General features: G+C 56.1%; 78 protein-coding genes and 1 pseudogene (1 of these 79 running past the window's edge). 26 read left to right on the top strand and 53 right to left on the bottom strand.

From position 1 onward, the window contains the following. Nucleotides 1–297, top strand: a pseudogene (locus BM029_RS09025) (DDE transposase); the annotation flags it as partial. A gap of 57 nt (nucleotides 298–354) precedes the next feature. Here the strand turns inward: BM029_RS09025 and BM029_RS09020 are convergent. From BM029_RS09020 to BM029_RS08990, 7 genes are all read right to left on the bottom strand, one after another. Further along, on the bottom strand, nucleotides 355–1,119 hold the full coding sequence (locus BM029_RS09020; protein ID WP_092434901.1) for an enoyl-CoA hydratase: 765 nt from the start codon (nucleotides 1,117–1,119) through the stop codon (nucleotides 355–357). A 136-nt stretch (nucleotides 1,120–1,255) separates the two neighbouring features. Further along, nucleotides 1,256–2,452 (bottom strand): acetyl-CoA C-acyltransferase, encoded by a 1,197-nt coding sequence (locus BM029_RS09015; protein WP_092434899.1) that lies wholly within the window; start codon nucleotides 2,450–2,452, stop codon nucleotides 1,256–1,258. 14 nt (nucleotides 2,453–2,466) lie between these two features. After that, nucleotides 2,467–4,854, bottom strand: a complete 2,388-nt coding sequence (locus BM029_RS09010; protein WP_092434897.1) for a 3-hydroxyacyl-CoA dehydrogenase/enoyl-CoA hydratase family protein — start codon at nucleotides 4,852–4,854, stop codon at nucleotides 2,467–2,469. Between the two features lie 154 nt (nucleotides 4,855–5,008). Then, a complete protein-coding gene (locus tag BM029_RS09005; RefSeq protein WP_092434895.1) occupies nucleotides 5,009–6,799 on the bottom strand; it encodes an acyl-CoA dehydrogenase C-terminal domain-containing protein in 1,791 nt (596 codons plus the stop codon). A gap of 22 nt (nucleotides 6,800–6,821) precedes the next feature. Then, on the bottom strand, nucleotides 6,822–7,490 hold the full coding sequence (locus BM029_RS09000; protein WP_170851025.1) for a TetR/AcrR family transcriptional regulator: 669 nt from the start codon (nucleotides 7,488–7,490) through the stop codon (nucleotides 6,822–6,824). Between the two features lie 368 nt (nucleotides 7,491–7,858). Next, the gene (locus BM029_RS08995) at nucleotides 7,859–8,245 is read right to left on the bottom strand and encodes an RNA-binding S4 domain-containing protein (RefSeq protein WP_092434892.1); all 387 of its coding nucleotides are present in this window, start codon (nucleotides 8,243–8,245) and stop codon (nucleotides 7,859–7,861) included. 40 nt (nucleotides 8,246–8,285) lie between these two features. After that, nucleotides 8,286–9,053 carry a Nif3-like dinuclear metal center hexameric protein gene (locus BM029_RS08990; protein WP_092434891.1) on the bottom strand — a complete coding sequence of 256 codons (768 nt, stop codon included), beginning with the start codon at nucleotides 9,051–9,053 and terminating at the stop codon, nucleotides 8,286–8,288. 62 nt (nucleotides 9,054–9,115) lie between these two features. Between BM029_RS08990 and BM029_RS08985 the strand changes: the two genes are divergently transcribed. Together BM029_RS08985 and BM029_RS08980 are read left to right on the top strand one after the other, a co-directional pair. Beyond that, on the top strand, nucleotides 9,116–10,282 hold the full coding sequence (locus tag BM029_RS08985; RefSeq protein WP_092434889.1) for a S1C family serine protease: 1,167 nt from the start codon (nucleotides 9,116–9,118) through the stop codon (nucleotides 10,280–10,282). A gap of 52 nt (nucleotides 10,283–10,334) precedes the next feature. Beyond that, complete coding sequence (locus BM029_RS08980) at nucleotides 10,335–11,021, top strand: DUF2461 domain-containing protein (RefSeq protein WP_092434887.1); 687 nt, start codon at nucleotides 10,335–10,337, stop codon at nucleotides 11,019–11,021. A 63-nt stretch (nucleotides 11,022–11,084) separates the two neighbouring features. Here the strand turns inward: BM029_RS08980 and tatC are convergent, their stop codons facing one another. The 27 genes from tatC to BM029_RS08845 form a co-directional block, all read right to left on the bottom strand. Beyond that, nucleotides 11,085–11,870 (bottom strand): twin-arginine translocase subunit TatC, encoded by a 786-nt coding sequence (gene tatC / locus BM029_RS08975; RefSeq protein ID WP_092434885.1) that lies wholly within the window; start codon nucleotides 11,868–11,870, stop codon nucleotides 11,085–11,087. Between the two features lie 86 nt (nucleotides 11,871–11,956). Further along, nucleotides 11,957–12,454, bottom strand: a complete 498-nt coding sequence (gene tatB, locus BM029_RS08970) for a Sec-independent protein translocase protein TatB (RefSeq protein ID WP_092434882.1) — start codon at nucleotides 12,452–12,454, stop codon at nucleotides 11,957–11,959. Between the two features lie 298 nt (nucleotides 12,455–12,752). Then, complete coding sequence (tatA, locus tag BM029_RS08965) at nucleotides 12,753–12,962, bottom strand: Sec-independent protein translocase subunit TatA (RefSeq protein WP_092414188.1); 210 nt, start codon at nucleotides 12,960–12,962, stop codon at nucleotides 12,753–12,755. A gap of 109 nt (nucleotides 12,963–13,071) precedes the next feature. Further along, complete coding sequence (locus BM029_RS08960; RefSeq protein ID WP_092434879.1) at nucleotides 13,072–13,446, bottom strand: histidine triad nucleotide-binding protein; 375 nt, start codon at nucleotides 13,444–13,446, stop codon at nucleotides 13,072–13,074. Between the two features lie 45 nt (nucleotides 13,447–13,491). Continuing rightward, the gene (locus BM029_RS08955) at nucleotides 13,492–13,869 is read right to left on the bottom strand and encodes a phosphoribosyl-ATP diphosphatase (protein ID WP_092434876.1); all 378 of its coding nucleotides are present in this window, start codon (nucleotides 13,867–13,869) and stop codon (nucleotides 13,492–13,494) included. A 40-nt stretch (nucleotides 13,870–13,909) separates the two neighbouring features. Continuing rightward, nucleotides 13,910–14,305, bottom strand: coding sequence for a phosphoribosyl-AMP cyclohydrolase (gene hisI, locus BM029_RS08950; RefSeq protein WP_092434873.1), 396 nt, complete (start codon nucleotides 14,303–14,305; stop codon nucleotides 13,910–13,912). Further along, the gene (gene hisF / locus BM029_RS08945) at nucleotides 14,302–15,066 is read right to left on the bottom strand and encodes an imidazole glycerol phosphate synthase subunit HisF (protein ID WP_092414184.1); all 765 of its coding nucleotides are present in this window, start codon (nucleotides 15,064–15,066) and stop codon (nucleotides 14,302–14,304) included. The genes hisI and hisF overlap by 4 nt, the downstream gene beginning before the upstream one ends. Next, on the bottom strand, nucleotides 15,063–15,878 hold the full coding sequence (gene hisA / locus BM029_RS08940; RefSeq protein WP_092414183.1) for a 1-(5-phosphoribosyl)-5-[(5-phosphoribosylamino)methylideneamino]imidazole-4-carboxamide isomerase: 816 nt from the start codon (nucleotides 15,876–15,878) through the stop codon (nucleotides 15,063–15,065). The genes hisF and hisA overlap by 4 nt, the downstream gene beginning before the upstream one ends. Nucleotides 15,879–15,973: 95 nt before the next feature. Further along, nucleotides 15,974–16,612 carry an imidazole glycerol phosphate synthase subunit HisH gene (gene hisH / locus BM029_RS08935; RefSeq protein WP_092434870.1) on the bottom strand — a complete coding sequence of 213 codons (639 nt, stop codon included), beginning with the start codon at nucleotides 16,610–16,612 and terminating at the stop codon, nucleotides 15,974–15,976. A gap of 93 nt (nucleotides 16,613–16,705) precedes the next feature. Next, nucleotides 16,706–17,302, bottom strand: coding sequence for an imidazoleglycerol-phosphate dehydratase HisB (hisB, locus tag BM029_RS08930; protein WP_092434867.1), 597 nt, complete (start codon nucleotides 17,300–17,302; stop codon nucleotides 16,706–16,708). A 236-nt stretch (nucleotides 17,303–17,538) separates the two neighbouring features. Then, nucleotides 17,539–18,327, bottom strand: a complete 789-nt coding sequence (locus BM029_RS08925; protein ID WP_092434864.1) for a DNA-methyltransferase — start codon at nucleotides 18,325–18,327, stop codon at nucleotides 17,539–17,541. A 22-nt stretch (nucleotides 18,328–18,349) separates the two neighbouring features. Continuing rightward, nucleotides 18,350–19,675 (bottom strand): histidinol dehydrogenase, encoded by a 1,326-nt coding sequence (hisD, locus tag BM029_RS08920; RefSeq protein WP_092434861.1) that lies wholly within the window; start codon nucleotides 19,673–19,675, stop codon nucleotides 18,350–18,352. A 76-nt stretch (nucleotides 19,676–19,751) separates the two neighbouring features. Continuing rightward, a complete protein-coding gene (gene hisG / locus BM029_RS08915; RefSeq protein WP_092414178.1) occupies nucleotides 19,752–20,399 on the bottom strand; it encodes an ATP phosphoribosyltransferase in 648 nt (215 codons plus the stop codon). Further along, entirely contained in the window at nucleotides 20,396–21,646 is a 1,251-nt protein-coding gene (gene murA / locus BM029_RS08910) for a UDP-N-acetylglucosamine 1-carboxyvinyltransferase (RefSeq protein ID WP_092434858.1), read from the bottom strand. The genes hisG and murA overlap by 4 nt, the downstream gene beginning before the upstream one ends. A gap of 68 nt (nucleotides 21,647–21,714) precedes the next feature. Beyond that, on the bottom strand, nucleotides 21,715–21,957 hold the full coding sequence (locus BM029_RS08905; protein ID WP_092414176.1) for a BolA family protein: 243 nt from the start codon (nucleotides 21,955–21,957) through the stop codon (nucleotides 21,715–21,717). 77 nt (nucleotides 21,958–22,034) lie between these two features. Then, nucleotides 22,035–22,790, bottom strand: coding sequence for an ABC transporter permease (locus BM029_RS08900; RefSeq protein ID WP_092434924.1), 756 nt, complete (start codon nucleotides 22,788–22,790; stop codon nucleotides 22,035–22,037). After that, the gene (locus BM029_RS08895; RefSeq protein WP_092434855.1) at nucleotides 22,790–23,743 is read right to left on the bottom strand and encodes an ABC transporter ATP-binding protein; all 954 of its coding nucleotides are present in this window, start codon (nucleotides 23,741–23,743) and stop codon (nucleotides 22,790–22,792) included. Before BM029_RS08895 ends, BM029_RS08900 begins: the two co-directional genes overlap by 1 nt. Nucleotides 23,744–23,943: 200 nt before the next feature. After that, nucleotides 23,944–24,237, bottom strand: a complete 294-nt coding sequence (locus BM029_RS08890; RefSeq protein ID WP_092434852.1) for an STAS domain-containing protein — start codon at nucleotides 24,235–24,237, stop codon at nucleotides 23,944–23,946. A 97-nt stretch (nucleotides 24,238–24,334) separates the two neighbouring features. Then, nucleotides 24,335–24,958: an MlaC/ttg2D family ABC transporter substrate-binding protein gene (locus BM029_RS08885; protein ID WP_092434849.1), complete on the bottom strand. Its 624-nt coding sequence runs from the start codon at nucleotides 24,956–24,958 to the stop codon at nucleotides 24,335–24,337. A 128-nt stretch (nucleotides 24,959–25,086) separates the two neighbouring features. Continuing rightward, the gene (locus BM029_RS08880; protein ID WP_092434846.1) at nucleotides 25,087–25,830 is read right to left on the bottom strand and encodes an MlaA family lipoprotein; all 744 of its coding nucleotides are present in this window, start codon (nucleotides 25,828–25,830) and stop codon (nucleotides 25,087–25,089) included. Next, nucleotides 25,827–26,300: an outer membrane lipid asymmetry maintenance protein MlaD gene (gene mlaD / locus BM029_RS08875; protein ID WP_092414170.1), complete on the bottom strand. Its 474-nt coding sequence runs from the start codon at nucleotides 26,298–26,300 to the stop codon at nucleotides 25,827–25,829. Before mlaD ends, BM029_RS08880 begins: the two co-directional genes overlap by 4 nt. A gap of 153 nt (nucleotides 26,301–26,453) precedes the next feature. Further along, nucleotides 26,454–27,254: a lipid asymmetry maintenance ABC transporter permease subunit MlaE gene (gene mlaE / locus BM029_RS08870; RefSeq protein WP_092434922.1), complete on the bottom strand. Its 801-nt coding sequence runs from the start codon at nucleotides 27,252–27,254 to the stop codon at nucleotides 26,454–26,456. Between the two features lie 8 nt (nucleotides 27,255–27,262). Beyond that, complete coding sequence (locus BM029_RS08865) at nucleotides 27,263–28,066, bottom strand: ABC transporter ATP-binding protein (RefSeq protein WP_092434920.1); 804 nt, start codon at nucleotides 28,064–28,066, stop codon at nucleotides 27,263–27,265. Between the two features lie 237 nt (nucleotides 28,067–28,303). Further along, entirely contained in the window at nucleotides 28,304–29,767 is a 1,464-nt protein-coding gene (locus tag BM029_RS08860) for a glutamate synthase subunit beta (RefSeq protein WP_092434844.1), read from the bottom strand. A gap of 123 nt (nucleotides 29,768–29,890) precedes the next feature. Next, on the bottom strand, nucleotides 29,891–34,579 hold the full coding sequence (locus BM029_RS08855; RefSeq protein ID WP_092434841.1) for a glutamate synthase-related protein: 4,689 nt from the start codon (nucleotides 34,577–34,579) through the stop codon (nucleotides 29,891–29,893). Between the two features lie 179 nt (nucleotides 34,580–34,758). Next, on the bottom strand, nucleotides 34,759–35,481 hold the full coding sequence (locus tag BM029_RS08850; protein ID WP_092434838.1) for a transposase: 723 nt from the start codon (nucleotides 35,479–35,481) through the stop codon (nucleotides 34,759–34,761). A gap of 40 nt (nucleotides 35,482–35,521) precedes the next feature. Further along, nucleotides 35,522–36,421 (bottom strand): LysR family transcriptional regulator, encoded by a 900-nt coding sequence (locus BM029_RS08845; protein WP_092434835.1) that lies wholly within the window; start codon nucleotides 36,419–36,421, stop codon nucleotides 35,522–35,524. Between the two features lie 150 nt (nucleotides 36,422–36,571). Between BM029_RS08845 and BM029_RS08840 the strand changes: the two genes are divergently transcribed. Next, nucleotides 36,572–37,645, top strand: a complete 1,074-nt coding sequence (locus BM029_RS08840) for an NAD(P)H-dependent flavin oxidoreductase (RefSeq protein WP_092434832.1) — start codon at nucleotides 36,572–36,574, stop codon at nucleotides 37,643–37,645. A gap of 56 nt (nucleotides 37,646–37,701) precedes the next feature. After that, nucleotides 37,702–38,892: a YbfB/YjiJ family MFS transporter gene (locus tag BM029_RS08835; protein WP_092434829.1), complete on the top strand. Its 1,191-nt coding sequence runs from the start codon at nucleotides 37,702–37,704 to the stop codon at nucleotides 38,890–38,892. A 12-nt stretch (nucleotides 38,893–38,904) separates the two neighbouring features. Here BM029_RS08835 and BM029_RS08830 read toward each other — a convergent pair whose 3' ends face one another. The 6 genes from BM029_RS08830 to BM029_RS08805 all read right to left on the bottom strand — a co-directional run bounded on the left by BM029_RS08830 (nucleotide 38,905) and on the right by BM029_RS08805 (nucleotide 47,003). Further along, nucleotides 38,905–39,135 carry a hypothetical protein gene (locus BM029_RS08830; RefSeq protein ID WP_092434825.1) on the bottom strand — a complete coding sequence of 77 codons (231 nt, stop codon included), beginning with the start codon at nucleotides 39,133–39,135 and terminating at the stop codon, nucleotides 38,905–38,907. A gap of 46 nt (nucleotides 39,136–39,181) precedes the next feature. Then, nucleotides 39,182–40,675, bottom strand: coding sequence for an AMP nucleosidase (locus BM029_RS08825; RefSeq protein WP_092434823.1), 1,494 nt, complete (start codon nucleotides 40,673–40,675; stop codon nucleotides 39,182–39,184). Nucleotides 40,676–40,832: 157 nt separating this feature from the next. Continuing rightward, the gene (locus BM029_RS08820; RefSeq protein ID WP_092434821.1) at nucleotides 40,833–41,504 is read right to left on the bottom strand and encodes a glutathione S-transferase; all 672 of its coding nucleotides are present in this window, start codon (nucleotides 41,502–41,504) and stop codon (nucleotides 40,833–40,835) included. 91 nt (nucleotides 41,505–41,595) lie between these two features. Further along, nucleotides 41,596–43,167 carry a thioredoxin family protein gene (locus BM029_RS08815; protein ID WP_092434918.1) on the bottom strand — a complete coding sequence of 524 codons (1,572 nt, stop codon included), beginning with the start codon at nucleotides 43,165–43,167 and terminating at the stop codon, nucleotides 41,596–41,598. Between the two features lie 72 nt (nucleotides 43,168–43,239). Next, nucleotides 43,240–45,969 carry a TonB-dependent receptor domain-containing protein gene (locus tag BM029_RS08810; RefSeq protein WP_092434816.1) on the bottom strand — a complete coding sequence of 910 codons (2,730 nt, stop codon included), beginning with the start codon at nucleotides 45,967–45,969 and terminating at the stop codon, nucleotides 43,240–43,242. A 134-nt stretch (nucleotides 45,970–46,103) separates the two neighbouring features. After that, a complete protein-coding gene (locus tag BM029_RS08805; RefSeq protein ID WP_092434813.1) occupies nucleotides 46,104–47,003 on the bottom strand; it encodes an HTH-type transcriptional regulator ArgP in 900 nt (299 codons plus the stop codon). Between the two features lie 152 nt (nucleotides 47,004–47,155). On the opposite strand from BM029_RS08805, the gene BM029_RS08800 reads away from it, so the two are divergent. From BM029_RS08800 to BM029_RS08785, 4 genes are all read left to right on the top strand, one after another. Beyond that, complete coding sequence (locus BM029_RS08800) at nucleotides 47,156–49,546, top strand: penicillin-binding protein 1A (RefSeq protein WP_092434810.1); 2,391 nt, start codon at nucleotides 47,156–47,158, stop codon at nucleotides 49,544–49,546. Nucleotides 49,547–49,550: 4 nt separating this feature from the next. Continuing rightward, entirely contained in the window at nucleotides 49,551–50,174 is a 624-nt protein-coding gene (locus BM029_RS08795; RefSeq protein WP_092434807.1) for a trimeric intracellular cation channel family protein, read from the top strand. 106 nt (nucleotides 50,175–50,280) lie between these two features. Further along, entirely contained in the window at nucleotides 50,281–50,985 is a 705-nt protein-coding gene (locus tag BM029_RS08790) for a glutathione S-transferase N-terminal domain-containing protein (protein WP_092434804.1), read from the top strand. 123 nt (nucleotides 50,986–51,108) lie between these two features. Continuing rightward, on the top strand, nucleotides 51,109–51,774 hold the full coding sequence (locus BM029_RS08785; RefSeq protein WP_092434801.1) for a YcbK family protein: 666 nt from the start codon (nucleotides 51,109–51,111) through the stop codon (nucleotides 51,772–51,774). 78 nt (nucleotides 51,775–51,852) lie between these two features. Here BM029_RS08785 and BM029_RS08780 read toward each other — a convergent pair whose 3' ends face one another. Both BM029_RS08780 and BM029_RS08775 read right to left on the bottom strand, forming a co-directional pair. Further along, the gene (locus tag BM029_RS08780; protein ID WP_092434799.1) at nucleotides 51,853–53,043 is read right to left on the bottom strand and encodes an acetyl-CoA C-acyltransferase family protein; all 1,191 of its coding nucleotides are present in this window, start codon (nucleotides 53,041–53,043) and stop codon (nucleotides 51,853–51,855) included. Between the two features lie 58 nt (nucleotides 53,044–53,101). After that, nucleotides 53,102–53,809, bottom strand: a complete 708-nt coding sequence (locus tag BM029_RS08775) for a GntR family transcriptional regulator (protein ID WP_092434796.1) — start codon at nucleotides 53,807–53,809, stop codon at nucleotides 53,102–53,104. A gap of 196 nt (nucleotides 53,810–54,005) precedes the next feature. On the opposite strand from BM029_RS08775, the gene BM029_RS08770 reads away from it, so the two are divergent. The 12 genes from BM029_RS08770 to BM029_RS08715 all read left to right on the top strand — a co-directional run bounded on the left by BM029_RS08770 (nucleotide 54,006) and on the right by BM029_RS08715 (nucleotide 66,416). After that, nucleotides 54,006–55,307: an MFS transporter gene (locus BM029_RS08770; RefSeq protein ID WP_092434794.1), complete on the top strand. Its 1,302-nt coding sequence runs from the start codon at nucleotides 54,006–54,008 to the stop codon at nucleotides 55,305–55,307. Nucleotides 55,308–55,396: 89 nt separating this feature from the next. Then, nucleotides 55,397–56,125, top strand: coding sequence for a maleate cis-trans isomerase family protein (locus BM029_RS08765; protein WP_092434791.1), 729 nt, complete (start codon nucleotides 55,397–55,399; stop codon nucleotides 56,123–56,125). A gap of 39 nt (nucleotides 56,126–56,164) precedes the next feature. After that, a complete protein-coding gene (gene hydA / locus BM029_RS08760) occupies nucleotides 56,165–57,568 on the top strand; it encodes a dihydropyrimidinase (protein ID WP_092434789.1) in 1,404 nt (467 codons plus the stop codon). 69 nt (nucleotides 57,569–57,637) lie between these two features. Next, nucleotides 57,638–58,504 carry a fumarylacetoacetate hydrolase family protein gene (locus BM029_RS08755; protein ID WP_092434786.1) on the top strand — a complete coding sequence of 289 codons (867 nt, stop codon included), beginning with the start codon at nucleotides 57,638–57,640 and terminating at the stop codon, nucleotides 58,502–58,504. A gap of 360 nt (nucleotides 58,505–58,864) precedes the next feature. Next, entirely contained in the window at nucleotides 58,865–59,452 is a 588-nt protein-coding gene (locus tag BM029_RS08750) for an amino acid synthesis family protein (protein WP_092434783.1), read from the top strand. After that, complete coding sequence (locus BM029_RS08745) at nucleotides 59,442–60,254, top strand: alpha/beta fold hydrolase (RefSeq protein ID WP_092434781.1); 813 nt, start codon at nucleotides 59,442–59,444, stop codon at nucleotides 60,252–60,254. The genes BM029_RS08750 and BM029_RS08745 overlap by 11 nt, the downstream gene beginning before the upstream one ends. 47 nt (nucleotides 60,255–60,301) lie before the next feature. Next, complete coding sequence (locus tag BM029_RS08740; protein ID WP_092434778.1) at nucleotides 60,302–61,240, top strand: flavin reductase family protein; 939 nt, start codon at nucleotides 60,302–60,304, stop codon at nucleotides 61,238–61,240. Nucleotides 61,241–61,331: 91 nt separating this feature from the next. After that, on the top strand, nucleotides 61,332–62,369 hold the full coding sequence (locus tag BM029_RS08735; protein ID WP_092434775.1) for an LLM class flavin-dependent oxidoreductase: 1,038 nt from the start codon (nucleotides 61,332–61,334) through the stop codon (nucleotides 62,367–62,369). A gap of 34 nt (nucleotides 62,370–62,403) precedes the next feature. After that, nucleotides 62,404–63,876, top strand: a complete 1,473-nt coding sequence (locus tag BM029_RS08730; protein ID WP_092434772.1) for an aldehyde dehydrogenase — start codon at nucleotides 62,404–62,406, stop codon at nucleotides 63,874–63,876. A gap of 19 nt (nucleotides 63,877–63,895) precedes the next feature. Then, complete coding sequence (locus BM029_RS08725) at nucleotides 63,896–64,210, top strand: NIPSNAP family protein (protein ID WP_092434769.1); 315 nt, start codon at nucleotides 63,896–63,898, stop codon at nucleotides 64,208–64,210. A gap of 32 nt (nucleotides 64,211–64,242) precedes the next feature. Then, nucleotides 64,243–65,694: an NAD-dependent succinate-semialdehyde dehydrogenase gene (locus BM029_RS08720; protein WP_092434767.1), complete on the top strand. Its 1,452-nt coding sequence runs from the start codon at nucleotides 64,243–64,245 to the stop codon at nucleotides 65,692–65,694. Between the two features lie 14 nt (nucleotides 65,695–65,708). Next, nucleotides 65,709–66,416, top strand: a complete 708-nt coding sequence (locus tag BM029_RS08715) for a GntR family transcriptional regulator (RefSeq protein ID WP_092434764.1) — start codon at nucleotides 65,709–65,711, stop codon at nucleotides 66,414–66,416. Nucleotides 66,417–66,842: 426 nt separating this feature from the next. Here BM029_RS08715 and BM029_RS08710 read toward each other — a convergent pair whose 3' ends face one another. The 9 genes from BM029_RS08710 to BM029_RS08670 form a co-directional block, all read right to left on the bottom strand. Continuing rightward, complete coding sequence (locus BM029_RS08710; RefSeq protein ID WP_244544972.1) at nucleotides 66,843–67,835, bottom strand: WD40/YVTN/BNR-like repeat-containing protein; 993 nt, start codon at nucleotides 67,833–67,835, stop codon at nucleotides 66,843–66,845. 10 nt (nucleotides 67,836–67,845) lie between these two features. Beyond that, nucleotides 67,846–70,212, bottom strand: a complete 2,367-nt coding sequence (locus tag BM029_RS08705; RefSeq protein ID WP_170851024.1) for an efflux RND transporter permease subunit — start codon at nucleotides 70,210–70,212, stop codon at nucleotides 67,846–67,848. Between the two features lie 77 nt (nucleotides 70,213–70,289). Then, on the bottom strand, nucleotides 70,290–72,110 hold the full coding sequence (locus tag BM029_RS08700) for a DUF1302 domain-containing protein (protein ID WP_371329103.1): 1,821 nt from the start codon (nucleotides 72,108–72,110) through the stop codon (nucleotides 70,290–70,292). 147 nt (nucleotides 72,111–72,257) lie between these two features. Further along, complete coding sequence (locus tag BM029_RS08695) at nucleotides 72,258–73,640, bottom strand: DUF1329 domain-containing protein (protein WP_244544971.1); 1,383 nt, start codon at nucleotides 73,638–73,640, stop codon at nucleotides 72,258–72,260. A 174-nt stretch (nucleotides 73,641–73,814) separates the two neighbouring features. Next, the gene (locus tag BM029_RS08690; protein WP_092434758.1) at nucleotides 73,815–75,182 is read right to left on the bottom strand and encodes a purine-cytosine permease family protein; all 1,368 of its coding nucleotides are present in this window, start codon (nucleotides 75,180–75,182) and stop codon (nucleotides 73,815–73,817) included. Nucleotides 75,183–75,227: 45 nt separating this feature from the next. Then, nucleotides 75,228–75,962: a cysteine hydrolase family protein gene (locus BM029_RS08685; protein ID WP_211482453.1), complete on the bottom strand. Its 735-nt coding sequence runs from the start codon at nucleotides 75,960–75,962 to the stop codon at nucleotides 75,228–75,230. 299 nt (nucleotides 75,963–76,261) lie between these two features. Further along, the gene (locus tag BM029_RS08680; protein WP_092434753.1) at nucleotides 76,262–77,920 is read right to left on the bottom strand and encodes a methyl-accepting chemotaxis protein; all 1,659 of its coding nucleotides are present in this window, start codon (nucleotides 77,918–77,920) and stop codon (nucleotides 76,262–76,264) included. 533 nt (nucleotides 77,921–78,453) lie between these two features. Continuing rightward, entirely contained in the window at nucleotides 78,454–78,951 is a 498-nt protein-coding gene (gene ssb / locus BM029_RS08675; RefSeq protein WP_092414110.1) for a single-stranded DNA-binding protein, read from the bottom strand. 145 nt (nucleotides 78,952–79,096) lie between these two features. Then, a complete protein-coding gene (locus BM029_RS08670) occupies nucleotides 79,097–80,341 on the bottom strand; it encodes an MFS transporter (RefSeq protein WP_371329102.1) in 1,245 nt (414 codons plus the stop codon). Between the two features lie 292 nt (nucleotides 80,342–80,633). Here BM029_RS08670 and BM029_RS08665 point away from each other — a divergent pair, with 292 nt between their 5' ends. The 3 genes from BM029_RS08665 to BM029_RS08655 all read left to right on the top strand — a co-directional run bounded on the left by BM029_RS08665 (nucleotide 80,634) and on the right by BM029_RS08655 (nucleotide 85,159). Further along, a complete protein-coding gene (locus BM029_RS08665; protein WP_092434747.1) occupies nucleotides 80,634–81,056 on the top strand; it encodes a YXWGXW repeat-containing protein in 423 nt (140 codons plus the stop codon). A gap of 351 nt (nucleotides 81,057–81,407) precedes the next feature. Continuing rightward, nucleotides 81,408–84,263 (top strand): excinuclease ABC subunit UvrA, encoded by a 2,856-nt coding sequence (gene uvrA / locus BM029_RS08660; protein ID WP_092434744.1) that lies wholly within the window; start codon nucleotides 81,408–81,410, stop codon nucleotides 84,261–84,263. A 116-nt stretch (nucleotides 84,264–84,379) separates the two neighbouring features. Further along, nucleotides 84,380–85,159 (top strand): phytanoyl-CoA dioxygenase family protein, encoded by a 780-nt coding sequence (locus tag BM029_RS08655; protein WP_092434741.1) that lies wholly within the window; start codon nucleotides 84,380–84,382, stop codon nucleotides 85,157–85,159. Here the strand turns inward: BM029_RS08655 and BM029_RS08650 are convergent. Continuing rightward, on the bottom strand, nucleotides 85,145–86,299 hold the full coding sequence (locus BM029_RS08650) for a PepSY-associated TM helix domain-containing protein (protein WP_092434738.1): 1,155 nt from the start codon (nucleotides 86,297–86,299) through the stop codon (nucleotides 85,145–85,147). The genes BM029_RS08655 and BM029_RS08650 overlap by 15 nt on opposite strands. Before the next feature lie 72 nt (nucleotides 86,300–86,371). Further along, on the bottom strand, nucleotides 86,372–88,402 hold the full coding sequence (locus tag BM029_RS08645; protein ID WP_092434735.1) for a monovalent cation:proton antiporter family protein: 2,031 nt from the start codon (nucleotides 88,400–88,402) through the stop codon (nucleotides 86,372–86,374). A gap of 134 nt (nucleotides 88,403–88,536) precedes the next feature. Between BM029_RS08645 and BM029_RS08640 the strand changes: the two genes are divergently transcribed. Beyond that, nucleotides 88,537–89,568, top strand: a complete 1,032-nt coding sequence (locus BM029_RS08640; protein WP_092434732.1) for a KpsF/GutQ family sugar-phosphate isomerase — start codon at nucleotides 88,537–88,539, stop codon at nucleotides 89,566–89,568. Next, nucleotides 89,568–89,861 carry the 5' end (the start) of a KdsC family phosphatase gene (locus BM029_RS08635; protein ID WP_092434730.1) on the top strand. 315 nt of this gene lie beyond the right edge of the window, so only the first 294 of its 609 coding nucleotides appear in the window; it begins with the start codon at nucleotides 89,568–89,570; the stop codon falls past the right edge of the window. The genes BM029_RS08640 and BM029_RS08635 overlap by 1 nt, the downstream gene beginning before the upstream one ends.

Raw genomic sequence — 89,861 nt, 5'->3', positions numbered from 1 at the left:
ATATGGGGCACCCTGATCGCCTACAACATGATTCGCCTGGAGATTGCCAAGGCAGCATTGGTGGCCAAATGTGAACCCACGCAAGTAAGCTTCATCCGCGCCTTTCATTTGATCCAGTTCGAGCTTCACTGGGCCGCCGTCACCAGGTCCTACGGCAAGCTGCCCGCTTCGATGAAGCATCTCCGTGAAAGGCTCGTTAGCCTTCTCAATGACGAACGGCCCGATCGAAAATTCGACCGGGCCGTTAAGGCAAAACCACAGCGCTATGCTACTCGCGTTCTACGAAAACCTGCTTAACTGAACGGCATTACGACCTGGCGTCGGGTTTTTTTTCACGCTGGCAAAAGCAATACTTCAGGCAAATTTACTGAAGTCCGGCTTACGTTTTGCGAAGAAAGCCGTGAATGCCTCTGCGGCTTCCGGCGCAGTCAACATCGCGCCGAAATGTTCGATCTCCTGCTGCATCCGTGCTTCTACTTCAGCGGTCTGGCTACCCTTCATGAGACTCTTGGTGAGACGGATCGACGCCGCAGGCAAAGCCACCAGCTTGGCGGCCTGCGCTTGCGCAAACGCCAGCAATTCTTCCGCCGGCAATATCTTGTTGACCAGGCCCATGGCATTGGCTTCTTCTGCGGAAAACGCCTCGCCCAGCAACAGCTTTTCTGCTGCGCGCTGGTAGCCTGCAATCTGCGGCAAGATCAAGCTGGAAGCAGCTTCCGGGCACAAACCCAGTTGCGTGAACGGCATCGAGAAACGGGCATTGTCAGCGGCATACACCAGATCGCAGTGCATCAACATGGTAGTGCCGATGCCAACCGCGGCACCCGCCACCGCAGCCACCAGCGGTTTGCTGGCATGGCTGATTTGCCACAGGAATTGAAACACCGGGCTTTCGATACCTGTCGGCCGGTTTTTCATGAAATCTTCGAGATCGTTGCCGGCGCTGAATATCTGCGGCTTGCCGGTAAACAAAATCGCCCTGATCGCGCTATCTGTCTCCGCATCTTTCAAGGCATCGACCATGGTCTGATACATCGCGGCAGTGATCGCATTCTTCTTCTCTAAACGATTGAATTCAATCGTCAAGATGCCATTCTCTTTACTAGTCAATATATCCATCTGGTGCTCCGGTTCAGCGCACTAAATACGCGGCGCGTCGATTAAATTAAAGAAGACAAAAAAGCCGTGCGGGGGATAACAGCACGGCTTTCTCGTTTTTTACGATTGCTTATGACAATCTGCTTGCTTCATACAATTACATGCGCTCGAAAATACCGGCAGCGCCCATGCCCGCACCAACGCACATGGTGACCATGCCGTATTTCTGGTTGCGGCGACGGATGCCGTGAATCGCGGTTGCCGCACGGATCGCGCCGGTAGCACCAAGCGGGTGGCCCAACGCAATCGCGCCGCCCAGCGGGTTGACCTTGGATGGATCCAGGCCGAGATCCTGAATCACTGCCAGCGCTTGCGCTGCGAATGCTTCATTCAATTCGATCCAGTCCAGTTGGTCCTGGGTCAGGCCGGCGGCGCGCAACGCTGCAGGAATCGCTTCCTTAGGACCAATGCCCATGATTTCCGGTGGTACGCCACGTACTGCGAACGAGACGAAGCGTGCCAGCGGGGTCAGGTTGAATTCCTTGAGGATTTTTTCGCTGACCAGAATCAGGGCGCCCGCGCCATCCGACATTTGCGAGCTGTTGCCTGCGGTGACGGTACCTTTTGCGGCGAACACTGCCTTCAGCTTGCCCAGTGTTTCCATCGACGATTCGGCACGTGCGCCTTCATCACGATCAACGGTGCGGTTCTTCAGGTCGATCTGGCCGGTCGCCAGGTTAGGGAAGCGCTCGATGATGTCGACGGATGCGGTTTCGTCCTTGAATTCACCAGCCAGCTGGCCGGCGATGGCACGACGGTGCGACTCTACCGAGAACGCATCTTGCGCTTCACGCGAGACTTTCCATTGCTGCGCCACTTTTTCAGCAGTCAAGCCCATACCGTAGGCCATGCCGACGTTCTCATCCTTGAACGCGTTCATGTTGACCGAAGGATGGAAACCCATCATCGGCACCATCGACATCGACTCAGCGCCGCCGGCGATCATGACGTCTGCCTCGCCGACGCGGATGCGGTCGGCAGCCATGGCGATCGCGGTGATGCCGGATGCGCAGTAGCGGTTGACGGTGACGCCGCCGATGGTGTTCGGCAAGCCGGCCAGCAGCACGGCGTTACGCGCCATGTTCAAGCCTTGCGCGCCTTCAGGGAAAGAACAGCCGATGATGGCGTCCTGCACCAATTTAGGATCGAGGCCCGGCACTTGCGCCATGGCGGATTGCATGACGCGCACCAGCAGGTCGTCCGGACGGGTGTTCTTGAACATGCCGCGCGGCGCTTTGCCGATTGGAGTCCGAGTGGCGGAAACGATATACGCTTCTTGAAGTTGTTTGCTCATTTTAATCTTCCTCGTTAGTTCCGAACAGGCTTACCGGTCTGCATCATGCCCATGATCCGCTCTTGCGTCTTAGGGTTGTTCAGCAGTTCGACGAACGCTTTGCGCTCCAGGTCCAGCAACCATTGTTCATTCACGATGCTGCCTTCGTTGACTTCGCCACCGCAAACGATGTTGGCAATCATGTGGCCCAGTTTGTAGTCATGTGCCGAGATGAAACCGCCGTCGCGCATGTTGACCAGCTGCGCCAGGATAGTGGCGATACCGTCACGGCCTACGACCGGGATCTGCGCTTTCAGCGGTGGGCGATAGCCGGCGTCGAACATGGCGCGCGCCTCGACCTTTGCCACGTGCAGCAATTCGTATGCATTGAATACGATCACGTCGGTAGCTTTCAGATAACCCATGCTCTGCGCTTGCAGTGCCGACTTCGACACATTCGCAGTCGCCGCATTCATGAAGGAAGTCTTCAGGAATTGCAGGATATCGTTGCCCTTGGCGTCATTGGCGGCACGTACTGCTGCTTCCGTCAACCCGCCGCCGGCAGGGATCAAGCCAACGCCAACTTCAACCAGGCCGATATACGATTCGATCGATGCCACACGTTTAGCTGTGTGCAGCGCCAATTCGCAACCGCCGCCCAGCGCCAGGCCGGCCACTGCAGCAACCACCGGCACGCTCGCATACTTGAGACCCATGAATGCTTGCTGCAACTCAGCTACCATCGGCTCGATCGCCTTGGCGCCGCCCGACATGAACAACGGCAGCATCGATTGCAGGTCGGCGCCGGCAGAGAATGCGCCGCCTTCAGCTGCATCCGCGTGCCACAGCACCAGGCCCTTGTAATTCTTTTCTGCTTCGGCAACCGCCTTGTTCAAACCGGCGATGACGCCAGGTCCGATGACGTGCATCTTGGTCTTGAACGACAGGACCAGTACGTCGTCGTTTTGATGCCATGCACGTACCGAATCGTCCTCGAATACAGTGGTGCCGGCAGTCTTGCCATCGGCCACGCCTTCACCCAGCAACGGTGCGCGGAATACCTGGCGCTCGTAGACCGGCAAAGTGGAACGGGCGACATTCGCCTTCTTCGCTGGCGAGTAGGAACCATCAGCAGCGTGCACGCCGGTACGGCCATCGAATACCCAGGCTGGCAGTGGTGCATTGCACAGTGCCTTGCCGGCATCGATATCTTCCTTGACCCAGCCGGCGATCTGCTTCCAGTCGGCGGCTTGCCAGATTTCGAACGGGCCTACGCTCCAGCCGAAGCCCCAGCGCATGGCGAAATCAATGTCGCGCGCATTGTCGGCGATCGATTCCATATGGACTGCGATGTAATGGAAACCGTCACGGAAAATAGCCCACAGGAACTGCGCTTGCGGATTGGTCGATTCGCGCAGTGTCTTCATACGCTTGACCGGATCCTTGTCTTTCAGGATGCGCGCCACCAGTTCGTCGGCTTTGCCGCCGCCGGTAACGTATTCGCCCGTGGCGGCATCGATACGCAGGATGTCCTTGCCAACCTTCTTGTAGAAGCCGGCGCCGGTTTTCTGCCCCAACGCGCCCTTTTCGACCAGCTTGGCCAACAGCGGCGGCGTTGCGTACACGCCGTAGAAAGGATCATCCTTCAGGGTGTCTTGCATGGTCTTGATTACATGACCCATGGTATCCAGGCCAACTACGTCGGCGGTACGGAAAGTACCCGACTTGGCGCGACCCAGCTTGGCGCCGGTCAGGTCGTCGACGACATCGACTGACAGGCCGAATTTTTCAGCCTGGTGAGCTGTCGACAAAATGCCGAACACGCCCACGCGGTTAGCGATGAAGTTAGGCGTATCTTTAGCGCGGACCACGCCCTTGCCCAGCGTTGTCGCCAGGAAGCCTTCCAGCTGATCGAGGATCTCTGGCTTGGTGCTCGCGGTCGGGATCAGTTCAACCAGGTGCATGTAGCGCGGTGGATTGAAGAAGTGGACGCCGCAGAAGCGGGCTTTCAATTCAGCGTCGAAACCTTCCGACAGAGCGGTGATCGACAGGCCGGAAGTGTTGGACGCGAAGATCGCGTTTGGCGCAATGTGCGGCGCGACTTTCTTGTACAGGTCGTGCTTCCAGTCCATGCGCTCGGCGATCGCTTCGATGATCAGATCGCAACCGGCGAGTACGTCCAGGTTGTCTTCGTAGTTAGCGACTTCGATCAGCGCTGCATCATCCTTTTTGCCAAGTGGCGCCGGGCTGAGTTTTTTCAGGTTTTCGATAGCGCGCAGGACGATGCCATTCTTCGGACCTTCCTTGGCTGGCAAATCGAACAGGACTACCGGCACTTTGGCGTTCAGGCAGTGGGCGGCGATTTGCGCACCCATCACGCCGGCGCCGAGCACGGCGACTTTTTTAACGATGAAATTGGACACTGTAGTCTCCTGGTTAATTCAGTAAAATATTCCTAGGGTGGGCGTATTTGTGATTTGTGCCCACGCTTGAACTCACTTCATGTACATACCTACTTCTGTCAAGGTTTGCGCTCCGGTTATCGCGGTCACGCGTGGGCACAGGTGCCCACCCTACTTAGAACAAATCCGCATCCAATGCCATCAAGCTGGCCGAACCGGAACGCGCCTGACGAATCAGCATTGCAGTTTCCGGCAGCAGGCGGGCGAAATAGAAACGTGCAGTCGCCAGCTTGGAAACGTAGAACTTGTCGCCTGAGTCTTGCTTGGCGAGTGCTATCTTTGCCATTTGCGCAAAGAAGTAGGCGTAGACCAGATGGCCGACTACGCGCAGGTAAGGAACCGCCGCGGCGCCAGCTTCGTCAGGATTCTGGAAAGCCTTCATGCCGATTTCCATGGTCAGCTTGCTGACCTTGTCGCCCAGGTCCGCCAACGGCGTGATGAATTCCGACATGGCTTCGTCGGCGCCGTTCTCTTCGATGAACGCTTGCACCTTGGCGCCGAATTTCTTCAGCTTGGCGCCGTTATCCATCAACACCTTACGACCCAGCAGGTCCAGCGACTGGATGGTATTGGTGCCTTCGTAAATCATGTTGATACGGGCATCGCGCACATACTGCTCCATGCCCCATTCGGCGATGAAACCGTGGCCGCCGTACACCTGCATGCATTCCGAAGTGGCAGTCCAGGCATTGTCGGTGATGAAAGCCTTGACCACCGGCGTCAACAGGGCAACTTCATCGGCAGCATCCTTGCGCACTGCTTCGTCCGGGTGATTCAATTCCTTGTCCAACTGCAGCGCGACATACGAACAGAATGCGCGTGCGCCTTCAGCATACGCTTTTGCTGTCAACAGCATGCGGCGCACATCAGGATGAACGATGATCGGGTCCGCTGGCTTGTCCGGCGCCTTGATGCCCGACAGGCTACGCATCTGGATACGGTCCTTGGCATAAACCAAGGCGTTTTGGTAGGCGACTTCTGTCAAACCCAGGCCTTGCATGCCAACGCCGAGACGGGCTGCGTTCATGAACACGAACATCGCGTTCAAGCCTTTATGCGCACCGCCGATGATCCAGCCGGTGGCGCCGTCCAGATTCATCTGGCAGGTCGAATTACCGTGAATACCCATTTTTTCTTCGATCGCGCCGCAAGTGATCGGATTGCGTGCACCCAGCGAACCATCTGCATTGGGCAGGAATTTCGGTACCAGGAACAGGGAAATGCCTTTCGAGCCTTCAGGCGCGCCTGGCAACCGTGCCAGCACCAGATGCAAGATGTTGGCTGACATGTCGTGTTCGCCGGCCGAAATGAAGATCTTGCTGCCGGTGATCTTGTAGGAGCCGTCGTCTTGCGGCTCGGCTTTCGAGCGCAGCATGCCGAGATCGGTACCGCAATGGGCTTCAGTCAGGCACATGGTGCCGGTCCATTCGCCGGATACCAGTTTAGGCAGGTACAGCGCTTGCTGTTCTGGCGTACCGTGTGCGTGCAGGCATTCGTAAGCGCCGTGCGACAAGCCAGGGTACATGGTCCAGGCCTGGTTCGACGAATTCATCATTTCGTAGAACGCATTGTTCATCACCAGCGGCAAGCCTTGGCCGCCGAATTCCGGATCGCATGACAATGAAGGCCAGCCGGCTTCAACGTATTGCTTGTAGGCTTCCTTGAAGCCCTTAGGCGTGGTCACGGTATGCGTGGCCTTGTCGTGATGACAGCCTTCGCGATCGCCGGAGTGGTTCAGCGGGAACAGGACTTCAGAAGTGAACTTGCCGCCTTCTTCCAGCACTTGATTGATGATATCGGCATCGATATCGGCATGCTTCGGCAATTGTTTCAGTTCATCTTCTACATGCAGCAACTCGTGCATGACGAATTGCATATCCCGCAGCGGCGCGACGTATTGACCCATGGTGCTCTCCTGATGATTGTATTTACTGGATTGATCTAGCTGACGTTTTGGCAGCGATTTTTTGATTCGTTTGTGAGGATTTCTTTGCAGTCGGGAGCGATGCCGGATCGCGATAACTGTCGATCAGGCGGTCAAAGCCTTTTTGAGCGCGCTCCACGCTGCCAGCCTTTTTCAGAAAACGTGCGTCGTGATGCAAGCCCAGGATCAGGCCGTACATTTCATAGACCAGCTGTTCGGCGTCGGTATCGGCACGCAGATGACCGGCTTCGATTGCCTGCACGGTGCAACGGTGCAAAGCGTCCTGCCAGGTGCGCACCATGGAGACCAGTTGTTCGCGGATTTCACCGGGACGATCGTCGTACTCGACTGCGCCGCTGATATAGATGCAACCGGAGGCGATTTCAATCGTCACCTGCCGGATCCAGCGTCCAAACATGGCCTCCAGGCGTGGCAAGCCGCGTGCTTCCTTGATACTCGGATAGAATACTTCCTGTTCGAACTGACGGTGGTACAGCTTCACCACTTCGATCTGCAGGTCTTCACGCGAGCCGAAATGGGCAAACACGCCGGATTTGCTCATGTTCATTTTTTCGGCCAGCAAGCCGATCGTCAGACCTTCAAGGCCGTCGCGGCTCGCCAGCGTGATGGCGACGTCGAGAATCGCTGCGCGCGTCAGTTCGCCTTTACGCATGAATTTCGGCGGCATGTCAGTATGTGCCACGATAGTCCTACCTCTGTCTGGTTGAGTCTGGCAAATGAGCCCGGCTAATGAGTCTTAATGCGATCGGCGTCTTGTTTGAAAACAGTTTTAAAAACAGCTTTCAAACAAGAATGCGAACGCTCGTACTATTATGCACCAGAATCGAAATGTCAAACAGCGACTTAGAGGCGCAGTTCTACCGAGAACCCCCTCGAAACAGGTCGGACGCCTATTGGGACAGCCCGACTGAGAGAGTTGGTAGCTGCAAACGTTCCGGGCAGTTCCAAGCTAGCCCGAAAATTGCAGAGGTGCGATGTCAAAATGGCACCAAATAATGATTTTCCAGAGGCCTGCCGGAACTAAGATTGGGTCTTGTCCAGCAGACGGCGGTCGCGCTTGGTTGGCCGCCCTTTAATCTCCATGGTCGGCTCACGGAAATACCTTCTATCTTCTGCCAGCGTTGCGCGCTTCACCATACTTTGCTCCGTTTCCCGATAAAGCGTCTGCGCAATTGCCGCCGAGCTGCGGGTATCACTCAAGAGTAATACCGTCACCTCCCAGACGCTGGCGCCATTGTCGATTGCCAGGATATCGCCGATTTTGAGGTTGTGCGCGGGCTTGGTCCGCTCATCGTTCAATCTGACCTTGCCGTTATCGACGGCATCGCTCGCCAGCGTGCGGGTCTTGAAAAACCGCGCCGCCCATAGCCATTTGTCGATACGCACTGCTTCGACTGTTTTACTCATGTTCTGATTTACCTGCTTAGCCAATGGTCAATCCGCGCAATTACACCGGATTGTCGATATCGATGAATTGATGCTGCAAGCTGAAACGCTCTGCCAGATGACGCCCCAGGGCCTGCACTCCATAGCGTTCGGTCGCGTGATGGCCGGCGGCCAGGTAAGCCACGCCGGTTTCACGCGCCAGATGCACGGTCGGCTCGGAAATCTCGCCGCTGACATATACCCCGGCCCCGGCGGCAATCGCGTCTCCCAGGAAATTCTGCGCAGCGCCTGTGCACCAGGCAATCTGCCCTAATTGCTGCGACGGATCGCCGATCAGGACCGGCGTGCGATGCAGGCGGCGCTCGATCAGGTTAGCCAGATCACCCACGGTGCGGACCAGCGGATCGCTCACGCTTCCCAGCCAGCCCAGGTTATCGTCGCCGAAGCGGCCATTCGGCAGCAGATCCAATTGCTGCGCCAATTGCACGTTGTTGCCAAAATCCGGGTGGGCATCGAGCGGCAAATGATAGGCAAACAAATTGATGTCATGCGCCAACAGCAATTTCAGGCGTTTGTGCTTAGGACCAACGACACGCGCGTCCTCACCGCGCCAGAAATACCCGTGATGCACCAGGATCGCGTCTGCGCCATTGGCCACGGCAGCTTCCAGCAATGCATAGCTGGCGGTAACGCCCGTCACCAGGCGCCTGATTTCAGCCCGTCCTTCCACCTGCAAGCCATTTGGGCAATAATCACGGAACTGTGTAATATTTAATGCTTCGGCAAGATATTTTGCGAGTTCGTCGCGATTTACCGATTTCTGATTCATGGCTTTTGCCTCACGATTCTTTACCTCGATTTTCGATTTTCTACTTAACCTAAGACTTCACTATGCGACGCTTCTGGCTGTTATTTGCGCAAACCATCACCGTCGGTTTAGCGATCTGGTTCATTGTAACGACCTTGAAGCCAGAATGGATAAACGGCGCTCTGACCAGCTCGCCCTTGCACATCGCCACCTCCAAGGTGCCGTTGCAAGAAGCCGCGCCGGGAACGCCGACGCCGGGTTCTTATCGCCAGGCCGCACAGCGGGCGATGCCGTCAGTGGTCAATGTTTTCACCAGCAAGGACGCCAAGCCGGTCAGCCCGGAAGTGATGGAAGATCCGCTGCTCAGGAAATTCTTCGGCGATCGCGGCGACGATGCGGACGAGAAGCAGTCCAGCCTCGGCTCAGGCGTCATTGTCAGTTCGCAGGGTTATATCCTGACCAATAACCATGTGGTCGAAGCCGCCGATGAAATCGAAGTGGCGCTGGCTGATGGCCGCACTGGCAGTGCCAAAGTGGTGGGTACCGATCCGGAAACCGACCTCGCCGTGATCAAGATCGATTTGCCGAACCTGCCTGCGGTCACGCTGGGCCGTGCCGACCAGGCCAGCGTCGGCGATGTCGTGCTGGCGATCGGCAATCCGTTCGGCGTCGGTCAGACGGTCACCATGGGGATCATTTCGGCGCTAGGCAGAAGCCATCTCGGCATCAATCAGTTTGAAAACTTCATCCAGACCGACGCCGCGATCAATCCGGGCAATTCCGGCGGCGCCTTGATTGACACCAACGGCAACCTGATCGGCATCAATACCGCCATCTATTCGCGCACCGGCGGCTCGCTCGGGATCGGTTTTGCGGTACCTATGACTACCGCAAAAACCGTCATGGAATCGATCATCAATACCGGCCATATGGTGCGCGGCTTCATTGGCGTCGAACCGCAGGACATCACACCGGAACTGGCAGAAAGCTTTGGCTTGAACCGAAGCACCGGCGCCATCATCGCCGGTGTGATCAAGAATGGTCCGGGCGACAAGGCGGGCTTGAAACCGGGCGATATCCTGGTAGCGATCGACGGCAAGCCGATCACCGACAGCAACGACATGACCAATCTGATTGCCCAGCTACAACCTGGCAGCAAAACAAAATTGACGGTATTGCGCAAGGCTCAGGAAACCACTGTGGAAGCCGTGGTCGGCAAGCGGCCGCCGATGAAACGGGTTCAAGAATAGATGCGCGATCCTGTCCACCCGCAATTGCACAATCGCACAAAGGAAACCCGTAATGCACGTACGTGATCTGACGCAATACCTCGCCGAACTATCAGAGAATAACAACCGGGCCTGGTTCGTCATGAACAAGCCGCGCTACGATATCTTGCGTGCGGAATTTCTGGAACTGGTAGTGTGGCTGATCGCCGAGATCAGCAAATTCGATCCGGCGATTGCCGGTTGCAATCCAAAGAAGGCACTCTTCCGGATCAACCGCGACATGCGCTTCTCGCACGACAAAAGCCCGTATAAAACCTACTTCTCGGCATCCATCACCGCCAGTGGCCTGAAGAAGCCAAGCCAGGGCGGCGGCCCGGCTTATTACTTCCATATCGACGCCGGCGGCACCCTACTTATCGCCGGTGGCGAATACATGCCGCCGGCAGACCGTTTGCGGGCGATTCGCCTGCAAGTGATCGCCGATGCAAGCGGCTTTGGCAAACTGCTGAAAAACAAGAAATTCAAGGAGGCTTACGGCGACTTGCAGACCGAGGGGCAACTGACGCGCCCGCCTAAAGGCTTTGATGCAGACTCGCCGCACATTGAATATATCAAGCTGAAGAACTTCATCGTCTGGAAAGAGCAGCCGTTGAAGAAGATGTTATCGGATGCGTTGGAGAAAGAGTTGGTGACGGGCTTTAAAGACGCTTACCCGCTGGTCCGCTGGTTACGACAAGTCAAAACCCCCATCGCCGAATAGGTCGACGAATAAGCTGCGATCAGGCCAAATAAGCACGAGCGGCGGGGCGGCCGCTCCATGAATTCAGATAGTCTCTTCCGATTCAGCCGGCGCCTGCGTCGCCTTGGCGAACATCGGCGCCACCAGCAAGCCGATCTCGAATAACAGGCATAAAGGCACGGCCAACAACAGTTGGCTCATGATGTCCGGTGGCGTAACAACTGCGGCCACCACGAAGGCGCCGACAATGATGTAAGGACGGATCGATTTCAGCTTTTCCACTGAAACCAGGCCCATGCGCACCAGTACGATGACCACGATAGGCACTTCAAAAGTCATGCCGAAGGCGATGAACATGGTCATCACAAAATCGAAATAACTATCGATATCCGGCGCCACCGAGACCGATTTCGGCGCGAAATTGTTGATGAAGTGGAAGATCACCCCGAATACCAGGTAATAACAAAACGCGACACCGGTGATAAACAATGCCGACGATGAAATCACCAGCGGTGCGATCAGCTTCTTTTCATGCGTATACAAGCCCGGTGCGATAAACGCCCACAACTGGTACAGCACCCACGGCAGCGCAATCACAAAGGCCAGCAGCAAGGTTACCTTGACCGGAATAAGGAACGGCGTGATGACGCCGGTAGCAATCATCTTGCTGCCCACCGGCAAAGCCGCCAGCATCGGCGCTGCCAGCAAATCGTAGATATGGGCAGCCCAAGGCATCAGGCACAGGAACACCACGATCACTGCAATCGACGCCTTCATGATGCGATTGCGCAATTCCACCAGATGCGAAATGAACGTCTCTTCGACGCCGCCGGTTTTATCGAAACCGCTGGTTTTCTGTTCTTCAGTCATGGGAGCACGGTGTATGGCAAACAAGCGAATTTGCGGATCTCAAGCTGCAGCCCCGGGTACAAATGTTGCGAGCCGCGAGCATGAAATCATGAAAAAAATGAACCGGAAGCCTTGTTTTGGCTGGCCGGGCGATATTTCGCAACACGTGCGGCACCGGACAAGACACGTGCCTTCTGGCCGCTTTGTTGTTTGTACCAGGCGGGAATGGCGCTGGTACGCGCCAGTTTTTTCTTGCGAAAACTCTTGGCCTTGACGGCCAGCTGCTCGACACTGAAGCTGTCCGCGGTACTGATGCTAGCACTATCGTCCCAGGCGGATTGCAGCGACTGCTTGGTATCCGAGACGCTACGGGAGATGCTTTGCTCGATATCGCTGGCCGCCTCCTGCACTTCCTGCTGCATCTTGCGCAATTCATCCAGCTCCATCTCGCGACTGACTTCGGATTTGACTTCATTGATGTAGCGTTGCGCGCGGCCGAACAGAGAGCCCGCCATGCGCGCTACGGTCGGCAATTTTTCCGGCCCGATAACAACCAGTGCAACGACACCAATCAGAGCAAGTTTAGTAAGGCCAATATCGATCATCCTAGAATCCTCAGCTGGACACGTGTGAGTGTACATTTTTCCGGCACTCTGGCTAGGCGCGACGACGACTCGGACTGTATTCCGCTAGGAGAAGCAACGACGCCAGAGGGTCGGAAAAGTGTGCAATCACGCGTGTAGCGCTGCTTAACCACTTGGCGAGGCCTATCGAACGAATGTATGTATGTGTTCATCAGGCTTTTCGGACAAAAGTAAGCGATCAACTGAGGAATCTAGGATTATGGGAAGGAGCGGCAAACATCATTCTGGCCGGCTTAAGGCTAGCGCCGGCCGCAATGGATCAGTTGCCGGACTTGTCCTTTTCTTTGGTTGCAACGTCAATCGCCTCTTTGTCGGCGGCTTGTTTTTCTTCTTCGCCCTTGACGCCGTCCTTGAAGCCTTTGACTGCCTTGCCCAGGTCGGAACCCATATTGCCGATTTTTTTTGTGCCAAACACCAACATGACGATAACCAGCACGATCAACCAGTGCCAAATGCTGAACGAACCCATTTTTTTCTCCTTGCCGGACAAATTGTCCGATCCTTCTAAGTCAAATTAACCGTTAAATCCTTACCAGCCACGTGCAGCGCATTTGCCGCTAAACCCCGATTCAGCTGGTTCAGCGTTGGCCACGCCACGGCCTTGGTCCGCCAATAACGTGCATATGTAAATGGTACACCTCTTGGCCGCCGTCTGGCCCGACGTTGAATATCGTCTTGTAACCGCCAGTGGCCTCGCCACCCTGCTCGCCCGGCTGGTAACCACAGCCCTGTTCCTGCGCCAGACGCGGCGCCAACAACGCCATTTTACCCAACAAAGCGGCATGTGCCTCAGTGCAATCGGCAAGAGTCGGAATATGCTGCTTGGGCACGATCAGGAAATGGATCGGCGCGGCCGGATTAATATCGTGGAAGGCGATCAGGTCATCGTCTTCATAGATCGCTTTCGAGGGAATCTGCTTGGCTGCAATTTTGCAAAAAATACAATTTTCCAAATTATCTCCGGGTATTAAACGATTCTTGAGCGATCCTCAAACGACTCAGATCTTGCGCTGGTCGGTTTCTTGCTGTTCGCGCGCCGTCAGCTTGCGATTGGCTTTCTCTTCGATGCCAGACAGGCCTTCGCGCCGCGCCAGTTCCTGCAGCACATCTTGTGGCGTCAGGTTGAACTGGGCCAGCATGATCATCGAGTGAAACCACAGATCGGCACATTCGTACAACACGTGGGAAACGTCGCCGTCTACCCGTGCATCCTTGGCCGCCATCACGGTTTCGGTAGCCTCCTCGCCGATTTTTTTCAAAATCGCATCGTCACCCTTGGCGAACAGGCGCGCGACGTACGAGGTTTCGGGGTCGCCGCCGTTTGCCGGTTTGCGCGATTCGATGACCGCAGCCAGGCGCTGTAGAGTTTCACTCATGATTGCTTCAGATCCGATTTTTTATTTATCAAAACAAAATTTACTTGTAGATATCGTCCGGTTCTTTCAACACCGGTTCGACCGCTTCCCAGGTATTGCTGTCGCTCTCAAGCTTCTGGAAGAAGCAGGAGTGGCGACCGGTATGGCAGGCAATGTCGCCGGCCTGGGTCACTTTCAGCAACACCACGTCTTCATCGCAATCGAGGCGGATTTCGTGCACTTTCTGCACATGGCCGGATTCCTCACCCTTGTGCCACAGTTTCTTGCGCGAGCGGCTCCAGTAGACCGCCTCGCCCAGCGCCACCGTCTTCGCCAAAGCGTCGCGATTCATCCAGGCGAACATCAGCACATCGTTCGATCCGAGTTCCTGGGCGATCACCGGCACCAGGCCGTGTTCATCCCATCTCACTTTGTTTAACCAGCTCACGCTACTCATGCCAACCTCATCGGAATCTGCTGTGCCGCCATGAACTGCTTGGCTTCCTGCACAGTATGTTGACCATAATGGAAAATACTTGCTGCCAGCACTGCATCGGCACGGCCGATCTTGATGCCGTCGGCCAGGTCCTGCAAACCGCCGACGCCGCCGGAAGCGATCACCGGGATCGTCACGGCGTTGGAGACGCTGCTGGTCAGGGCCAGATCGAATCCGACCTTGGTACCGTCGCGGTCCATGCTGGTCAGTAGAATTTCGCCCGCGCCTAGCTGCTCCATCTTTTTCGCCCATTCGATGGCATCGAGGCCGGTGGCCTTGCGCCCGCCATGGGTGAACACTTCCCATTTGCCCGGCGCGACCTGCTTGGCGTCGATGGCGACCACGATGCATTGCGAGCCGTACTTGGCGGCGGCATCCGCCACCAGTTGCGGATTGGTGACTGCGGAAGTATTGATGCCAACCTTGTCGGCGCCGGCATTCAGCAAACGACGCACGTCCTCCACGGCGCGCACGCCGCCACCCACCGTCAGCGGAATAAACACCTGCGATGCAACCGCTTCGATAATCGGCAAAATCAGGTCACGATTATCGGACGAGGCCGTGATGTCGAGGAAGGTAAGCTCGTCCGCGCCCTGCTCGTCGTAACGGCGGGCGATTTCGACCGGATCGCCGGCATCGCGCAGCTCAAGGAAATTGACACCCTTGACCACGCGACCATTGGTCACATCGAGACAAGGGATGATGCGTTTGGCAAGCGTCATGGCTGGTCAGCGTCGGGCTGCTCCGATAAATCCTGGTCGATGAACATGTCATCGCTCAACTCGTCGGCACGCTCTTGCGCCGAACGCAAATCGAGCGTGCCTTCATAAATCGAACGGCCGCAAATCACCGCCTCGATGCCTTCATCCTGCACCGCGCACAATGCTTCCACATCGTGGACGTTGTGGACGCCGCCGGAAGCGATCACCGGGATCGTCATGCTTTGCGCCAGCTTGACGGTGGCTTCGATGTTGACGCCGCCCATCATGCCGTCGCGGCCGATGTCGGTATACACGATCGATGCGCAACCGTAATCTTCGAATTTCCTGGCCAGGTCGATCACTTCGTGACCGGAGAGCTTGCTCCAGCCATCGGTGGCTACCTTGCCATCCTTGGCATCCAGGCCGACGATGATCTGGCCCGGGAACGCGCTGCAGGCATCATGCAGGAAACCTGGATTCTTGACCGCAGCGGTGCCGATGATGATGTAGCTCAAGCCGTCGTCGAGATAACGTTCGATGGTATCGAGGTCGCGGATGCCGCCACCCAGCTGCACCGGGATTTCTTCGATGCCGTTGAGCACGGCGAATTCGCGCACCGCCTTGATGATGGCTTTGACCGCCGGTTCGTTCTTGGGCTTGCCGGCAAACGCGCCATTCAGGTCGACCAGATGCAGGCGACGTGCGCCTTGCATCAGCCAATGGCGGGCCATTTCGCCCGGATCATCGGAAAATACTGTGGCTTGGTTCATATCGCCTTGTTTCAGGCGTACGCAGTGACCGTCTTTGAGGTCGATGGCAGGTATCAGCAGCATGGCTACAATTTGTATGAGGTGAGGTCAGTTAAAAATCTGAATAAGGATCTGAAAAGTATCGGCTTAAACTCAGGAAAAAACGCTGAAAAAAACGCTCAAGGTTTCCATTGCACAAAATTCTTGTACAACTGCAAACCTGCGCTGGCGCTTTTCTCCGGATGGAACTGTGTCGCAAAAATATTATCACGGCCGACCGCGCAGCTAAACGGCGCTCCGTATTCGGTCTCGCCGAAGGTATGCGCTGCATCGGCCGGTACCGCATAGTAACTATGCACGAAATAAAAATAGTCCTGGTCGGCAACGCCATTCCACAGCGGATGAGACTGCGCCTGGCGGACGCGATTCCAGCCCATTTGCGGTACCTTGAAACGCGAGCCGTCGTCTTGCAACTGGCCGTCCAGGCGGAAGCGCACAACTTTGCCTGGCAACAACCCGAGGCCAGGCGTATTGCCTTCCTCGCTCAGGTCGAACAACATTTGCTCGCCGACACAAACGCCCAACAGCGGCTTGTTGCGTGCAGCCTCCAGCAAGACCTCCTGCAATCCGGATTCGCGCAAGCTGCGCATGCAGTCAGGCATTGCGCCCTGGCCAGGCAAGACCAGGCGATCGGCAGCCTGGATATCGGCAATCGTACCGGAAATCAGGACGTCAGCTTCTGGCGCCACCTGACGCAGGGCTTGCGCCACCGAGCGCAAGTTGCCCATGCCATAGTCAACCACAACAATTTTGTTCATGATAAAGATTCAAGTCCGGAAAAAATGCCGGGTAGCATCCGGGTAGTTAAGTTTCTGCGTAAGCCTTTGTGCTTTGCACCAGCCGCATTAAATTTAAAGGCTGCCTTTGGTAGAAGGAATGGTGCCGGCGGAACGTGGATCCAGCTCTGTAGCCATGCGCAACGCGCGGCCAAACGCCTTGAAAACGGTTTCGCATTGATGATGGGCATTTTCGCCGCGCAGGTTGTCAATATGCAAAGACACCAGCGCATGATTGACAAAGCCCTGGAAAAATTCGTGGGTAAGATCGACGTCGAAGCCGCCTATCATGGCGCGCTTCCACGGTACGTGGAATTCAAGTCCGGGCCGGCCGGAAAAATCGATCACCACGCGCGACAGCGCTTCATCCAGCGGCACATAAGCGTGGCCGTAGCGGCGGATACCCTTCTTGTCGCCCATCGCCTTGGCAAATGCTTGCCCCAAAGTAATACCGACATCTTCCACCGTGTGATGGGCGTCGATATGCAGGTCGCCATTGGCTTCAATATCCAAGTCGATCAAACCGTGCCGCGCAATTTGGTCCAGCATATGATCCAGGAACGGTACGCCGGTATTCAGTTTTTGCTGGCCGGTGCCGTCCAGATTGATGGAGACGCGAATTTGCGTCTCATTGGTATTGCGCGTGATCGATGCAGTTCGAGGCGTAGACATGTTGAGCTTGAGACCAATTTGCTATGTGATGGCGCACAGGCGCCGTGGAGGTAAGTGTACTAAATTATTCGACGATCCGATTTAAGATCTAGATTGTTGTCGCTTCTCCGCTAGTCACTAGTGAAGCTTGATCAGCGCGGCCTTTTGAGTCGCACTGCCATTTTACCGACATTTTCATGTTTTCCCGCTAATCCGGGCTTTGATAATCTCTATCAGTGTTGCTATTCAAGTAAAAGCTACGCCAGCGCCCGCTCATCGGGCTTCTTGCTATCCAGTTGCTCTAGCCGTCGCTCAATCAAAGCACAATACTCCGGATTCAGCTCAAAACCGACAAACCGGCGGCCGCAACGGCGTGCCGCCACCGCGGTGGTGCCGCTGCCCATGAAAGGATCCAGCACGATCCCGCCTGGCGGACAGGACGCCTTGATCATCCGTTCGACGATTTCCAGCGGCTTCTGGGTCGGATGGTCGGCCCGCTCGCGATGTTCGCGGTGCAGGCGCGAGACGCTCCAGACGTCCTTCGGGTTGTAACCCAGTTCCAGCCATTTGGCGCCGACGAAAATCGAACGTGAACGGGCTTTCTTGGTTTCTGCGTCGTAGGGAATCCGGATAGCATCCAGATCGAAATAATAGTCTTTGGCGCGGGCAAAGAATCCGATGGTGTCGTGCACCGAAGAAAAGCGCCGGGTGCCGCCACCCATCGACGGTACCCGCCGATCCCAGATGATTTCGTTATTCATGATCATGCGCTGCTTTAGCATGACGAAAATTTCAGGCGAGAAACGCCAGGTCAGGAAAATATAAAGGCTACCGTTCGGTTTCAGTTTTGGCAACGCGGCGTCTATCCACTCTTCAGTCCAGAGCAGATAGGCTGCGGTATCGAGCTTATCGGAATCGTTGCCGTAATCCTTGCCCAGGCCGTAAGGCGGATCGGCCAGCAACAGATCGACCGAGCCGTCGGGGATGCGCTGCAAACCTTGCAGCGCGTCTTCGCCATAGATGCGGTCAATCCAGTCGTCGCTCATGGCCGGCTCGCCGCAGCCGCTGTCATTGCGAACCGTCTTTCAAACGATACTCGGCAGAACGCGCATGCGCCTGCAACCCCTCGCCGTAAGCCAGTTCCGCCGCGACTTTGCCCAGTGTCTGGGCGCCGGCCTCGCTGATGTTAATCATGCTGGAACGCTTCTGGAAATCGTAGACCCCGAGCGGCGACGAGAAACGCGCCGTGCGTGAAGTCGGCAACACGTGATTCGGTCCGGCACAGTAATCACCCAGCGCTTCCGATGAAAAACGGCCGAGGAACATAGCGCCGGCATGACGGATCCGGTCAGCCCACTGCTGCGGATTCCCGGTCGAGATTTCCAGATGCTCGGCGGCGATATGGTTGGCGATTTCGCAGGCTTGTTCCAAGTCGCGCACCTTGATCAGCGCGCCACGATCGGTCAGCGAGGTGCGGATCACTTCGTGCCGCGGCATCAATGGCAATTGCCGGTTGATACTGGCTTCCACTGCCGCGATATAGTCGGCGTCAGGACACAGCAGGATCGATTGCGCCAATTCGTCATGTTCGGCTTGCGAAAACAGATCCATGGCGATCCAGTCGGGATCGGTAGTGCCGTCGCAGATCACCAGGATTTCCGACGGCCCGGCAATCATGTCGATGCCAACCGTGCCAAACACGCGGCGCTTGGCGGCAGCCACATAGGCGTTGCCGGGGCCGACGATCTTGTCGACTTGCGGAATGCTGGCGGTACCGTATGCCAGCGCCGCCACGGCTTGCGCACCGCCGATGGTGAATACGCGATCGACGCCGGCGATGGCGGCTGCTGCCAGCACCAGCGGATTCTTGATGCCGTCCGGGGTCGGCACCACCATGATGATTTCCTGCACACCGGCGACCTTGGCTGGAATCGCATTCATCAGCACCGATGAAGGATAAGCCGCCTTGCCACCGGGAACATAGATGCCGACGCGGTCCAGCGGCGTGACTTTCTGCCCCAATACGGTACCGTCGGCTTCGGTGTAACTGAAGCCATCCGAACCGCATTCGATTTTCTGGCGCTCATGGTAGGCGCGCACACGGTCGGCTGCGGTTTGCAAGGCGCTGCGGCGTTCCGGCGGCAGCTGAGCCAATGCATCTTGCAATTCCTGCTGGTCGATTTCCAACGCCGTCACGCTGCTGGCGCTGAGGCGATCGAAGCGATTGGTGTATTCCAGCACGGCGGCGTCGCCGCGCGCTTTGACATCGGCCAGGATCCGCGCTGCGGCCTGATCGATGGCTTCATCTTCGCCAGCTTCAAAGGCCAGCACGGCTGTCAGCTGCGCCTGGAAATCCGGCTGCGCCGCATCGAGTTTTCTGATTGCTATGCTCATGTTGCTTCCGTTGTTTCCGTTGCGTCCGGTTTGCCGGTTGCGGCATCAAGCCACAGCCGGGCTTTACAGTCAGGTTTTATTTCGTCGAAGCTTTTTCGAATGCATCCAGAATCGGTTGCAACCGTTCACGCTTCAGTTTCAAGGCCGCCTGGTTGACCACCAGCCGCGATGAGATATCCATGATGTGTTCGACTTCGACCAGATTATTGGCGCGCAGAGTGCCGCCGGTGCTGACCAGGTCGACAATCGCATCGGCCAGCCCGACCAGCGGTGCCAGTTCCATCGAACCGTACAATTTGATCAGGTCGACGTGCATGCCTTTGGCCGCGAAGTGTTCACGCGCGGTCAGCAGGTATTTGGTGGCAACCCGCAACCGCGCGCCCTGGCGGATCGCGCTGGCGTAGTCGAAGCCGGCCGAAACCGCCACCGACATGCGGCATTTTGCGATCTCCAGGTCGATCGGCTGATACAAGCCCTCGCCGCCATGCTCCAGCAACACGTCCTTGCCGGCCACGCCGAAATCGGCGGCGCCGTACTGCACGTAGGTTGGCACGTCAGAAGCGCGGACGATGATCACATTCACTTGCGGATCGTTAGTCGGCAGGATCAGCTTGCGCGAGGTTTCCGGATCTTCTGTGACCTCGATGCCAGCCGCTTTCAGCAGCGGCAAGGTTTCTTCAAAGATGCGGCCTTTGGACAAGGCCAAGGTTAACTTCTGGCTCATTTGATTCTTTCGATATTCGCGCCGACCGCCGACAACTTGCGTTCCATCTGGTCGTAACCGCGATCCAGATGATAAACACGCTCGATCAGGGTTTCGCCCTGCGCCACCAGGCCGGCGATCACCAGCGAAGCCGAGGCGCGCAAGTCGGTCGCCATGACCGGCGCACCGACCAGCTTGTCGACGCCTTTGATAATGGCGGTATTACCCTGCACATCAATAGCTGCGCCGAGGCGATTCATTTCCTGCACGTGCATGAAGCGATTTTCAAAGATCGTTTCAGTAACATGGCTGGTGCCTTCGGCAACGCTGTTCATGGCCATGAACTGCGCTTGCATGTCGGTCGGGAAGCCCGGGTATTCGGTAGTACGGAAACTGACTGCCTTTGGCCGCGCCGCCATCTGCACGCGAATCCAGTCATCGCCGGAAGTCAGGATCACGCCCGCTTCACGTAATTTGTCGAGTACGGCATCGAGGATGTGGCTACGGGTGTTCTTCAACATGACGTCGCCGCCAGTTGCCGCTACTGCGCACAAGAAGGTACCGGTCTCGATACGATCCGCAATCACTGCATGCTCTGCGCCGTGCAGCTTGTCCACGCCTTGAATCGTCAGGCGATCGGTACCGATGCCGTCGATCTTCGCGCCCATCGCCACCAGTAAATTAGCCAGGTCGGTGACTTCAGGTTCGCGTGCAGCATTTTCCAGAACGGTCTCGCCATCAGCCAGGGTCGCTGCCATCAACAGGTTTTCGGTGCCGGTGACGGTGATCATGTCGGTAACTACGCGGGTACCCTTGAGCTTCTTGGCCTTGGCATGGATGTAGCCGGCTTCGATCGAAATCTCTGCGCCCATCGCTTGCAAACCTTTGATGTGCTGATCGACCGGACGCGAACCGATGCCGCAACCGCCCGGCAACGATACGCGTGCTTCGCCAAAACGTGCCAGCAGCGGGCCCAGCACCAGGATCGATGCGCGCATGGTTTTCACCATTTCGTACGGCGCTTCCAGATTGGTAATGGCGTCGCCTTGCAACGTCACGAAATGGCCGTCCTGGGTCGCCTTCAATCCCATCTGGCGCAACAGCTTCAATATGGTCGATACATCGTGCAGGTTCGGCACGTTGCTCAGATGCAGCTGATCTGAACTCAACAAACCCGCACACAGGATAGGCAGCGCCGCGTTTTTTGCGCCGGAAATGGTGATTTCGCCGGAAAGACGGTTGCCGCCTTGTATCAATAATTTATCCATTATTACTTCTCGCTGAAATTATTAGTTGCATCTTGCAGCGTGGGCAAAAAACTTGCCCACCCTGCTTCTTAGTTATTGTCTTGAAATTCTTCGGGTGTCAGCGTCTTCATCGACAGCGCATGAATCTCTTCGCGCATGCGGTCGCCCAATGCTGCGTATACGATCTGATGACGTTGTATCGGGCGCTTGCCGGCAAACGCTGCCGACACGATCACCGCCTTGAAATGCTGGCCGTCGCCCTCGACTTCCAGATGCGAGCAGTCGAGGCCGGCGGCGATGTAACTTTTAACGAGATCGGGTGTAGGGAACATAATTTTTTACCGGCTAACTGAACAAATGTGAACAAACTGAATGAATCGAAACGTATTGGCCCGCTTATCGGCAGATCTTAATGGCGCAGCTTGTAGCCGCGTTTCAGCATCTGCACCGCCAGAGTCGACAGCAGCGCCAGCGAGATGCAAATCACCGCGAGGCTGATCAGCGGATTGATATCCGACTGGCCGAAGAAGCCATAGCGGAAACCATCGATCATATAAAAGAACGGGTTCAAATGCGACACGGCTTGCCAAAATGGCGGCAATGACTTAATCGAATAAAATACACCGGCAAGAAAGGTCAGCGGCATGATCAGGAAATTCTGGAAAACCGCCAGTTGATCGAACTTGTCCGCCCAGATGCCTGCGATCAAACCCATGGTGCCAAGCAACGCTGCGCCGAGGAAAGCAAAAATCACAATCCACCATGGCGCCACAAAGGACAGATTGCCAAACCAGGCCGTGATCACGAATACGCCGAAACCAACCGCAACACCGCGTACCACGGAGGCCAGTACATAACCGCCATACAACTCCCAGTGCGACAACGGCGGCAACAGGATAAACACCAGATTGCCGGTCATTTTCGACTGTGTCAACGACGACGAGGTATTGGCGAAGGCATTTTGCAACACACTCATCATGACCAGGCCGGGAATCAGGAACGCCGTGTATTGCACGCCTGGATAAACTTCGACGTGATCTTTCAGCGTGTGGCCGAAAATCAGCAGGTACAGCAAGGCTGTCAGGATCGGCGCACCGACGGTTTGCGTCGCTACTTTCCAGAAGCGCAGCACTTCCTTGTAAAACAGCGTTTGGAAACCGACCATCATTTGACCCCGCCTGCGTTGTATTCGTCAGCGTAGACATTGAAGCCGTTGGCGCTGACCTTGCTATCCATGATCTGCAGGAACACGTCCTCCAGGTCAGCCTGTTGCAGCTGCATGTCTTCAATCACTGCGCCAGCATGGCGCAAGGAAGCGAGGATCGGTTCGACATCGGCATATTCGTTAACGCGCAAGGCGAACCTGCCGCCGTCTGCGTGCAAAACCAAATGATGCAAAGCTTCCGGCAGACTACCGCTGGACAACTGGATCAGCAACTGCGAACCGGCAATCCGCTTGATCAGCGCTGACGTGGTATCGAGCGCCACCACCTGCCCCAGCTTGAGCATGGCGATGCGGTTGCACTGTTCCTGCGCTTCTTCCAGATAATGCGTAGTCAAGACTACGGTGTGGCCTTCGCGATTCAGGCGCGAAATGAAACGCCATAAGGTTTGTCGTAATTCAACATCAACCCCCGCGGTCGGTTCATCCAGCACGATTACCGGTGGTTTGTGCACCAGCGCCTGTGCTACCAGCACCCGCCGCTTCATGCCGCCCGACAGCGCGCGCATGTTGGTATCGGCCTTGTTGGTGAGGTCGAGGTTTTCCATCACCTCGTCGATCCATTTGTCGTTATTCTTCAAGCCGTAATAACCGGACTGCATGCGCAAGGTTTCGCGCACTGTGAAAAACGGATCGAATACCAGCTCTTGCGGCACCACGCCAAGATTGCGGCGCGCGGCGCGATAGTCGCTGACGACATCGTGGCCGTGAATCGTGACATTGCCGGAATCCGGCCGGTTGAGGCCGGCGATGATCGAAATCAAGGTGGTTTTGCCGGCGCCGTTAGGGCCCAGCAAACCGAAGAATTCGCCTTCTTCGATGGTCAGGGAAACGCCACCCAGTGCCTGCAAGGACTGGTAACGTTTCTTGACGTTGGTGATTTGAATGGCCGCCATAGTGCCTTGCTAAATATTCTTAAATTGGGGACGCCGCAGCAATGTCGACGATTCGTTGACGATTCTGCTGCCGATTCCGTCTCTGGAGCCATCCTGGCCCCAGATAAGTGGCGTAACCCTTGATTATATTGGATTTTTGCTGCGAGGGCCGGGCGACAACGACAAACCCGGCATGCTAAGAAGGAGAGGAAAGGTAAAGCTCAATGATGCAATGTACTGGCGGCAACAATCACCGTCGCAGGCGCCAACAATTCTGTCACACCATACAAATCGATCAGGCTTTCCAGATTGGCGGGCAAACTGGAGAAATGCAGGGTCAGCCCTTGATTCAGGGCTGCACATTGCCATGCCAGCAAGGTGGCAACAGCGGCCGAATCGACCGCCACCACGTCGCACAGGTCAATCTCGGTTTCACCACCGGCGATCGCACGCAATCCCTCTTCCAGAGTGACTTTGGCGTTACCGACAGTGAGCGAGTGAGATGGCCTGAACATGATAGTCAATCAACAAATTGCATAAAAACCAGCTAAATAAGGGGAAAGGTGGCTTTTGCCACCCTGGAGCGGCATTCCGACTCTTCCCCGACCTTATTTATTTCTTGGCGGCGCGCGCCTTGTTCTTGTCCGACAGCACCTTGATCAAGCCATCAATGCCGGATCTGCCGATTTCGGACGCAAACGAACCCTTATATGACTCAACGAGCCAAGCCCCCAATACGTTGACATCATAAATCTTCCAGCTTGTACCAGCCTTTTCCATACGGTAATTGAGCTGGATCGGCTCGCCGCGCGGCTGGATCACCTGTGAACGCACTTCGACGTCGGTATCGGCCGGGTCGCTGCGCATCGGCTTGAAATCAATCTTCTGATCGCGCACCTGCGAAAGGGCGCCGGAGTAGGTATAGATCAGCAAGCTACGGAACTGGGCAATCAGTTGTTTCTTCTGATCATCAGTTGCGTCGCGCCAATAGCGACCCGCCGCCAGGGAAGTCATGCGCTCGAAGTCGACATACGGGATGATCTTTTCTTCAACCAGCGCCAGGATGCGTTGCTGATTGCCGCCCTGGATGCTTTTGTCGTTCTTGGCAGTATCCAGCACATCCTGGCTGATGCGCTTGACCAGCGCGTCAGGTGCTTCTTGCGCCTGTGCCGCTGCAGTGAATAACAGACTGCCGACAGTCAGCGATAGCGCCAGGTATTTTTTAAAAATTTTCATAAGTTTTTTAACAATCTTAGTAGTTGTTAGAGGACAAGAGAATGCGCCTCAGACGCGCTATATATTGGTTCTGAGACGGTAATTTCAAGCGTCGGTTCCAACCGACGCCCGCAATCATTCCATAATCGTTATTCGTTAGTCGACTTGGACTTGGCCGGCTTATCTGCCTTATCTGCCTTGTCCCCTGTGTCGTTATCATCAGCGTTGCCGCGAATCTGGCTTTGACGGCGTTGTGTATACGCATCGCGCACGAACTCATACTTGTCCAGGGCGGCACCTTCCAGCAGGTCGCCTGCATCCAGCAGATTTGCACGCTTGTCGATCAAACGTACCACAGAACCCGTATTGCGCCAGCGGACCGGGTATTTGTACGACCATATGTCGCCGTAAAAATCCACCGGCATTGCTGCCGTGTCACGAATATTCGATGGCCCGAACAGCGGCAGCACCAGATAAGGACCGGAGCCGACACCCCATTTGCCCAGGGTCTGGCCGAAATCTTTGTTGTGTTTCTGCAAGCCGGCTTCCGAGCTGATATCCAGCAAACCACCCAAGCCGAGCGTTGAGTTAACCGCAACCCGCATCACGTCCGACGTACCGTCTGCAACATTCCCTTGCAAGAAGCCGTTAACCGAACTCCAGACATCGCCCAGGTTACCGAAGAAATTGTTGACGCCGGTCTGCACAAAGCTTGGCAACCAGTTCCGGTAAGCGGTAGCAACTGGTTTCAGGGCTACCTTGTCAAGCGTATCGTTGAAGCTGAACATGGCACGGTTAAAGCCCTCCAGCGGGTCTTGCGGATTGCTGGTGGTGGCGCAGCCGGCCAGCGTTGCAACCAGGGCCAGCGAGCCCATACGATTCATGATTTTCATTGTTCTGTATCCTTTACATCTGCGGCTTTGCTGTACAAGAACTGGCTGATCAGGTTCTCCAGCACAATCGCAGATTGTGTTAATTTAATACGATCGCCGGCAGCCAGGTTCTTGGTGGCGCCACCTGCCTCGATACCGATATATTGCTCACCCAACAAGCCTGCTGTCAGGATCTTGGCCGAACTATCTTCTGGAAACTGGTAGCGCTCGTCCAGATTCAAGGTCACCACTGCCTGGAAATTCTTGTCGTCGAAATTGATCGATGCAACCCGTCCGACCACCACTCCGGCGCTTCTGACCGAAGCGCGCACTTTCAAGCCGCCGATATTGTCGAATTTAGTCACTACCGGATAGGTTTTGTTGAACGTAGAGCTGCTAAGGTTGCCGGCTTTCAACGCCAGAAAACCCAAAGCCAGTATCCCGACCAACACAAATATGCCTACCCATACGTCTACGGTTTTTTGTTGCATGATTCATCACCTTAAAAATACCACCTGAGGCGAACAATCCCCCAAGAAAATAGTAACGAGAAGTAAAGCTCTCCGCGAAAGCGCGCTGTTGCTGATTACCTTGCGCGCGAATAATCAGCGAAACTAATCAACGCAGCTAATCAACGCAGTTAATCAATTAAACATCAACGCCGTCAGCAGGAAATCCAGCGCCAATACCGCCAGTGAGGAAATCACGACGGTGCGTGTGGTTGCCCTGGAAACACCTTCCGGTGTCGGCTTTGCTTCATATCCTTGCCATACTGCGATAAAGGTTGCCGCGACGCCAAACACTATACTTTTCAAGACGCCGTTGGCGATATCCTGCCAAACATCTACCCCGCCCTGCATTTGCGACCAAAACGCTCCTTCATCGACGCCGATCAGTTTGACCCCGACCAGGTAGCCGCCGAATATACCCAGCGCGCTGAACAAGGCTGCCAGCATCGGCATCGCCACCACACCGGCCCAGAAGCGCGGCGCCACCACCCGTTGCATAGGGTCGACCGCCATCATTTCCATTGCCGACAATTGCTCACCGGCTTTCATCAAGCCGATTTCCGCAGTCAGGGAAGTACCCGCGCGGCCGGCGAACAGCAGTGCGGTTACGACCGGCCCCAGTTCACGTACCAGCGACAGCGCCACCAGCAGACCCAGCGCCTGTTCGGAACCATATTTATTGAGCGTGTAATACCCCTGCAGACCCAGTACGAAACCGACAAACAATCCCGATACACCAATAATGACCAGCGAGTAGTTGCCGATGAAATGGATCTGGTCGGTAATCAGCCGAGGGCGCCGCCAGAGGCCGCCAGAGGCGCGCAAAATCGCAAAAAACATCCGTGCAGCCGCACCCAGGCCGGTAACCGACTCACGCAAGGTACGCCCGACGGCGGCAAGAGAACTGGTTACAAATTTAGTTACAGCATCAAGCATATCTAGCATCAAGCGCGCCCCTTCAATCCTAGATCCTCGGACAACGACTTGCCAGGATAGTGGAACGGCACCGGACCGTCCGGTTCAGCGTTGACGAATTGTTTCACGTACGGATGAGTCGATACCCGCATTTCTGCCGGTGTACCCTGCGCCACGATTTCCCCTTGCGACAGGAAATAGACGTAGTCGGCAATGCCAAACGATTCATGGACGTCATGCGACACCAGGATACTGGTCGAACCGAGCGCATCGTTGAGCTTGCGGATCAGATTGGCCGTCACGCCCATGGAAATCGGATCCAGGCCGGCGAACGGTTCGTCATACATGATCAGCGACGGATCCAGGGCTATCGCACGCGCCAGCGCCACCCGCCTTGCCATGCCGCCGGAAATTTCTGACGGCTTCAATTGCGCCGCATTGCGCAAGCCAACCGCATTCAATTTCAGCAACACCAGCTTGTTTAACAAATCTGGCGGTAAATCGGTATGTTCGCGCAACGGGAAGGCCACGTTTTCAAAAGCGGTCAGGTCGGTAAACAAAGCACCGCTCTGAAACAGCATGCCCATCTTGCGCCTCAGCACATACAAAGCTGAAGTCGACAACGTGTGCACCGTTTCGCCGTCGACCTTGACGCTACCCGCCTGCGGCCGCAGCTGGCCGCCGATCAGACGCAATATGGTGGTCTTGCCGGAGCCGGAACCGCCCATTACGGCGATCACCTTGCCACGTGCAAAGTCCATGTTGAGACCCGATAAAATCGGCCGCTCACCATAACCAAATTGCAGATCACGAATCTCGACGATATTTGCCACACTGCTCACCGAATAAATCAAAGGAGCTATTGTAGTGCAAATGCGACAATCGTTCAGAGCGTACCAATAGTAGACAGACTGATATGTCCCCCTATTACAACAGTTTGACTATTGCCTGAATGCATGTGCAAAAATCCTGTTGCAGAAAAAAAGCACGCCGGTGTTGCCACTGACATGCTCTTTCTCTGTTTGCTGCGCAACCGCTGGTGAATTGCGGTTGCTATTGCAGTTGATTTATCAGCGTGGTAAAACCGAAGCTCCCATCAGGAATTCGTCGACTGCGCGCGCGCATTGACGGCCTTCGCGGATCGCCCATACCACCAGCGACTGGCCGCGACGCATGTCGCCCGCCGCAAACACTTTATCGACCGAAGTCTTGTAGCAGCCGTCGCCGTCGGTAGTGGCCTTGGCGTTACCGCGTGCATCCTTGTCGACGCCAAACGCCTCCAGCACCTGCTGTACCGGCGAGACGAAACCCATCGCCAGGAATACCAGGTCAGCCTTCATTTCGAATTCCGAATTCGGCACTTCCTGCATCTTGCCGTCTTTCCACTCGACGCGAGCGGCAATCAACTTCTCGACCTTGCCGTTCTTGCCTTCCAGACGCTTGGTGGCCACTGCCCAGTCACGGTCGCAACCTTCTTCATGCGAAGAGGAGGTGCGCAACTTGGTCGGCCAGTACGGCCATACCAGCGGCTTGTTTTCCAGTTCCGGCGGTTGCGGCATCAGTTCGAACTGCTGGATCGATACCGCGCCCTGGCGATTGGAAGTACCGACGCAATCGGAACCGGTATCGCCGCCGCCGATCACCACCACATGCTTGCCACCGGCCAGGATCTGATCCTTGACCTTGTCGCCGGCGTTGATCTTGTTTTGCTGCGGCAGGAAATCCATGGCGAAATGCACGCCCTTCAACTCGCGTCCCGGCACCGGCAAATCGCGTGGCTGCTCAGCACCGCCAGCGATCACTACAGCGTCGAATTCCGCCTTCAGTTCGTCCGGAGAGATGGTTTTCTTGGCCCAGTTGTTCACATTGGACGGGAAATCCTTGCCGACCAAAACGCCGGTGCGGAAAGTTACGCCTTCTGCTTCCATCTGTTCGACACGACGATCGATGTGCGATTTTTCCATCTTGAAATCAGGAATACCGTAACGCAACAAGCCACCGATCCGATCGCTCTTTTCAAACACGGTGACGTCATGCCCGATACGCGCCAGCTGCTGCGCCGCCGCCATACCTGCTGGCCCAGAACCAACTACCGCAACTTTTTTACCGGTTTTAACCAATGGCGGTTGCGGCACGACCCAGCCGTTTTCCCAACCCTTGTCGACGATGAAATGCTCAATCGACTTGATGCCTACCGGATCGCTGTTGATGCCCAATGTGCACGCGCTTTCGCATGGCGCAGGGCAGATACGGCCGGTAAATTCTGGGAAATTGTTGGTCGAATGCAGAGTCTCGAGCGCCTCGTGATAAGCACCGCGATACACCAGGTCATTCCAGTCGGGAATGATGTTATTCACCGGGCAACCGTTGTTGCAGAATGGAATACCGCAATCCATGCAACGCGCGCCCTGGGTCTTGGCATCGCTATCGCTCAGACTCAGGATGAATTCCTTGTAATGCTTCTTACGTGCCAGCGGCGCTTCATACGTTTCGCCGACCCGCTGAAACTCCATAAAACCCGTTACTTTTCCCATTTTTCACTCACATTTTCTCTGCAGGACGCACCGTGATCGGGTAAAACCGATGTCCGGCGCGTCCTTATCGTTACTTGGTTTAGGCGCTTGTGTCCGCTGTCGCTTAGCTAATTACATGCTCACTTACGCGACGACTTTTTCCTTGGCCGGCGTGACGTTGCGGACCGCATTCAACTCGCTCAGTGCCCGCTTGTATTCAGTCGGGAACACTTTGACGAATTTGCCGCGCGAGGCAACCCAGTTGTCCAGCAAGTTGCGAGCGCGCGTGCTGCCGGTGTACTTGAAGTGACGCTCGATCAAACCTTTCAAGATCGCTTCGTCAGCCTGTACTTCACCACCGCGCACGGTGCTGTGCCAGATCGCTTTGTCGATCGTGGCTTCTTGCTCGCCTTGGCTCAACACCGGTTCCAGCGTCACCATCGCCATATTGCATTGCGCGGCAAATGTGCCGTCCGGATCGTAGACATAAGCCAGGCCGCCAGACATGCCGGCGCCAAAGTTACGGCCGGTTTCGCCCAGCACCACCACTGTGCCGCCGGTCATGTATTCGCAACCATGATCGCCGGTGCCTTCAACCACTGCAATCGCACCCGAGTTACGCACTGCGAAGCGCTCGCCGGCGACGCCGTTGAGGAAAGCCTCGCCGGCAATCGCACCGTACAGCACCGTGTTACCGGCGATGATGTTGTCGACCGCACGACCGCGGAACTCAGTGTTCGGACGCACGATAATGCGGCCGCCGGACAGTCCCTTGCCGACATAGTCATTACCCTCGCCAACCAGATCCAGTGTCACGCCGTGCGCCAGGAACGCGCCTGCCGACTGGCCTGCGGTACCTTGCAACTGGATATGGATGGTGTCGTCGGGCAGGCCCTCATGACCGTACTTCTTCGCGACTTCGCCTGACAGCATGGCGCCGACGGTACGGTTCAGATTCTTGATCGGCGAGATGAATGAGACGCGCTCGCCCTTGTCCAGCGCGGCCTTGGCTTGTGTGATCAGCTTGTGATCAAGCGCCTTGTCCAGACCGTGATCCTGCTCTTCGGTGTGGTAATACACGCCACCTTCAGGCAATGCAGGCTGATAGAAAATACGGCTGAAATCCAGGCCCTGTGCTTTCCAGTGCGTGATCGCCCGCGACTTGTCCAGCAAATCGGCGCGGCCGATCAGTTCGTTGAAACTCCGGATGCCCAGCGAGGCCATGATCTGGCGCACTTCTTCGGCAATGAAGAAGAAGAAGTTGACCACGTGCTCAGGCTTGCCGGAGAACTTGGCGCGCAGTACAGGATCTTGTGTCGCAACGCCGACCGGGCAGGTATTCAGATGGCATTTGCGCATCATGATGCAACCTTCAACCACCAGCGGTGCGGTAGCAAAACCGAACTCATCCGCGCCCAGCAACGCACCGATCACAACATCGCGGCCAGTCTTCATCTGACCGTCGGCCTGAACCCGGATACGGTTACGCAAACCGTTCAGGACCAGCGTTTGCTGGGTTTCCGCCAGACCCAGCTCCCATGGGGAGCCGGCATGTTTGATCGACGACAAAGGCGAAGCGCCGGTACCGCCGTCATGGCCTGCGATTACCACGTGATCCGACTTGGCTTTTGCCACGCCGGCAGCCACGGTGCCGACACCCACTTCGGACACCAGCTTGACCGAAATCGAGGCACGCGGATTGACGTTTTTCAGATCGTGAATCAGCTGCGCCAAATCTTCGATCGAATAAATATCATGATGCGGCGGCGGTGAAATCAAGCCAACGCCAGGTACAGAGAAACGCAACTTGGCGATGTACTCGGATACTTTGTGACCTGGCAACTGGCCGCCTTCGCCGGGCTTCGCGCCCTGCGCCATCTTGATCTGGATCTGATCGGCCGAAATCAGGTATTCCGCGGTCACGCCGAAACGTCCGGACGCCACCTGCTTGATGCGGGAGCGCAGCGAATCGCCGGCTTGCAACGGGATATCGACTTCGATGCGATCTTTACCAATCACCGACGCCAGGGTTTCGCCTTGCTTGATCGGGATGCCCTTCAATTCCTGGCGATAGCGGTTCTCGTCCTCGCCGCCTTCGCCGGTGTTGGACTTGCCGCCGATACGATTCATCGCCACTGCCAGCGTGGCATGTGCCTCAGTCGAAATCGAGCCGAGCGACATCGCACCAGTCGCAAAACGCTTGACGATTTCCTTGGCCGATTCAACTTCATCCAGCGGAATCGCCTTGCTTGGATCGATCTTGAATTCAAACAAACCGCGCAAGGTCATGTGACGCTTGGACTGATCGTTGATCAGCTGGGCGTACTCTTTATAGCTGTTGAAGTTGTTGGCACGGGTCGAGTGCTGCAGCTTGGCGATCGCGTCCGGTGTCCACATGTGTTCTTCGCCGCGGACACGGTATGCATATTCGCCGCCGGCGTCGAGCGCATTGGCCAGTACCGGATCGTCGCTGAATGCAGCGCGATGCAGGCGCAAAGCTTCTTCCGCCACTTCAAACACGCCGATGCCCTCGACATTCGACGAAGTGCCCTTGAAGTACTTCTGGGTCATGCTCTTGTTGAGGCCGATCGCTTCGAAAATCTGCGCGCCGCAATACGACATGTAAGTCGAAATACCCATCTTCGACATGACTTTCAGCAAGCCCTTGCCGATCGCCTTCTGGAAGTTGTAGATCGCTTTTTCCGGCGACAATGTGCCAGGCAAGCCGTGCGCCAGTTCGGTCAAAGTATCCATCGCCAGGTAAGGATGGATAGCTTCGGCGCCGTAACCGGCCAGCAGTGCAAAATGATGTGTCTCGCGCGCCGAACCGGTTTCGACCACCAGGCCGGTTGAAGTGCGCAGGCCCTTGCTCACCAGATGCTGGTGAATCGCGGAAGTGGCCAGCAATGCTGGAATCGCCACTTGCTCGGCATCGACCTTGCGGTCCGATACGATCAGGATGTTGTGGCCGGACTTGACAGCATCGACCGCCTTGGCGCACAACGATGCCAGACGCGCTTCAATGCCTTCCTTGCCCCACGCAACCGGATAGCAGATGTTCAATTCATACGATTTGAACTTGCCGCCGGTATGGGCGCCGATATTGCGCAACTTGGCGATATCGTCGTAGTTCAGGATCGGTTGCGTGACTTCCAGACGCATCGGTGGATTGATGTTGTTGGTATCCAGCACGTTCGGCTTCGGTCCGATGAAGGACACCAGCGACATCACCATCGCTTCGCGAATCGGATCGATAGGCGGGTTGGTGACCTGCGCGAACAATTGCTTGAAGTAGTGATACAGCGTCTTGTTCTTGTTGGACATGACTGCCAGCGGCGAGTCGTTACCCATCGAGCCGATTGCCTCTTCAGCGCCGGCAGCCATCGGCGACATCAGGAACTTGATGTCTTCCTGGGTGTAGCCGAACAGTTGCTGACGATCCAGCAGAGGAATGGTCGAACCTGATTCGGACGGCTCCGCTTTCAGCTCGTCCAGCTTGACCCGCACCGATTCAATCCATTGCTTGTATGGTTTTGCGTTGGCAAAGGTGTCTTTCAATTCCTTGTCATCGATGATGCGGCCGGCGTCGAGGTCGATAAGGAACATCTTGCCCGGTTGCAGACGCCATTTCTGGATGATCTTGGATTCCGGAATCGGCAATACGCCGGATTCGGAAGCCATCACCACGAAGTCGTCGTCGGTGACGATATAACGTGCCGGACGCAAGCCGTTACGGTCTAGCGTACCGCCGATATGACGGCCATCGGTAAACGCCATCGCTGCAGGGCCATCCCATGGCTCCATCATCGCAGCGTGGTATTCATAGAACGCACGGCGGTTGTCATCCATGGTCGTGTGGTTTTCCCACGCTTCCGGAATCATCATCATCATCGCTTGCGCAATCGGATAGCCAGCCATCAGCAACAGCTCAAGCGCGTTGTCGAAACAAGCGGTATCGGACTGGCCTTCATAGATCAGCGGGAACAATTTTTTCAGATCGTCGCCCAGCACGGCCGACTTCATCACGCCTTCGCGTGCACGCATCCAGTTGAAATTGCCTTTGACGGTGTTGATCTCACCGTTATGCGCCAACAGACGATACGGGTGAGCCAGCGGCCATTCAGGGAAAGTATTGGTGGAGAAGCGTTGATGCACCAGCGCCAGCGCCGACAAGCAGCGTGGATCTTGCAGATCCTTGTAATACACGCCAACCTGGTCCGCCAGCAGCAAGCCCTTGTAGACCACGGTACGCGCCGACATCGACGGCACAAAGAATTCCTTGCCATGCAACAGGTTCAACGCCTGGATCGCGTGGCCGGACGATTTGCGGATCACATATAACTTGCGCTCGAGCGCGTCGGTCACCATGATGTCCGGGCCGCGGCCGATAAAGATCTGGCGGATCACCGGCTCCTTATCGCGCACAGTCGGCGACATCGGCATCTCGATATCCACCGGCACATCGCGCCATCCCAGCACGACCTGGCCTTCGGCCAGCACCGCACGTTCGATTTCCTGTTCGCAAGCGATACGGGATGCGTTCTCTTTTGGCAAGAACACCATACCGACGCCGAATTCGCCCGGTGGCGGCAAGGTCACGCCCAGCTTTGCCATTTCTTCGCGATAGAACTGGTCCGGCACCTGGATCAGGATCCCGGCGCCATCGCCCATCAGTTTATCCGCACCGACCGCACCCCGATGATCCAGATTCTTCAGGATCAGCAAACCCTGCTCAATGATCGAGTGGCTCTTCTTGCCTTTGATATGGGCGATAAAACCGACGCCACAGGCATCGTGCTCATTAGCCGGATCGTATAAACCTTGCGCTTGCATAACGTTGCTCCACCACTTTGAGAGTAAGGACATTAAGAATAGTGCAGACCGCACCAGACTTCAATCACAATAAATGGGGTCAGAGTCAAATTAAGCAGATTGGTTTTTGCACCAAAATTAAATAGGGACAGAGTCAATTCGGTGCGTTTGACGCCTTTAATTTCCAACGTGAAACTTTTTTATTTGCGCTCTGGCGGCAGATCTGCCACATCGGGCTGTGCCTTGAAAGGCCGCCCACGCTTGCCAGGCCGCACTCTGAGACTGCCCTGCTTCTCGAGATTTGCTTTGAATTTTTCCGAGCCCAACGCCCAACCCTTGTTCGTAGCATCCATCAACTGCTGCGCCTGGTCGGATGTAAGTGCTTGCTCTGCCATTTGCTTATAAGCTGCTTCGCGGTCAAACGGTGTATTGCCCAACGCCCAATAGATCGCGTGATCCACGACTAAAGGATCGGCCTTGACCCCGACATGGTGCAAATAGCTCGACCACGGGTACTCGCCCGGCGTTGCCACAATGCCGGCGCGCACTGGATTCTGGTCGATGTAGCAACTACACAACATGAAATAGCGCTCCGAATCTATTACCGTAGCCCTGTAGCGTCCTTGCCACAAAGTCCCGGCCCGCTCATATTTTTGATTGAAATAGGGCACATAGAAACGCCCTACCCACTGCATCATTTTCGCCAGACCTTCTATATCGGATGGCGTCGCGAGCAGATGTATGTGATTGCTCATCAGTACATAAGCATGGATGGAAACCTTGAATTGCTTGGCAGCATCACGCAGTCGGCCAAGAAAATTCACATAGTCCTCCGTCTCACGAAAGATCGCCTGGCGATCAACGCCACGCTGGATCAAGTGATGCGGCTGGTTGGGAATGACGAGTCGGGGCTGGCGGGCCATGGCAAAAAGGGATCGATGAATAGAGCTTACATTTTACCGATTAATTTGACTCTGACCCCAATTGTTTGGACTTTGAGGCTTCTGCTTGCAGGATCTGGCTTAGGGCGTCGAAGGCTGGGGAGCTGTAGTCTTGGCGGCGGATCAGGTAGGTGGTGACTTTGCCGGCGGGGCCGATGGGGTTGATTGCCAGGCTTTCGGTGGTGTTGTGCAACTCCAGTACGGATCTGGGGGCCAGGGCTATGCCGGCGCCGGCGGCGACGCAGGCTAGCATGGCGTGGTAGGAGCCGAGTTCGAGGATCCGCTCCGGGCGGCGGCCGGGGACGGTGCCTGAGGCTAGCCAGTTTTCGGCGTGGCGACGGTAGGCGCAGCCGTGTTCGAAGGCTATCAGGGTGCGGCTTTGTAAATCGTCGGGGCTGTTTATCGGGGGGTGGCTGCGCGCGGTTAGCACTACCAGCTCTTCGTCATATAGGGGCAGTATGTCAAACAGCGGATCTTCCAACGGGCCAGCTACCAGGGCGGCGTCTAAGGTAAATGCCCGGACCCGGTCGATGAGTTGCTGGGTGGCGCCGGTGCTGAGTTCCAGCTGTACTGCCGGCCACTCTTGGTGGAAACGGGCTAGCGGTATCGGCAGGCGGCTGGCGGCGGTGCTTTCCATCGAGCCGATGCGCAGGCGCCCTTGGGGGACTGCCGGTTGTACCGCTTCGCGTGCTTCGCCGGCCAGATTCAATAGCCGTTCGGCATAGCCGAGCAAGGTTTCGCCAGCTGGTGTCAGCACCATGCGCTTGTGATCGCGCGAAAACAGGGTTACGCCTAGCGAAGCTTCCAGTTGGCGTATGCGGGTCGTCACGTTTGATTGCACCCGGTGCAATTGCTCTGCGGCACGAGTAATGCCGCCCTCGCGGACCACGGTACGAAAAATTTCCAGAGATAACAAATCCATAACTCATCTCAATCAAAGATGGATAACATTTTTATTATTCATTTTTCAGAATGATGCTGTCAAGGTAGCATGTGCAATGCGGCCAGAAAATAATCGATCATGGCTGCCAGCCACCGGTCACCCACCACCCATTTATTCAGGAGCATCAGCATGTCCGACATCGATACAAGCGCAACAGGATTTACGGCAGCGCTCGGCATTCGCTACCCGATCGTGCAAGGGCCAATGAATGGCGGCTCACCGATTGAATTGGTGACGGCTGTCAGCAACGCCGGAGGCCTGGGTTCGTTTGCCGCTGCCTTGCTGTCGCCGGCGGCAATCATCGAGGCCGTGAAAAAAATCCGCAGCCTGACGTCACAGCCGTTCAACGTCAATCTGTTCATCCTGCAGCCGATCCAGCCAAGCGCAGCTGAACTCGATGCCGCGCAAGCTCTGTTGCTGCCGTTCCGCACTTCACTCGGACTCGGCCCGGCGACCAATCCGCGGAAATTCAGCGAAAATTTCCAAGACCAACTGGCAGCCCTGCTGGAAGCGGCGCCCCCCTTTGTCAGCTTCACTTTCGGCATACTCGATGCCACAACGGTGGCGCAATTCCAACGCAAGGGCTGCAAGGTCATCGGCACGGCAACCAATGTCGCCGAAGCGCGCGCCTGGGAACAAGCCGGTGCCGATTTCATCTGCGTCCAAGGCGGCGAAGCCGGCGGCCATCGGGCGACATTTATCGGCGATATCGAACAATCCTGCATTGGCTTGATGACGTTGATTCCACAAGTGGTCGCCGCGGTCAAAATCCCGGTGATCGCCGCCGGCGGCATCATGGACGGCCGCGGCATCGCCGCCGCCATGTTGCTGGGTGCGCAAGCGGCGCAACTGGGCACAGCCTTCCTGGCGAGCCCGGAATCGGGCATAGCGCCAGCCTGGCGAGAACAGCTGGCTAGTGCGACGGACGACAGCACGCGCATGACCCGCAGCTTTTCAGGAAGATATGCACGCGGCATCGTCAATCCGTACATGGAACAGATGCGATCGCACGAAAATGCGGTGCCGGCTTATCCGATTCAAAATGCGCTAAGCGCAGAAATTCGCCAGACCGCTGCTAAACTGGGCCGATCGGAATTCATGTCGCTGTGGGCTGGCCAAGGTGTGGCGATGTCGCGCCCGCTGCCCGCAGCACAGTTGGTCGCAACCCTGGCAGCCGAGCTTCAAGCTATCGGTAACCGCTAGCATCACTAGTCCCAGAGAGAAACGACTTGAGCAAAAATCAGCAACCCACGCCCGCCATGAATGAAGTGGATACGGACCACGACCGCGAAGCCTGGCGCGTAGCATTGGCCGGATTACTGGCGTTGGCAGTCGCGATGGGTATCGGCCGCTTCGCTTTCACGCCGCTGTTACCGATGATGCTGCATGACGGCGTGATCGACCTGGCGGCCGGTGGCTGGCTGGCAACCGCCAACTATGTCGGCTACCTGCTCGGCGCACTGCTGTGCATGGTGCTGCATGTCAGCCCTACCCGCGCCATCAAGACTGGCTTGGTTGCGACCGTCCTGCTGACGCTGGGAATGGGCGTATTGCATTCGCCGACATTGTGGCTGCTGTTGCGCACATTGGCAGGGATTGCCAGCGCCGGGGTATTTGTATACGGATCCGGATGGTGCTTGCAACGCCTGGCGCAATTAAAGGCGCCAGCGCTCGGCGGCATCATTTACTGCGGTCCGGGAATCGGTATTCTCATCACGGGTCTGGCGACCAGCGCGATGGTAACGCAACACTGGCGGGCTGAACACGGCTGGCTATTGTATGGATTGCTGGCATTGATACTGACGACGCTGGTATGGCCGACCTTCGCGGGATCGGCTGCTGCGACGGCCACGCCGACACCGGCAGCACATGGCCTGGAACCAGCACAAGTCACGCGCCAGACGCGCGGCCTGACTCTCGCTTACGCGCTGGCCGGCTTCGGCTATATCATCACAGCGACCTTCCTGCCAGTGATCGCACGGCAGGCCTTGCCTGGTTCGAACTGGCCGGATTTATTCTGGCCCTTGTTCGGCATATGCGTTTCCATCGGCGCACTGCTGGCAACCAGATTGCCAACCCACTGGGATAACCGGCTGTTGCTGGCCGCCTGTTATCTGCTGCAAGCATGCGGCATCCTGATCGGCATAGTCTCGCCCAGCGTCACTGGCTTTGCACTCGGCAGCATCTTGCTCGGCATGCCGTTTACCGCGATCACTTTATTCGCAATGCGCGACGCCCGCCGCCTGCGCGGCGATCATGCGCGCAGCTTGATGGGAATGTTGACTGCTGCGTATGGCGTGGGACAAATCATTGGGCCGCCACTAGCGACGCGCCTGGTGCGGAGCAGCGGCAGCTTCACCTCGTCACTGAGCGTGGCGGCATTGGCGTTGCTAGCGGGCGCCGTGTTATTAGGTGCAATGTACAGACACAACCGCAAACAAGCCGGCTAACATTACGGCACACTATTCCGCAGAAAACTCGGCGGCCGCCTTGGCCGCCCACAGTGCCTTGTTATAGGAATCGAACGGCACATCGTAACTATCGATTGCACCATTCTCACCAACAAAATGCGTCCACCAACCGGCATCGTCCTGGACCAGGGCGATGTCGCCGGCGGCGCAATGTTCAGCTATCGTCTCGCCCGCCGCCAGCGTCACGATCTTTGTTTTCCTGTGCTTGATGACGGTAGACATGGGCGGGGAAACAACCTGAAAAACAACGCGAAAAATAACGTGGCGATCAACGGAACGCCGGCTCGCTGAAACTGCGCAACTTGCGGCTGTGCAGCTGTTCGACACCTTGATTGCGCAACAATTCCAGCGCCTTGATGCCGATCTTCAAATGCTGGTTAACCCGCTGCTCGTAAAAACGGTTGGCCATACCAGGTAATTTGATTTCACCGTGCAGCGGCTTGTCCGACACACACAGCAGCGTACCGTAAGGAACGCGGAAACGGAAACCGTTGGCGGCCACCGTAGCGCTTTCCATATCCAGCGCAATTGCACGGCTTTGATTGAAGCGTAATAGAGGCTTGCGATGATCGCGCAGCTCCCAGTTGCGATCATCGATAGAGGCCACCGTGCCGGTACGCATGATGCGCTTCAGTTCATAACCGTCCAGTTGGGTGATGGCAGCCACCGCATCCTGCAATGCCAGCTGCACCTCGGCCAGTGCCGGCACCGGCACCCACAGCGGCAAGTCGTCATCGAGTACATGGTCGTCGCGCACATAGGCGTGCGCAAGTACGTAGTCGCCCATCCGTTGCGAGGTCGATAAGCCGGCGCAGTGACCCAGCATGATCCAGCCGTGCGGGCGTAATACCGCAACGTGGTCGGTAATGGTTTTGGCATTCGACGGACCGACGCCGATATTGATCAGCGTGATACCGGAACCGTCGGCACGCTGCAAATGGTAAGCCGGCATTTGCGGCTGGCGCGCCGGTGCGATACCGGTGAGTGCGCGATCGGAAGGCAGGTCGTCGAGGTTGGCATTCCAGGTGGTCAGATCGCCCGGCTCGACAAATGCCGTGTATTGCTGGCGATAGGCGCGCTGCTCCGGATCGCTGGTGGCTTGCATCAGTTCGCGCCCCATGCGGATGAATTCATCGACATAGAACGCATAGTTGGTAAACAACACATAGCGCTGGAAACGATCGGGGGAAGTCGCTGTGTAGTGCTTCAGCCTGTGCAGCGAATAATCGATACGCGGCGCGGTAAATAAAGCCAGCGGGTGCGGATCGCCCGGCATTTCCTCATACGTGCCGTTGACGATGCGATCGTCCATGGTCGCCAGGTTCGGCAGGTCGAACACATCCGGCAAAGTCCGCAAATGATCCGGATCGAGATTACCTTCGACATGGATGCCTTCGGGGAAGGCGAAGTGCACCGGAATCGGCATGTCGCTGACGCCGACTTCCAACGGCACATCGTGGTTATCGCGCAGCAGTTTGAACTGGCTGACCAGGTAATTTGAGTAGAGTGATGGCCTGGTCAGCGTAGTTTCATAGACGCCCGGGCCAGACACGAAGCCGAAGGACTGACGAGTATCGGCACGGGTGTTGAATTCGGTTGTAACACGTACAAACGGATAGCAGGCGCGCACCCGTTCCGTCATTACTTCGCCATTCGAAAAGCGCTTGAACGCGTCCCGCAACAATGCAGTGTGGTGGTCGTAAATCTCTTGCACGCGCGCGACGGCGGCGTGGGGATCGGTGAATTGCTCAGTGGGGAACATTGAATCTCCGTAGCGATATCTGTACGCCAAACCGGTTGGCGTCATGGCCCGGACAATTTTATCCGGGCCTTACAATTCAATTCTAACGGGATTGGCGCGAGCGTGGGGTGAGAGTCGGATTCGAACGCCAGGGAAAGCACGGTATTACGGCGCAATCTTACTTCAGCAAATCGTATTTGCCTCCTTTTTCGATCGCACGCTTATACGCCGGCCGTGCATGGATCCGTTGTAAAAAGGCGAGCAGGTTCGGCCGGCTGGCATCCAGGCCACCGCGCGATTGCGAAGCTTCCAGCGGAAAGCTCATCTGGATGTCGGCGGCGCTGAATTCTTCGCCGGCAAACCAGGTCGACTTACCCAGTTCGCCTTCCATGAAATCCAGATGCGTCTTGAGTTGCGGATCGATGTAGTTGCGCTGCACGCCGTTCGCTATCGAACGCGCCAGCGGCCGCAGCAGAGCCGGCATCGGCGGCCGCCCCAGGCGTCCGAAGATCAGCTTCATCAGCAATGGCGGCATGGCCGAACCTTCGGCGTAGTGCAGCCAGTAAGTGTAGCGCAGGCGATCCTTGCTGCCCGCCGCCGGAATCAGGCGACCATTGCCATATTGCTGCACCAGGTATTCGATAATCGCACCCGATTCGGCAATCGTGTTATCGCCGTCTGTGATGACTGGTGATTTTCCTAAAGGATGAACCGCTTTCAGTGAAGGCGGTGCCAACATTGTTTTCGGATCGCGCTGATACAGCTTGAGCTCATAATCCAGCCCCAGCTCTTCGAGCAACCAGAGTACGCGCTGTGAACGGGAGTTGTTGAGATGGTGAACAATGATCATGGTCGGCCGGTCCGGTCAAAGGAAAGGGGAAATACAAGGGGAAACCGCAGTTCCCTAGCGTAACCGATTTATCCGGAATGATCCCGTTATACTAAACCTGGGCGGAACTCAGCAAACCCTGGCAAGTGGCGCGCTGCGCATCTGCCGCCGGCAATTTTCCGCAAACAGTATCCAGTTGCAGTCGCAAACGCCCTATTACAGCCTGATGCCTTCCGTCGCCATTCCATGCATTGAGTTTTTTCCCCAGGCGCTCCAGCACTGAACGATTACGTTCGTAGAATGCATTCTGAGTGCCGCCCAGCTCCTGCAACACGCCATGCGCAACCTTTTCTATACGGCTTTCATCCTGCGGCGCCAGTTCCAGCAAACCTGACAAATACGCCACACCCCATTGCAAGCGCGTCGCCGGTCCTTGCGCCGCCTGGTACGCCTGTTCATACCAGTTGATGGCGCCGGTTTTATCGCCACGCTTCCTGGCATTCGAGGCCAGCCTAAGCATAAAATAGTATGGCGCATGCGAACGCTTCAGCTCAGCCTTGAGCAAGCGATCCGAATCGTCCAGCAAACCGGCATCGCTCAAGACATGCGCGCCGGTATTGATCACCGATTGCCGCTCATAGGCGTCGGTGGTTGCACTATCGGCTAGCGCCACGCGTTGCCGCACGTCTTTGAGCAAGGCGGGCGCCAACACGCCGTCCGGAGTATCGATACGCGCCAGTGATACTTGTGCCGCCAAGGCCGATAAGCGATCAGTCCTGGATAACGTCTTATCGCCGGACAAGCGCTGCATGGCGAGATCCCAGGCGGCGATCAATTTTGCGCGGGCCGGTGTTTTCGGCAGCGTGGCCAACTGCACCAGCTCGGCCGGATAGTTGGTAAATATGTCCATATTCTCACGTGCTGTATGGACATCGCTTACCGCCTTCGTCAATTGCGCTGCCGCTGCCGTTTTGTCGACGCTGGCGGCTTCACCCGGTTTAATGTTAGCTGCCGCGACCAATGCGCTCAAGGCCAGGCGATTGGCGGTATCGCCAGGCGGGCAGTTTGCCGCCAGCCGCTTCAGCGTGGACGATAACTCCTTGCTGCTGATCAGTTGCTGCTCGTCGGTATCCCAAGAGTAGTAAGCCAGCAGACGCCATTCGTCCGCCGTCAGCTTGCCGCCGGCAAGGGCGGCCTGCAAGGTTTGCCTGACCGGACGATTGGCGCTAATGCCCAGTGCCAGCGTCTGCAAATAACGGTCGGCGTCGACCTCACCCGGCAAACGGGTAATTTCAGTGCCGTCGGGCTTGAACAGGATCATGGTCGGATAGCCGCGCACCTTGAAACGCTCGCCGAGTTTTTGTGCGCCGGCGCTGTCACCGTCAATATGCACCGGCACGAAGAAACGCGAGCGTTCGATAAAACCTTGCCGGTTAAAAATCGTGGCTTTGACCTGGTTGCATGGCGGACACCAGGTCGCGCCCCAGTACAGGAACAATGGTTTGTTATGCGCTTTGGCGAAGGCGAAAGCTGCATCGACGTCGCCGTCATACCAATTGATGCCGGCCGCCGCCGCAGCAGTTGCGGGCTTTGATTCGGCGGCATTCAAGGCTGTGGACATGGTCGGTAAGGCGGCGCACAGCAGCGTGGCAAACATCGCCGCGGTAGCGGATAAACTCTTCATCTTGTATTCGTCCATCGTGCAAATAGGTAGAGCCGCAACCGGCGTGGCCAGCTGCGGCTATGAGAATATCTTTTACGAACCAAAGTGATAATTGAATTCCAGCCAACCCTGACGACCGTAGGGATTGTAGTTACCTACGGGATAATACGGCCAGCCGGCAGTATTGTCTTGCCTCACGGAATTAAACACATTATTGACGATCAGCGATACCGACGCCCGCGGGTTGATCTGATAACTGGCGCTCAGGTTGACCAATGCGAACGGCGAGATGCGGCGGGTCTGGTCGGCGCTGGGCAAACTGCCGTAACGTGTGACTTGCACGGTGCTGGTCCATTTGTTGCGCAGCCAGGTAACGCTGGCATTGACCTTGGAACCCCAGTCGGGATTCGTCAGTGAATTCAATTCATCTGTATCAGGATCGGCGGCAAACTGCTTGTAGTGATGACTGAGCACCTTGGTGTAATTTGCCTTCAGCAGGAAGTCGCCGACGCCGCCTGCCTTGATACGCCATTTCCCGCTAAAGTCCAGGCCGCTGGTACGTTCCGACGCAGCATTGATCGGATTGACCAGAATATTCTGGATGGCATTCGGATTGAAGATCGCATTGGCCGGGTTACGCTGCACCCGTGCCAGCGCATCGGCGCAGATCGGCGAATTGATGTTCAGCTGGCCGGCACGGCAATTTGCTTCATTGTGCAGAATGGTGTCCGGATCGAGATTGGTGACCAGGTTATCGATCTGGATACGCCAGAAATCGGCCGATATGTCGAAATTGGCACTTGGCGACCACACTACGCCGTAACTCCAGGATTTGCCGTTCTCGGATTTCAGATCCTTGCTGCCGGTCTGAATGTAATTCGCACCCGGTGAATAATTGTTGAACTCACAGCCGGCTAATGCCTGCCCTGCCCGCTGGCAGCGGTAGTAATCGGTCGTCGATGAATAGTAACCGCGGGTGGTGGACGAATAGATGTAATTCATGTCCGGTGCGCGGAAGCTGGTAGCGTAGTTACCGCGGAACAGCAAGGTGTTGGCGGGACGGAATTCGAGCCCGGTGTTGTAGGTGAATTTACCGTCGCTGCGGCCGGCGAAGTTGTACTCGTCGTAACGTCCGGCCACGGTCGCTACCAACTCTTTGATGATCGGTATGTTCAGTTCTGTCCCTAAGGCATAGCGTTGGCGCGAACCGCTGGCGCCGTTTGCAGCTGCCTGGTTGTAGAACACGCCTTGGTTGATCTGCGGATCAGGCGTATTGCTGAAACCCTGGCTGCCGAGCTCAGTCACCGCCGCCACGCGCACCGGTCCGGCGGGCAAGTCGAACAGCTCGCCGTTGGCGCTCAGACTCAAGGTCTGGGTCCAGGATTTATCGCGGCTGATTGCTTCGCCGGTGATCGAGTTGAACTGATCCGGTGTCAGCGGCTGGTATAGTCTTTTCGGATCCGGCGCATAGATGGCGATGCCGTCGGCATCGTAGCCAAGACGCGGCCCGAGGAAAAAACTGTCCACGTTACTCAACAACAGAGGCGTAGTCTTGCGGCTGGTGTAAGCGGAGATGTTGTAAGCCGCTTCATAGTTCCAGCTGCTGGTTGACGGTATATCGCCGCGCACGCCTACCGTCAAGTTGGCCGCGACGTCGTTCCATTTTCGGTTGTAGCGAGTGGCTCCGCCGATTTCTTCCGGCGAAATCCGGCGTGACCAGCTTTCGTTGTTGCCGCTGTTCTGATTGAAAAAATAACTGTTGCTGACTGCTTCGGAGGTCCAGCTGGGACCGCGCGTATTATTTTGCGTAGAGTTAAACCCCAGCATCAGATCGCTGAATAATTCGGTCTTGGCGCTCAACTGATAGCGCAAGCTGCCGAACAGATTTTCGCTTTCGTTCTGGGTCATGGTGGTCCAGTAAGCCGGTTGCGCCTTGCCGCTGCCGCAATACACGCCTGACTTCGACTTCACCCTGACCACGCTGTCGTAGAACAGATTGCCGAGCTGGTCGCAGGTTGCCGCGCCCGGATCGATGTATTTCCCGCTGTCGACGTTCTGCCGCGAAAACACGCGGGTTGGCGTGGTGCCGTCGGATGAAGTGGATGACATGAAGTCGCGCTGACGACTCCAGATCGGCTGGGTCCGGCTTAGCTCTATGCCGAAAAGCCCGGTCAGATTTCCGCTGCTGCCGCCGCCGGTGATTTGAATCCGCTGATTAGAACCGCCGCCGTCCTGTGTACCGCCAGCCTTGACGTTGATGTCTACACCGCTGACCTGCTTTTTCGTAATGATATTGACGACGCCGGCAATCGCATCCGAACCGTAGATGGCCGAAGCACCGCTGTTCAATATCTCAATGCGGTCCACCAGCGCCGATGGAATGTTGGCCAGGTTGACGAAGTTGACCGAGCCGTCATAGGCCACCGGATAGTCTGCAATCCGCCTGCCGTTCAGCAGGATCAAAGTGTGGTTAGGGCCTAACCCGCGCAAGCTGATGGTATTCGCCGCGGGAGTGAAAGTGTTGCCGAAGTCTGCGCCCTGGGTCATGCCGGTATTCTGGGTCTGCGCATTGAGGGCGTCGTAGACATTGCGATAGCCTTGCTTTTCGATATCCTCGCCGGTGATCACGGTTACGCTAGTCGGTCCTTCCTTGCTGGCGCGGGGAATCCGGGAACCCGTGACCAGTACGGGTTTAGTATCGCTGGTGGCTGTGTGAGCGTCGTTATCGTCCGTGGATTGTGCGTAAGCTGTCTGATAGAGATTTGGTGCTGCAATAGCGATCAACAACGCAGTCTGCGCCGGCAGGGTTTTGAATCTGTACATTTATTGCTCATCCTTCCCATATATTCTTTTGTAAAAAACTGTAGCGTTCTTTAATGGGAGTCGAGAATATAGTAGACAGGCGGCAATACAAACTGATGGTTTTACATATCCATATGCGCTATATGCTGTCGCGATTACTTCAGGATTTTTCGCGCTGCCGAAATAATCTGACGAGACAAGTTTTCCATACGCGGCGATTGCACCTTCCAGGTATGCCAGTACAGCGCCAGTTCAAGCGGCTTATTCGGCGCGAGATAAATCATTTCATGCTTGCCGGCACTCGCCTTAAGCAGCAGTTCCGGCACCATGCCGTAACCCAATCCATAGCGAATCGCATTGAAATGCGATGCGGCGCCGGGAACGTAGTGGCACGGATATGCGCCCTCCGGCAAACCCAGTTTGCTCAGCAAGAAAGAAGATTGCAAAGTGTCTTTGTGGGTGTACGCCACCACCGGCGCACTGCGCGCCGCTTTGCGCGTCAAGCCATCTACAAACCAGCGATCGCAAAACGCTTCTGCCGCCACCAGCCAGTAGCGCATCACTCCCAACAGCTCGGCCGAACAGCCGCGCATCGGCTTCGGTTCGGTGCTGATGCAGCCAATGGCCATGCCGGTTTCCAGCAGCGTGTAAGTGTGATCCTGATCTTCTACGGTCAGGTCCAGCAGAACTTTTTCCCGTATCAACAGGTCTGACAAAGCAGGAAAAAACCAGGTGCCTATCGAATCGGCATTCAATGCCAGCACCAGTCGCATTGGCGCATCCTGTTCCACCGCCAACTCTGCCGCCAGATCCGCCTCCAGCATTTGCGCCCGCTTCAGATATTGCATCAGCCTGTGCCCGGTACTGGTAGCGCGCGCAGGACGGCTTCGCACGATCAAGGCATTGCCCAACATGCTTTCAAGTGCATGCACCCGTTGCGATATTGCCGGTGAGGTCAGGTGCAGCCGCACCGCGGCTTGCTCGAAGCTACCGGTTTCGATGACCGCGCGAAAGGCCTCGGTGTGTTTTGGATTCAGGTTGAGATTGAGATTCATGCTGAATTTCCTAAGATAAGAAAAATTTATGAATCATTAATAATACTTAATTTTATTTAACAACTGTTTTATTGCAACCACAATGCACGCTCTTCAGGCCATCCAGCCCGCATCCATCAAAGATTCGGGCGCCCAACTCAACAGGAGCGACAATGAGCCAGCTGGCCAAGCCACCAAAATCCAGGATAATCCGCCTTCTCAAATTCATACTGGGATTTGGTCTCGGGCTGGTGCTGGTCGCCAGCCTTGCCATAGGGTATTGGCTGCATCAGGCATGGCAGCAACTGCCGGCGGTTGACCATCTGGCGCAATATAGTCCGGCATTGCCGTTGCGAATCTATTCCAGCGAAGGTGTGCTATTGGCTGAATACGGCGAAGAGCGCCGCGAATTCCTGCCGATTGCCCAGATTCCTTTGCGTATGCGCCAGGCATTGCTGGCGATCGAAGATGCGCGTTTTTATGAACATGGCGCAGTCGATTTCTTCGGCTTGCTGCGCGCAACCTTAGCCAACGTTGTCAGCGGTCAACACGGGCAAGGCGCCAGCACCATCACGATGCAGGTAGCGCGCGGTTTCTTTTTGACGCGCGAAAAAACCGTGCAACGCAAGTTGAAGGAAATATTGCTGGCCTACAAACTGGAACAGCAATACGGCAAGGACAAATTGCTGGAGCTATACATGAACCAGATTTATCTCGGGGAACGGTCATACGGTTTTGCCGCGGCTTCCAGCATCTATTTCGACAAACCGCTGGCGCAACTGAGTGTGGCTGAAGCTGCGATGCTGGCCGGTTTACCCAAAGCACCCTCTGCCTATAATCCGGTAGCCAATCCGCAACGCGCACAAATCCGCCAACACTATATTTTGCAACGCATGCTAGCACTTGGCCATATTACGCCAGACGATTTCGAGCAGGCCTCGGCAGAAAAGCTGGTGCTCAACGCCAGGCGTAATCCATCCGTCAGGGGAGCTGCTTATGTGGTGGAAGAAGCACGACAGATGGTAGTGAATACTTATCAGGAACGCGCTTACACCATGGGCCTGGACGTCGTCACCACAATCCAGATGGCGCCGCAGCTGGCGGCCGATAAGCATCTGCGCTCGGGCTTGCTTGATGCACAGGGGCGCAGAGGATATCGCGGCCCGGAGGCGCAACTGGCCGCTGCCGCGAACGATGACTTGCAAGAGAACGTATTCAAGTTGCTGGCGCCATATCCGGACAGCATCGAACTGCGTGCAGCAATCGTTACCGCCATGGCACCTAAACAAATTACGGTCATGTTGCGTGATGGCAGCAGCCTACAGATAAGCCATATCGATCCGCGCATCGCTGGCGGTTGGGGCAGGTTGCCGACGACCGGCAAACGCGGCATTGCCCCGGGGTCGATCATCAGGGTTTATGAAGACAAACCTCAACATTGGCTACTCAGTCAGATGCCGGAAATGGAAGGTGCGCTGATCTCTCTTGATGCGCGCACCGGAGATATCCTGGCACTCGCCGGCGGCTTTGATTTTTTCCGCAATCCTTTCGATCATGCAATGCAAGCCTTCCGCCAGCCCGGATCAAGTTTCAAGCCCTTTGTTTATTCGGCGGCGCTGGAAAAAGGTTACTTCCCCGGCACCATGGTGGATGACACACAACGTCTCTTGCTACCACAGGAAACCGGTGCCCGTGCCTGGCGTCCACGCAACTACAACAACAACTATGAAGGTTTCATTACCGTACGCCGCGGCTTGATGCGCTCCAAAAATCTAGTCGCGGTCAGTTTGATGCAAGCAGCAGGCGCCAATTATGTGCAGGAATTTACAACCCAATTCGGCTTTTCTCCTGAGCGCAATCCAGCTTCCTTGCCGCTAGCGCTTGGCGCCGGCGCTGTGACGCCTTTGCAGCTTGCGCAGTCTTACGCGGTGTTCGCCAACGGCGGCTATCATCTGGCGCCAAGGCTGATCAAGGAAATCCGCGACCGCTCCGGCCAGGTGCTCTATCACGACACCGTGCGTAACAATCCCAACTCCAGCCAGCAATCTGGTAAAAGAATCATTTCTGCGCGCAATGCCTATCTGATGGACAGCATGTTGCAGGACGTGGTCAAGTCCGGCACCGGACAAAGCGCCAAAGTATTGGCGCGCAGCGATACCGCGGGTAAAACCGGAACATCGAACAATGCCTATGACGCCTGGTTTGCCGGTTATTCTTCCGGTGTGGTGTCAGTAGTGTGGTTAGGCTATGATCAACCGAAATCGCTGGGCAATGCCACCGGCGGCGTATTGGCGTTACCAATCTGGAATCGCTATATGCAGGTGGCAGTGACGGACCGGGACGAACGGATATCCGCAGAACCTGCGGGACTAGCGTTATCCGACGGCGACTATATCTATGCTGAATACCTGAAGAACAGCTGCCTGGCGGACGACAACCAGTTCATTTACAGCAGGCTGAAATGCAGATCCGGCGGCGCCGTAAATCCGTCGCTTCAACAGGAAGCGTCAGACGCGGCACAAGAGCGCGAGGAAATTATGAAACTGTTTTCTTCCGGAGATTAATGCCATGCTTCTACACACCATCTACCTGATTGCGATCGTGGCGGAAGCCATGTCCGGCGCCATCATGGGCATGCGACGCGACATGGATCTGTTCGGCATCTGTGTCATCGGCACGATCACTGCATTGGGCGGCGGCACCATGCGCGATATATTGCTGGGGAATTATCCGCTGGGCTGGATCGCGCATCCTGAATATCTGTTGTTTACCGTCGGCGCCGCCATCGTCACCGCCCTGGTGGCGCGTTTCCTCCATCATTTGCGCAACGTGTTCCTGGTAGTCGATGGCCTGGGCCTGGTGGCTTTCAGCGTGATTGGGTGCGATATCGCCCGCGCCACCGGCATGTCGCCCGGCATAGTGATTTTGGCCGGCATGATTACCGGCGTCTTCGGCGGCTTGTTGCGCGATGTGTTGTGCAATCAGATTCCGTTGGTGCTGCAACGCGAGTTTTACGCTACCGTTGCATTGTTCACTGGCGGTTTGTATGTCGGCTTGCTGTGGTACGAAGTCGATCCGGCGTTGGCGCCCCTGATAGCGATCGGCGCGGGCTTCCTGCTGCGCATGCTGGCCATGCGCTTTCATTGGAAATTACCGAGTTTCAATGGCAGCGGCATCCGTGGATTTGAATAAAGTGTGTCTCAAAGCATCTTTGTCCGGCTTGCTTTAGACTGGCTACTTTCGGCGCTTGGCGCCGATAAATTTTCAAGTAGATCAATCCCAGCAAAGAGGAATATTGATGACCGATCTTTCCACCTTCCGCATCACAAAAAAATGGCCGGCCCAGCATCCCGACCGGATCCAGCTGTATTCCCTGCCAACGCCCAATGGCGTCAAGATTTCGATCATGCTGGAGGAAACCGGCCTGCCTTACGAGCCGCATCTGGTCAACTTCGGCACCAACGACCAGACCTCGCCTGAGTTCCTGTCGCTGAATCCCAATAACAAGATTCCGGCGATTCTCGACCCCAATGGCCCCGACGGTAAGCCGCTGCCGCTGTTTGAGTCCGGTGCAATCCTGATTTACCTGGCGGACAAGAGCGGCCAGTTCATGCCGAAGGACCTTGCCGGGCGCTACGAGACCATCCAGTGGCTGATGTTCCAGATGGGCGGCATCGGACCGATGTTCGGCCAGCTTGGTTTCTTCAATAAATTCGCCGGCAAGGATTATGAGGATAAACGCCCGCGCGACCGCTACGTTGATGAATCGAGGCGCCTGCTGGCGGTACTCAACCAACGGCTTGCCGAGCGCGGCTGGATCATGGGAGATACCTATACGATCGCTGACATCGCCACCTTCCCGTGGGTACGCAACCTGATCGGCTTCTACGAAGCGGGCGATCTGGTGGGCATTGCGGACTTCCCCCATGTCACGCGAGCGCTTGCGGCGTTTGTCGCGCGTCCGGCTGTCGCTAAAGGTCTTACGATTCCGAAGCGCGACTAAGCGCAGCACGACTGACTTTCAGGTAACGCAAATCAGCGCCTAAGTAAGCACGTTAATAAGCTGCGGCTACTCAAATCAGGGATGGTGCGATAAAATCGGCCATCCCATCACATTTGGACCGCCATGTCATCGCGCCGAAACTTCCTGCAGAAGAGCTTGTTCCTGACCGCCTCCGGGCTCTTTTCCAGCCAGTTGCCATTTACGGCTTCCACGGCTTTCGCGAAAGAGACTGCCGCCACCCCCTCCGGCGCGCCGGCGCCGATGGATCCGCCGCCAGACATCTTTGACGCGCAACTGGTAGACATGGAGTTCTGGCTCAAGCCTCGGGTGCTGGAAGTGACGCGTCCGGCCAGCGGCGAACGCGCCAAGCTGCTGTATTGGAAAGACGGGGAAATCCAGGAATCCGCTTATCAGCAGTTATGCCACCTGCTGCGGGACGTCCAAGGCAAGCAAACGGCGCCGATAGATCCCAAACTGCTTGAGACCCTGTGGGGCACCCAGGCTTTTATCGCGCGCTATGGCATTAGCCAGCCTCTGGAAATCCTGTCGGGATTCCGGACCGCAAGCACCAATCAGCACCTGATCGAAACCGGCGTTCCGGCGGCGCGTAAATCATTGCATTTGGAAGGTCGTGCGGCTGATATCCGCCTCACCCAACTGGATGCAGACGTGCTGGGCGGCTTGATACGCAGCTTCCGCCAAGGTGGGGTCGGTTTCTATTATCGGCCGGGGAAAAACGGTGGCTGGATTCATGCCGACACGGGACTGCAGCGCACCTGGAAAGGTTGATTGCCTGCAGCCCGTAGCGATTACGTAGCGATTACGTAGCGATTATTCTCTCGTTGAAAAAAATCGCGTCAAGTCACGTTAAAGACGCTCGATGATCAGCGCAATGCCTTGGCCACCGCCAATGCACATGGTGATCAGGCCGTAGCGCTTGTTAGTGCGGATCAACTCATACAGACATTTCACCGCAATAATCGTGCCGCTCGCGCCCAGCGGATGACCAAGCGCGATGGCGCCGCCGTTGACATTGGTCAGCGCAGGATCAAGACCCAATCCCTTGCAAACGCCCAGCGACTGCGCGGCAAACGCTTCATTCGACTCGATCACCGCCATGTCGCTGAGGCTAAGGCCGGCGCGCTTCAACGCCAGTTGGACCGCAGGAATCGGACCGGTTCCCATGATCGATGGATCAACCCCGGCCACCCCGTAGGACACCACACGCGCCAGTGGCTTCAAGCCGGCCTGAGCTGCAGCATCAGCTGCCATCAGGACACAGGCAGCCGCACCGTCGTTGATGCCAGACGCGTTGCCGGCGGTGACTGTGCCGCCTTCTTTTTTGAATGCCGGCTTGAGCTTCGCCAGCGATTCCATGGTGGCGTCGGCCTTTGGATATTCGTCGGTGTCGAATAGCGTTACGCCTTTACGCGTCTTGATTTCGACCGGCACGATCTGCGACTTGAAGTGCCCGGCAGCGATGGCTGCATTCGCACGTCGCTGGCTTTCCAGGGCGAAAGCGTCTTGTTCTTCACGCGAGATGCTGTATTTCTCTGCCACGTTTTCAGCAGTGATACCCATATGACCGCCGCCGAAAGGATCCGACAGAGCGCCCACCATCATGTCGACCATCTTGACGTCGCCCATGCGCGCGCCCCAGCGTGCAGCCTGGGAGCCATACATCGAGCGGCTCATGCTTTCGACGCCGCCGCCGACCGCGACATCCGTCTCGCCCAGCTGGATGGCGTTTGCGGCGGTGATGATGGCTTGCAGGCCCGAGCCGCACAGGCGGTTAAGCGTCAGCGCCGTGGACTCTTTACCCATGCCGGCATTGATACCCACCACGCGTGACACGTACATGTCGCGCGCCTCGGTGTGGATGACGTTGCCGAATATGATCTGGCCAGCCTGGAGCGGATCAACCCCGGCCCGTGCAAATGCTTCCTTGACCGCAATCGCGCCCAGCTCGCCCGGTGCGAAATCCTTCAACGCGCCGCCATATGTCCCAATCGCTGTACGTGCAGCGCCGACGATTACTACTTCTCTTGTGTTTGCCATGCTTATCTCCTCGTTGATATGGATTTGACGGTGTGGTCACATGCTGGCTTGCCGCCGTCTAGGAAGCCAGCTGGTGTAGTGCTTTCATTACTTCAGCAGCAGTATGCTCGGAATGTTCGCGCAATACCTGCGGTAAGCTTGCCGAACTGGCGCTTAGCGCTTGCATGATTTGTTCATGTTCAAACAGCGATTCCTGCCAGCGCAGGGATTCTGCATTGGCGACGCCGCGTGCACGGTGGATTTTTGCCATCAGGTTTGCATAAATCGACGACAGCACCGGATTGCGGGCGGCGTCCACGATCATTTGATGGATTTCCTGGTTCAGCCGGAAATAGGCGATGCGCTTACCGTTAACGTGATGCACGACCATGGCCTGATGCTTGCGTTCGATGGCGCTCAGCGCTTCTTCATCAATACGTACACATAACTGTCGGCCGGCCAATTCTTCCAATCCGTGCAGCACGTCAAAAATCGATCCGATTTCATCGATGTCTATTTCTGAGATGTGGTAACCGAGATGCTGGCGATGCTTGATCAAGCCTTCCGCCACCAGCACTTTCAGCGCCTCGCGCAGCGGTGTTTTCGAAATCTCGAAATATTCGCACAACTCTTTTTCCATGATGCGGCTGGCGGGCGCGAGCTCACCCTCCTGGATCATTTCGCGCAGCCGGTCGGCAATCTCGCTCGAAAGCCCGCTACGACGCAAGCCCCGGCCATTGACGGGACTGGTCTTCACTTTGGTGCTTGTTTCGGGCGCGATCAACATGGCGTTTACATCACATCTTGGCTGATTTTGATAAAAAATCTTAACACACATCAATTAAAGTTTTAAATAACGCTATAAATCAATAACTTACACTACTTGTAATTACAGATTAAGTATTATATGCTTACATCAGCAAGGAAAATACCTCGCCCGATAAAAGAGCTGAAACGAACTGTTCACCCTAAATGGAGACAAAATGGACGCCACAACCAATGCAGCATCGGTAACAACAGCAGGAAAATCTTCCGTCCGATGGAAGATTTTCTTCACCATGTTGCTACTAATTTCGATTAACTATATAGACCGCGCATCGCTATCAGTCGCCATGCCGCTGATCGCAAAAGAGTTCGATCTCGGTCCGGCCATGCAAGGCTTGATCCTGAGTTCCTTCTTCTGGACTTATGCGTTCATGCAAATCCCCGGCGGCATGTTGGCCGATCGTTTCAAACCGCGTATCGTGATCGCCATCGCGACAGTCTTCTGGGGCGCATTCCAGGCACTTGCCGCGGTTTGCACCAGTTCCACCGCATTGCTGTTGACCCGCCTCGGCCTGGGCGCGGCAGAAGCGCCGATCTACCCGGCCGGCGGCAAGCTGAATGCGATCTGGATGACGCAAAACGAACGCGGCCGCGGCGCCACATTGCTCGATGGCGGCGCACCGCTCGGCGCTGCGCTGGGCGCGATCATCATCACCGCGCTGATCACAACGCTCGGTTCATGGCGCCTGGCGTTCGTGGTGGCCGGTGTCGGCACCGTACTGGCCGGTATATGGGCCTGGTATTACATCCGCAACAATCCACGCGACCACAATGGCGTCAATGACGCCGAAGCCAGCTACATCGAAGCAGCGCAAGCCAGCGAGTTCAAGAAAGAACCGGCAAACCTGAGCGGGCGCTCCCTTGATTTCTTCAAGCACAAATCAGTGCTGTTCATGTTCTTCGGCTGGATGTGCTTCAACTCCGTGTTCTACGGTTTGCTGACCTGGATGCCGAACTACCTGAACAAAGTGCATGGCTTCGATATCAAGCAAATGGGCGGCGCCAGCTTCATCATTTTCTTCTCCGGCTTTGTCGGCGAACTGGTTGGCGGCTACATTGCCGACAAATGGAAAGCAGCCGGCGGTTCACCTAACAAAGTGATGCGCACACTGTTTGGCATTGCCGCCGTGATTGCCACGGTTTCAATCTTCTCTGTGGCTTACATCAAAGACGCGACAACAGTCGTGGTGATGTTATCCGTTACCTTGTTCTTCATTCGCTGGTGCGGCTTGTACTGGTGCATCCCGTCCATTCTTGGCACTCGCGACAAGGTGGGTTTCCTGGGCGGCCTGATGAACCTGGGCGGTAACATCGGCGGCATCTGCGTGCCGATTATCGTCGGCACCATCGTTCAAGTAACCGGCTCTTACTTCCTGGCACTGATGTTCTTTGCAGCGGCTGGCGTCGGGCTGTTCATCTGCTCGACCGGTATCGATTACGAGAAAAAAATCCCGATCTGAGTTTCGATCTGGTTCGATCTAAATGCCGCCTGACGCGGAACACTAAATCAACGTTTCAGTTTTACCTTATTTTTTACGGAGCAATACAAATGACAAAGCGCACTCTCCTGGGCATGCTGACCCCATCTTCCAACACTTCTCTGGAGCCGATCACCAGCGCCATGGTCAGCGGCCTGCCTGGCGTCTCCGCCCATTTCTCGCGCTTCACCGTGACTGAAATATCGCTGCGTGACCAGGCTCTGGGACAATTCGACGACAGCAAAATCATCGAAGCCGCCATGTTGCTGGCCGACGCCAAGGTCGACGTCATCGGCTGGAACGGCACCTCATCCGGCTGGCTCGGCTTCGAAGCCGATGAACGGTTATGCCGGCGTATTACTGAAGCAACCGGCATTCCTGCCACTACTTCGGTGCTGGCGTTAAATGAAATCCTGGAAAAAACCAATGCCAAGGATTTCGGCCTGGTGACACCCTACCTCGACAATGTAATGGAAAAGATCATTGAAAACTATGGCCGCTCGGGTTTCAATTGCATCGCTGAACGCCACTTGAACCTGCATGTGAATTTTTCCTTCTCGGAAGTCACCGAAGACCAGATCCGCAGCATGGTGCGCGAGGTTGCAAAAAAGGATCCGAAAGCGATTTCGACCTTCTGCACCAATTTGAAGGCAGCGCACCTGGTACCGGAACTGGAAGCGGAAACCGGCGTGCCGATCTACGACACGATTTCCACCGTGGTCTGGAAATCATTGCGTATCGCTGGATACGACACCACCAAGCTGACCGGCTGGGGCCGTTTGTTCCAGGAAGTCGTATAAATAGTTAAACAAGCAGTTACATCAGCGGAGACAATCATCATGACAACAGCGTTCGACCTGGTAATTCGCAATGCCGATGTGGCTACCGCGTCTGACCGATTTCAATGCGATATCGGCATTCGCGACGGCAAGATCGAGGTACTCGGCAAGAATTTGCCGGCCGGCGCTGAAGAAATCGATGCGACCGGATTATTGGTCTTGCCGGGTGGCGTGGATGCCCATTGCCACCTGGATCAGCCAACGCCGGACGGCATGCGCATGGCAGACGATTTTTTTACCGGAACCCGTTCCGCTGCCTGCGGCGGAACCACTACGGTGATTCCGTTTGCGGCGCAAAGCAAAGGCGGTTCGCTATATGCCGCAGTCGAAGACTATCATCGGCGCGCAGCCGATAAAGCAGTAATCGATTATGCCTTTCACCTGATCGTCGCCGATCCGACGCCCAAGGTATTGCAGGAAGAACTGCCGGACCTGATCCGGCAGGGCTATACCTCGTTCAAGATCTACATGACGTACGACGATCTGAAACTCAACGACCGCGAAATACTGGAAGTGCTGTCGGTGGCGCGCGAACATAAAGCGCTGGTGATGATCCATGCCGAGAATTCCGATTGCATCGGCTGGCTGACCGACCGCCTGAGCGATGCCGGCCACAGCGCGCCGAAGTATCACGCGGTATCCCGGCCAATGGCGGTAGAGCGGGAAGCTACGCACCGCGCCATCACATTCTCGGAACTGGTCGACGTGCCGATCCTGATCGTACATGTATCGGGACGCGAAGCTATTGAACAGATCCGCTGGGCGCACGGCCGCGGCTTGCGTATCTATGCCGAGACCTGCCCGCAATATCTGTTTCTGACTGAGCACGATCTTGGCGGCGAAGGCTATCACGGCGCCAAATGCGTCTGCAGCCCGCCGCCGCGTGACCATGAAAATCAAAAAGCCGTATGGGACGGTTTGACCAACGGCGCTTTCAGCATCTTCTCGTCCGATCATGCGCCGTTCCGTTTTGACGACGCCGAGGGTAAAAAACTAGGTGGCAAGGAACAACCATTCCAATATATTCCGAATGGCATCCCCGGCCTGGAAACCCGCTTGCCACTGTTGTTCTCAGGCGGCGTAATGGAAGGCCGGCTCGACGTCCATCAGTTTGTCGCTTTGACTGCAACCAATCCGGCCAAGATGTACGGACTGTATCCACGCAAGGGGTCGATCATGGTCGGCGCCGATGCGGACATCGTGTTGTGGGATACCAAGCGTAAAGTGACGATCAACAATAACATGTTGCACCACGAGGTCGACTACACGCCGTATGAAGGCAAGACGGTACAGGGCTGGCCGGTGCTGACGCTATCGCACGGTAAGGTGGTCAGTCTGAATCAGGCCTTCACCGGTGCGGCTGGTGCAGGGCAGTTTCTGCCTTGCGGTACGCCGTCGATCTAAGGCATATGCCCATGCAACATGCCGGACTGTACTGAATCGGCCGCGATATTTTAGAAGAAGGGAAAACCAATGAAATTAATGCGCTACGGCTCCAAAGGCCACGAAAAACCGGCATTGATCGATGCCGACAACCAGGTTCGCGACTTGTCGGGTGAACTATCCGACATCAGCACGCAAACGCTGTCACCTGCGAATCTTGCCCGCCTAGCAGCATTGGATATCAAAACCCTCCCGATCATCGCTCGGCCGGGCCGCATCGCCCCACCCTACAGCGGCATGGGGAAATTGATTTGCGTCGGCTTGAATTACGCCGACCACGCCGCCGAATCCGGTCTGACCGCGCCTGCCGAGCCGGTGCTGTTCATGAAGCCAACCAGCGCCGTGATCGGCTGCAACGATCCGGTAGTGCTGCCGCAAGGGTCGTTGAAAAGCGATTGGGAAGTGGAGCTGGGCGTGGTCATCGGCACCACGGCGCGTTACGTATCTGACGGCGATGCGCTCAAGCACGTGGCCGGCTATTGCGTTGTCAACGACATCTCAGAGCGTGAGTACCAGCTCGAACGCGGCGGTCAGTGGGATAAAGGCAAGGGCTGCGACACCTTCGCCCCGATCGGACCTTGGCTGGTGACTGCGGATGAAGTGCCCGATCCGCAGAATCTGGATTTGTGGCTGGAGGTCAACGGCCACCGCTTTCAAAACGGCAGCACGCGCAACATGCTGTTCAGCGTCGCCCATCTGGTCAGCTATATCAGTCGCTTCATGACGCTCTACCCGGGAGACATCATCAGCACAGGCACACCGGCCGGCGTAGGGCTTGCCCAAAAGCCAGCCCCAATCTACCTCAAGGCTGGCGACCAGATGCGCCTGGGTGTTTCGGGCCTGGGTGTGCAACAGCAGTCGGTGCATGCATGGAATCCGGAATTGATTGACGGTTGATTGCATTGCTTGTTTTTCCTGTGCTACGCCATCCCAGGCGAAATGCCGGGCAATACGAGGGCTCGCTAAATCAATGATTTAGCGAGCCCTTTTTACAAGATCAAACCTGATTTATTGAACGTTTGCAATACAGCGATTGCGGTCATTGTCTTCCTATGACCCCGTTGTGGAGTTGGATTTTTATTCCATCAAAGCAACATACAAAGGCGCTGATGCACAGCGCGAGCTCCCTTATATTTTCCCCATATTTTTGGTATACCATAATACAAACTTGTTGACAAAATTTACCTTTTGGAATACAGTAATACCGTAATACATGATGCGGTATCGCAATAAACCAAGACTCAAGGAGAAATCAAGATGGGACTCGAAATTCGCAAAGTTGTGACCTACACGGAGGAAACCCTGATCGAAGGCGGCAAGCAGGCCGGCAAGCCGCTGAAGATGTTTGCGGCGGCAGCCGTGCTGAAAAACCCATGGTTCGGCCGTGGATTTGTCGAGGACCTGAAACCTGAGATTCACGCGATTGCACCAGTACTGGGCGAACTATTGACCAGAACAATTACTGAGATGGCAGGTTCCGGTAGCGCCATCGAGGCATACGGCAAAGCCGCCGCGGTTGGAACGTCCGGTGAAATCGAGCATGCGTCGGCACTGATCCATACCCTGCGTTTTGGTAACCACTATCGTACTGCGGTCGGCGCGAAGAGTTTCCTGAGTTTCACGAATGTACGCGGCGGCCCTGATTGCGCAATCCAGATTCCGATGATGCACAAGGATGACGAAGGCATGCGCTCCCACTACCTGACTATTCAGTTTTCGATCAACGATGCACCCGCGCATGACGAAATCCTGGTGGCATTAGGGGCATCGGTCGGTGGTCGGCCGCATCATCGGATTGGCGACCGTTACCAGGACATGAAGGAACTTGCCAACAATGAAGCTTGATAGCGCGTTACCACAGCTGGTGAATGCTGGCGTCGCCAACGGTACCGCATACGCGGTATATGGTACTGGCCAGCCATTGGTTTTCATCCACGGTGTCGGCATGGCCAAGGTGGTATGGGCTCCCCAGATCGCCACCTTTGCCGCGCAGCATCAAGTCATCGTGTATGACATGCTAGGACACGGCGATAGCAAACTACCGCCAGAAGGCGCCACGCTGGAGATGTATGCACAGCAGTTGACGGACCTGCTCGATCATTTAAAGATCAAGGCAGCCACCGTCGTCGGCCATTCCATGGGCGCGCTGATTGCGCTGGAGTTTGCGATCCGCAATCCGGAGCGCACAATCAAAGTCGCAGCCTTGAACGCCGTTTATGCGCGTAGTGCCGAACAGCGCAAGGCGGTGATGCAGCGTGCCGAAACCTTGGACAAAATCGGCATTGCGGCGACGGTCGACTCCACCATGGAGCGCTGGTTCGGTAATTCAGTGCCGGCCGCGCTGGTCGATGCAGCCGAGTTGGTCCATACACTGTTGCGATCCATCAATTCGCTTGGATACGCCAGAACGTACCATCTATTCGCAAGGTCGGACCAGACTCACGTGCATAGTCTGCCCGGCTTGAAAACGCCGGCCTTGTTCATGACTGGCGAATGCGACCTGAACTCGAGCCCGGAAATGTCGGCAGCGATGGCGACGGTTACGCCCGGTTCTGAACTGGTGGTTATCCCCGGAGCGCGGCACATGATGAATTTAACCGCGCCAGTCGAGGTTAACCGTCATCTCAGCACGTTCATCAACATCTGATACGGCTATAAAAATATAGCACTGCAAGCAGCAAGGAGACAAATACAATGACCGCATCAACTATAGATACGATGGAGTTTCGCAAGGCACTTGGATCGTTTGTCACTGGCGTAACAGTGGTGGCAACGACCCAGGAAGATGGCACGCCGCGCGGATTTACCGCTAATTCCTTCAGCTCGGTTTCTTTGACGCCGCCGTTGGTTTCAGTGTGCATTGGCAAGGTCGCATCAAGCTATCCGGTTTTTTCTGACACATCGCATTTCTCGGTCAGTGTGCTGGCTGAACATCAAAAGAACGTGTCCGGCGTGTTTGCCTCCAAGTCGCCGGACAAGTTTGCACAGGTGGACTGGCATAAAGGTGTGACCGGCAGCCCGATCATGGACGGCGCCGCAGCCTGGTTCGACTGCGAAACCTATCAGGTAATTGAGGCCGGCGACCACATTATACTGCTGGGCAAAGTGGTGAATTTTTCAACCTCGTCTGCCAGCCCGCTAGGATACTGCCGCGGCGGTTACCTGACCTTCAGCCTGTCGCAAGACGCGCTGGCCGCAGCTTCCAGCGCCCGCGTTGGCGCGATTCTGGAAAGCCACGGCGGCATCGTCATGCTGGAGGGCCCGGACAAGGTGTTTCATTTGCCGACCGGCACCAAACTCGATCCCGCTTCTGCCCCGGATAGTTTGCGCGGCGTATTGAGCAAGCTGAAGATCGATGCGCAACTGGATTTTCTGTTTGCCGTATTTGAGGACGCCGAGGCAAAAGCCGGTGCAGTGCATGTGTATTACCGTGGCCAGGTGATCGGTGATTTGCCGCAGGACAGCGCGGTGCGTGTAGTGCCGCTGGACGCGATCCCATGGGCTCAAGTGCAGGATGAAGCCGTCAGCGCCATGTTGCGGCGCTATGTGAAAGAACGTCGTGAAGACGCATTTGGAGTCTATGTCGGCGACGCCAATACCGGATCGGTCCAACCGCTTGCAAAATCCGCTTAGTGCAAGTGCCGCATTTATCTATCGGAAAAGATATATCGAAATAAATATACCGGATTAAATATACCGGACTAATACAAGGAGATAACCAATCATGAAATTTTCATTGCTGCTCCATATGGAGCGCTATAACAAAGAAAAATCGCAGCGAGAGTTGTTCAATGAGATGACCGAGCTGGTGCAGATTGCGGAGGCAGGCGGGTTCGAGACCGCCTGGGTAGGCGAGCACCACGGCATGGAATTCACCGTGGCGCCGAATCCGTTCGTGAATCTGGCCTATTTGTCAGCCAAGACCACAAAAATCCGACTCGGTACCGGTACTGTGATTGCCCCCTTCTGGCATCCGATCAAATTGGCTGGCGAAGCCGGCATGATCGATATTGCGTCTGACGGGCGTCTGGATATCGGGATTGCGCGCGGCGCATATTCGTTCGAATACGAACGGCTCTATCCAGGCCTGGATGCATTCGGCGCCGGCGCACGTTTGCGTGAAATGGTGCCAGCCCTGCAAAAACTGTTCGACGGCGATTATGCGCATCAGGGAGAATTCTGGTCATTCCCGACGACCACGTCACAGCCGCGTCCGGTCCAAAAACAGCCGCCGTTATGGGTAGCCGCGCGCGATCCGAATTCACATGACTTTGCGGTCGCCAACAAGTGCAATTTGCAGGTCACATCACTGGCAGCCGGTGACGCAGAGGTGGTTAGCCTGATGGAGCGCTTTAACAACGCCTGCGCCGCCCATCCCGAAATTCCTCGCCCGAAAATCATGATGCTGATGCATACCTTCGTTGGTGAGGATGAGGCTGAAGTATGTGAAGCTGCCAAGGATCTGGGAACGTTTTATTGCTATTTCAGCAAAATGTTCAAGAATGCGCGTCCGGTAGATGAAGGTTTCATCGAGACGCTCACTGCTGAAGACATTGCTTCGTTCCCGAACTACACGGCCGACATGATGCGCAAGAACCTGGTGATCGGTCAGCCGCAACAAGTGGTGGAACGCCTGAAAATGTATGAGAGTCTGGGATATGATCAATATAGCTTCTGGATCGACAGCCATATGAGTTTCGAGCGCAAAAAGAAATCGCTTGAACTGTTCATCGATCAAGTCATGCCTGCGTTCAGCGCGTAAGTGAACACCACTCTATAGAACAGGACTTTGGGCTATGTTGAGACGATTTCAGAATTATATTGACGGCGGTTTTGAAGACGGCAGCGCATCATTCGAAAGCATCAACCCGGCAACCGGCGTATCTTGGGCCATCATGCCAGCCGCCTCCGAAGCGGATGTGGAGCGCGCGGTGCAGGCTGCGCACCGCGCCTTCAGCGCGCCGTCATGGGCCGACCTCACCGCCAGCCAGCGCGGCAAATTATTGTACAAGCTGGCCGACCTGGTGGAACGGCACGCGCCTCGCCTGGCGGAACTGGAGACGGCCGATACCGGCAAGATCATTCGGGAAACACGTAGCCAGATCGGCTATGTGGCCGAGTATTACCGCTACTACGCCGGCTTGGCCGACAAGATTCAAGGTATGCATCTTCCAGCCGATAAAATCGATATGGAGGTGTACCTGCGGCGCGAACCGATAGGCGTAGTGGCCGGAATCGTCCCGTGGAACTCACAACTGTTCCTGTCTGCGGTCAAAATCGGTCCGGCACTGGCCGCCGGTTGTACCATCGTCATCAAGGCATCTGAAGAAGGGCCTGCGCCATTGCTGGAATTTGCCCGGCTAGTGCATGAAGCGGGCTTCCCGCATGGCGTGGTGAATATCATTACGGGTTTTGGCGCCGACTGCGGCCGCGCGCTGACCAGCCACCCGCTGGTTTCGCGCATCGCATTTACCGGCGGCCCGGAAACGGCGCGTCATATCGTACGCAATTCGGCTGAAAACCTGGCGTTTACCACGTTGGAGCTGGGCGGGAAATCGCCGGTCCTGGTATTCGACGATGTGGATGTCGACAGTGTTGCAAATGGGATTATTGCCGGGATTTTCGCTGCTACGGGGCAAAGCTGTGTGGCGGGATCGCGGCTGCTGGTACAGCGCGGCGTGCGGGATCGCCTGCTGGAAAAACTGGTGGCTAAAGCTAAGCTCATCCGTATCGGCAATCCCCAGAGCGAGGATACTGAAATGGGCCCGCTGGCAACCAAACGCCAGCTTGAGCACATTAACAGTGTAGTTGCCCGCAGCATCGCCGCGGGAGCTACCGTGCTGACCGGTGGCCGGCAACCAAGCGGATTTGACACCGGGTTTTACTACCAGCCTACCATTTTGAGCTGTCCTGACCAGCACATCCCAAGCGTGACGGAAGAATTGTTCGGGCCGGTGTTAAGTGTAGTTACTTTTGACACAGAAGCCGAGGCGATCGAACTGGCAAATAGCAGTGAATACGGACTCGCCTCCGGCGTGTTCACGCGCGACCTGACCCGGGCCCATAAACTCATCCGCGCACTGCGCGCTGGCATCGTGTGGGTCAACACTTATCGTGCTGTGTCGCCAATCGTACCGTTTGGCGGTTACAAGCAAAGTGGCCTGGGGCGCGAAGGCGGCATGGAATCCGTGCTCGACTACACCAGAACCAAGTCGGTCTGGATTCGCACCTCGGATGAGCCGATCCAGGATCCTTTTGTCATGAGATAAACCAGAAGCGAGCGGAACCATGTACTACGAAATACGCACATACCGGATAAAAACAGGCACGCTGCCGACCTATCTCAAATTGGTTGAAGAAGAAGGTATCGCACTGCAAAAACGGCATCTCGGTAACTTGATCGGCTATTTTTACTCCGAAATCGGACCATTGAATCAGATCGTGCATATATGGGCTTACCCGAGCCTGGATATACGCGAACAGCGACGCCATGCACTAAGCCAGGATCCAGCCTGGCAAGCATTTGCACCAAAGATCCAGGCCCTGATGGAAGAAATGGAAAACAAGATCATGAAGGCGGCGTCGTTTTCGCCATTGCAGTAATTTAATTTGAAATACTTAATTTGGAATATGAGATGCAAACCCTAGAGTACAAAGACCTCGTCAAGGATAGCTGCTACCTCGACGGCGAATGGGTTTCGGGCCCCGACCGGCTCGTCATCAACAATCCTGCGACCGGCGAAATCATAGGGTCGGTGCCCAAGCTGGGCGCAGCGGAAACCCGCGACGCGATCGCTGCCGCCAATCTGGCCGGCGTAGCCTGGCGCGCATTAACCGGCAAGCAGCGGGCGATTATTTTGCGGCGCTGGTTCGATCTGGTGGTCCAGCACACCGACGTGCTGGCGCAAATTCTGACCGAAGAAATGGGTAAACCGCTGGCGGAAGCGAAAGGCGAAATTGCCTACGGCGCCAGCTATATCGAATGGTTTGCCGAGGAAGCCAAGCGTATTTACGGTGATGTGATTCCCGCAACGCAGTCGGACAGACGGTTGATCGTCATCAAACAACCGGTGGGAGTCGTGGCCGCCATCACGCCGTGGAACTTCCCCAGCGCGATGCTGGCACGCAAACTGGCGCCTGCACTGGCGGCAGGTTGCACAGTGGTGGCCAAACCGGCAGAACAGACCCCTTTGTCGGCACTGGCGCTGGCGGTGCTGGCGGAAAAAGCCGGTATCCCGAAAGGCGTCATCAATATCATCACCGGTGATCCGGTCGCAATTGGCGGCGAATTGACGCGCAATCCACTTGTGAAAAAAATCACCTTTACCGGTTCGACCGAAATCGGCCGCCTGCTGTTGCGCCAATCCGCAGATACCATCAAACGCGCCAGCATGGAATTGGGCGGCAATGCCCCTTTCATCGTTTTTGAGGATGCCGACCTTAATGCCGCAGTGGAAGGCGCACTCGCATCCAAATACCGCAACGCCGGGCAAACCTGTGTTTGTACCAACCGTTTTTATGTGCATGACTTGATTTATGATGCATTTGTTGCCAAACTGCGCGCCAAAGTGGAAACTTTGCGAGTAGGTAACGGCCTGAACCATGACATACAGCAGGGGCCGCTGATTGACGAGGCTGCGGTGAACAAAGTGGAAGCGCACATTAGCGATGCTGTCGCCAAAGGTGCGACAATCGTCCTGGGTGGCAAGCGCCACGCGCTAGGCGGAACTTTTTTCCAGCCGACCATCTTGAGCAACGTAACGCCTGCAATGAAAATCGCGACCGAAGAAACTTTTGGTCCTGTGGCGCCGATTTTCCGATTTGACTCCGAGGCTGATGTCGTCAGCCAGGCCAACGCCAGCGAATACGGGCTTGCATCTTATTTTTATACGCGCGACATCGGTCGGGCCTGGCGTGTGGCAGAAGCGATTGACGCCGGCATGGTGGGCATCAACACCGGGATCATTTCCTCCGAGGTAGCGCCATTTGGCGGTATCAAGCAGTCGGGTTATGGGCGCGAAGGTTCCAAATATGGTATCAACGATTATCTGGAAATCAAGTATCTGTGTATTGCTGGCATTGAATAACGAAGAGGTGATGCATGACCCCCGAGGCTAACTCGATCAAAATAGAACGCACGGTCAAAACCCTGCGAGAATTATCCCTGGAAAAAATGCGGGAAGCGATCATCGACGGTTACTTTCAGCCTGGGCAGCGCCTTATCGAAAGAGCGCTCTGTGACGAGCTAGGCGTCAGCCGGACCATTGTGCGCGAGGTGCTGCGGCATCTGGAAACGGAAGGGTTAGTCGAAACCGGTTCGCACCAGGGACCGGTGGTAGCCACTCTCGACCTGAGCAAGGTCGCAGAGATTTATGAGATTCGCGCACTACTCGAAGGGCACGCAGCCAGAGCGTGCGCCGCTTTTGCCAGCCCGGAGGTAGTCACGCAGTTGGATGAGGTGGTCGACAAAATAGAAAATGCCTTCGCCAAGTCTGATTTTAAGGCAGTAATGCGTCATACCACCGAATTTTATGAAGTGATGTTTATTGGCGGTGGCAAAACCACCTCTTTGGAAATCGTGCAATCGCTCAACGCACGCATCAACCGCCTGCGCGCAATGACGATCAGTTCCAGCGGCCGTGGCGCCGATGCGGTGTCCGAAATGCGTTCGCTTCTGGATGCGATTCGACATCGCGATTCAGACAAGGCCTACGAAATGTCAGTCGCGCACATTCGTCGGGTTGCCGATATCGTGGTCGCCAGGCTACAAGAAATGGAGCAGTCCTCGCCGGTTGCTAAAACAAGTTAGGCACCGCACTACGGCCATTCGCGGTGATGCCACATAACCCGGACCTGCTCTTGCCGATCGCTTCCTTTGACACTCGTCGAGGGAAGCATTGATGCGATCGAAAGTTTGTGGCGTTAGCCGTGGAAACCCGGCGCAATAAATTCATCCCCGCCGAATTCAAACGGCAATATTGCTGGCCGAGGCTTGCAACACCATCCCTGGCCCATCGATTCAGCACTGCCTGCAAACACTACGACGTAGACGGCTAGCTTAGGTCAATCAACATTACCTGGCTGGAGATACGCACCTGTGCGCCCATGACATATCAATAAGTCGATGGATTCTTGAACGCACAAATTTGCATCGAGGAACGCCGTCATCGCCCCCGCCGGCGTCGTTCCGCGTTGCCTTGCGATATGGCCCGCGTTTGAACTACGCCCGCATGCATCATTCGCTTGTCGGCCCGTCCGTGGAGAAGAGCGCCTTGCCCGCCGGCGTTGCGATCGCCGCCGTCAGCCCCTTGCGATCGGCGCGCTGCATGCCGGTGAAAGTGACGCCATCGTCGACACTGCGCAACGTGACGCCGTCGAGACCGATTGCGACGGTTGACTTATCTGCCAATTGAACGATATCCGTAACCGAACTTTTGAAAATCGTCTTTGACGCCTGCCAGCTATCACCGCCGTCCGCACTACGGTAAATCGTCCCCCGCAGCCCGCCGACCAGCAACACGCCATCCTGCAGCGCGACACCGGTCCAGAACGATCCGGCATAGCCGGTCTCCACATACGTCCAGGCATTGCCGCCGTCGGTCGAGCGCATCATGCGCCCTTGTTCGCACGCGACGAACAAGCTGCCTTTGGCATCGGCGAAAATCGCATACAAATTGCGATCCGCCTTTTTCTGACCTGGCGGCGGCGGTAGCGTGACCGTGGACCAGTTCGCACCGCCGTCAGTCGTGTGCAACATCAACGACCACAATCCCACCGCCCAGCCCTCTTGTGCGTTCTTGAAATACACGGAGAACAGCGGCTGATCGACTTTGCTGTCGTTCCGCTGCAGCACCCATGATTCGCCGCCGTCGGTGGTTTTCAGGATCGCGCCCCAATGGCCTACCGCCCAGCCAGTGTTGGCATCGGCAAACGATACGCCCGTCAACGTCGAACTGACCGGCACTGAGCGAGCCTGCCGGTAGGTCTTGCCATCGTCGTCCGACAACAGCACGACGCCATGATCGCCGACCGCTACGATGCGTTTTCCCGCCCGCACCGCCGCCAGAATCTGCGTACTGGCAGCGGCGCTGAAGTGCTCGGCGGGCAGTATCTGCAGCTGCGGCCTGACGGCCGCTACCGGCGCCTGATCTGCAGCCTGCACGATGCCGCCCAGGACTAGCAGACCGAGCATCGCGCTGTATTTTGCAATTCCATTCATATTTTTCATGGTTACACTTTTAATGATTAAACATGCCGGGTGCACGCACCGGACCACGACGTGGAAAAATGCGTTCCAGCACGACTGCCAATGCAGGCAAGGCGGTCATGGCCATGATCAGATTGACGATGAACATGAACGCCAGCAGCTTGCCCATGTCGGCCTGGAACTTGAGTGCCGAGAAACTCCAGGTCGCCACGCCAACCGCCAGCGTGATCGCGGTAAAGATCGTGGCCATGCCAACTTCAAGCATCGAATGTTCAATCGCCTTGACGATCGGTTGGCCCGCGGCCAGATGACCCTGCAGGCGATTGTAGATATAGAACGCATAATCGACGCCGATCCCCACCGCCAGCACCATCACCGGCAAGGTGGCAACCGTCAGACCGATTTCGAACTCTTTCATGAACCAGTAACCGATGAAAGTACCAACCGTCAGCGGCAGGCAGCACGCCACCACTGCGCGCAGATCGCGGTACACCACCAGTACCAGCAGCATGATCGCCGCGTACACGTAGAGCATCATCGGCAGTTCGCTTTTCGCCACCTCGTCATTGATCGCAGCCAGTACCCCGGCATTGCCGGCGGCCAGGCGGATCGTGATGCCCGGCGTCTGATGGCTATCGCGGAAAGTTTTGACCGCATTGATGACGCGGTTGATGGTGGTCGCCTTGTGGTCCGACAAATACAGGTGGACCGCAGTCATGCTGCAATCTTTGTTCAGGTAGCCGCGCACCCGTCCGATCTCGGTCGACAGACCGGCGTAGTTGCCGGTATCGATCGGCACCACGTTCATCTTCGGATTTCCTTCGTTGTAACCCTGGTTGTAGGTGCGCAGATTGTCCGCGTAGGAGTTGATCGAGACGATGCCAGGCACGTTCTTCAGGGAATATTCAAGGTTGTCATCGAACGTGCCGACGGCCGGGCTTTCGCAGGACTCTGGCGGAGCCTGGATCACCACCGACAACCAGTCCAGGCCAATATCGTAGTTATCGGCAATCGACACGGCGTCGCGGTTGAAGCGCGCCTCCGGACGTAACTCCGGCGCGCCGGGCTGCAGCGTGCCGACCACGCGGTCGCGGCTTTCCCAGACTGCAGTGGCGAAGACACCGGCCACCATGACTAGCGTGATCACCGCATTGCGAGGCTCTGCCACCCGCGCCAGCGTGCGCAGCCAGCGCGCACGTTGTTCACGCTTGAGCATGGCCTTGTCGGCGTAGGCCTTGGTGAAGTTGAAGCAGGACGCAGCGACCGGCAACATGATCAGATTGGTGATGATCTTGTAGCCGACCCCGAGCGAAGCGGTGATCGCCAGTTCGCGAATCATCGGGATAGGGATCAGCAGCAGTGTGATGAATGAGACGAATGCGGTCACCAGCGCCAGCGTGCCGGGGATCAGCAGGCCGGTAAAACTATGCCGCGCCGCATCCATCGACGATTCGCCGTGAGCTAGCTCGCGCGTAATGAAATTAATCTGTTGGACGCCGTGCGACACACCGATGGCAAACACCAGGAACGGCACCAGCACCCCTAGCGGGTCAAGGCCGAAACCCAACAGACGCAGCGTACCGAACTGCCACACCAATGAGGTCAGCGAACAGACGATCGGCAGAATCGTGAAGCGCAGCGAGTGGCAGTACCAGTATACCGACAGCGCAGTCAACAGCAGTGCGATAGCACAAAACACAAGTACGGCTTTGGCGCCGTCGGCGATGTCGCCGATCTGCTTGGCGAATCCGATGATCTGGATCTCGTAGCCGGCATCCTCAAAGGGCTTGCGCAGCTTGTCTTCCAGCAGGTGGTTGTATGCGATGTAGTCAATCTTCTTGCCGTCAGCGCCAGTCTCGCCGATTTCGGCGGTAATCATGGCGCCGGTCTGGTCGCGCGACACCAGCGAGCCGACGAAGCCGCCTTCCGATGTCGATTGCTTGATGTGAGCGATGTCGTCCGGACTCAGGCTATCGGGTGTAAGCGTGCCAGGAATCAGCGGCTGCGAACGAAATCCTTCTTCGGTGATCTCGTTGACGAAGCTGTTCGGGGTCCACAAAGATTGCACCCCCAGACGATCGACGTTGGGCAAATAAGCCGTCGCCTGCGTCACGTCATAGAGACGTTTGAGTCCTTCTTTGGTCCAGATCGTGCTCCCTTTTCCCTTGGCCTTGACAACCACCGTAAGCCGGTTCGCGCCAAACAGGTCCGCGCGGTATTGCTGAAAGGTTTTGACATATTCGTGACCAATCGGAATCTGTTTCTCGAAACCGGCATCCATGCGCAACTGCAACGCAAAAAACGCCATCACGGCGGTGAGCCCCGCAAGCACACCCAGCACCAGCAGGCGTCGGGAGAAGAGCCAATGCTCCAGGCTTTGAATCATTCTGTTTAACACGAGCGTTCCTTGTTCTATTCAACTCTGCTCACAAACTGAGCATGCTGACCGGTCCAGCCTGTCAGCATGCAACCACATTAAAAATTGCGTGTAACAAATGCGCCGATGAAATTACGGTCGGAGTACGGTTGAGACGCCGAATTGCCGCCATAAAACGCCGTGTAGTTGAGGCCAGCCTGCCACTTTTGCGGATTCTGGTTGAACAGCAGGTAGAAATTGGCCGATTTCGCGCCCGCTTCGTAGTTGGCAGAGAAGGTCGGGGTGTAGCCTTTGACAGCGTCATAGAAGGTGATGCCCGGCGTCACTTGCCAGCCTGGAATCAAGGTGCCGTCATAGGTCCAGTTGAGATCGATTGTGAGCCCCACCGCGGTCGACGTGCCCTGTCCTGCCGCAATCGGATAACCGGTGCCGGAGTTGTTGTTCAACCAGGTCGCGTATCCTGCATCGGGCATTTGATAGACCTGTTGCCCGTTCACGGTGCTGGCATATTGGGTGTTGGCGTTGACGCCAGGGTATTTGATCACTGTCAATTCCGTGGTCAATACGCCCAGGTCTGCGCCAATCCATTTCAGCATGGGATGCGAGGTCTGCGTCATGTTCAACTGGCCATTGATGTCGAACTGGACCTTCTTCATATCCTTCCATGCCCGGCAGTCGATTCCGCTTGCCAGATTCACATTCGCATCAGGCAGCCCTCCCGCGCCGTAGCATCCGGACATCGCCACCGCATCGTGCGGCCGATACGACAACTCGGAACCGATGGCCCAGTTGCCCAGCGCGAAATTGGTGCTGACACCGAGCAGGCTACGGTTCTGCAGGTAGGACCATTGCGACGAGCCGTTGGCCAGGTAGGACAGGACTGGCGCTTTGTCGGTGTAGTTCTCGTAGTAGAAACCGAAGTTGATGTCGGCGCCGTCCGGCTTGTAACCGAGGCGCACCCCGAACTGTGGTTTATTACCCGGCAATACCGTGCTGAACGCGCCCCCGGTCGCGTTTGTCGGCGGACCGGCATACACGCCATTGAGCAGATTCTGGTTCACGCTATTGAGGAACTGACTGTTCTTGCTGTTCGGTCCGGCGATAGTGCCGGCATCGATGCCGGCGAGGTTGAAGTTCTGCGTGTTGAACGAGGCTGGTCCCGCACCGCGCCCGAACGCGTCCGACACCGACCAGTATGTGCCAACCGGCGGGTACTTGTTGCCGTTCCATTGGAACTGGTAGTAAGCCTCGGTCGAGAAGCCGGCCGGCAGACTGCTTGCGAAACTGAGCATCGGCGCCGGCAGCAAGGCCTGTTTGAGCTGAGTCCCGGGAATCAGCAGTTTCTGGATGTCGACTGAATTGGTGGCGTTGATGCCGCCCGAAGCGAAATAGCTTTCGCCCCAGTTGATGACCTGGTTACCCAGTCGAAAATGCGCGCGCTGGTCGCCGATATTAAAGTCTTTCTGCCCCCAGAAATCGAGCAGTTGCATACTGTCGACGGCCTGGCTCTTGGTATCCGACGCCAGCGGCGTGCGCTGCGTATGATCGGCGGCGAAATCGTACATCCCGGTGCCGCGGATCAGAAACTTGTAACCCTCTTTCGGCATCGTCAACAGCAGTTCGCTGGTGAAGCTGGTGTAAGCGGCGTACGCTTGCCCCTTTTTGTAGTTCAGATTACCGTCGTCACCGTTGGCCCACATTCCGGTATTGGCTGCGCTGCCGCAGCCGTAGGCATTCGGATCCCCTGTCAGGCTGCAACTTGGATTCTTGGTGCGCACGCCAAGCCCGCCCGTAATGTTGGACACCCAGTCAGCCTTCATGTCGCCGATCCCGGTATCGAAACTGACAGCATGTGCAGGTGCATAGACCAGTGCACCGCACATAGTCACGCCGAACAACTGAATTATTGTTTTTTTCATTTTCAACTATCCCCATATTTGTGAAAAACGGGCGGACCGATTCCCTGGAATTTATCCGCCACACCTGAGTTGGGTCTTACCCGCAACGCCAGACGACATAAGCTTGAATAAAAGCGGCAGCCCATCCTGCCGCTTTCGCATGATGATTTAGCGGTCGCTGATCGCGCCCAGGTTCTCGCCGGTGAAAAAGCTGTCGGTCAAGCGAGAGTCGGTCGCGCCGGGTGGATAAAATTTCAAGTCCTTGCCGGTGCCGACAACGGTTTGGTCGAAGACGTACCGACCGCTGATCAGGTCGTTATAGATAGAAGCCGCCGGCACGCAAGCGCCGATTTCAGACTCTGGCGTGATGTAATTTTCTTTCGCCTTCCAGATCTTGCCCTGCGCATCGTAGTCATCGCCTACCGCAACGTTCCAGCTATCTTCATCGATATACAAGGTCTTCTTCGGCGTCGAATGACGCACGCCGGACTTGACCGTACCCTCGATCTCCCACACCCGATGCAACTCATAACGGCGCAGTGCCGGTTTCACAAAATTAGGCTCTATCGCATCATCCATCTTGGTCTTGAAACGCTGCATGGCAAAGCCGTTGTACGGTACGTAAACTTCTTTCTTACCGACTAGCTTCCAGTTGAAGCGATCCGGGTTGCCATAGAATATGGAGAATGTGTCTGCCGGATACTGATTCTCATAACCGATTAACGGTGCATCGTAGGCGTAGCTTGGCAGGCGGCGCACGCGGCGCTGGCCGGTGAAATAGTAGTAGCTGTCCGTATCCTTGTTGAAGTAGTAGCGCTGGACCGTGCCCTGCCCCGCAAGCGCAGCAGGATCGTTGTACAGATAATAGACACCGTTTTGCAGCCCCTTCTCATCCTGCGGCGAGTGCTGCCCTTTCTTCGCCCACGAAAAATATGACAACTGCATCCAACGCGTCATGATGGGTGTGCTGCTGCCCGGACGAGGCGATATGTACGTATAAACATCTGGCCATTCCATCCCCACGCCTTGATAGCGCATCAACCAGTTCCACATAACCTCGATGCCGGTACTCGGGATCGGGAACGGGACGCCCGGCAGCGTGGCGGCCTCCAGCGACCAGCCATCCTTGGCAATAGCTGATTTGAGCGCGCCATCCTTGGTATTCTTCTCGACGGCTTCGGGTAAGCCGCAGTCGCGATGAGTCGGGTAGACCGGCATCGTATAGCCCTTGACCTGCTTGATCATCTGGATCTGGCCGGGCGTCAGCTTGTCGGCGTATTTATCGACGTTGGTCGCATCGATGACAAAGAGCGGCTTTTCCGCTTTGTGTTTCCAGTAATCCTCACGCAGCTTGCCGTACGACCAGCCCGGCAGCGGACTGTCCGTACCGGAAAACGCCGGAATCGTGCCGTCCTTGTTACCGGCCTTTTCAGCGCCAGCTGGCGTCAGGTCCTGACCTAGCCGGGTAACGTCTGCCGAAGTGGCAGACCACGCACTGGTTGAGAGTAGGCCCAGTGTGGCCAGGGCGACGACTGTTTTATGAATTTTCACGTCAAAGCTCCTTAGAAGCGGTTGAGAAACTATGCAAATAAAAGTTTTAAGCAGTGACAACAAATGAATGGGCATGCCAATGGCCTTGGCCGGATCTGCGGCCATGGGAACAAGACAGAAAATGAGAATCGTCAGAGAAGAACGGGTAGCCTTCGGAAAATTCGCAGCGGCTTGTTAGCTGTTCGCCGCCGTCCCCTCGATAACATTCCCGACGCTCCACTTCATAAAGAAGTAGTAAGCGGCAGCAGGAAAAACAAGCCCCACCAACCACGCCAGGTCGACGCCGTAAAGGCGCTCGGCCACCGAGCCGACATACAGGCTCGTATTCATGAAAGGAATTTCCAGCAAGATAGCCAGGATGAAAGTGATACAGGAAAACCAGTTAACCCGTCCATACCGGCCATTCGGGTCGAAAATATCCACTACGCAGTACACGCCGTGCCTGACAAAATAAAAATCCACCAAATTTATGGCCGTCCACGGAATCAGGAAATAGCTCATGAAAAAGATGAAATTTAAAAAGAACGCGACAAAATTATCTTGGCCAATGGTGGACAGTACGGTTGCAAGCGCGGTGATAGCGAACATGAACGTGCCTCGAACCCTGGCAGTAACCTTGATTTTTGCGAATGGCTCTATGACAGTGACCGTCGACATGAACGCACCATAGAGATTGAAGACATTTATCGAGATTTGGCCGAAGACGACGAATACATAAAGCAGTATTGCCGCACCTCCGAAAAGTTGCGCGACGTTCAATCCGACGTTGTCTGCAAAGTGTGGAATCGCGACACTGAGTATTGCCCCCAGAATCATCATCCAGGCACCGCCTATGACTGTCCCGGCATAGCTGTGCCAGAAAACCTTGGCCGATGAGGTATTGCCAGGAAGGTACCTTGAATAGTCAGCGACATAAGGTGCATAAGAAAGCTGCCAGGTCGCCGCAATACTGACCGCCGCCATGAATTTCGGAAGCGAAAAGCTGCTTGCCAGCCATTGGCCGTCGGGAACAGGAAGAACGACTGCAATAACGGTGGCGACCAGGAATACGATTATCGACAGGATCGACAGCGTCTTTTGCACCCGGTGAATCAGCTTGTATCCGTAAAGCGCGACAAGAAAGCAAAGAATGCTGATGAAGTAGATATTTGCGCGTTGCCCCAGGGGGCTTACTTTTTCGATGGCCTGCGCGGCCAGGAGTGTATTACTGACGAAGAAGCCCAGATAAATCACCATCACAAACAGCAACGGCAGTACTGCCCCGATCACGCCAAACTGAGCCCGGCTCTGGATCATCTGTGGAATGCCCAGTTTCGGCCCTTGAGCTGAGTGAGAGGCCATGAAGATAGCCCCTATCAGCGAACCGAGAATAATTGACAGCGCGCTCCAGAACAGATTCAACCCGAGCACCACCGGCAAGACACCGGCAGCGATGGTAGTGATATTCATATTGGCGCCAAACCAGATGAAGAATAATGATCCTGGCTTGCCGTATCGCTCTGCTTCGGGAATAAAATCGATGCTGCGTCGTTCGACTTCCATTTTGTCTCCTGTATCCTCTAATAACTCTTATGGTTATTTTTATGGTTACTTGTTAAGTTTGGTTCGTAATTTTTTTATGGCATCGCCCAGCTTGTCTGGCGTGTGAGCAAATTCATCCGGTATGGCTGCCTTGAATGCGCTGAATTCTTCGCCCCGCAGAGAGCGCAGAAACTGCTCTGAAGTAAACATCTCCAGGTCGTAAACCCAGTTAGCCATGAGCAGTAGCGATGAGTAGTGAGCCGCTTCAGTGGTGGCGCCGCAAATATCTTCGATCAGCGTTACCTGATAATCCCTGAAGTAGGCGTCGAACACCGTCGTCATCACGCACACATCTGTCAGTACGCCGCCGATCACCAGATGTTTGACGCCCAATCCCTTAAGAAGCTGATCGAGATTGGATTGAAAAAAGCAGCTATATCTATTTTTTTCAAAGACGATATCGCCTGCCTGGGGAGACAACGCGTCGATGATGTCGACCTTGTTGGTTGCAGAGCAATACGTTGCCGGCTTTCCAGAAGGATCAAGTGGCTCGCCGCCTGGCAATCCGACCCCGTCAGCCCGATTGACGTGCTTCGAATAGAGGATTGGAATCCCCTGCTTGCGTAAGGCATCCAGCAATGGACCAGCCTTTTCCACCGCCGCGTTGAAACCCTCCACGGAAAAGCCATCTTCTTTTTGCATGTCGATCAGCAAAAATGCCCTATCTGACTTCATTACACTATTCTCCTTGTCCAACCTCATTTTTATAATTTCCGAACTGGAGGCGGTTTCATACGTCATCCAGTTACTGGCTTAGTACGTCAATATTATGGCATACCATAATATGAATGTGGCGAAATTAATTTGTAACGGCAAGATCTCCCTGCTACCGGCCACCCATTGGCGACCGTTCTTGTTCTATCTCCTTAGGAAATTTTTGAAAAAATCGTGAAGTTCGTCGGACTGGACCAAGGCCAAGGGAGGAAGTGTTACGCTTGTCGAGCCTTTCCAGGAGGATCGACACCTGGCCAACTTCAAGCTAGCGTGCATGCAATTGCACCGAATCTGCTGGATCGACAGTTTGAGACAACGGCACCCAATCAGAAATAGGCTTCATTAACGACCATCTTCGGCACCGGGGCTGCAGCCAACTGACGAGCGAGCGGTACCTTGCTTGCCACAATCGGCAGACGTGGCGCCGCTCTGGTGCTACTCACCAAGTCATCCAATGTAAATATGCTCACCGCTCGCGCAAGATTTTCCGCTTGGTCGCTCAAAGACTCCGCAGCAGCGGCAGCTTGCTCCACCAATGCTGCATTTTGCTGGGTGACTTGATTCATCTGGCCAATAGCCTGATTGACTTGTTCAATCCCTGCGCTTTGTTCCTGGCTGGCAGCCATAATCTCGGACATGATATCGGTCACGCGCTTGACGCTATCGACCACTTCCGTCATGGTCGCCCCCGCTTCTGCCACCAATTTACTGCCGGTATCGACTTTATCAACCGAGTCGTCGATCAGTATCTTGATTTCCTTCGCCGCTGCAGCCGAACGCTGCGCCAAGGTACGCACTTCCGATGCTACCACCGCAAAACCGCGACCTTGCTCGCCGGCACGCGCGGCTTCCACTGCGGCATTCAGCGCCAGGATGTTGGTCTGGAAGGCGATGCCATCGATCACGCCGATGATGTCGACGATTTTTCTAGCTGATGCATTGATGCCATCCATCGTACCCACTACTTTCGACACTACCACACCGCCTTGTTCCGCCACACCAGAAGCAGTAAGGGCAAGCTGATTGGCTTGTCGTGCATTGTCGGCATTTTGCTTGACGGTCGTGGTCAGCTCTTCCATCGACGATGCGGTTTCGTCCAGCGAACTAGCCTGTTCTTCAGTACGCGACGACAGGTCCAGATTACCGGATGCGATTTGATTCGACGCGGTTGCAATGGTATCGACACCTGAGCGAACCTGCATGATGCTGCCTGTCAGGCTGTCATTCATATCCTTCAAAGCTTGCAGCAACTGACCGGTTTCGTCACGTGAAGTCGCTGTAATTCGGCTAGTCAAATCGCCAGAAGCAACTATACGCGCCACACTTACAGCGTAGCGCAAAGGCTGGGTAATGCTGCGCGTTAAAACCCAGGCGAGGATTGCGCCCAATGCCAGCGCAATCAAGCCGAGGACCATCATTAGATTGCGACCGGCCTCATAAATTTCATCAACTTGATTTTTTGATTTTTCAAAAATGATTTTTTGAAAGTCGACCACGTCTTGCACCGATCGTATGTATGCGTTCGCTGCCGGCGTGAGTTTGGTTTCGATGGTATTTTCCAAATCGACGCTACCTTCTTCTTTCAGTTTGAAGGCAGCATCCCGGATCCCGATATATATTTTGCGCTGTTCGGCAACGGCAGCCAGCTTTTGTTTGCCTTCGGCACTGAGGACCAAAGGCTCCAATTCCTTTTGCGCCTTGATAATATTAGCGCTTACGGCCGTCATTTCTGCCGCGAGGGATTTCTCTTCTGCCGGCTTAATCGTTCTCAAGCGCGCGAACGTACGTAAGGTGTTGGTTGCCATACCACTGATCCACTGTTGCGCCATACGCTCCTTGGCCGCCGCGTCGCCCATCTGCTCAGTAGCTTGTCCCACGCCTTGCAAGCGCCAGATACCCACTACTACGATGATTGCCATCAGCACCAACAACAAGCTAAAGGCAATGCCCAGTCGCGCGCCTATTTTCAAATTCTTGATTTTCATTTTTTTACTCGATAACAGAAATTATCGTGCCCGGACCGAGCAGATAATCGGACTTCATCGCCGTGCCCATTACTGGCGCCGGCTTGAATAGGTAAAAGGTGGATGGCAAAATTTGCCGCTGATTTCACATGACACGATTGCTACATGCATTTACAACGGCAATCATTTCATCAAAATTTAGCTTCCACGCGGTGACCTTTCTCCTGCAAAGTACCCGAAGGTACAGTTGGTGACCTAACGCAAAGTTTTCGTTTGCTTGCTGAATTGATCCGGTCAGTCTGAGCGCCTCGGTCTTTAGCAAAACCGATAACTGGAACGCATATTTGTCGATTACACTGAGCGAGCGCCGCTCCGCGTAGGACGGCTCTGTTATTTCCGTACGTAGATAGCGCGACGGTGTGTCTGGAGATGCGAAGGAGTCCGGCGATCTCTCTTAGTGGGACCTGGTCGTCAAAGGAAAAATGCAAAGAATAAAAAAACCCGCTAAATCAGTGACTTAGCGGGTCTTGTTTACATCTGATAAAACATATACCCTAGAACGGAATGTCGTCATCCATATCCGAGAAATTCGGCGCTGGCCGCGAAGCCGGTGCCTGTCGGGCTGGCGCCGCCGGTGCGCTGGTGTTTTGCTGGCGTGCCGGTGGCGCGCTGTTGTAGCCACCGCCATCGTCCATCGGCGCGCTGCCGCCCGCACCTTGACGGCTGCCAAGCATCTGCATGGTGTCTGCGATGATTTCAGTGGTGAAGCGTTCAGCGCCATCCTTGTCTTGCCATTTGCGCGTTTGCAGACGGCCTTCGATGTAGATCTGCGAACCTTTTTTCAGGTACTGGCCGGCGATCTCCGCCAGCTTGCGATAGAAGGTGATGCGGTGCCACTCGGTTAATTCTTTTTTCTCGCCGCTATTCTTGTCTTTCCAGCTTTCCGTGGTGGCAACGGCGATGTTGGTGACCGCTTCGCCGTTCGGCATGTAGCGTGTTTCCGGGTCGCGGCCGAGATTGCCGACGATGATGACTTTATTGACCGATGCCATGTAATGCTCTCCTAAATGCTCATATCTTGAAAATGCGTTGAAAATTACGCCTGATGCGTTGTGCCCAAGACCCTGGCGCTGGCTGTCTGATGTTGCTCAATAGTTACTTAAGAGTTACTTAAGGAGACTTGCTGCGCGCCATGCACTACGCTGCCGCGGCCGTGATTGATGAAGCGCCACGGCGCGGCAAATTTTTCATGCTGGATGCGATTATAAGCCAGCAGAGGGTTGCTGCCCCGCCTAAAATGAAAACCGAGGATGCACCCGCATGCTGTTTAAGTAATCCGCCTAGGGCGCCGCCGCAGAACAAACCCAGGGCTTGCATGGTGTTATACACGCCCAGCGCGGCGCCTTTGGCCGCTGGCGGCGCGATGCGCGACACCAGCGACGGCTGGCTAGCTTCCAGCACGTTGAAAGCAATGAAAAACCCTAGCAACAACACGACCAGCCATTGCCAATGGATAGTTGCCATGGAGAATGTCAGCAGCAATCCGAGTTGCACTATAAACAACAAAGCCACGGCTGCCAACATTACTTGTTTCATCTTGCCCTGCTTCTCGCCGACAAATACCGGCGGCAGCATCAATACAAAAGAAGCCAACACCACCGGCAGATAGATTTTCCAGTGCGACTCGAGCGGCAGATCGGCGTATTTGACCAGCGCCGCCGGCATCACCACAAACATCGCCATTTGCGTCATGTGCAAAGCGAACACGCCATAGTTCAAGCGCATCAGTTGGCCGTTGCGCAGGATTTCCGACCAAGCGACACGCCTGGCCTTGACCAGCGGCGCGGAAGGCACCAGCCATACCACCACCGCAATCGCGGCCAGCGACAAGATGCCGGTCATGGCAAAGATGCCGCCCATGCCGACCCACTCATATAGCAGCGGCGAAATGATCAGCGACAAGGCAAACGTCAAACCGATCGAGCCGCCGACCATGGCCATGGCCTTGGTGCGGTGTTCTTCCCTTGTGGAATCGGCGATAAAAGCAGTTACCGCAGCTGAAATCGCGCCGGAACCTTGTATCGCGCGGCCGATGATAACCCAGTAGATATTGTCGGCGGCGGCGGCAATGAAAGATCCCAGTGCAAACAGGATCAGGCCGATGACGATGATCTTCTTGCGACCGTACTTATCGGAAGCTACACCAAACGGAATTTGTCCGAACGATTGCGCAAGGCCGTAAATCCCCATGGCGAGGCCGACCAGGGCAGCGCTATCCCCACCGGGCAGGGTTTTGGCGTGCACTGCAAACACCGGCAAAATCAAAAACAGGCCAAGCATGCGCAATGCAAATATCGAAGCCAGGGCACCGCTGGCTTTGACTTCGGCGCGGCTCATGCCGCTGCCTGCGTCATTATCGGGAGAGGAGGTCGAATTATTCATATTGGGCATTACCGGATGTGAACGTTGAGGCTGTACGACGGCGCAGATCGAAACCCGTCATAGTATCAGGGAATGAAATGGCTGTGACCCGCATGGGTATTGGACATGCCCAAAACTTGCTGAATATTAAGGCGAAATACCCTGATGTATTTGAGCGCGATTGCGGTTTGCTATCCAATGGATATCAGGCGCTTTCCGCTCCGAATTAGATGTAATTTATTGCATCATTAATCGTTTTCGAAATAAAAAAAGATATAGTTCGTGACACCAAATAACTGTGGGGGAAATAGATATGAAACGTATGCTCTGCGCGGTAGCGCTTATAGCAGTTAGCGCTGCCGCCTTCATGCCAACCCAGGCCATGGCGCAAATAGGTGTAAACATCACGATTGGAACACCGCCGCCACCGCCACGATACGAGGTTTTGCCACCGCCGCGGGTTGGCTACATCTGGGCGCCGGGATACTGGAATTGGGATGGCCGCCGCCATGTCTGGGCTGGCGGACATTGGGAAAGAGCGCGTAGCGGGTATCTGTACGACCGGCCGGAATGGCGTCAAGGGAGTAACGGATGGGAGCTGCGTCGTGGCGGCTGGCGTCAGGGCGACGACCGCCACCATGAGCATTATCGTGACGAACGTCGTGATGACAGGCGCGACGATGACGGAGGCCGTTATCATTGTCCACCGGGGCAAGCCAAAAAGGGTAATTGCTAAAGTGTAGTTGCGCCCGCCTGATCTGATGTTGCCATTGGATCAGGCGGGAATTCATACGTTCCAGGTCGATACGTTCCGGCCCATACGTTCTCCCGTCATCCCATCACTCTGCCAGCGTACTGTTTCACGCGACTGTATTCACGCGACTGTGTTCACGCGACTGTCTTCACACGAGATAGCCGGATCAAACTCTAAAATCCCGACCCTGATATAGTGTCAGGTTGATCCGTTTGATATGCATTTGCAGCACCGGCCGGACACTCCCGCCGATGGCAGCCGCAAGCCCTTCACACGTGAAAATTGCATTTCCAATAAGCCGACACGGCCTTAAACTTACGCTGAAAGCTGTAAATGGAAGAAATCCGCATCCGGGGTGCGCGTACGCATAACCTCAAGAACATCAATCTGGATTTACCGCGCAACAAACTGATCGTGATCACCGGCTTGTCCGGCTCCGGCAAATCGTCGCTGGCATTTGACACGCTGTATGCGGAAGGCCAGCGGCGCTACGTCGAATCGCTGTCTTCCTACGCCAGGCAATTCCTGCAGTTGATGGAAAAACCGGATGTCGACCTGATCGAAGGTTTGTCGCCGGCGATTTCGATCGAACAGAAAGCGACTTCGCATAATCCGCGCTCCACCGTTGGTACGGTGACCGAGATCCACGATTATTTGCGTTTGCTGTACGCACGTGTCGGCACGCCGTATTGCCCGGACCATCCGGAGAAACCTCTGGCGGCGCAGTCGGTGTCGCAGATGGTGGATGCGGTGCTGGCGATGCCGGAAGATACCAAGCTGATGATCCTGGCGCCGGTGGTGGCCAATCGCAAGGGTGAACATGTCGATCTGTTTGAACAGATGCAGGCACAGGGCTTTGTGCGCTTCCGCATCCAGAGCGGTACCGGCACCGCCAAGATTTATGAAGTCGACGATTTACCAAAATTGAAGAAGACCGAAAAGCACACCATCGATGTAGTGATCGACCGCTTGAAGGTAAAGGCAGACACCAAGCAACGCCTGGCTGAAAGTTTTGAAACCGCGCTACGCCTGGCCGAAGGCCGCGCGATTGCACTGGAAATGGACAGTGGCGCCGAGCACGTGTATTCCAACAAGTTCGCCTGCCCGATCTGCGGCTATTCGCTGCAGGAACTGGAGCCGCGGCTATTCTCTTTCAATAATCCGATGGGCGCCTGCCCGGAATGCGATGGCCTGGGCCATATCGAATTTTTCGATCCTAAGCGTATCGTCGCCTTCCCCAACCTGTCGCTGGCCAGCGGCGCGGTCAAAGGCTGGGACAGACGCAATCAGTTCTACTTCCAGATGCTGACCAACATCGCGGCGCACTACGATTTCGACATCGATGTGCCGTTTGAGAAACTGCCCGAAAAGGCACAGCAAGCTGTGTTGTACGGCTCCGGCAAGGAAACCATTCCGTTCAGCTATGTTAATGAACGCGGCCGCACCGTCATCAAGGAACACACGTTTGAAGGCGTGGTTAACAATCTGCAGCGACGTTATCGCGAGACGGATTCGATGGCGGTCAAGGAAGAGCTGGCCAAGTTCATCAACGAAAAAGAATGCCCGTCCTGCCACGGCGCGCGGCTGCGCGTCGAAGCGCGTTTCGTCAAGGTTGGCAACGGCAAACAGGAACGCGCCATTTACGAAGTCGCGGCAACGCCGCTGCGTGAGACTCTGTCGTTCTTCGAAAAGCTGAAGCTGACTGGCGCCAAGAAAGAAATCGCTGACCGGATCATCAAGGAAATCGTTTCGCGCCTGACCTTCCTGAATAATGTCGGCCTCGATTACCTGTCGCTGGAACGCAGCGCCGACACCTTGTCCGGCGGTGAAGCGCAACGGATCCGGCTGGCCTCGCAAATCGGTTCCGGTCTGACCGGCGTCATGTACGTGCTGGATGAACCGTCGATCGGCTTGCATCAGCGCGATAACGATCGCCTGATCGAAACCTTGCGCCATCTGCGCGACATCGGCAACAGCGTGCTGGTGGTGGAACACGATGAAGATGCGATCCGCACCGCCGACTATGTGGTCGACATGGGGCTGGGCGCTGGCGTGCACGGCGGCGAGATTATTGCTGAAGGAACGCTGGAGCAGATTCTCAAGAGTAAAAAATCGCTGACGGCTAAATACCTGAACGGCACACTGAAAATCGCGGTGCCGGAAAAGCGCACGCCGGCCGATCCTGATCGCCAGTTCATCATCACCGGCGCCACCGGCAACAACCTGAAGAATGTGACGATGAATTTGCCGGTCGGCTTGCTGACCTGCGTTACCGGTGTTTCAGGTTCGGGGAAATCGACACTGGTCAACGATACGCTGTATCACGCCGCGTCGCGTCACCTGTACGGATCGCAAGCTGAACCGGCGGCGCATGAATCGATCGGCGGACTGGAGCATTTCGACAAGGTGATTTCGGTCGACCAGGCGCCTATCGGGCGCACCCCGCGCTCCAATCCGGCGACCTATACCGGCTTGTTTACGCCGATCCGCGATTTATTCTCCACCGTGCCGATGGCCAAGGAACGCGGCTACAACGCCGGGCGCTTCTCGTTCAACGTCAAGGGCGGCCGCTGCGAGGCCTGCCAGGGCGATGGCGTGATCAAGGTTGAAATGCATTTCCTGCCGGACGTATATGTGCCGTGCGATGTCTGCCACGGCAAGCGCTACAACCGCGAAACGCTGGAAGTGCAATACAAAGGCAAGAACATTACCGAAGTACTGGCCATGACGGTGGAAGAAGCTTACGAATTCTTCAAACCGGTGCCGATCATTGCGCGTAAATTGCATACGCTGCTGGATGTCGGCCTCGGCTATATCCGTCTTGGCCAAAGTGCTACCACCTTGTCCGGCGGTGAAGCGCAGCGGGTCAAGCTGTCGCTCGAACTGTCGAAGCGCGACACCGGCCGCACCCTGTACATCCTGGATGAGCCGACTACCGGCCTGCATTTCCATGATATCGATCTGCTGCTGAAGGTGATCCACCGCCTGCGTAACCAGGGCAATACCGTGGTCATCATCGAACATAACCTCGATGTCATCAAAACCGCCGACTGGCTGATCGACCTCGGGCCAGAAGGCGGCGCCGGCGGCGGCCGTATCATTGCTACCGGTACGCCGGAGCAGGTGGCGGCGAACCCGGCCAGCGTCACCGGTAAATATCTGGGACCTTTACTGCAGAAAAATAAATAACCATTTCACCTCGGCAGCCATCCGGCCTGGGCGCAACCGCGCTCAGGTCGGACGGCCTCCAATGGAATGCAATAAAATAATAAATAACAAGTAGCAAATAAGACAACGAGATAACCATGTCTACCAACACCCCTCCGGCGCTGTCTGCAGCGCAAATCGCCGCCTTCGAAACAGACGGTTACCTGATCTTGCCGCGCATGGTGCCGATGGCGGATTGCGAGCTGATGATCGCCACTGCAAATGATCATCTGGCGCAGGCGGTGACGCCACTGGAATACGAATCCGAGGTAGGTTATGCCGGCGCGCCGAAATCGCTCGATAGCGTCGGCGGCCGCACTGCACGGCGCCTGCGCAATGCTTATCAGCGACACGATAGCTATCGCGCCTGGGCTCGTAGTCCGCAACTGGTAGCGATGCTGGAACTGTTGCTGGGCGAACCGGTATGCCTGACTTTATCGCATCACAATTGCGTGATGACCAAGCACCCGCATTTCGGCACCGCGACCGGCTGGCATCGCGATATCCGCTACTGGTCGTTCCCGCGCAACGAATTGATCTCGGTCTGGCTGGCGCTCGATAGCGAAAACCAGAACAATGGCGGCCTACGCTTTATTCCAGGCTCGCACCGCTTCGACATCAAACCCGGACAAATGGACCAGCTGGATTTCCTGCGCCCGGAAATCGGCGAAAACCAGGCGTTGTTTGCACAGGGAAAAGCGGTAGAGCTGCAGCAAGGAGACGTGGTCTTTTTCCATAGCGGATTGTTCCACGCAGCCGGCAGGAACAATACCGAAGCGGTCAAGGAATCGGTGGTATTTGCTTATCACGGGCAAAGCAACCAGCCGGTGCCAGGCAGCCGCTCTGCCGCCTCGGAAGATATTCTACTGAGCCATTGAGGCCCGCTGCAAACGACGCGTGTGCGCCAGTGTTTCCGATTTCCGCTTTTGCAACCAGATGGCAATCCCGGTAATCATGAACAAGAGCGGCAGAAAACCCAGGAACGCAACCAGTATCTTGCCCGGCAAACCCAGTATCTGACCGGTATGCAAGCCATACTGCACGCCCATGAAGGTATCGCCGGCGGAACCTTTTAACGGATCTAGCGAGCGCAGCACGTGGCCGTCTGCAACGTCGATAAATACCCGTACACTACCGCCGTCCTGGATGTCATCCGGCTTGCGCAAACGGACTTGATAGACGCCGTGTTTGTCGTCATGCGCGATGCGCGCCGGGGTGGCAAGCGGCATGGTTGCCTGCGCCGCTGCCAGCGCTTGCTGCCAGTTGATTTGCGGCTTTCCCTCAGCACTCGAACCCTTGGGCGGCGGCGTCAGCGCCGACAGGCTGGAGACCAAAGGACGCGCGACGTCCGGCAGATTCATCACAGCGCCGGTAAAGGCCGTTATCACCAGCAATATTCCAGCAACCAGGCCTACCGTGCGATGCAAGTCGTACATCAGGCGGAAACCGCCGGCGCCGCGTTTGATCGACAATGCTTTTCCCCAGCCGTTGCGATGCTTGGGCCACGCCAATGCAAAGCCGATCAATAGCGTCGCCACCCACAACAAACCAAGGCTGCCGGAGATGATGGCGCCTGGCTTGTCCAACAACAGATAGCGATGCAAGCGGAACAGGAACGGCATCAGGTTTTGCGGCGCCAGGCTGACCGCCTTGGTGTTGCGTTCGCCGACTACGGTAGCGGTGACCGGATCGATAAATACCGTATCCACTGCCAACTCTTCGTTCGGTTTGCGCGGACGCAGTTTTGCCTGGAGCGGCGCGCTGGCATCCTGCTCGATGGCGAAAAAGGCAAGCCGCGCATGTGGATAGTCGTGTTCAACCCGAGCTGCCAGGGCATCGATAGGTTGCTTGCTACCGGTCGAGGCGAGATGATAGAACTGCGGATTAAGCCAGGCATCGATCTCATCGTTAAACGCCAGTGCCGCGCCGGTCAGGCCCGCCATGACAAGGAACAGGGATAGCAGCAAACCGCTGTAGCGATGCAATTTCACCAACCAATGACGTATTGCTTTTTTCATAATCAAAACTCGCTTGCACCTTACATAAAGCGAGTATTGTAAATGTCTATTGAATGAGAATGGGTATTATTCTCAAAAATCTTCATCACTATGCTGGCTGGTGCCCGCGCTGGTCCATGCTTGCAGCAAACGCCCTTCGGCGCGGGAGATAGCGTCCGCGGCACCACGCAGGACGACAATGTCTCCTGCCTGCAACACTACCTCCGATGTGACGGCAATATCGCTGCGGCCACGCCGCAAAGCGGCAATCTCAGCGCCCATTTCCGGCAGGCCCAGCCAGGCCAGCGAACGGCCGATGGCGCGCGCGCCAGAGGGTAAAGCCACTGAGTGCAAACGCACCTGCAAATGATCGGCGGCATCTGGCGCATCGTCGATGCCGTGGAAAAATCCACGCAAGGTGGCATAGCGTTCATCACGTGTAGCCTGCACCCGGTGCACCACGCGGCGCAAAGGCACGCCCAGCAAGACCAGTGCATGCGAGGCCAGCATCAGGCTGCCTTCCATCGCTTCCGGCACCACTTCGGTGGCGCCGGCTGCACGCAGCTTGTCAAGATCGGTATCGTCGTAGCTGCGCACGATCACCGGCAGCGCTGGTGCCAGCTCGTTCACATGATGCAGTACTTTCAAGGCGGAAGGCGTGCTGGCATAGGTGATCACCAAGGCGGCGGCGCGATGTACGCCAGCTGCCACCAGGCTCTCGCGGCGCGAGGCGTCGCCATAGGAAACCTGGGCGCCGGCAGCGCGGGCGTCGCGCACGCGATCCGGATCGAGATCCAGTGCGTGGTAATCGATGCCTTCTTCCTTCAACAACTTGGCCAGGCTCTGGCCGCTGCGGCCGAAACCGGCGATGATCACGTGCTTCTTGGTGGCCATGGTGCGCGTTGCAATCTGGGTCAAGGCCAGCGACTGCATCATCCATTCGCTGGAAGACAGTTTCATCACGATCGCGTCGGATTTAGCCAGGATGAACGGCGCAGCCAGCATCGACAGCACCATGGAAGCCAGGATCAGCTGGACCAGCAAGGGATCGATCAGTTGCAGGCCGCCGGCCTGGTTCAGCAGCACGAAGCCGAACTCCCCAGCCTGCGCCAGCGCCAATCCAGTCCGCAGCGCAACGCCGGTGGATGAGCGAAAGATTTTTGCCAGCGCGGCGATCAAGACGAACTTGAGGAACACCGGGCCTATCAGCAACAGCAATACCAGCCACCAGTGCTCGATCACCAGACGCATATTCAGCAACATGCCAACCGTGATGAAAAACAAACCCAGCAAGACATCGCGAAACGATTTGATGTCCTCTTCCACCTGGTGCTTGTATTCGGTTTCGGAGATCAGCATGCCGGCGATAAATGCACCCAAGGCCAGCGACAGACCGGCGCGTTCGGTAATCCATGCGGACGCCAGCGTAATCAACAGCAGGTTCAGCATGAACAACTCTTGCGAGCGGCGCCGTACCACGATCTGGAACCAGCGCCGCATCAGTTTCTGACCGAAGAACAACAGCAGCGCCAGCAGCAGCACCGCTTTGCCGCTAGCCCAGGCCAGCGTCGCCAGCAAGTTGCCGGAATGCTCACTGAGCGCCGGCACGATAATCAGCAGCGGCACCAAAGCCAGGTCTTGAAACAGCAGAATGCCGATGATGCGGCGTCCGTGCTCGGTTTCCAGCTCCATTCGCTCCGTTAGCAATTTGGAAACGATGGCGGTGGACGACATCGTTAGCGCGCCGCCCAGGGCGAACGCCGCCTGCCAGCTGATATTGGTAAATTGCGGCAGGATGAGCGCCATCATCCAGGCGAACAACATGGTGGCGCCAATGGTCAGCAGCACCTGCGCCATGCCCAGCCCGAACACGATATGCCGCATTGCCGTCAATTTCGGCAGCGAAAACTCGAGACCGATCGAAAACATCAAAAACACCACACCAAATTCGGCCAGCGCGTGAGTGGTGGCATTGTCTTCTGCAAAACCCAGCGCATGCGGGCCGATCAGGATCCCCACCACCAGATAGCCCAGCATGGGTGGCAAATGAAAGCTGCGAAAAGCTACAACCCCTAGTACGGCGGAGCCGAGCAACAAGATTGTCAGTTCAAGTCCGGAAAGCATTATTGGCAATCAATTGGTTCAATATCAACATTATGTTGCGGCAACGCTAATTCGCGAAGGGTCGAAGACAGATTAATTGATGCCGATAAAGACTGGCAAGTTTTTTGCTTTAGGATTTCGTTTATACTTTCGGGATGACTCTACCCGATATCAAAATTTTGCCCCAATCCCTGCCCAAGTCATTCGATGCCGGTCGTGCGTTAGAGCTTGCTCGCAGCACCCTGCAAATCGAAGCCGATGCCATCATCGCATTAAAAAATCGGATTTCCGACGACCTCAACGATCCCTTCGCCCAAGCGATTGCCTTGCTGCTTAATTGCAACGGCCGGGTGGTTGTGTCCGGCATAGGGAAATCCGGCCACATCGCCCGCAAGATCGCCGCCACGCTAGCCTCTACCGGCACCCCGGCGCTGTTCATCCATCCGGCCGAAGCAGCGCATGGCGACCTTGGCATGGTGACTGAAGACGATGCGTTCATTGCCATTTCCAATTCAGGCGAAACCGCCGAGTTGATGGCCATTGTGCCGATCATCAAACGCATGGGCGCCAGCCTGATCGCGATGACCGGCAATGACGGCTCGGCATTGGCGCAACTCGCCAATGTGCACCTGAATGTCAAGGTAGACCAGGAAGCCTGTCCGTTGAACCTGGCCCCCACCGCCAGCACCACCGCTACCTTGGCGATGGGCGATGCCTTGGCGGTAGCCTTGCTGGATGCGCGTGGCTTCCGCGAGGAAGATTTCGCCCGCTCCCATCCTGGCGGCGCACTTGGACGCCGTCTGCTGACCCATGTACGTGACGTCATGCGTAGCGGCGAAGCGATCCCGGCAGTGACTGCGGACGTATCGCTGTCGATGGCTTTGCTTGAGATCACCCGCAAAGGGATCGCCATGACCGCCGTCGTGGACGAGCATTTCCACGCCATCGGCGTGTTTACCGATGGCGATCTGCGGCGCCTGATCGAGCAGGTGCAAGATTTCACCAAACTGACGATTGCCGACGTGATGCACGCCAATCCGCGCACCATTGGCCCCGATCAGCTGGCGGTCGATGCGGTGCACATGATGGAGCAGTTCCGCATCAATCAGCTGCTGGTCAGCGATACCACCGGCAAGCTGGTCGGCGCGCTGCATATCCATGATCTGACCCGCGCCAAGGTGATCTGATGACGAGCTCGGTTACCCACGGCGACAGTGCCGATCTGACATTGCGTGCAGATCTGGCAGCGCGTGCCGCGCGGTTGCGCCTGATGATTTTTGATGTCGACGGTATCCTGACCGACGGCGGCCTGCTGTACGGCGCCGACGGCGAGCAACTCAAACGCTTTAACGTGCTCGACGGGCATGGCATCAAGCAGTTACAGCAAAGCGGCGTCGCCACTGCGATCATCAGCGCACGCAAGTCGGCGATTGTCAGCCGTCGCGCCAGCGACCTCGGCATCGCCCATGTGCATCAAGGT

The sequence above is a fragment of the Collimonas sp. OK607 genome (assembly GCF_900111995.1).
GTDB lineage: Bacteria > Pseudomonadota > Gammaproteobacteria > Burkholderiales > Burkholderiaceae_D > Collimonas.
Note: the sequence above shows the minus strand (reverse complement) of the source record. Positions and strands in the feature narration are given on the sequence as shown.

Excerpts from the sequence above, each read along its gene's own strand:
- BM029_RS09020 (WP_092434901.1), bottom strand. The coding sequence starts at position 1,119 with ATGGATATATTGACTAGTAAAGAGAATGGCATCTTGACGATTGAATTC.
- BM029_RS09015 (WP_092434899.1), bottom strand. The coding sequence starts at position 2,452 with ATGAGCAAACAACTTCAAGAAGCGTATATCGTTTCCGCCACTCGGACT.
- BM029_RS09005 (WP_092434895.1), bottom strand. The coding sequence starts at position 6,799 with ATGGGTCAATACGTCGCGCCGCTGCGGGATATGCAATTCGTCATGCAC.
- BM029_RS09000 (WP_170851025.1), bottom strand. The coding sequence starts at position 7,490 with ATGCGTAAAGGCGAACTGACGCGCGCAGCGATTCTCGACGTCGCCATC.
- BM029_RS08995 (WP_092434892.1), bottom strand. The coding sequence starts at position 8,245 with ATGAGTAAAACAGTCGAAGCAGTGCGTATCGACAAATGGCTATGGGCG.
- BM029_RS08990 (WP_092434891.1), bottom strand. The coding sequence starts at position 9,053 with ATGAATCAGAAATCGGTAAATCGCGACGAACTCGCAAAATATCTTGCC.
- BM029_RS08985 (WP_092434889.1), top strand. The coding sequence starts at position 9,116 with ATGCGACGCTTCTGGCTGTTATTTGCGCAAACCATCACCGTCGGTTTA.
- BM029_RS08980 (WP_092434887.1), top strand. The coding sequence starts at position 10,335 with ATGCACGTACGTGATCTGACGCAATACCTCGCCGAACTATCAGAGAAT.
- tatC (WP_092434885.1), bottom strand. The coding sequence starts at position 11,870 with ATGACTGAAGAACAGAAAACCAGCGGTTTCGATAAAACCGGCGGCGTC.
- tatB (WP_092434882.1), bottom strand. The coding sequence starts at position 12,454 with ATGATCGATATTGGCCTTACTAAACTTGCTCTGATTGGTGTCGTTGCA.
- tatA (WP_092414188.1), bottom strand. The coding sequence starts at position 12,962 with ATGGGTTCGTTCAGCATTTGGCACTGGTTGATCGTGCTGGTTATCGTC.
- BM029_RS08955 (WP_092434876.1), bottom strand. The coding sequence starts at position 13,869 with ATGAGTGAAACTCTACAGCGCCTGGCTGCGGTCATCGAATCGCGCAAA.
- hisI (WP_092434873.1), bottom strand. The coding sequence starts at position 14,305 with ATGAGTAGCGTGAGCTGGTTAAACAAAGTGAGATGGGATGAACACGGC.
- hisF (WP_092414184.1), bottom strand. The coding sequence starts at position 15,066 with ATGACGCTTGCCAAACGCATCATCCCTTGTCTCGATGTGACCAATGGT.
- hisA (WP_092414183.1), bottom strand. The coding sequence starts at position 15,878 with ATGCTGCTGATACCTGCCATCGACCTCAAAGACGGTCACTGCGTACGC.
- hisH (WP_092434870.1), bottom strand. The coding sequence starts at position 16,612 with ATGAACAAAATTGTTGTGGTTGACTATGGCATGGGCAACTTGCGCTCG.
- hisB (WP_092434867.1), bottom strand. The coding sequence starts at position 17,302 with ATGTCTACGCCTCGAACTGCATCGATCACGCGCAATACCAATGAGACG.
- BM029_RS08925 (WP_092434864.1), bottom strand. The coding sequence starts at position 18,327 with ATGAGCGACGACTGGATTGACCGCATCTATGGCGAAGACGCGCTGCAA.
- hisD (WP_092434861.1), bottom strand. The coding sequence starts at position 19,675 with ATGAGCATAGCAATCAGAAAACTCGATGCGGCGCAGCCGGATTTCCAG.
- hisG (WP_092414178.1), bottom strand. The coding sequence starts at position 20,399 with ATGAGCCAGAAGTTAACCTTGGCCTTGTCCAAAGGCCGCATCTTTGAA.
- murA (WP_092434858.1), bottom strand. The coding sequence starts at position 21,646 with ATGGATAAATTATTGATACAAGGCGGCAACCGTCTTTCCGGCGAAATC.
- BM029_RS08905 (WP_092414176.1), bottom strand. The coding sequence starts at position 21,957 with ATGTTCCCTACACCCGATCTCGTTAAAAGTTACATCGCCGCCGGCCTC.
- BM029_RS08900 (WP_092434924.1), bottom strand. The coding sequence starts at position 22,790 with ATGGTCGGTTTCCAAACGCTGTTTTACAAGGAAGTGCTGCGCTTCTGG.
- BM029_RS08895 (WP_092434855.1), bottom strand. The coding sequence starts at position 23,743 with ATGGCGGCCATTCAAATCACCAACGTCAAGAAACGTTACCAGTCCTTG.
- BM029_RS08890 (WP_092434852.1), bottom strand. The coding sequence starts at position 24,237 with ATGTTCAGGCCATCTCACTCGCTCACTGTCGGTAACGCCAAAGTCACT.
- BM029_RS08885 (WP_092434849.1), bottom strand. The coding sequence starts at position 24,958 with ATGAAAATTTTTAAAAAATACCTGGCGCTATCGCTGACTGTCGGCAGT.
- BM029_RS08880 (WP_092434846.1), bottom strand. The coding sequence starts at position 25,830 with ATGAAAATCATGAATCGTATGGGCTCGCTGGCCCTGGTTGCAACGCTG.
- mlaD (WP_092414170.1), bottom strand. The coding sequence starts at position 26,300 with ATGCAACAAAAAACCGTAGACGTATGGGTAGGCATATTTGTGTTGGTC.
- mlaE (WP_092434922.1), bottom strand. The coding sequence starts at position 27,254 with ATGCTTGATGCTGTAACTAAATTTGTAACCAGTTCTCTTGCCGCCGTC.
- BM029_RS08860 (WP_092434844.1), bottom strand. The coding sequence starts at position 29,767 with ATGGGAAAAGTAACGGGTTTTATGGAGTTTCAGCGGGTCGGCGAAACG.
- BM029_RS08855 (WP_092434841.1), bottom strand. The coding sequence starts at position 34,579 with ATGCAAGCGCAAGGTTTATACGATCCGGCTAATGAGCACGATGCCTGT.
- BM029_RS08850 (WP_092434838.1), bottom strand. The coding sequence starts at position 35,481 with ATGGCCCGCCAGCCCCGACTCGTCATTCCCAACCAGCCGCATCACTTG.
- BM029_RS08845 (WP_092434835.1), bottom strand. The coding sequence starts at position 36,421 with ATGGATTTGTTATCTCTGGAAATTTTTCGTACCGTGGTCCGCGAGGGC.
- BM029_RS08840 (WP_092434832.1), top strand. The coding sequence starts at position 36,572 with ATGTCCGACATCGATACAAGCGCAACAGGATTTACGGCAGCGCTCGGC.
- BM029_RS08835 (WP_092434829.1), top strand. The coding sequence starts at position 37,702 with ATGAATGAAGTGGATACGGACCACGACCGCGAAGCCTGGCGCGTAGCA.
- BM029_RS08830 (WP_092434825.1), bottom strand. The coding sequence starts at position 39,135 with ATGTCTACCGTCATCAAGCACAGGAAAACAAAGATCGTGACGCTGGCG.
- BM029_RS08825 (WP_092434823.1), bottom strand. The coding sequence starts at position 40,675 with ATGTTCCCCACTGAGCAATTCACCGATCCCCACGCCGCCGTCGCGCGC.
- BM029_RS08820 (WP_092434821.1), bottom strand. The coding sequence starts at position 41,504 with ATGATCATTGTTCACCATCTCAACAACTCCCGTTCACAGCGCGTACTC.
- BM029_RS08815 (WP_092434918.1), bottom strand. The coding sequence starts at position 43,167 with ATGAAGAGTTTATCCGCTACCGCGGCGATGTTTGCCACGCTGCTGTGC.
- BM029_RS08810 (WP_092434816.1), bottom strand. The coding sequence starts at position 45,969 with ATGTACAGATTCAAAACCCTGCCGGCGCAGACTGCGTTGTTGATCGCT.
- BM029_RS08805 (WP_092434813.1), bottom strand. The coding sequence starts at position 47,003 with ATGAATCTCAATCTCAACCTGAATCCAAAACACACCGAGGCCTTTCGC.
- BM029_RS08800 (WP_092434810.1), top strand. The coding sequence starts at position 47,156 with ATGAGCCAGCTGGCCAAGCCACCAAAATCCAGGATAATCCGCCTTCTC.
- BM029_RS08795 (WP_092434807.1), top strand. The coding sequence starts at position 49,551 with ATGCTTCTACACACCATCTACCTGATTGCGATCGTGGCGGAAGCCATG.
- BM029_RS08790 (WP_092434804.1), top strand. The coding sequence starts at position 50,281 with ATGACCGATCTTTCCACCTTCCGCATCACAAAAAAATGGCCGGCCCAG.
- BM029_RS08785 (WP_092434801.1), top strand. The coding sequence starts at position 51,109 with ATGTCATCGCGCCGAAACTTCCTGCAGAAGAGCTTGTTCCTGACCGCC.
- BM029_RS08780 (WP_092434799.1), bottom strand. The coding sequence starts at position 53,043 with ATGGCAAACACAAGAGAAGTAGTAATCGTCGGCGCTGCACGTACAGCG.
- BM029_RS08775 (WP_092434796.1), bottom strand. The coding sequence starts at position 53,809 with ATGTTGATCGCGCCCGAAACAAGCACCAAAGTGAAGACCAGTCCCGTC.
- BM029_RS08770 (WP_092434794.1), top strand. The coding sequence starts at position 54,006 with ATGGACGCCACAACCAATGCAGCATCGGTAACAACAGCAGGAAAATCT.
- BM029_RS08765 (WP_092434791.1), top strand. The coding sequence starts at position 55,397 with ATGACAAAGCGCACTCTCCTGGGCATGCTGACCCCATCTTCCAACACT.
- hydA (WP_092434789.1), top strand. The coding sequence starts at position 56,165 with ATGACAACAGCGTTCGACCTGGTAATTCGCAATGCCGATGTGGCTACC.
- BM029_RS08755 (WP_092434786.1), top strand. The coding sequence starts at position 57,638 with ATGAAATTAATGCGCTACGGCTCCAAAGGCCACGAAAAACCGGCATTG.
- BM029_RS08750 (WP_092434783.1), top strand. The coding sequence starts at position 58,865 with ATGGGACTCGAAATTCGCAAAGTTGTGACCTACACGGAGGAAACCCTG.
- BM029_RS08745 (WP_092434781.1), top strand. The coding sequence starts at position 59,442 with ATGAAGCTTGATAGCGCGTTACCACAGCTGGTGAATGCTGGCGTCGCC.
- BM029_RS08740 (WP_092434778.1), top strand. The coding sequence starts at position 60,302 with ATGACCGCATCAACTATAGATACGATGGAGTTTCGCAAGGCACTTGGA.
- BM029_RS08735 (WP_092434775.1), top strand. The coding sequence starts at position 61,332 with ATGAAATTTTCATTGCTGCTCCATATGGAGCGCTATAACAAAGAAAAA.
- BM029_RS08730 (WP_092434772.1), top strand. The coding sequence starts at position 62,404 with ATGTTGAGACGATTTCAGAATTATATTGACGGCGGTTTTGAAGACGGC.
- BM029_RS08725 (WP_092434769.1), top strand. The coding sequence starts at position 63,896 with ATGTACTACGAAATACGCACATACCGGATAAAAACAGGCACGCTGCCG.
- BM029_RS08720 (WP_092434767.1), top strand. The coding sequence starts at position 64,243 with ATGCAAACCCTAGAGTACAAAGACCTCGTCAAGGATAGCTGCTACCTC.
- BM029_RS08715 (WP_092434764.1), top strand. The coding sequence starts at position 65,709 with ATGACCCCCGAGGCTAACTCGATCAAAATAGAACGCACGGTCAAAACC.
- BM029_RS08710 (WP_244544972.1), bottom strand. The coding sequence starts at position 67,835 with ATGAAAAATATGAATGGAATTGCAAAATACAGCGCGATGCTCGGTCTG.
- BM029_RS08700 (WP_371329103.1), bottom strand. The coding sequence starts at position 72,110 with ATGAAAAAAACAATAATTCAGTTGTTCGGCGTGACTATGTGCGGTGCA.
- BM029_RS08690 (WP_092434758.1), bottom strand. The coding sequence starts at position 75,182 with ATGGAAGTCGAACGACGCAGCATCGATTTTATTCCCGAAGCAGAGCGA.
- BM029_RS08685 (WP_211482453.1), bottom strand. The coding sequence starts at position 75,962 with ATGACGTATGAAACCGCCTCCAGTTCGGAAATTATAAAAATGAGGTTG.
- BM029_RS08680 (WP_092434753.1), bottom strand. The coding sequence starts at position 77,920 with ATGAAAATCAAGAATTTGAAAATAGGCGCGCGACTGGGCATTGCCTTT.
- ssb (WP_092414110.1), bottom strand. The coding sequence starts at position 78,951 with ATGGCATCGGTCAATAAAGTCATCATCGTCGGCAATCTCGGCCGCGAC.
- BM029_RS08670 (WP_371329102.1), bottom strand. The coding sequence starts at position 80,341 with ATGAATAATTCGACCTCCTCTCCCGATAATGACGCAGGCAGCGGCATG.
- BM029_RS08665 (WP_092434747.1), top strand. The coding sequence starts at position 80,634 with ATGAAACGTATGCTCTGCGCGGTAGCGCTTATAGCAGTTAGCGCTGCC.
- uvrA (WP_092434744.1), top strand. The coding sequence starts at position 81,408 with ATGGAAGAAATCCGCATCCGGGGTGCGCGTACGCATAACCTCAAGAAC.
- BM029_RS08655 (WP_092434741.1), top strand. The coding sequence starts at position 84,380 with ATGTCTACCAACACCCCTCCGGCGCTGTCTGCAGCGCAAATCGCCGCC.
- BM029_RS08650 (WP_092434738.1), bottom strand. The coding sequence starts at position 86,299 with ATGAAAAAAGCAATACGTCATTGGTTGGTGAAATTGCATCGCTACAGC.
- BM029_RS08645 (WP_092434735.1), bottom strand. The coding sequence starts at position 88,402 with ATGCTTTCCGGACTTGAACTGACAATCTTGTTGCTCGGCTCCGCCGTA.
- BM029_RS08640 (WP_092434732.1), top strand. The coding sequence starts at position 88,537 with ATGACTCTACCCGATATCAAAATTTTGCCCCAATCCCTGCCCAAGTCA.